Genomic DNA, 115,343 nt, shown 5'->3' on the forward strand with positions numbered 1-115,343 from the left:
GAGCGGGCTGCGGCCGCGAGCACAGCGACGTTCTCGCACACGAACACGGTCGACGAGCTGTTGGTGAGAGGGCCGCGCGCGAGCATGTCCACGGTGACGGGAAAGGGCACGCCCTCGTCGGCTGCTTCGTTGAGCCAGCGAGCCACCGTGTGGGTCTCTACGACGCGGTAGCCGAGAACCAGTACCCGGCTCGACACGGCGTCGACCGACACCCCGGCCGTTTCCCACAGCGCTCTGATCCCCACTGGATCGACGGGTCGAGGCACGTTCTCGCGCAACGACAATGCATCGAGGACGAGTTTCGCGGCACCGCCGCCCGTGAGGGCCTTGGTATCACCGGTGGCCAGTTCCGCCAGCTCGGTGAGCGACATCCCGTCCACCGGGAGCAGCGCCAGGACTTGCGTTGCGACCCCGAGCGCGTCGACGGCGACGCGGCCACCGAGGGTGCCGTCCTGATTGAGCAACGACGCGATCCAGTGCTCGATCCACTCGCGATCGGTACCACCGCCGAGCGCCTCACGCGCCCGATCGAGCGCATCGGCGCGCACCTGAGCCTTGTCGGCCGCAATGCGCTTCTTGTCCTGCAGTGGTGCCTGACCGGCAAGGGTGTCGATCAGACCGATACCGCCGTTGAGCGGATGGCTCAACCACGCGTCGAACCGCTCGAGATCGAGCCGGGTGCTCCGTGCCCGAGAGTGCAGGCTGGAGTTGGACTTCGAGATGGCACTGCACAGACGCCACAGTTCCGGCGCATCACTCAGGTCGACGGTGATGTTGCCGCCGACACGAAGCCAGTTGGACTCCAACTTCTTTCGCGCAGCGTCCAACAGCGCCGCCAATTCGACGCTGCCTCGCCACTCACTGTTACCGGCCAAACTCCAGCCCACCTTCGGTTCGGGTCGGCACCCGGCGGGTCAACGGTGATCCGAGGGCGGCTGCGAGGTCGGTGCCGTCGTGTTCGGCGAACAATTCACCGTTCTCCCACACCAGAAGTGCTGCGCTGACGGTGTTCTCGGCGGTCGAGTGCGCCAAATCGTAGTGTGCGCAACCGGGGACGTCCGCGTAGGTGATCCACAGGTCGTAACCGGTCATGAACAGATCCAGGTCGAATTGCACACTCAGTCCGAGCAATTCGCTACGACCGTTGTCGTCGACACCGGCGAACGCCTCGTCCAGCGCCAGCAGCCGCGGTGAATGCGGATCGGCGGACGAGAGCATCACGTGCGCCGCGGCGAACAGCGGCAAATGCAGCGACACCGATTGCTCACCGCCCGAGAGTGCACTGTGACGAGCGACGGTCAGACGATCCTCGTTGCCTTCGCCGCTGATGAGCGTGAACGCGAACACCCGCCAGCGGCGATAGTCCAGTGTCGCGGACAGGATCTCGGGATACGACCGTTCCGGATGTGCCGCACGAGCGATCCTGATCTCCGATGCGAAGTGTGCGCGCATCGCGGCCAGATCGTCCTGGCTCAGCGCCGAGGCATCGCGGTCGAGCAGCTTGGACACTGCCCGCGCCCCGTCGTCGAGGTTGTCCGCGAGCACCCAGTGCACGCCGATCGTGTTGCCCGAGGACATACGGCGTTGCTTCATCTCGGCGGACATCTGGGCGATCAGCTCGCGTGCGTCGACGGTGCGCTCGTGAATCTGCTGCGCCAACCCGGTCAGCAGCGCGTCTTCGAGAATTCGGCGTTCCTGCTCGGTCAAGAGCAGTTCCTGGTCGGCCCTGGCGGCACCGATGCGGTCGGCGAAGTCTCCGACCGAGGAATAGCCCTGCTCGTCCTGCACGCGTACCACCGTCAACCCGTCCGGTGCGTCCCACTGCAGGCGGTAGTCCTGACCGGAAGCGGCCAGTTGCGAGTCGAACTCCTGCAGTGCGCTCGTCAGCGCCGTTCGTGTCGACTTCCGGCTCGAGTCGCTCACTTTCACCGACGCCGTCGCCGTGTCGAGAGCCGAATACAGCGCGAGCACCACCGGTGGAAGTACCGGGACGTCGTCGTCGGGGCCGGCGGCCTGCTGAACCCGATACAGGATCTGTTCGACCGTCAGCCACGCCGAGTCGCTGGCCGGCCACGTGTACGTCTCGTGCACGCCGAGGATATGCAGCAGATCCTTGCGGGCGTACGGTGCCAGTCGGACGGCATCACCCAGGGTCTCGGTCACGGCAGCGCGCAGGCTCTCGAGCGCCGTGTTGCATGCACCCTCGGCCTTGCCGATCGCCTCGCCGGCTTCCTTGTCCGCCTTTCGGGCTGCTCGCTGCTCGGCTCGGCACTTCTCGATGCGATCGCGCGCGTTGTCGAGATCGGTGTTGATCTGTTCGGCCGTGGCACCGAGTTTCTCGCTCAGCAATTCCAGACGCTGCAGCTGTTGCCGATAGCTCTCGTCGGCTATCGCGGCTTCCTCGGCGAGTTCCTCGGCCAGTCCGGTGGCCTCCTCGAGGCGGTTGGTGGCCTCGCGCGCCCGCTCGGTCTCGCGTGCGTGGTCGCTGCGTTTACGGATGACCGCTGCGCCCTGATGCTCGAAATGGCGAATCGCTGCGGCGAGGGCATCGACATCGCGGCCCAGGTATGGGGTGCGATGGGCCACGGCGACGGAGCGCAGTTGTTTCTCTTTCGCGGACAGGTCGGCGATCGCCTGGTCGAATTCTCTGTCTGCCGCTGCAGACGCATCTTTCGAGGTGCGCAGCGCGCCTGCGGCTGCCGTGACGGCACGTTGCGCCTTCACGATGGCCGAGACTCGGGGGAGCTGCTTGGCGGCCGCGTTCAACGCCTGCACCAGCTCGCGTGCCGCCAGCTCGGCGGCGGTCGCGGTCGCGAGTTCGGCTGTCGCGGAATCGATCGCAGCACCGAGCTCGGCGATGCGCTGCTCTCGCCGACGCGCCCGCGCCGTGGCACCGATGTACTCGGCATCCGGTTTTGCGTGGCGACCCTGCTGCACTCCCTGCCAGTACCGACCGTCGACGCCTATCGAGACAGAACTGTCCGAGAGGTCGTTTCGATCCTGCTGCAATGCAATCGAATTCAGTACATCGAGGATTCGCGATTCCTGGACGGCAGTACCGGGCTCGGGTTCCAGCACGGACGCGAGCGTCGAACCGGTCGGCCTCGCGGCCACCGGTAGCGGCGACAGATATTGCTCCGACGTCGCGTCGACGGGGGAGTCTGCGGTCGGATGAATCCACCCGTCGAGCAGGTTCGCGGCCTGCAGTGCGGATTCGATCCCCGCCGCGTCGGCAGAGGAGACCGCATCGGCAAACCGAACCAGTTGCCACAGTGGTGCGCCCGAGAGATCGGCACGGCTGTCGGTGCGCGCTGCGAACGGTGGTGGGGCATCGTCGTGTTCGGCTCGCACCAGGGACAGTTCGCCCCGCAGCGCCTTCACCTCGGCCTCGCGCGCGGCCACGTCGACGCGTGCCTGTGCCTGCCGGGCGCGAATCGCGTCGATACCGTCCGAGGTCTGCTCGGCGAGCACGGATTCCAGGCTCGGGGCGTCGTCGTCGCCGATGCCTGCCAGGGCTGCGTCGAGGGCCTCGAACACAGCGGAGGTGATGCCTGCGGAGGAGTAGAGCGAAGAGTTGCTCGACCACCAGGCCCGCAGACCCGAAGCGAACTGCGCCTTCTCCAGGTCCACCGTCGCCTCGGCCTCGGTGACGGCAGCCGCGGCTGCTTCGAGCAACTCGCGCGCCTTCGTTGCGGCCTTCTCCGCGCGAGCGCGTTCCGTCGACGCCTTCTCGACGGTAGTCAGCGCCTCACGCACTGCACGTACGTCGCCGTCCCGTTCCTCGGCGTGCCCACGAAGCGCGGTACTGATCTGATCACTGCGCGCCGTCCCGGGCAGCGGTGTCCACACGATGCCCGCGTCCTCGGCCGCAGTCTGCAGCTCGTCCTCTGCGCGAGTCACTCCGGCAACGGAGTCCCGGAGTGCCGAATCCGCCCGGGCCGCCTCGGCCGTGCGCTGCTCCAGTTCTGCTTGCGCTTTGCGTGCGCGATCGGCCTGCTGCGCCGTCGAGACCTCCAGCTTCGCAGCGGATTCGGCGAGATCGTCCAGTTGCTGCTTGCCCTCGTACGCGCTCGAGCGCTGCAGGGTTTCTCGGTCTGCGACGGCCTGATCGAGCGCACGCTCGGCCTCGTCGAACCGCGTCTCTGCGGCCGCCCGTTCCAGCAGACGCCGGTCCTTCAGGGCGGCGGCGGCGAAGTGCGCGGTGGTCGCGTGCGTCACGGCTTCGAGCCGACGCGAGACTTGCTCGACATCCGAACGGGTCTGTACGCGAAGGTATTTGGAGTAGACCGACACGAAGTTCCTGGCCGCCTGATCGGCTTGGGCCAGTCCCTCCAGCGCGCGTCCGACTTCCTCCATGTCGCTGAAGGAACGTGCTGCCTCGAGCACCAGTTGCTCGTCGAGGGGACGCAGACCGTCGGTCAGCGCCTGGGACAACCCTTTCGGATCGAGATTCTTGGCCAACTGCGGACGGCGAAGTGTCAGAATCAAATTGATCAACTGGTCGTACCGTTGCGCGCCGAGCCCGAACATCCGGGCGTCGATCGCGGCGCGGTAGTCGACCGGACGATCGGTCAGGGCATCGCTGCCGAGTTGTTCGGCCAATTGTTTCTTCGTCAGCGGCCGGTCGTCGGAGCCCAACAACGAGAAGTCTACTCCCACTCGGCCGTCGGCCACGAAGTACCAGCGGGTCACCTTGTCGTTGTGGCGGCTCGCCCGCATACCGATTCCGACGGTCACCGATTCGGGGTCCTCGCGCGAGCCGCGGCCGAATTCCATCCACACGTACGAATGTGCGCTTTCCTGCCCTCGGTAGAGCAGGTTGGACTTCATCGTTCGCTCTTCACCGGCGAACGGGTTGAGTCGGCGCGGCTCGATCCGGCCGTCGAGGACGAAGGGAAACAGCACTTCGAGCGCTTTGGTCTTGCCGGATCCGTTGGGACCACGCAGCACCAACCGACCGTCGGCGAAGGAGAACTCCTGATCCCGGTAGTCCCACAGGTTGACGATTCCGGCGCGCGTGGGCCTAAAGCGATTCGAGTGTGCGGTCATCTACTCAGGCCTCTACTTCGGATGGATCGGTACTGGGGGCTTGTTCGGTGCCGAAGAGCGAGTCCTGCGGGGCTCGGTCACGCACGCTGACCATCACGTCTCGGTACCGAGCGATCACCGGTAGCACCAACACGCCGCCGGATACGCTGTGTATCAAGCGAAGTCGATGCAACAGCGCAATCGCACGGATGCGTAGACCGTACCGGTCGGTCTGCCACTGCGCCGCGAACGTGCGACCGAATCGGTCCACGAGATCGTCGACGACCGAGACCAGCCAACTGTCCTCGATCAGCGGGTACTGTGTGCGCTCCGCCGAGTTCTCGACCGTCGTCGGATCGGCGGGAAATCCGAAATCGGCCAGGTCGCCGAAGATTCCGCCGCCGGGGATCGCGTCGTCCAGCTGTTCGACGAGTAGGTCGCTCGCAGGTAGCGGATGCGTTGTGAGCGCCGGAGCGTCGGGATCCACGACCCGATCGGAAATTTCTCCCGCGATGAGCAACGCCACCTGAGCGATCGTTCCGGTGCTGGGAAAGCGGTGGTCGGACAACCGTCCCGAGGTGTCGATGAGGGCCACGCCCTCGGCGCGACGCTCGGCAACGAGACCGGTGAGCAACTCGACGTCGGCGACGGTGCGCGAGGCGGTCAGGGCGGTGCGTGCGTCTCCGTCGAGATCGTCGAGATAGACGACGGGGTGTTCGACCAACGCTCGGCGTACCGCACGCAGCGTTTCCTTCGGGTCTGCCTCACGCCCGGACTCGATGTGTCCGAGATCGGAATCCTCGGGATCGATCGGGGCATCCGAGCCGGCCAGCAGGCCACGAATCGAACGCAGGTGCTGCACGGCACGCGGCGGCCGAAACATCGCGACGACCACCGATCGGTCGATGTCGTACAGGGCCTCACCGGCCGTCGGATTGTTCGCCCAGCCCGTGGCGTCGCCGTCGGCCAGCGAGATCGCACCACGCGTGGCCAGCCATCCGATCGCGTCGACGAATGCGTCTCGGTCGCTCGCGCGGTCGGTCGTGAGTTCGACGCCGTCCACCTGACTCGACTCCGTCGCCACGTGATCGGCGAGTTCGGACAGAGTGATCTGGTTTCCGGCCCGACCGAGCGCGGCAAGCGCCAGCGCCAGATACGCGTACCTGCGGCGGTCGAACACCCGCTCGGAAGGCGTTCGCGCGGGTTGACTGTCGTCGAGACGATCGATCACGGGGAACAGACGCGCGGTCGTCTCGGTGACCTCGAAGCGGTAGCCGAACAGCTCCAGGAGATCCTCACGCAGTTCGGTTGCCCACCTGCGCAGCAGCGGTAACGCGATTCGATCGGGGTACGTCGCGGTGACCAGGTGATTGGACAATGCGACTCGGGCAGCCCGCTGGTAGGAATCCAGAGCGAGCGAGGAGATTTCACGTGCTCTCACCGGCGCGCCACCTCACTGACGTCGAGGGCGAGGCGGTCCAGATGCAATCGGCCACGGCTGGTGCGCACGATCGTCGAACGATCGCTGTCGCTCAGCGTCAGGCGCACGCCACTGTCCGATCCGGACGAGTCCGAGGTGCGTCCGCTCACGCGTACCCGGGCAGTCAACGCGGCGTTGAGCAGGCTCAGCAACACTTCGGTTTCCTGCTCGTTCAGAATGCGGTCGTGGATTCCGGCCGAGGCGAGCGACTGCGCGGCGGCACTGCGCGATCGCTGCGACTCGAGTTGCTGCTCGCGCAGTCGTCTGATGCCGCCGTCGTTGCGCTGTACCCGCCCTGGAACGCCGGGGGTCGGAGTACGTCCTGTCTCGGCCAGCGTGCGCGAGATCTCGACCGGCGGTGCCTCCCACCATGATCGGGACATGGGGATGATGTCGGCGTCGGGATGGACCATCGACAGGTGCCGGGTCCGGCCGAGGCCGAACACGGCGTGAAACAGAGCATGTGCGCTGTCCTCGGTGGGGGCAGCAGCGAACCAGCCGGCCAGGTGACGCAGTTGGCTTTCGCGACTCACACCACCCTTACGAGTTTCGGTGACGCGCCGCAGCAGTGACAGCACAGCAGCGATCGCGCTCATGGTGCCCTCGCGGAGGCGCTCGGATTCGCTGAGCTCGGATTCGGCCGCGACGAACCAGTGCGACAACCCGGCCCATCGGTCGGTCCAGTCCGCTCGCCGCTCGTCGACGGAGAGAAAGACTCGTTCGTCGCTGATCGCGGCACGGTCGACGAGTTCCTCGATGCCGGTGCTCTCGACGAGTGCGATCGCTTCCGCCAACTTGGGGGCATAGCGGGTGAGATCGGAGCTGAACTCACGCATGTGCGTGAGCAGTGCATCCTTGTGCGCCAAGAACGATTCGGGCGTGATCTCGGTGGTGCGCACCAGGTCGCCCAGCACCAGATAGAAGTGGGCGGCGCGGGTCGCCATCTCCGACAACGTCGAATCGAGTCTGCTGAGCTTGCGGTAGATGCGGTCGCCGTCGGCCTGACGGTTCGCCTCGGCCAGCTCGTGCATGTCGGCCAGCAGCTCGGGCAACACCAGCCGGGACAGCGAGGCGTCGTCCAGGCGCGCACCGAGCACGTCCTCGACCGCGCGGTAGGCCTTGTAGCCGGCCTGACCGAACTGGTAGACGAAGTGCCGGTTGCGGTATTCGGCGAGGGTCGCGGCGCGGGTGCCGTCGTAGCTGCGTTCGAGCAGACCCCAGGCGTGGAGTTGATCGAGCAGGGGTGCGATGTCCAGTGTGGTCAGCGCGTCGTGACGCCCGGGGCTACGAGCGATGAGGTCGGCGACGTCGCCCGAGTGCAGCAACACCACGTAGTTCGCGCGAGCGGTGTCGAACGCCCGCAGTACTGCCAGGTATTCGGATCTTTTCTCGGCGACGGCGAACGAGAAGAGACCGAGACGGTCTTCCTCCACGAACGCATTCGCGGCACCCAGCCGTGCGTCCTCGCCTGATTCGGTCACTGGAACAGGGTAGGGGGTAGGAGTGGAGCCTGCGGAATGACCCTGGTGGGAGGAGTGGAGCCTGCGGAATGACCCTGGTGGGAGGCGTGGAGCCTGCGGAATGACCCTGGTGGGAGGAGTGGAGCCTGCGGAATGACCCTGGGGGTAGGAGTGCCAATTGTTCGACCGTGCCGGTTACAGCTCCACGGTCACTTTTCCGTCCACCACGGCCGCGGGGTAGGTGCGCACCGGGTCGATGCCGCTCGGGCAGGTGCCGTCGTCGAGAGAGAAGGCGTATTGATGAAGTGGGCAGACGACTACGGACCCGTCGATCTGGCCGTCGGCCAGTGGTCCGCCCCGGTGCGGACAGACGGCGTCCATCGCCCGCACCGAGCCGTCACTTAGCAGGAACACCGCGACCTGTTTGCCATCCACGACGTAGGCCCGTCCCTCGCCGGGAGTCAGGTCTTCCAACGCTCCCACCGGGACGCTCATCGGACCGGCACCTGTGGCAGCGGGAGCAGTGGCAGCGAGGGTGCGAACTGCGCAGGCGATTTGGGTGCCGTGCGGTCCTGCCATGGGTCCACGTAGCCGTCGACCGATGTTTGCAGTCGCTCGTCGAGTCCGGCGACGATGCCGTCACGGTCGTCGATCAGAACGCTCTGCAGTTCCTCCAAGCCGACGCGCGGAACCCAGGCGTACGTCCGTTCGAGCCACTGCGCGTTCTCCCGATAGTGCTGGATGAATCTGCCTGCCACTGTCATCACCTCCTCGGCTCCCGTCACGGTGGCCAACAGATCTCCCTTGCGGATGTGAGCCCCGGCCGCGCCGCCGACGTAGATCTCCCACCTGTCCTCGCCGACCGAGACCACGCCGAAGTCCTTGCACAGCGCCTCCGAGCAGTTGCGCGGGCAGCCGGCGACCGCGAGTTTGAGTTTCGCGGGAGTCTCCAAGCCTTGGAACCGCTCTTCGAGCGCGATGCCGAGAGCCGTCGAGTCGCCGAGACCGAAGCGGCAGAAGTCGCTGCCCACACAGGTTTTCACCGTGCGCATGCTCTTGCCGTAGGCGAAGCCGGAGGGCATGTCCAGATCGCCCCACACCTTGGGTAGGTCTTCCTTCTTGATCCCGAGGAGGTCGATGCGCTGTCCGCCGGTGACCTTGACCAGCGGCACGTTGTACTTGTCGGCGACGTCGGCGATCTTGCGCAGTTGATCCGGGGTAGTGACGCCACCCTTCATCTGCGGTACCACCGAGAACGTGCCGTCCCGCTGAATGTTGGCGTGCACCCGGTCGTTGATGAACAGTGCGCCGCGCTCGTCCACCCAATCCGGACCCCAGACGGTGCGCAGCAGTGACGCCAGCGGCATCTTGGCGGCGGCGTCCTCGACGCCGTCGGTCGCAAGCGCCGTGAACACCTGCGAGACTGCCCGGAGGTCCCGCGATCTGATTGCTTCGATCAGTTCCGGCTTCGTCATCGGGATACACGGCACGTACCGGTCTGCGGTGGGGTCCGCTTCGACCGCGCCACCGGATGCGCACGCGATGATGTCTTTCACCAACCCCTTGCAGGACCCACATCCCTTGCCTGCTCGGGTCTTCGCGGTCACATCGCTCAGATTCTTGGCACCGGCGTGCACGCAGGCCACGATGGCGCCCTTGGTGACGCCGTTGCAGTTGCACACCTGAACGTCGTCTGCCAGTTCGGCGGCTCCTGTTGCCGCAGAGGGCGTTCCCATGTCGAAGAGCATGCTGATGCGCTCCTCGGGCAGCGGCACCCTCTCGTCGAACGCCTGGGTGAGAAAGTTGGCCTTGGAGATGTCGCCCAGCAGAGTGGCACCGACGAGCTTGTTGTTCCGCACGATGACCGATTTGTACGTGCCACTGCGTGGTTCGTAGAACTGAACGAATTCGTCGTCGTCGCGCTCGGGCGCGGTGATCCCCATCGACGCGACGTCGACGCCGGCCACCTTGAGCTTGGTCGTCAAACGCGAACCGTGATATGCGGCAGCGGGATCGGCACCGGTGAGTACATCGGCCAGGACAGCGGCCTGCTCCCAGAGGGGCGCGACGAGGCCGTACACCTCACCGCGGTGCTGACAGCATTCGCCGACGGCATAGATGGAACCTTCGTCCTCGCAGCGCAATTGGTCGTCGACGACGATTCCGCGTTCGATGACCAGGCCGCCGGCGCGGGCGAAATCGACACTGGGCCGAATTCCGGCGGTCACGACGACCATGTCGGCGTCCAGCGAGGTGCCGTCGTTGAAACCGACGCCGATGACGGTACCGTCGTCCGACCGCAACACCGAGGTGGTCCTCTTCGAGGTGTGGACACCGACGCCCAGCGACTCGATCTTGTTGCGCAACACTCGTCCACCGCGCTCGTCGAGCTGCTGGTTCATCAGGTGCCCGGGGGAGTGCACCACGTTCACGTCCAGCCCCTGCGTCCGCAGTCCGTACGCTGCTTCGAGACCGAGCAGTCCGCCGCCGATCACCACCGCCGACACGTCGTCGCCTGACTGCGCCATCTGCAACATGCCGTTGGTGTCGGCGATCGTGCGGAATCCGAACACCCCACGTGCCAGCCTGCCGTCGGACTCGCGCAGACCGTCCATGTTCGGGAAGAACGTGTTGCTACCGGTGGCAATGATCAGTACGTCGTAGTCGACGGACCGACCGCTTTCGCAGACAACCGTTTTGGAGAACCGGTCGAGCGACACCGCTCGATCGCCCACGTGCAACGTCACGCCGTTCTCGCTGTACCAACTCATGGGGTTGAGAACGAGATCCTCGTCGTCGACGGTGGCCTCACCGGACAGCACGTGGGAGAGCATGATGCGGTTGTAATTGCCGTACGGTTCGTCGCCGATCATCGTGATGTCGAACAGCGAGCTGCCGTCTCGCTCGAGGATCTGCTCGACCGTCCGGGCACCGGCCATTCCGTTGCCGATCACCAGCAATCGCTGTTTTCCCGCAGGCATCAGACCAGCACCAGACCGAAGTCGACGACGACCTCTCCGTTGGTTCCGGCGGGGGCCGCGATCACCAGCTCGAGCACGGTATCGGGATCGACGTCCTCGACGACCCGCAACGGAATGTTGACGCCGCTCTTGGCCCCCATCGGGAACATACGCATCGGGCTGCCGTCGCGCAGCAAGGTCACGACCACCAGTTCATCGCTCGAATTACCGCCCCGGAAGTACAGCGGCTGAGCCGTCACCCCCTCGGGGACGACGAAACTCAGGCTGGGATCGATCAACTCGGGCTTGTCCAGACCGTTGCCGGTGAAGGAGAAGACGCCTTGCAGAAATCGCGGTGTGCTGGCCATACCCACGAGGCTCCGGTGTCGGGGTGACGCCACCGCTGCGGTGACGTTACGTCGGCATCAGAAAGACCTCACCGGCTCCCGGCTCCTCGTGTGCGTTCGGGTCAGAGCCCGAAGTTGCCCGGGCCGCGTCGCCGGAGGTACTTCTCGAACTCGGCGGCGATGGCGTCACCGTCGATCTTGGCGATCGCATCGGACATGTCCACCTCGGCGTCACCACGCTCCTCGAGGCTGCGCACGTACTCGCTGATCTCCTCGTCCTCTTTGGTCATCTCGTTGACCGCCTCCTCCCACTCCTCGGCCTGCGTGGGCAGCTCGCCGAGCGGCACCTCGATGTCGAGTACGTCTTCGACCCGCTGCAGCAACGCCACGGTGGCCTTCGGGTTCGGTGGCTGCGACACGTAATGGGGGACGGCAGCCCAGAACGACACGGCCGGCACCCCGGCCTTGACGCATTCGTCCTGCAGAACGCCGGTGATGCCGGTGGGCCCCTCGTAGCGGGTCTGCTCGAGGTTGAACTGTTCGGCCGACTCGGTGCTGTACGCGGTCCCGGTCACCGGGACGGGGCGTGTATGCGGCGTGTCAGCCAGCAGCGCGCCGAGAATGACGACGGTCTCGACGCCCAGCTGCTCGACGAACTCGAGCAGGTCGTCGCAGAAGCTTCGCCACCGCATGTTGGGCTCGATACCACGCAACAAGACCACGTCACGGTCGCTACCGGGCGGTGAACACACCGACAATCGGGTCGACGGCCACTCGATCTCGCGGGTGACCCCGTCGACCTGGCGAACGGTCGGCCTATTGACCTGGTAGTCGTAGTAGTCCTCGGAGTCCAGCTCGGCCAGCGGGCTGGCATCCCAGATGAGCTCCAGATGTTCGACCGCGCCGCTCGCCGCGTCGCCTGCGTCGTTCCAGCCCTCGAAAGCGGCGACCAGTACCGGGGAACGCAGCTCGGGAATGTCGTCGTTCAGATCGTCCTCGTCGTAGTCGGCGTCGACGTCTGTGGCGTTCGCCACAGCATCCTGCACGGCCTCGATCAGCGCGGCGTCCAAGGGGATGTCCGCGTCGGCACCTGATTTGTCCATTTTGTCGGTACCGTCGTCGGGCGGGGACTGATCATCGAGGTTTCGGGGACTCACCACGACAGCCTACGACTCGAGGTATCCGTGGTGCCCACTACTCTGTAGTGATGCCCGATCAACACAAGCCCGGTCTGCTCGATGCGATTTCACGTCGCGTTGTCATCGGCGACGGAGCAATGGGCACGATGCTCCAGGACGCCGACCTCACTCTCGACGACTTCCTCGGCCTCGAGGGATGCAACGAGATTCTGAACCACACCAGGCCCGACGTGCTGCGCGAGATTCACCGCGAGTACTTCGCGGCCGGCGCAGACGCCGTGGAAACGAACACGTTCGGTTGCAACCTGCCCAACCTGGCCGATTACGACATCGAGGATCGAATCCGCGAGTTGGCCGAGAAAGGCACCCGGCTCGCCCGGGAGACTGCGGACGAAATGGGACCCGGCCGCGACGGGATGGATCGGTACGTCCTGGGTTCCATGGGACCCGGAACCAAGCTCCCCACACTCGGCCACGCCCCGTTCGCACGGCTGCGCGACGCGTACACCGAAGCCGCTCTGGGAATGATCGACGGCGGTGCCGACGCCATTCTGGTCGAGACGTGCCAGGACCTGCTGCAGGTCAAAGCCGCGATCATCGGTAGCCAGCACGCCATGGACAAGCTCGGTGTCCGAATCCCGATCATCACCCACGTGACGGTCGAGACGACGGGCGCAATGCTGGTCGGCAGCGAGATCGGTGCAGCCCTCACTGCGCTCGAACCGCTGGGTATCGACATGATCGGGCTCAACTGCGCCACCGGCCCCGCCGAGATGAGCGAACACTTGCGCCACCTGTCCAAGCATTCGCGACTGCCGGTGTCGGTGATGCCCAATGCCGGACTGCCCACGTTGGGCGCGAAGGGTGCCGAATACCCGCTGACCGCCCCCGAATTGGCCGACGCTCTGAGCGGTTTCGTCCGCGAGTACGGGCTGGCACTCGTCGGCGGATGCTGCGGCACCACCCCCGAACACATTCGTCAGGTTGCCGACATGGTGCACGGGGCGACGAAGCTGGAACGGAAGCCGGCACCGGAGCCAGGCGTCTCCTCGCTCTACACCGCCGTGCCGTTCGAGCAGGACGCCAGCATCCTGATGATCGGTGAGCGCACGAACTCCAACGGCTCCAAGGCATTTCGTGACGCGATGCTCGCCGAGGACTACGAGAAGTGCCTCGACATCGCCAAGGATCAGACGCGCGACGGCGCGCACATGTTGGACCTCAACGTGGACTACGTCGGCCGCGACGGTGCCGCCGACATGGCGGCACTGGCAAGCAGATTGGCGACTGCGTCGACGCTGCCGATCATGCTCGACTCCACCGAACCGGCCGTGCTCGAGGCCGGCCTCGAGCACCTCGGTGGACGCAGCGCCGTCAACTCCGTCAATTACGAGGACGGCGACGGACCCGACTCGCGGTTCCAGAAGATCATGCGTCTGGTGAAGGAACACGGTGCCGCCGTCGTCGCTCTCACCATCGACGAGGAGGGGCAGGCGCGTACTGCCGAGTGGAAGGTGCGTGTCGCAGATCGCCTGATCACCGACATCACCGAGAACTGGGGCCTGCGCCACGAGGACATCATCGTCGACACCCTCACCTTCCCGATCTCGACTGGCCAGGAAGAGGTGCGACGCGACGGCATCGAGACCATCGAGGCCATCCGCCAGCTCAAGGAGAAGTACCCCAAGGTGCACACCACCCTGGGGTTGTCGAACATCTCGTTCGGCCTCAATCCTGCTGCGAGGCAGGTGCTGAACTCGGTCTTCCTGCACGAATGCACCCAGGCCGGTCTCGACACCGCCATCGTGCATGCCTCGAAGATCTTGCCTATGAACAAGATTCCCGACGAGCAACGCGAGACCGCTCTGGATCTGGTCTACGACCGCCGCCGCGAAGGCTACGACCCGCTGCAGAAGCTGATGCAGCTCTTCGAAGGCGTGTCCGCGGCATCGGCCAGAGAGTCGCGTGCCGAGGAACTGGGTCGGCTGCCGTTGTTCGAGCGACTCGAACGGCGCATCGTGGACGGCGAGCGTAACGGTCTCGACGCGGACCTCGACTCCGCGATGGCCGAGAAGCCACCTCTCGAGATCATCAACGAGACGCTGTTGTCGGGCATGAAGACCGTCGGCGAGCTGTTCGGTTCCGGCCAGATGCAGTTGCCGTTCGTGCTCGCGTCCGCCGAGGTGATGAAAGCTGCCGTGGCCTATCTCGAGCCACACATGGAGGCCACCGACGACGACGGCAAGGGCCGCATCGTGCTCGGCACCGTCAAGGGCGACGTGCACGACATCGGCAAGAACCTCGTCGACATCATCCTGAGCAACAACGGTTACGAAGTTGTCAATCTCGGTATCAAGCAACCGATTTCGACCATTCTCGAAGCCGCGTTGGACAAACGAGCCGACGTCATCGGAATGTCCGGTCTGCTGGTGAAGTCGACGGTCGTCATGAAGGACAACCTGATCGAGCTCAACTCCCGCGGCGTGGCCGAGAAATTCCCGGTGCTCCTCGGCGGCGCTGCGTTGACGCGGTCGTACGTCGAGAACGATCTGCAGGATGTGTACGAAGGCGACGTTCACTACGCGCGGGACGCGTTCGAAGGCCTGCGTCTGATGGATACCATCATGACCACCAAACGCGGTGGCGGCCCGGCTCCCGACAGTCCCGAGGCACTCGCCGCGAAGGCGAAGGCAGCCGAACGCAAGGAACGCCACGAACGGTCCAAGCGCATCGCCGAGAAGCGCAAGGCCGCCGAGGCTCCGGTCGTGGTACCCGAGCGATCCGACGTCGCTGCGGACATCGACATTCCCGTACCACCGTTCTGGGGAACCCGCATCGTCCGAGGCGTGTCCCTGGCCGATTACTCGGGTCTGCTCGACGAACGTGCACTGTTCCTGGGTCAGTGGGGCCTACGAGGAGCCCGCAAGGGTGAGGGTGCCACCTACGAGGATCTGGTGGAATCGGAAGGCAAACCGCGCCTTCGGTATTGGCTGGACCGCCTGAGCACGGACGGCATTCTCGCGCACGCCGCCCTGGTGTACGGATATTTCCCGGCCGTTTCGGAGGGCGACGACGTCATCGTACTTACCGAGCCCGAACCCGATGCGCCCGAACGCTTTCGGTTCACGTTCCCGCGTCAGCACCGCGACCGCTTCCTCTGCATCGCCGACTTCGTCCGATCACGCACTGCGGCAAAGGAATCCGGGCAAGTCGACGTGCTGCCGATGAACCTGGTGACGATGGGGCAGCCCATCGCGGACTTCGCGAACGAATTGTTCGCAGCCGATGCCTACCGCGACTATCTCGAGGTACACGGAATCGGAGTGCAACTCACCGAGGCTCTCGCCGAGTACTGGCATCGCCGAGTACGCGAGGAACTGAAGCTGTCCGACGGCAACTCGGTCGCCGCGGACGATCCCACCGAGGCCGAGGGGTACTTCAAACTCGAATATCGCGGTGCGCGTTATTCGTTCGGCTACGGGGCATGCCCCGACCTCGAGGACCGCATCAAACTCGCCGCACTGCTCGAACCCGAACGAATCGGCGTCAAGCTCTCCGAGGAATTGCAGCTGCACCCCGAACAGTCGACCGATGCGTTCGTTCTTCACCACCCGGAGGCCAAGTACTTCAATGTCTAGAACCCGCCTGCACGGTGTCCTGTGGGACATGGACGGCACACTGCTCGACTCGGAGAAGATCTGGGACGTCGCCATCGGTGAGTACTCCCGCACGTTGGGAACCGAACTCGGTGCGGAGGTCCGCGAGAGCACCCTCGGCAACTCGATGCACGACGCGTTGCGCAAAGTGCTCGCCAACGCCTCGGTTGCTGTCACCGACGACAACCTGGCCGAAGGCCGTGAATGGCTGACCACGCGCGTCGGCGACATGTTCGCCGACGGTATTCCGTGGCGGCCCGGTGCCAAGGATGCTCTTGCCCTCGTACGCGACATGGGTCTGGCGACCGGGTTGGTCACCAACACCGAACGTGGACTGGTCGAGCGTGCACTGGAGACTCTCGGCCGCGAGTACTTCGACATCACCGTCAGCGGCGACGAGGTCGAGTTCGGGAAGCCGCACCCGGCGCCGTACCTGCGGGGTGCCGCGCTGCTCGGCGTGGACGTCGGTGCCTGCCTTGCAGTGGAGGATTCTCCGACAGGCTCACTGTCGGCACATACAGCCGGCTGCCCGGTGCTGGTCGTCCCGTCGGAGGTGGCGGTTCCGGCAGCGCCGGGTTACACCATCCGCGACGGTCTGGTCGGACTCACCGCCGACGACGTCCAGCGGGCCTGGGCAGCCTGACTCCTCGAATCTCGACCGAATTGATTCCGCTGGACACCGACGTGAAAGAATACGAATCCGTGAAGACTTTCGATTCCCTGTTCGCCGAGCTCACCGACCGCGCGAAGACCCGCCCCGAGGGCTCGGGCACTGTCGCTGCGTTGGACGCAGGAGTTCATTTCCAGGGTAAGAAGGTCCTCGAAGAGGCCGGCGAGGTGTGGATCGCTGCCGAACACGAGAGCGACGCTGCACTCGCCGAAGAAATTTCGCAGCTGCTGTACTGGGTTCAGGTCATGATGGTGGGTAGGGGAATCGAGCTCGAGGACGTCTACCGACATCTGTGAGGTAGGGCCCGAACGTCTCCTGTGAACTCACCGATGAAGGAAAACTCCATGCTGCGTGTAGCCGTACCCAACAAGGGCGCGTTGTCCGAATCCGCCGCCGAGATCCTCAGCGAGGCCGGCTACCGGCGTCGGAGCGACTCCAAGGATCTGACCGTCCTCGACCCGGCCAACGGGGTCGAATTCTTCTTTCTCCGTCCCAAGGACATTGCCATCTACGTCGGGTCGGGCCAGCTCGATCTGGGCATCACCGGACGAGACCTGGCTCTCGATTCCGGGGCAGCGGTCGAAGAGCGCCTGGCGCTCGGATTCGGCCGGTCGACGTTCCGCTACGCGGCACCCGCGGGCAAGGAATGGGCACCCGAGGACTTGGGCGGACTGCGCATCGCCACCTCGTACCCCAATCTCGTGCGTAAGGACCTGGCCGAGCGCGGCTTGGAGGCCACGGTGATCCGTCTCGACGGGGCCGTGGAGATTTCCATTCAACTCGGTGTCGCCGACGCCATCGCGGACGTGGTCGAGTCGGGTCGCTCACTGCGTCAGAACAATCTCGTCGCGTTCGGCGAATCTTTGTGCGATTCCGAGGGTGTTCTCATCGAGCGCGCAGGCACGCCGGGCACCGACTCCGCACGCAAGCAGTTGATCGCTCGCGTACAGGGCGTCGTCTTCGCCCAGCAGTACCTGATGCTCGATTACGACTGCCCCAAGTCGATCCTCGACGAAGCCGTCAAGATCACCCCCGGCATCGAATCACCTACGCTCGCACCGATGGTCGACGACAACTGGGTTGCCGTGCGCGCCATGGTCTCTCGCAAGGTCCACAACAACGTGATGGACGAGCTCGCGGAACTGGGCGCGAAAGCCATTCTCGCCTCCGACATCAGGTCCTGCCGAGCGTTCTGAGTGCGTGGCGGAACGCCCGTCGTTCCGCCACGATCACGCGCGTCGGCGAACCAGCACTGTTTGCGCGATGCGCCCGACCGGCCCCAGTTCGTCACTGAGGGTGCCTGCGCACATGGCGATGCCGTCCGGACCCGTCGACGTCTCGGCCGACACTCCGATCCAGTCACCCTGGGGTTCGCGGAAGACGTGCACCGTCAGATCGGTGTTCAGGAACGTCCACTGCTCGATCGGCAATTTCGCACCCACACCGTTGGCGATGTCGGCAATCGAGAACAGCCGTTCCAGTGGCGTCATCGACTCACCCTGCACCAGAACGGGAGTCGGCTTCGCCCACACTTCACCGGGCCCCGCTGCGCCGAGCTCGGTGAGAAACTTGAACTCGACCGCGTCGAGGTATCCGGAGGTCCAGAGTCCGCCGAAGGTGCTGTCGACGCCGGCGCTCACCGGTCGCATCACCGAATCTCCCACGTGCACGACGTCGTCGGTGGGCTCGGTACGCATACGCCATGCGCTGCCCCGCGCCACCGCTCGCGCCGGCCCCGCTGATCCTCGAGCCCACAGTTCGGCGACGACGAGTTCGACATTAGCGCCCGGCCGCGCCGTCCATGCGCGAATCGTGATGTCCGACACCGGAACAGGTCCGAGAATGTCGACGACCACCCGGCTGATTCGAGTATCGGGTCTGGCATCGACCCGCTCGAGTGCGCGGACCAACAACGCGGACGGCGGAGCGCCGTGCTGCATCGTCGGTGCCCACAGGCTGACGGTGTGCTCGGTCGCGGTGACGATCTCGTAACCGTCGTCGTCGACACCGGCAGGAACGAAGAAGGCGTCAGGACTCGTCACAGCTCCGTCTCCTCCTGCTCCGCAGCCGCCTGCGGCCAACCGGGGTACGGCGGGGGAGTGCCGCCGAACTCGGGGCACAGTGCCCGGTGATCGCACCACTTGCACAGTGCGCCTTTCTTGGCGCGGAAGTCGCCGGTCTCACCGGCCGCCAGAATCGCCTTCCAGATGGCCGAGAGCATGCGCTCGAAGCGCAGCAGCTCACCCTCGTCCGGTGCGTATGTCAGCTCCTGCTTGTCGGCGAGGTACATCAACTTCAGTTGCGCGGGAACGACTCCGCGCATGCGCATGATCATCAGCGCATAGAATTTCATCTGGAACAGAGCCTTGGATTCGGTGAACTCACGCGGCGCACGTCCGGTCTTGTAATCGACGACGCGAATCATTCCGTTGGGTGCGACGTCGATCCGGTCGATGAATCCGCGCAGCGGCGTTCCGTCGTCCAACGCGATCTCGACGCGCTGTTCGCAGGACTCGGGATCGAAGTGCGTGGGATCTTCGAGTTCGTAGTACCCGTCCACCAGGGCACGAGCCCGGTCGAGAAACGCCGGACGGTCGTCCGCCGGAACCAGCGACGCGATGTCGGGTGACTCGGCCACGACCCGATCCCAGGCCGGGTCCACCAGGTCGCGCGCAGTGGTGGGCACTCGATCGCGGGCAGGGAGTGCGTACAGGGCCTCGAGTGCGGCATGCACCACAGTTCCCTTCACCTGTGCCTCGGTGGAGACCTCGGGAAGCCGGTCCACGGCACGGAAGCGATACAACAGTGGGCACTGCTTGAAATCACCTGCGCGAGAAGGAGACAGAGCCGGGGTACTGCGGTTGCCGGACCTCGAACGCGGTACGTCGGCGCTGTCACCGACATCGAGAAGAGGTAAGTCGATGGGGCTCGACACGGAAATACTCACGACTGCGAGACTATGCCGCTGGTCCGACATCTTCGGTGAAGGCCGTAGTCTGGCACGTCGAGTCGTCCCCCGACGCCCGCCGATCGAGGCCGAGCGTCACATCGCAACGAAAGCAGGTCCGCTGTGTCCTCCGGTGATTCCACATCCGCGTCGACCGACGGATTCGAGGCCGACGCCGCGTTCGACGCCACGGTCGACGCATCGCTGCCCAGTGCGGACGACGTGGTCACTGCCACGACCGAAGAGATCGAACTCGACCCGAATGTCACGTCCGGCGCGGAGGCCACTCCAGCTGCCGACGCCACAGCTGCAGACGCACCGGCGGAGACCGGTCCCGCCCGCAGTGGGCCGTTTCGAGTGGGCGATCGAGTTCAGCTCACCGACGGCAAGGGTCGTCACTACACGGTGGTACTGGAAGCCGGTAAGGAATTCCATACTCACCGCGGCGGCATCACTCACGACAAACTGCTCGGTGCCGACGAGGGCAGCGTCGTCACCTCCGTCAACGGCACCCCCTACCTCGCGCTGCGGCCGCTGCTGACCGACTACGTGCTCTCGATGCCCCGCGGTGCCCAGGTGATCTACCCCAAGGACGCGGCGCAGATCGTGCACGAGGGTGACATGTTCCCCGGCGCACGGGTGCTCGAGGCCGGTGCAGGATCCGGCGCTCTGACGTGCTCACTGCTGCGTGCAGTCGGTACAGCAGGAACGGTCATCTCCTACGAGATCCGGCAGGACCACGCCGACTATGCCGTGAAGAACGTCGAGACGTTCTTCGGCGAGCGCCCGTCGAACTGGCACCTGACCGTGGCAGACGTCGACCAGTTCGGTGTCGATCGTCCGGGTGAGCAGGTCGATCGGGTGGTCCTGGACATGCTCGCGCCGTGGGACGCGTTGCCCGCGGTGTCCAAGGCCCTCGTCCCCGGTGGGGTGCTGCTGGTCTACGTGGCCACGGTGACGCAGCTGTCCAAGGTCGTCGAGGCGCTACGCGCACAGGAGTGCTGGACCGAACCTCGATCGTGGGAGTCGATGGTTCGCGGCTGGCACGTGGTGGGTCTCGCGGTTCGCCCCGAGCACCGCATGCAGGGACACACGGCATTCCTCGTCAGCGTTCGACGCCTCGCCGAGGGCACCGTGACCCCGAAACCGCAGCGTCGTTCCGGTAAGGGCTGACGCTGCAGGCTCGGCTGCCGACTCAGACGCAGGGTGCCTGGCCCATGGCCAGGATCTGGCACGTGCTGGCGTCCGACAGCTTCCAGGTGCCATCGATCAGCACCCAGGTCTGCGGTGCCGGAGCCGCGGTCCCGCGTGGAGTGGCGATGGCGACGTCCGCGGTGGACGTCTCACCGGCGACGGTCGGTTCCGACACCTCGAAGGTGATCGCTCCGTAGTTCGCCAGTGCGGCGGTCATCGTCTCCAGGTTCGTCAGGCGCGCCTGACCGTTCTCCACTGCCGCAGCCTTGGTCGCTGCGTCCACGTCCGGTGCGACCAGCTGCTGCAGCGAGGTCTGCAACTCGGCGACGGTAGGTGCTGTGACAGCCGGCCCGGCGGTGGTCGTCGGCATGGAGTCGCTGGTCGACGCGGAATTGTGATCGGCGTGATCGGATTCATCGCTCGAACTGCATCCTGCACCCACCAGAGCCACCGCGGCTACTGCGACGCTTGCCGAGAGAATACGCATTTTCACTGGTGAGGCCCCTGATTCCGTCGTCTGTCGATCGATTGGTCAGGTGAGGCTAACATGAACTGGGATGGCCTTTCGGGGCCGCCGAGCAGAGTGGATGCCGACCCCGTTCGAGGTGTCGGTCCGCATCTCCGCGCCGCTGCCGGTAGCGTTGATAGATCGTCACTGGGAGGAGTCGCTCATGAGCTCAACAGACAATCCGGATGTGGCCGCGGCCAGAGCCGAACTGGACGCCGTGCGAGCCGAAGTCGCGTCGCTACGGCGCCAACTGGGGGAGTCCCCCGAGCAGGTACGCGAGCTCGAGGGCCGGGTCGATTCCTTGTCGCTGCGCAACACGAAGTTGCTCGACACTCTCAAGGAGGCCCGACAACAGCTCATCGCGCTGCGCGAGGAGGTGGACCGTCTCGGTCAACCGCCGAGCGGATACGGCGTCCTGCTGAGCGTGTTCGAGGACGGCACAGTCGACGTGTTCACGTCCGGTCGGAAGATGCGACTGACGTGCTCACCCAACATCGAGGCCGACACGCTCGCTCCGGGACAGACCGTGCGGTTGAACGAGGCGTTGACCATCGTCGAGGCGTGCACCTTCGATCAGGTCGGCGAGATCAGCACTCTCCGAGAGCTTCTGGGGGATGGATCGCGCGCTCTCGTCGTCGGACATGCCGACGAGGAACGGGTGGTCTGGCTGGCCAAACCGTTGATCGACATGGTCAACGACGACGGACCGGTCGACCCGGACGAGCCGTCACGGAAGCTCCGTCCCGGGGATTCGCTGCTGGTCGACACCAAGGCCGGCTACGCGTTCGAGCGCGTTCCCAAGGCCGAGGTGGAGGATCTCGTTCTCGAGGAGGTTCCGGACGTCGGATACGAGGACATCGGCGGTCTCGGTCGACAGATCGAGCAGATTCGGGACGCCGTAGAGCTGCCGTTCCTGCACAAGGATCTGTTCCGAGAGTACTCACTGCGTCCGCCGAAGGGCGTGCTGCTGTACGGCCCTCCCGGGTGTGGAAAGACGTTGATCGCCAAGGCCGTTGCCAACTCGCTGGCCAAGAAGATCGCCGAGGCACGTGGCCAGGATGCGCGGGAGGCGAAGTCGTTCTTCCTCAACATCAAGGGCCCCGAGCTGCTCAACAAGTTCGTCGGTGAGACCGAGCGTCACATCCGCATGATCTTTCAGCGGGCACGAGAGAAGGCGTCCGAGGGCACCCCGGTCATCGTGTTCTTCGACGAGATGGACTCGATCTTCCGTACCCGCGGCTCCGGCGTCTCGTCCGACGTGGAGACGACGGTCGTTCCGCAGCTGCTCGCCGAGATCGACGGTGTCGAAGGCCTAGAGAACGTCATCGTGATCGGTGCGTCCAATCGCGAGGACATGATCGACCCGGCGATCCTGCGACCCGGCCGACTCGACGTGAAGATCAAGATCGAGCGTCCCGACGCCGAATCGGCACAGGACATCTTCTCGAAGTACCTGACCGATTCGCTTCCGGTCAACGCCGACGACGTCGCCGAGTTCGGCGGCGATCGCGCGGCGTGCATCCGGGGCATGATCGATCGCGTCGTCGAGCGCATGTACGCCGAGAGTGACGACAATCGGTTCCTCGAGGTCACCTACGCCAACGGGGACAAGGAAGTTCTGTATTTCAAGGACTTCAACTCCGGGGCCATGATCCAGAACATCGTCGACCGGGCAAAGAAGTACGCCATCAAGTCGGTTCTCGAAACCGGAAACGCCGGACTGCGGATTCAGCACCTTTTCGATTCCATCGTCGACGAGTTCGCGGAGAACGAAGATCTGCCGAACACCACGAATCCGGACGACTGGGCTCGGATCTCGGGCAAGAAGGGCGAGCGAATCGTCTACATTCGCACGTTGGTCACCGGCAAGAACGCCAGCGCGAGCCGGGCGATCGACACCGAGGCCAATACCGGTCAGTACCTGTAGATCCACCGCTGGGCAGTTTTCGGGGCGCGTCCGCACAGGGCGCGCCCCGAACTGCATCCGTCGGCCGTCTAGGCTCGACTTATGCAGCGCATCATCGGTATCGAGGTCGAGTACGGCATTTCTTCACCGACCGAACCCACCGCCAACCCGATCCTGACGTCCACCCAGGCGGTGTTGGCGTACGCGGCAGCCGCAGGAGTGCCCCGCGCCAAGCGCACCCGCTGGGACTACGAGGTGGAATCACCGCTGCGCGATGCACGAGGCTTCGATCTCGGACGGTTCAGCGGACCGGCTCCGGTCATCGATGCCGACGAAATCGGTGCGGCGAACATGATTCTCACCAACGGTGCCCGCCTGTACGTCGATCACGCGCACCCCGAGTACTCGGCCCCGGAGGTGCGGGACCCACTGGACGCGGTGATCTGGGACAAGGCAGGCGAACGCGTCATGGAAGCGGCCGCACGGCACGCGTCGAGCGTCCCAGGGGCTCCGCGCCTGCAGCTGTACAAGAACAACGTCGACGGCAAGGGCGCGTCGTACGGCACGCACGAGAACTATCTGATGTCGCGTGAGACACCGTTCTCGGCGGTGATCGCGGGGCTCTCGCCGTTCTTCGCCTCCAGGCAAGTCATCACCGGCTCCGGGCGAGTCGGTATCGGCCAGTCGGGCGACGAGGCCGGGTTCCAGCTCTCGCAGCGAGCGGACTACATCGAGGTGGAGGTCGGACTGGAGACCACCCTCAAGCGCGGCATCATCAACACCCGGGACGAACCGCACGCAGACGCAGACAAGTACCGACGTCTGCACTGCATCATCGGCGACGCCAACCTGGCGGAGATGTCGACCTACCTCAAGGTGGGAACCACGGCCCTCGTGCTCGACCTCATCGAGGCGGGCGTCGACCTGTCGGATCTGCAGCTGGCCAGGCCGGTCACGGCTGTCCATCAGATCAGCCACGATCCCACCCTGCGCAAGGCCGTGGCACTCGCCGACGGCCGCGAACTGACGGGCCTTGCGCTGCAGCGGATCTACCACCAGCGGGCGGCGAAGTTCGTGGCTGCCGAGGGCAGCGACGACGCACGAGCACTGGACGTGCTCGACAAGTGGGCGATGGTGCTGGACCTGCTCGAGCGCGATCCCATGGAGTGCGCGCATCTGCTGGACTGGCCGGCGAAATTGCGACTGCTCGAAGGGTTCCGACAGCGTGAGGGCCTCGGCTGGTCCGCTCCGCGGCTGCACCTGGTGGACCTGCAGTATTCCGATGTTCGCCTCGACAAGGGGCTCTACAACAGGTTGGTCGCCCGCGGTTCGATGGATCGTCTCGTCACCGAGCAGCAAGTTCTCGATGCGGTCGGCACACCGCCCGACGACACGAGGGCCTACTTCCGCGGCGAATGCCTGCGCAAATTCGGTGCTGACATCGCCGCGGCGAGCTGGGACTCGGTCATCTTCGATCTCGGTGGCGATTCGCTGGTACGGATTCCGACGCTCGAGCCGTTGCGGGGAACGAAATCCCACGTCGGTGCCCTGCTGGAGTCCGTGGACAGTGCAGCGGAACTGGTCGACCAGCTCACCACCTGATCGTCCAGGGCATTCGAATGGGTCGTTCGGCGGTGTCTTGCCAACCGGCGAGGTCGGACTGTCGGTAGGGTAAAGGTCCGTGCACTTTCGGCGGAACGTTCGGTAGCACTTGCACATCCACGCCGGTGCGCCTCGGATGACCCGGCGACCGTGCAGTAGATCTGTTTTCTCGATACACAGAGGAGGTCGGCGACTATGGCTCAGGAGCAGACACGGCGCTCGGGCGGCGGCGGCGGCGACGACGAGGTCCCAGGCGACACGGGGGCCGGTGGCCAGGAACGGCGCGAGAAGTTGGCCGAGGAGACCGACGATCTTCTCGACGAGATCGACGACGTTCTCGAGGAGAATGCCGAGGACTTCGTCCGCGCCTACGTTCAGAAGGGCGGCCAGTGACGGTGGATCGTTCGGACCCACGGTCGGCAGGCGACGGACCGGCGATTCCGCTGGGGTCCAGTAGCTCGTCCTTCTCCGACTACCTCCGTCAGCACGCCCCGCACCTGCTGCCGGAGAGCGGCCTCGCCGCGGACCTGGCGTCCCACGCCGCCAACGGCACCACCGACAAGTCCGGCATCGCTCCGCACGGTACGACGATCGTCGCCCTCACCTACGCGGGCGGGGTGCTGATCGCCGGTGATCGGCGCGCCACTCAGGGCAATCTGATCGCCAACCGTGACATGCAGAAGGTCTACGTCACCGACGAGTACTCCGCTGCGGGCATTGCCGGAACTGCGGGTATCGCAATCGAATTGGTTCGTCTGTTCGCTGTCGAACTCGAGCACTACGAGAAGATCGAGGGCGTGCCGCTCACCTTCAACGGCAAGGCCAACAAGTTGTCGTCGATGGTTCGGAGCAATCTGGGTGCGGCGATGCAGGGACTGGCTGCGGTGCCGTTGCTGGTCGGATTCGACATCGACATCTCCGATCCCGACAGAGCCGGACGCATCGTGTCGTACGACGTGGTCGGCGGGCGTTACGAGGAGCGGTCGGGCTATCACGCAGTGGGTTCGGGCTCGTTGTTCGCCAAATCCGCGCTCAAGAAGTTGTACCGCCCCGGAATGTCCGAGGACGAGGCGCTTCGGGCTGCAGTCGAGTCGCTGTACGACGCCGCCGACGACGACTCGGCCACCGGTGGTCCCGATGTCACCCGCGGCATCTACCCGACGGCAGTTGCCATCACGAGCGTCGGTGCGGACGACGTCGCGCACGATCGCATATCGGCTGCGGCCCGATCGGTTCTGGCAGAACGAACCGAGAGCGCAGCACACACCGGCGGCACGGACCACCACACCCGAGCAGGCCAGGAAGTCAGCGAAGGGGGTAGCGCGCTATGACGATGCCGTATTACGCATCTGCCGAACAGATCATGCGCGATCGTTCGGAATTGGCGCGCAAGGGAATCGGCCGCGGCCGCAGCGTCATCGTGCTGGCGTATGCCGACGGGGTCCTGTTCGTCGCCGAGAATCGCTCGACCGCGCTGCACAAGGTCAGTGAGCTCTACGACCGCATCGGTTTCGCTGCCGTCGGCAAGTACAACGAGTTCGAGAACCTACGCAAGGCCGGCATCCAGCACGCAGACATCAAGGGATACACCTACGATCGACGCGATGTCACCGGCCGGTCGTTGGCGAAGACCTACGCCCAGGCACTGGGCACCATCTTCACCGAGCAGCTCAAGCCGTACGAGGTCGAGATCTGCGTCGCCGAGGTGTCCCATCAGGACGAGCCGATGGCCACGCAGCTGTACCGCATCACGTACGACGGCTCCATCGTCGACGAACAGGATTTCGTCGTCATGGGCGGTACCACCGAGCCCATCGTGGCCGCGCTGAAGGATACGTACCGGTCCGGCCTCGGGTTGGCGGACGCAGTTCGTATCGCCGTCGACGCGCTCACCGCCGGTCCGACGTCGCCTGCGACTGCCGGTGCCGAGCCCGAGAAGAAGGTTCTCGAGGTGTCGGCCCTGGAGGTGGCCGTCCTGGATCAGGGGCGACCGCGTCGAGCGTTCCGGCGTATCGCCGGAGCTGCTCTGGCGGATATGTTGCCCGCATCGGCACCGTCCGCGACCGGCGACGGCTCCTCGGAGCCGGAGACTCCGCAGTAGTCCCCACGCTTCGGATCGAGGTCGACGGCCTCGTGCTCTATCGCTTCCGGTAGAGCACGAGGCCGTTCTTGTCGCTGCTGAACTGGAATGTCGTGCCGTCTCCGACGACCTCGCCGTCAGCCGCGAGGGCAACCGGGGCACCGTCCACCTCGACGGTCAAGCGTTGCGCCACACTGCGCACGTAGGCAGGCGACGAGCCGAGCGTTCCTGTGATCGTCGCCCACAGCAGTCGTGTTCTCGATGCCTTGGGTTCCGACGGGAGAAAGCGAACATCGAGGGTGCCGGTATGAATGCTGCTGCGCGACATGGGAACTTGATCGATCGGATCGTAGGTACCGTTGCCGACGAAGAGCATCCACACCGAGTGCGGCACCCCGTCGAGTCGAATGTTCAGTGGCTCTGCAGCCGCGAGCACTCGTGTCATCGCAACCGCAGCGGCCGGCCACTTACCGATTCGCTTCTGCAGCTTCTGCCGTAACCGCACCGAGTCGGGGTAACCCCCGAACGTCGCGGTGTTGACGAACGACACACTGCGGCCGTCGACGTCCACCTCGGCGATGTCGACCAGTTCGGCGGTGCCCGCCTCGACGGCGGCGGCGGTGTCCTCGACTGCGGTCAGACCGGTGTCGCGAGCGAAGTGGTTGAGAGTGCCACCCGGAAACGCGGCGAGTGGCAGGCCGTTACGGGCGGCCGAGGCGGCGACGCTGACGACCGTGCCGTCGCCTCCACACACTCCGAGAGCACGCGGCGTCGTGTTCCGAATTCTCTCTTCCAGTTGCTCGTTGAAGTCCCTCTCGGGATCGGGTACGAAGAGGTCGGCGTCGGGGAGCTCGCGACGGATGGCGTCCGGTACCGCCTCCGAACCGTCACCGGATCCGGGATTGACCAGCACCAACAGTCCCCGTCCGCCCGGCAGTGCCTCGACCTCGACCGGCGAGCCGAGATCGGCGGGCTTCGCCGAACGCACGGCCCACCAGCGGCGGGTCGACAGCGCGACCGCCGAACCGAGCGCCGCTCCGGCGACGACATCGGTGGGCCAGTGGACGCCGACGTGAACCCGGGAATAGCAGACTGCTGCGGCGACCGGAGCCAACAGCAATCCTGCCTTCGGTGATTCGATGGCGACCGCGGTGACGAAGGCGGCCGCGGACGCCGAGTGACCGGAGGGAAACGACGAGGACACCGGCGGGGCGAGCACCCGGCGCAGTACGGGAACCAGCTCGGTATCCGGCCTCGACCTCGGGAACACCGGCTTGAGCAGACCGTTCGCCACGGCGCTCGCACCCGCCACGGCGATCAGCCCCCGCACGCCGCCGCGTCGGGCCGAGCCACCGGCCGCGCCGAGAAGTGCGGCAGCTCCGAGCCACAGGCGACTGTGATCGGCGGCCGTGCTCAACGCGCGGAGCCCTGCATCCGCCCTGCTCGAGCGCAATGCCGCGCTTCGTGAAACCAGGGACAGGTCCCACGCGTGAACCGAGGCCGCAACAGACGTTGGCGTGGAAGTCATGGGGCCCAGCCTAGGCATGGACGCCATCGAGGCGCTCCGACACATCCATCGGTGGCTTGCGTTGTAGTGTCGAAGTGTGCAGCGACGAATTATGGGCATCGAGACCGAGTTCGGTGTCACATGTACCTTTCACGGACACCGACGCCTGAGTCCGGACGAGGTGGCCCGCTACCTCTTCCGTCGCGTGGTCTCGTGGGGCCGCAGCTCGAATGTGTTCCTCCGCAACGGCGCTCGCCTCTATCTCGACGTCGGTTCGCATCCCGAGTACGCCACTGCCGAATGCGACAGCCTGCTGCAATTGGTCACCCATGATCGCGCAGGCGAGCGAGTACTCGAGGATTTGCTGATCGACGCCGAGCAGCGTCTCGCCGAGGAGGGCATCGGCGGAGACATATACCTGTTCAAGAACAACACCGATTCGGCGGGCAACTCCTACGGTTGCCACGAGAATTTCCTCGTCCAGCGAGCGGGCGAATTCTCGCGCATCTCGGATGTACTCCTACCGTTCCTGGTCACCCGCCAATTGATCTGTGGCGCAGGCAAGGTGCTGCAGACACCCAAGGCCGCGACGTTCTGCCTCTCGCAGCGCGCCGAGCACATCTGGGAAGGCGTGTCGTCGGCCACCACTCGTTCGCGGCCGATCATCAACACCCGCGACGAACCGCACGCCGATGCCGAGAAGTATCGCCGGCTCCACGTCATCGTCGGCGATTCCAACATGGCCGAGACCTCGACCATGCTCAAGGTGGGGACGGCCGCACTCGTACTCGAGATGATCGAGGCAGGCGTCTCGTTCCGAGACTTCGCGCTGGACAATCCGATTCGAGCCATTCGCGAGGTCAGCCACGATCTGACCGGTCGCAGGCCGGTCCGCCTCGCCGGTGGCCGCCAGGCCAGTGCACTCGAAATCCAGCGTGAGTACTACTCCCGGGCCGTCGAGCATCTCCAGACGCGGGAGCCCAATGCTCAGGTGACCCAGGTGGTGGACCTGTGGGGACGCACACTCGATGCCATCGAGTCGCAGGACTTCGCCAAGGTCGACACCGAAATCGACTGGGTCATCAAACGCAAGCTGTTCGAGCGATATCAGGACCGCTACTCGATGGAACTTTCCGATCCCAAGATCGCTCAGCTCGATCTTGCGTACCACGACATCAAGCGTGGACGGGGAGTGTTCGACGTGCTGCAGCGCAAGGGTCTGGTCAAGCGAGTCACCGAGGACGAGCAGATCGACGAAGCGGTGAATTTGCCGCCGCAGACGACACGCGCGAAGCTGCGAGGTGAGTTCATCACCGCCGCCCAGGAAGCCGGACGCGACTTCACCGTCGACTGGGTACACCTGAAACTCAACGATCAGGCGCAGCGAACGGTGTTGTGCAAGGACCCGTTCCGTTCGGTCGACGAGCGCGTCGAGCGACTCATCGCATCGATGTAGTGCGAACGCGACTCGGCTGGAGGTCGGGTAGCGATCCAGGCAACTCGGGTCGCTACAGCTCCGGCGGGCGGTGAACAACTAGGCTCGACTGTCGTGGCCACCACCAAAGTCGAACGCCTGATGAACCTGGTCATCTGTCTGTTGTCGACGCGTCAGTTCCTGACCGCGGAGTGGATCCGCGAGAGCGTTGCCGGGTACGACGACTCGACGAGCCTCGAAGCGTTCAGCAGGATGTTCGAGCGTGACAAGAACGAACTGCGCGATCTCGGGGTGCCCCTCGAGACCGGCATCGCCACGCGGTTCGGTGGTGTCGAGGGCTATCGCATCAACCGAGATGCCTACGAGCTGCCGGACATCGATCTCACCAGCGAGGAATCGGCTGCGGTCGCGGTGGCCGTCAAACTGTGGGAATCACCGGAACTGACCTCCGCGGCCCAGAGTGCGCTGCTGAAACTGCGCGCCGCAGGTATTCAGGTCGACCAGAACGAGTCGGCGGCTGCCGTCACGGCCGTTCCGGCCCGAACCCGCGGGTCCGAGCCCGCACTGGGCGCCCTGCTCGCGGCGATCGACGAGGGGAAGTCGGTGCGGTTCGAGCATCGACCCTCGTTGACCGAGCCGTTCGTCACCCGAACCGTCCAGCCGTGGGGCGTTGTGACGTTCCGGGGACGGTGGTATCTCGTGGGACACGACGTGGACCGAGACGACACCCGAACCTTCCGACTGTCCCGGATCGGCGACGACGTCAAAGCCTTCGGATCACCTCAGAGTGTCCGCAAGCCAGACGGTATCGATCTTCAGGACATCGTCCGCCGCGTCGCAGGCACGTCCTCGGTGTCGGGTACCGCGCGAGTGTGGCTCCAGGACGGTCGGGCGACGGAGCTGCGGAGGATGGGCACCGTGGTGGGGGAGCAGACGGTGGGGTCGCGCACCGGAACGGTCGTCGAGGTTCCGGTACGGTCCTGGGATTGGATTTCGCGGCTCATCGCCGGTCACGGTCCCGACGCGATGGTGTTGGCCCCGGCAGAGCTGCGGGCCGATGTCATCTCCACATTGCAGACTGCAGCCGAACTGGAGAACGAACGATGAGCGCGCGTCTGTCGGTGCGGTTGGCCCGCCTGCTCAACATGGTGCCCTTCTTCATGGCCAATCCGGGGTTGAGCGCCGAGGAGGCCGCTCGGGAACTGGGCGTGACCACCGCGACGCTGATGGCCGATCTCAATCAGCTCTGGATGTGCGGTCTGCCCGGGTACGGACCGGGTGACCTCATCGATCTGTCGTTCTCCGAGGAGAGCATCGACGTCACCTTCTCCGCCGGGATCGACCGGCCGCTGCGGTTGACGTCCACCGAGGCCACCGCACTGTTGGTCGCACTTCGGTCGTTGACCTCGATGCCGGGGATGGTCGATCCGTCGGCCGCTCAGCGAGCGATCGCGAAGATCGAGACCGCGGCCGGGTCGGCGGCGGCGAATGTGCCGCTCTCGTCCGACCACGACACGGCCGACGCGGAGGAGGGTCCGGTGTCGAGCACCGTACGGTCTGCGCTCCGAGCCCGGCACGCACTCGAACTCACCTACTATTCGGCGTCGCGAGACGTGCTCACCGAGCGCATCGTCGATCCGATCAGGACCGTGGTGGTCGACGACAACAGCTATCTGCAGGCATGGTGTCGCGGCGCCGAGGGCGTTCGGCTGTTCAGATTCGATCGCATCGATTCGGCCACCGAACTCGACGAACCGTCGTCTCCGCCGGAGTCGGTGCAGGACGAGGACGCGTTCGAAATATTCAACGACGACCCCTCTCTGTCCCAAGCGCGGTTACGCGTCTCACCTGCGTTCACCTGGATCCTGGACTACTACCCGATGACGCAGGTAGCCGCCGATTCGGACGGGTCCATCGAGGTGACCATGCGTTTCGCGACGCTGCAGTGGATGACCCGGCTGACCCTCGGGTTCGGCGGTGGCGTCACCGTACTGGGACCTGAATCCTTGGTGAATTCCGTCCGCGATCGTGCGCGGTCCGCCCTGAATGCCTACGCGGAGCTCGACGCCACCGACACCGATGGCGGCCTCGCAACATGAACGTGAGGTGAAGCGGTGCGCTCCGTTGCCGAGCGCACCGCCCGCCGTCGGGTACGCTCGATTCATCTGATCTCAGGAGGTTCACATGGGATTCACCAGTCCCTGGCACTGGGCCATCGTTGCGGTGGTCGTCATCATTCTGTTCGGTTCCAAGAAGCTGCCCGAGGCTGCGCGTGGACTCGGACGCTCGTTGCGCATCTTCAAGAGCGAGGTCAAGGAGATGCAGAACGACGGCAAATCCGACACCGATACCGCGACTGCACAGCAGCCGGCCGCACCCGCTCAGCTGCCATCGCCGGCACCCGTGGCGCAGACCGAGACCACACCCCAGCACGACGCGAAGTCTGCCTGAGCGACGCCGCTCAGCACACCTTCGGTGCCGCGTCGGCACCGAAGGTTCACTGCTGTCGGTGACGGCCTCGTGCCGCCTGCCGACCGAAGAAGGCTGACCGTAGAACACCATGCGCATTCCGTTCGATCCACGGCGCAGTAAGCGTCGAGTCAATCCCGACGGCACGATGTCGTTGGTCGATCACCTGTACGAGCTGCGAACCCGGCTGCTCTGGTCGCTGCTGGCCATCGCGGTGACCACTGCATTCGGATTCTTCTGGTACTCACACACGATCTTCGGCGTTGAAAGCCTCGGCGATCTGCTCCGAGGCCCGTACTGCACCCTGGACCCGAGCCTGCGTGCGGATCTGAGCAACGACGATCAGTGCCGCCTGCTCGCCACCGGCCCGTTCGACCAGTTCCTGCTGCGGTTCAAGGTGGCGTTCACCGCAGGCGTCGTGCTCGCCTGCCCCATCTGGCTGTACCAGATCTGGGCGTTCATCACTCCCGGCCTGTACGCCAACGAACGCCGTTACGCAGTCTCCTTCGTCACCGGTGCCGCTGCGCTGTTCGTGACCGGAGCGATTCTGGCGTACTTCGTCGTCGCCAAGGGCTTGCACTTTCTGCTGTCGATCGGTGACAACGTCCAGATCACGGCACTGAGCGGCGATCAGTACTTCGGTTTTCTGATCAATCTTCTGATCATCTTCGGTGTCAGCTTCGAAATACCGCTGCTGGTCGTCGGGTTGAACTTCGTCGGTGTTCTCACCTACGAACGCCTGAAGGCGTGGCGTCGCGGGTTGATCTTCGGACTGTTCGTGTTCGCGGCGATCGCAACGCCCGGACAGGATCCCTTCTCGATGCTGGCCTTGGCGTTGGCTCTGACGGTGCTCTTCGAGATGGCAGTGCAGATTGCGCGGATTCACGACAAGCGTAAGTTGCGCAAGAGAAGAGACGAATGGGGTGATGTGTCAGATGACGAAGCAACACGCATCGAAGGCGCAAGTTCTATCCAGGCCCCACACGCTGTCGCACCGACACCGCCGGTGGGCGGTATCGGCACTGCGACCCGAACACAGGCACAGTACGACGACACGATCTGATGTGAGTCCCAGCGACGGGGAGCGACCATGAGCGAGGCTGTTGTCGACACCCGGTCCAGGCCAGAACCCACGGAACTGCAACGGTTTTCCGCGGAGTTGAGTTTTCCGTTGGACCGCTTCCAAGTGGATGCGTGCACTGCATTGGAGAACGGTCACGGGGTGTTGGTCTGCGCCCCGACCGGCGCGGGCAAGACGGTGATCGGCGAGTTCGCGGTGCACCTGGCCCTCGCTGCCGGTCGCAAATGCTTCTACACCACCCCCATCAAGGCGCTCAGCAACCAGAAGTTCGCCGAGTTGACTGCGCGATACGGACGCGAGACGGTCGGTCTGTTGACCGGTGATTCGTCCATCAATCCGGATGCACCCATCGTCATCATGACGACCGAGGTGCTCCGCAACATGCTCTACGCATCCTCCGACGCACTGCGCGGGCTCTCGCACGTGGTGATGGACGAGGTGCACTACCTGGCGGATCGGTTCCGAGGTGCGGTGTGGGAAGAAGTAATCCTGCACCTGTCCGACGACGTGCGTCTGGTGAGCCTGTCCGCAACGGTCAGCAACGCCGAGGAGTTCGGCGCGTGGATGAGTACCGTTCGCGGCGACACCTCGGTCGTCGTGGACGAGAACCGTCCCGTTCCGCTCTCGCAGCACATCATGGTGGGCCGTCGGTTGTTCGATCTCTTCGACACCCGAGCACAGTCACCGGACGGCCACCAGAAGGTCGTCGTGGACCGAGACCTGGTGCGGCACGTCAAGCAGCGTCAGTCGCTGGACTCCATGGATCGGTGGCACGCACCGCACAGTCGAGGACGCGGAGGTCGAAGCGGGGGCGGCGGACGCGGCGGCCACCAGGGAGGCGGAGGTGCCAACCGTCCGCTGGCTCGTCCCGACGTGATCGCCAAGCTGGACGAGGAAGGTCTGCTCCCGGCCATCACGTTCATCTTCAGTCGTGCAGGCTGTGACGGGGCCCTGACTCAGTGCATGCGTTCGCGGCTGGTTCTGACGACGCCTGAGCAGGCCGAGGAGATCAGGTACATCGTCGAGAAGCACACCTCCGAACTCCCGCGCGAGGATCTGGAAGTGCTCGGCTTCTGGGAATGGCGAGATGCGCTCGAACGCGGGTTCGCCGCGCACCACGCCGGAATGCTGCCGGTCTTCCGCCACACCGTCGAGGAGCTGTTCGTCAAGGGATTGGTCAGAGCGGTGTTCGCCACCGAAACTCTGGCTCTCGGAATCAATATGCCTGCCCGAACCGTGGTGCTCGAAAAGCTGGTCAAGTTCAACGGTGAGACGCACGCGGAGCTGACACCGGGGGAGTACACCCAGCTGACCGGCCGGGCCGGGCGACGCGGCATCGACGTCGAGGGTCACGCGGTTGTGCTGTGGCAGCCCGGTACCGAACCGACCGAGGTGGCCGGACTCGCGTCGACGCGAACGTTTCCCCTCCGGAGCTCTTTCGCGCCCGCCTACAACATGTCGATCAATCTGATCGAACAGTTCGGGGCAGCGGATTCACGGCAGTTGCTCGAGCGGTCCTTCGCTCAGTTCCAGGCCGACCGGTCCGTCGTCGGCATGGTCCGCGGTATCGAGAAGAACATGAAGACGTTGGAGGCGCTCGGCGCAACGCTCGGTGGCCCCGACGGGGAGTACTTCGAGTACGCGCGACTGCGCGAGCGTCTGAAGGATCGAGAGAAGACCCTCGAGCGTCAGAACAGGTCCGATCGGCGGGACAAAGCCGTCGACTCGTTGCGTGCGTTGCGCCGCGGCGACGTGATCTCGGTGCCGTCCGGACGGCGCAGCGGACTGGCAGTGGTACTCGAACCGGACGACGATCGCGGCGATCCGCGGCCGCTCGTGCTGACCGAGGACAAATGGGCCGGCCGTCTGTCCGCTGCCGATTTCCCAACGCCGGCAACGCCTCTCGGCTCCATGCGATTGCCACGGTTCGTCGATCACCGCACCGCCAAGACCCGTCGGGATCTGGCGGCGGCATTGGTCACCCGCGGCATATCCCAGCCCTCCGATCGAGTGGGACGAAAGTCGACCGCCGCCGACGACAAGGAGTTGGCAACCCTGCGGCGGGCCATCCGCTCGCATCCGGTGCACAGCCGGCCGGATCGCGAGGAACTCTCTCGAACCGGCGAACGCTACAACCGGCTGGCCCGGGAGACCGAGTCGATGCGGCAGAAGGTGTCGGCCACGACGAACTCGTTGGCCCGAACGTTCGACCGCATTCTGGCTTTGCTGGCGGACCGCGGTTACGTGACCCCGGGCAAGGATCCCAAGGTGACCGACGACGGTGCGCGATTGAGCCGGATCTATTCCGAATCCGATCTTCTGGTCGCGGAATGCCTCCGCGGCGGACTGTGGCAGGGCTTGTCGGCCGCAGAGTTGGCCGCAGTGGTCTCGGCCGTGGTCTACGAGTCCCGCTCCGAGGGAGACATCACCCCACACGGCCCGACCGGACCCATCAGGCACGCGTTGACGGAGACCGTGCGGGTGTGGCACGAGCTGCGGGCCGACGAGGTTCGGCACAAACTGCCACCGACCAGAGAGCCGGACATGGGCTTCGTCAAAGCGATCTACAAGTGGGCTTCCGACCATTCGCTCGTCGACGCACTGGTCGCGGCAGGCGACAACGGCAAGGCGCTGTCCGGTGGCGACTTCGTCCGTTGGTGTCGGCAGGTCATCGACCTGCTCGACCAGGTCCGGCTCGCCGCTCCCGAACCCGAGCTGTCGCGAACCGCCGCCCGTGCCGTCGCCGCGCTGCGACAAGGAGTGGTGGCCGTCGATGCCGCGTGACAGATGCTGCGTGACGGGCGCTGCGTGACGGGCCGAAACCGGACTGCCGGGTCGGTACAGCGGACGCAGCGACAAGCGGGATACTGTACCCCCGACGGATTCGAGATTTCAGTGGAGGCGAGATGAGCGGCCCATACGGTCCGACCGACCCCGACAACAGTTGGTCACGAACGCCGGACCAGGACGGTGCCGCAAAGGACGGGCAGGAAGCTTCCACCGGCGAAGCTGCGGCGACATCCGAATCGCAGACTCCGACTCCGTCGGCGTGGGGACAGTACGCGCCGCCCACCGGCACCCCGACCACGCAGTACGGCGAACCTTCCGGAGGCGCATACGGCCAGTCTCCGCAGGGGCAAACTCCGCAGGGGCACTACCCACAGGGCGGGTATCCCCAGGGGCAATACCCCCAGGGCGCGTATCCGGCCGGGCCCTACCCGCAGCAGGGTCAGAATCCCCAGGTTCAGGGTCCGCAGGGGCAGTACCCGCAGGGCTACAACCCGCAGAATCCCACCGCACAGAACCCCACCGCACAGAACCCGACCGCGCAATACCCGGCGGGACAGCCGTACGGGGCACCGTATCCGGGGACCGGACAGCAGCCTGCCGGTGACGCCGCCTACCAAAACCCCTACGCACCACAACAATTCGGTGGCAGTGGGCAGTACGGTGCCGGCCAGTACGGTCAGCAGCCTCCCTTCGCGGGCGGGCAGAATCCGAATCAGCAGTATCCCGGTCAGCACTATCCCGGACAGCAGTATCCGGGCCAGTACCCCGGTCAGTTCCCGGGCCAGCAGCCAGGTCCCGGTCGCAGTGGCGCGCAGTCCAAGAAGCCGCTGATCATCGCGGGCTCCGTCATCGCCGTCGTGGCCGTGGTCGCGGCAGTGCTGTACTTCGCGTTCGGGCGCACGACCACCCTCGATACGACGGCTGCTCAGGACGGTATTCGCACGGTGTTGACCGAGTCCTACGGTGCCACGAACGTGTCGGGGGTGTCGTGCCCGCAGAACATCGAAGTCAAGGCCGGCACCAGCGTCGATTGCACGCTGACGGTCGACGGGGCGTTCAAGAAGGTGACGTTGACGTTCCTCAACGACGACGCCGACTACGAGGTCTCACTCCCGAAATAGCCCCGGTCAATTCTGCGACGCCGTGGCCGCCATCGCCGAGACCAGGCGGTCCACGGCGTTTCTGATTCCCAGGGTCTCCGCGAGCTTGTCGAGTGCCTCGAGATCTGCCGGTTCGGCCGGAATCTCGTCCGACCTCGACAGAACGACGTCGGCATCGGTGACGACCCGCACCACCGGCAGTGCCGCATCGAGGTAGTCGCTGGCGTTGGCCAGCTTCGCCCGAATTCCCTTGGCCATGTCCGACTCCGGATCGAGTGCCGCTGCACGCAGGGCCGCGACGGACTCGTACTGCAGCATGAGTGTGGAGGCCGTCTTCTCACCGACACCCTTGACACCCGGTAGCCCGTCCGACGCGTCACCGCGCAGAAGCGCCAATTCCGCGTAGGCCGCTCCCGCGCGGTGCAACGGGACGCCGTACCGCTCGGCCACCTCGACCGGGCCGAAAAGTTCTGCCTTGGCCAAGCCACGACCCACGTACAGCACCCGTACCTCGTTCGGTTCGTCCGCCGCCACCTGCAACAGATCTCGGTCGCCGCTGACCACGACGACGGGATCGCGTCGTTCCTGTGCAGCCAAGGTTCCGAGCACGTCGTCGGCCTCGAGGCCGACGGCCCCCGCGGTGGCAATTCCCAACGCCGCCAGGACGTCCATGATCATGTCCACCTGTGGTGTCAGGGTCTCGGGAACCTCTTCGCTCTCGGCCACATCCGGCGCTGCGTCGGCAACCCGGTGAGCCTTGTACGAGGGAACGAGGTCCACTCGGAACTGTGGACGCCAGTCGAGGTCGAGGCATACAGCCAATCGGCTCGGTTCGGTTCGCGTGATCAGGGCCGAGATCATGTCGAGGAAACCTCGCACGGCATTGACGGGACGGCCGTCGGGCGCCGTAATCGACTCGGGCAGAGCGTAGTAGGCCCTGAACCACAGGCTCGCGCCGTCGAGGAGCAGCAACGGCGACTTTCCGGGGGTGGTCATGGGGCTCATCTTGCCGTACGGCACTAGCCTGAAGGTATGAGTGTCGATTCTTCTCGTTTTCCCAGCGATGTCTACGCCTCCAGGCTCGCGCGCGCGGCCCGCCTGACGTCGGACGCAGGCTTGGACGCCCTGCTGATCACTCCGGGCCCGGATCTGCAGTATCTGATCGGGTCCACGGCCAGCTCGTTCGAGCGTCTCATCGCGTTGGTGGTGCCGGCCGACGGCAGCACTCCCAGCATCGTCGTGCCGCGGCTCGAACTCGCCGCGCTGGGTGACTCCGCCGCCGGGGACCTGTCACTGACGCTCGTCGATTGGGTGGACGGCGTCGATCCGTACGCGCTCGTGGCTGCGGCCGTACCGGCCGGCAGCAAGACCGCTGTCGCCGACGCAATGCCCGCCCTGCACTTCGTGCCGCTGGCAACGATTTTCGGGACCGTGCCGGTGCTGGCGACAGACGTTCTGCGCCAGCTGCGGATGATCAAGGACGACGCCGAGATCGATGCTCTGCGTCGAGCCGGTCATGCCATCGACCGGGTTCACGCCCGGATGGGCGAGTGGCTCCGAGTGGGCCGAACCGAAGCCCAGATCGCGGCAGACATCGCGACGGCGATCGTCGAGGAAGGCCACACCGCACCGGAATTCATCATCGTCGGCTCCGGTCCGCACGGTGCCGATCCGCACCACGAGGTCTCCGATCGTGTCGTCGAGGCCGGCGACGTGGTCGTCGTCGACATCGGTGGACCCGTTGCGCCGGGATACAACTCGGACTCCACTCGCACCTACAGTCTCGGAGAGCCTTCGGCCGAGGTCGCTACCCGGTACGCGGTACTGGAGCGAGCTCAGCAGGCCGCAGTCGACGCTGTGTCGCCGGGAGTCAGCGCGGAGTCCATCGACGCAGCCGCACGCGAGGTGTTGGTCGAAGCCGGTCTGGGAGAGGCGTTCCTGCACCGCACCGGACACGGTATCGGCCTGTCGGTGCACGAGGAGCCGTACATCGTGGCGGGCAACGACATCACTCTCACCGAGGGAATGGCGTTCAGCATCGAACCGGGCATCTATTTCCGGGGGCAGTGGGGTGCCAGGATCGAGGACATCGTCGTCGTGACGGCGGACGGGTGCGAATCGGTCAACCTCCGCCCCCACGGTCTCGCCGTGCTGCCGGTGTGACCGACGGCCGCCGAGCCGAGTTCGTCTCCGTCGTCAGGACGAATCCGATTGTGGCCGAGGTACTTCGGCGTGCGCCGCAGCTCGGGCTTTCGAATTGGTACCTGACGGCGGGCGGTCTGTTCCAAACCGTGTGGAATCACCTCGCCGACCGAGATCTCGGGGCCGGAATTCGCGACTACGACTTCTTCTATTTCGACGACACGGATCTGTCGTACGCCGCCGAGAACGACGTGATCGAGACCGCGGCCGACGTGTTCGCCGACCTCGGGGTCGACGTCGAAGTGCGTAATCAAGCGCGTGTACACCTGTGGTACGAGCAGCATTTCGGAGCGACGTTGGCTCCGTACCGAAGCTCCGAGGATGCCATCGACCACTTCGTGTCGACCACGTGCTGTTTCGGGATCACCGTGGACTTCCACGGTACGGACCGCGTCTATGCCCCACACGGCTTCGACGACCTGTTCGCCGGGATCGTCCGGCCGAATCCGCGATTGCCGATGCGGCACGTCTACGAGGCGAAGGCCGCGCGGTGGACCACCGAATGGCCGAACCTGACCGTTCTACCCTGGCCGACGGACGACTAGCGTCGCAGCAGCGAGCGGCTGCCCAGTACCCGCCGCACCGCTATCTCGACGACGACGCGGGTCGGATTCTCCCGCGGCACTCGATAGCGTCGGGCATAGCGGTTCTCCGCATCGGCGACCGACTCGTGGTCGTCACGAACGGTGGCCGGACCCTCCAACGTCAGCCAGCGGGCACCGTCGATCTGGGTGACGGCGGCGTAGGCACCGCGGCCGGCGTTGATCGCCTTCTGCGACACGTTGTTGGTGATGACACGGGCGACGTGCGCGTCCGCGTCGTAGGTGAACCCGACGGCGACGACATGGGGCGTGCCGTCCGGACGCAACGTCGTCAGCGTGGCGAGGTGCCGTTCGGTGAGGAATTCGATCGCCTCGTCGGTGAGGGCAGTCGCGTCAGCGGGGGTAGCGGCCATGACTCGACTGTAGTGACGTGCCCCGACTGCCACGAGCGGGGCTCGATCGGAGAGACTGTTCGGCGTGAGCAGACGATCTGAACCCGCCTCGGGAACGTTGTTGTTGCTCGGCGGCCGAAGCGAGATCGGTCTCGAGGTCGCCACTCGGCTGGCACCGGGACGAACGGTCGTACTGGCCGCTCGACGCAGTTCCGACCTGGCGACGCAAAGGTCACGTGTGCTGCAGGCAGGCGCGACGACCGTCTATGCGGTCGAGTTCGACGCGAACGCCATGGACACCCACGAGGAAATCCTGCGCTCCGTCGTGGAACGGCACGGGCCCATCGGGATCGTGGTGTTGGCGTTCGGGATTCTGGGGGATCAGACGCGCGCCGAGGACGACGCCGGGCATGCGCTGGAGGTGATCACGACCGACTTCCTGGCCCAGGCTTCCGTCCTCACCCACGCCGCGAAGGTACTGCGGGCGCAGAAGAGCGGCGATCTGGTGGTCTTCTCGTCCGTCGCGGGTGTCCGGGTCAGGCGGGCCAACTACGTCTACGGCTCGGCCAAAGCGGGTCTGGACGGTTTCGCCAGCGGACTGAGCGATTCCCTGCACGGCAGCGGCGTTCATCTGTTGCTCGCGCGCCCAGGGTTCGTCATCGGTTCGATGACCGAGGGCATGGACCCGGCACCGATGTCCAGCACACCCCATCAGGTGGCTGCCGCGGTGGTGGCTGCGCTGCGCAGCCGGAAGTCGACGGTGTGGATCCCCGGCACTCTTCGCCCGGTGTTCTTCGCGATGCGACTGCTTCCGCAATGGCTGTGGCGCAGGATGCCGCGCTGATGGCGGAGCCCAACCATCATCCCATCGCAGTGGTGGGAATCGGCGCGGACGGTTGGGACGGACTGTCTGCTGTCGCACGTGTCGTGGTCGAGCAGGCAGATGTCGTCTTCGGGTCGGCGAGGCAGCTCGCCGGCGTGGGGGACAGGTGCGCCGACGCTCGGGCGTGGCCCAGTCCGTTGCTGCCGAGCCTGCGGCCGATGATCGACTCCTGTGACGGCCGGACCGTGTGTGTGCTGGCCAGTGGCGACCCGATGTTTCACGGTATCGGTGTGAGCCTGGCTCGCGAATTCGGCGCCGAACGTCTGAGGGTGTATCCCGCACCGTCGTCGGTTTCGCTTGCCTGTGCGCGTCTGGGCTGGTCGCTCGCGCACACCACGACGGTGTCGCTGGTGAACAGCCCGGTCGAGACCGTCCTCCCGGAACTCGGCCACGGTCGTCGACTTCTCGTACTGAGCCGAGGCAGCTCGACACCGAGTGACGTGTGTGCGCTCTTGCGTGACAACGGTTTCGGTGCCAGTACGGTGAGCGTGCTCGAACAACTCGGCGGCCCGGCCGAACGCGTCACCCGGGGGACGGCGACGGACTCGACGTTCGCCGACGCCGACCCGCTCAACGTTGTCGCGCTCGAATGCGTTCGAGATCGCGGCGCCACCAGACTCACTCGCGTTCCGGGCCTGCCCGATTCGCAGTACACCGGCGACGGTCAGATGACCAAGCAGGAAGTGCGCGCACTGACGCTGTGCGCGTTGGCGCCCGGAGCCGGCGAGGTCCTGTGGGACGTCGGCGGAGGCTCGGGGACGATCGCCATCGAATGGATGCGCACCGATCCATCGTGTCGCGCAGTGACATTCGAGTCGTCCGGGGATCGTCGACACCAGATCACGACCAACGCACAACGGCTCGGGGTGCCCGGGCTGGCCGTGCTCGGCACTGCGCCCGGGGCTTTCGAAGAGGTCCCCGGCAGTGCAGGCGTTCCGGACGCGGTGTTCGTCGGCGGCGGGGCGACCGAGCCGGGCATGATCGAGCGGTGCTGGGCGGCCGTGCGTCCCGGTGGCCGATTGGTCGCCAATTCGGTGACCGCAGAATCGGATTCACTGCTGCTCTCGGCAGCTGCACGATACGGCGGTAGGCTGCGCCGGTTCCAGATCTACCGGGGTGAGCCGTTGGGGTCCTTCACCACCTGGCGACCACAACTGCCGGTCACCCAGTGGTGCGTGACGAAACCCTGGGGTGCGCCCGACGGGGCGGATGCGGACGAGCAGTGAAGGTCCTACTCCTGGGCGGCACGTCCGAATCCAGGCAACTCGCCGCCGCCGTGGCGGGCGTGCCCGGGATCGAGTTGATCACCTCGCTGGCCGGGCGCGTCGCCGAGCCGGCGCCGGTGTCGGGCCATACCAGGATCGGCGGTTTCGGCGGTGCCGACGCATTGGCACGGTGGATTCGAGACAACGCCGTCGATGCACTGGTCGACGCGACGCACCCGTTTGCCGCCACCATCACCGCGCATGCCGACTACGCTGCTCGGACAACCGGTGTCGCTCATCTCGTGCTGACCCGGCCACCGTGGATCGCGTCGGCGGACGACCAGTGGACCACCGTGGCATCCCTACCCGAGGCGGCCGCATCGATAGAACCGGGTAGTCGGGTGTTCCTCACCATCGGCAGGCAAGGCGTTCACCATTTCGCCGGAGTCGCCGATGCGTGGTTCCTGATTCGTTCGATAGATCCACCGACCGGTGCCGTTCCCCCTCGCGCCACCCTCGAGCTCGGCCGCGGGCCGTTCGACCTCGCGCACGAGTCGGCAATGCTCGCCGACAACCGAATAGACCTGCTGATCACCAAGAACAGCGGCGGCACGATGACCCGCGCCAAGCTCGACGCGGCGCGATCGGCCTCGATTCCCGTTCTGATGATCTCGCGACCCACCGTCGACATCTCGGCATTGACGGTCGACGAGGTCGATGCCGCCGCTCGGTGGTTGATCGAACGCCTACGCGTCACTCCCTGACGGGTAGCGCCGCGACGTGAACACTTTCGGACCGCTTCCGGTCTCCACCACCATCGTCATCGAGGAGCCGATGATGAGCAGGCACCGCATGTCGATCGACTCGGGATCGAGTTCGCCGAGGGTCACGGTGCGCACCGATTCCTGCGCACTGCCTACCGCCCGCCCGATCACCACCGGCGTCTCCGATGAACGATGTTCGAGCAGAACATCTTTCATGGCCGCGACCTGCCAGGTGCGGGTCTTCGACGCCGGGTTGTAGATCGCGATCGCCATGTCGGCTTCGGCCACTGCCGAGAGTCGTCGGGCCACCACGTCCCAGGGCTTGAGTCGATCGGAGAGGGAGATGACGGCGTAGTCGTGTCCGAGCGGCGCGCCGACGCGGCTGGCAACAGCATTGGCTGCCGTCATTCCCGGGACCACGCGTACCGGTACCGAACTCCACTGCTGTTCTGCTGCAACCTCGATGACCGCTGTCGCCATCGCGAACACGCCCGGATCACCCGAGGACACCACAGCGACGCGGCGACCCTGTTTGGCGAGGTCGAGGGCGAATGCCGCGCGCTCGGATTCGACCTTGTTGTCGCTTGCATGCCGAATCTGGCCGGGTCGCTGAGGAACTCGATCGATGTAAGTGATGTATCCGACCAGATCGGTCGCCGCCGCGAGTTCGGCTCGCACTTCGTCCGTCGTCCACACGTCGTCGCCCGGACCGAGACCGACGACGACCACTTCGCCGGTGCTGGTGGGCATGTCGGTTCGATTCGACGGACTCGGCACGACGATCATCGAGAAGTACGGCACGTTGTCCGCGTCGGCTGCATCGAGGACGCGTTGCTCGGCTGTACTGGCCCGCTCGACGTACCGCGCTTCGTCGAGCCTGCCGGATCGTTCCAATGCATCGAGCACGGTCGGATAGGTTCGACCGAGTTTCATGATGACCGCGGCGTCGGTGCCGCGGAGTCGGCGAGTGAGTTCGTTCACCGGCAAGGTGCCGGGGAGGACGGTGAAAACCTCGTCGCGCTCCACCAATGGAGTCGCCAGGGCGGCCGATGCAGCACTCACCGAGGTCACGCCGGGAACCACCTCGACCTCGAACCGGTGTGCCAGGCGTTTGTGCATGTGCATGTACGAGCTGTAGAACAGTGGATCGCCCTCGGCCAGAAGCACAACCGATCGGCCGGCGTCGAGATGAGCGGCGAGCCGTGCGGCAGCGGACTCGTAGAACTCGTCGATGGCCCCCTGATACCCACCGGGATGAGCCGTCGCCTCGGTGGTCACCGGATACACCAGGTGTTCCTCGATCTGCCCGTCGCGCATGTAACCGGCCGCGAGGGCGCGCGAGATGCTGCGACCGTGCCGAGCACTGTGGAACGCGACGACATCGGCCTCGCCGATCACGCGAGCGGCCTTGACGGTCAACAACTCCGGGTCGCCCGGGCCGACGCCCACTCCCCACAACTTTCCGCTGGAGCTCATTCTTGTTCGCTCGCAATGGCATTGACCGCGGCGACGGTGATGGGGCTGCCACCGCGTCTGCCCCGGACGACCAGATATTCCACGCCGAGGTCGGCGGCTATCAGGTCTTCCTTCGACTCCGCAGCGCCGATGAATCCGACCGGGCCGCCGACGATGGCTGCGGGCTTCGGAGCTCCGGCCGCGAGCATTTCCATGAGGTGGAACAGGGCGGTCGGCGCGTTTCCGATCGCGACGACGGCACCGCCCAGCTTGTCACCCCACAACTCCAGCGCGGCAGCGGTTCTCGTGGTGCCCATACTCCGAGCCAAATCCGGCACCCGAGGATCGGACAGGGTGCACAGCACCTCGTTGTCGGCCGGCAGACGGCGACGAGTGATACCGGCGGCAACCATATTGGCGTCGCACAACACGGGTGCCCCTGCGCGCAGGGCAGTTCGGGCGGACTCCACCACGTCGGGCGTGAAGCCGATCGTCTCGGTCAGGTCGATCTCACCGACAGCGTGAATCATGCGCACGACGACCTGGGCGACGTCCGGGGTGAACCGAGACAGATCCGCTTCGGCGCGGATGGTTGCGAAAGACTGGCGGTAGATCTCCGCGCCGTCACGGATGTAGTCGTGCATGCGTGTCACGATAGGGGAGAGGGACCCCTCAGCCGGAAGCCGGTCTCCAGGTGCTCAGGACACCTGGTAGCCGATTCCCGTCGCAATGACGTCGGTCACCTCGCCTTTGGGTCGGCCGCATCGACGCTCGCAACCGGACCAATGCTGCCGCTCGTCCCGTGGCGTCATCCGCGCATCGACCGCGGCCGCTAGGTCGGCTCGGACGTCGGCGAGGGACTTCTCGCAACCGGGCGATCCGGTGCAGGCACTGACTCGGATCCACGGTGACGCGGCGTCGAAGATCAGGCCCATGGGTGCGAGAACTCGAACGACCTGTTCGGCCGGTTCCTCGTCCAGATCACCCACGATCAGCGATCGCCACGGCGTCACGATCAGCGGACGATCGACGGCAGCGAGGAATTCGGCCAACCGCGCGCCGAGGACGCCGTTGGCCAGACCTGCGCCGAGCGCAACGTGGCCATCGTCCTGATCGAGCCAGCCGATCGGTGGCACCTCGACCGGCGCAGGCATGGCCAGTACCGGTCCGGCCTGCAACCCGAGCACGTCGACGATGCGCGCGGCACCGCCGTCCAGTTCCGCCAGTCGCCATTCCTTGTGGCGCAACCGGACGAAGGCATCCGCGCAGTCGAGCAGAGTCGAGACCACGTGCTCGCGGTCGACGCGTACACCGCTGTCGCGTCCTGCCAACAGCACTGCGAACGACCCGTCGGCCTGGGCGTACACCCCGAAGTCGGGTTCGAGTCCGCACAGATCCCCACGGCCGTCGTCCAGGGCGAACAATGTCCGGCCTGGCAGTCCGGCGAGCTCGGGGCGAGCGCACACGGCAGCGTCGAGCTCGCCGACGAGACTGCGGACGTCGTTGAGTCCGCCGACCCGGCCCGACAGCGGCGAGGCGAGAATGTTGCGCACGCGCTCGTGCGTCGGAGACGGCAGCAACCCGGCGGCGGCCAACCTGTTCGCGAGCTCGTCCGGGTCCGAGACCGCACGAACCTGAATGTTGCCCCTCGACGTGAGTTCGAGCGAGCCGTCGCCGAGCTCGGCCGCGGCCTCGGCCAGGACCTGCATCTGCTCCGGCAGCACGAGGCCGCCCGGGAGCCGGATTCTGGCCAACGGACCGTCCGCCGCGCGGTGCGTCGACAGAGCTCCGGGGCAGCCGTCGGGCACGGACCTACTGGGCGAACTCATGTTCACCAGGCTACAAGTGCGACGGGTGGCCCGATCTCGTCCCGGCACCGGTAGCATTCGATGTTCACGGCTCCGGCCGAGAGGAAACCGGTGAAATCCCGGTACGGTCGCGCCACCGTGACCGCCCTGTAGTTCGTCGAGAACAGCTCGTCGGGAATGGTTCTCGGGACCTGTTCTCGAGGATCGTGCCTTCGGGACGGGGCGGAAGTCGGACCCTCTCACCGACGAGCTAGGACGATTCACCGATCCAGGGGCGCGAAACCCCGAGGAGGGCGTTACCCGTGTTTCTGTTGCTGTCCACATCGGACACCGATCTGCTCAGTGCCCGCGCCAGTGGGGCCGATTTCACGTGGGGCAACCCGTCCCGCCTGCTGGCGGAAGACATCCCGTCGATGGCCGAATCGGCCGAGCTGATCATCGTCCGCATTCTCGGATCGCGTCGCTCGTGGGAGTCGGGAATCGAGGCCGTCCTGGCCACCGGTTTGCCCGTGGTCGTGCTGGGCGGCGAACAGGCCCCGGATGCGGATCTGATGGAGATCTCCACGGTGCCCGCCAACGTCGCCGCCCAAGCGCACAACTATCTGGCCGAGGGCGGCTCGGGCAATCTGCGGCAGTTGTACAACTTCCTGTCCGACACAGTGCTGCTCACCGGTCACGGTTTCGACGCACCTCGACACCTGCCGACGTGGGGCCACCTCGAGCGGAACTCCGCCCAGCACTCGGACGGCCCGACCGTGGCGATTCTGTACTACCGCGCTCAGCATCTCGCCGGAAATACCACCTACATCGATGCCCTCGCCGCCGCAGTCGAGAACGCCGGGGCGAACGCACTGCCGATCTACTGTGCGTCACTGCGTACGGCGGAAGCCGACCTGCTGGAGACGCTGAAGTCGGCGGATGCCTTGATCGTGACCGTGCTGGCTGCGGGCGGCACCAAACCCGCCGGTGCTTCGGCCGGCGGCGACGACGAAGCCTGGGATGTCGCCGAGCTCGCCGCCCTCGACGTTCCGATCCTGCAGGGTCTGTGCCTGACGAGTTCCCGCGCGACGTGGTCCGAGAACGACGACGGACTCTCGCCCCTCGACGTGGCCACGCAGGTCGCGGTCCCGGAATTCGACGGCCGACTCATCACGGTTCCGTTCTCGTTCAAGGAGATCGACGACGACGGCCTGACCACGTACATTCCGGACCACGAGCGAGCAGCACGCGTCGCCGGCATCGCCGTCCGCCATGCGCGGCTCCGACACATCCCGGCCGCCGACCGCCGAATCGCCCTGATGTTCTCGGCGTATCCCACCAAACATGCCCGCATCGGCAATGCCGTCGGCCTCGACACTCCCGCCAGCGCGATCGCGTTGATGTCGGACATGCGTGAGGCCGGTTACGACCTCGGACCGCTCGAGGGCCCGGATTCGGTGCCCGGTCTGGCGGCCCGAGACGGCGACGCACTGATCCACGCCTTGATCGCCCGTGGCGGTCAGGACCCCAACTGGCTCACCGACGCCCAGCTCGAGGGCAATCCCATTCGCATTTCGGCGGCCCGGTACCGCACCTGGTTCGAGCAGCTTCCCGACGACCTTCGCGAGGGTGTGATCGAACATTGGGGACCGGCACCGGGTGATCTCTACGTCGATCGTTCCGCTGATCCCGACGGTGAGATCGTCATCGCAGCAATGCAATTCGGCAATGTGGTCATCATGGTTCAGCCGCCGCGCGGATTCGGTGAGAAGCCCGTTGCGATCTATCACGACCCGGATCTGCCGCCGAGCCATCACTATTTGGCCGCCTACCGGTGGATCTCTGCAGCCCGCGAGGACGGCGGCTTCGGGGCCGACGCGATGGTTCATCTCGGTAAGCACGGAAACCTGGAATGGCTCCCCGGCAAGACCCTCGGCATGTCCGCCTCCTGCGGCACCGACGCAGCGCTGGGCGACTTGCCGCTGATCTATCCCTTCCTGGTCAACGATCCGGGGGAGGGCACACAGGCCAAGCGGCGAGCCCACGCCACTCTCGTCGATCACCTCATCCCGCCGATGGCGAGAGCGGAGAGCTACGGAGACATCTCTCGGCTCGAACAGCTGCTGGACGAACACGCGAACATCTCGGCTCTCGATCCGGCCAAGCTGCCGGCCATTCGCCAGCAGATCTGGACGCTGATGACCGCGGCACAGATGCACAAGGACCTCGGACTCGACGAGCGTCCCGACGAGGAAGTGTTCGACGACATGCTGCTGCACGTCGACGGATGGCTGTGCGAGATCAAGGACGTGCAGATCCGCGACGGGCTGCACATCCTGGGCCAGGAGCCCGTAGGCGATGCCGAGGTCGAGTTGGTGCTGGCGATGCTGCGCGCTCGGCAGATGTGGGGCGGCGAGCAGACGGTGCCCGGTCTACGCGAAGCTCTCGGGCTCAGCGAGGACGGCGACGAGGAACGCACGCGCGTCGACAGCATCGAGGCCGTCGCGCACGGATTGGTCGCGGCAATGCAAGCGACGCAGTGGAATCCGGCCGAGGCCGAGCGGGTTGCGGGCGAACACGGTGACGTGGTCGCAGAGATTATGAGGTTCGCCGCCGCCGAGGTGGTACCGCGTCTACGCGGAACTTCCCGCGAGATCGAGCAGGTGTTGCACGCTCTCGACGGCGGGTTCATCGCGGCGGGTCCGAGCGGTTCACCGCTGCGCGGCCTGATCAACGTGCTTCCTACCGGCCGCAATTTCTACTCGGTCGACCCGAAGGCCGTGCCGTCGAAACTGGCGTGGGAGACCGGTCAGGCGATGGCAGAATCCCTGCTCGCTCGCTACCGCCAGGATCACGGCGAGTGGCCGAAGTCGGTCGGTCTCTCGGTGTGGGGCACCTCGGCCATGCGGACTTCGGGCGACGACATCGCCGAGGTGTTCGCTCTGCTCGGAGTCTCCCCGGTGTGGGACGAGGCCTCGCGCCGGGTGACGCGCCTCGAGGTGATCGACCTCGACGAGCTCGACCGCCCTCGCATCGATGTGACGGTACGGATCAGTGGATTCTTCCGTGACGCGTTCCCGCACGTGCTCGCCCTTCTCGACGACGCGGTTCGGATGGTGGCTGCGTTGGACGAGCCTGCGGATCGGAACTACGTCCGTGCACACGCGCAGGCCGATCTGGCCGAACACGGTGACGAACGACGTTCTACGACACGCATTTTCGGTTCGAAGCCAGGAACGTACGGTGCCGGGTTGCTTCAGCTGATCGACAGCAAGACGTGGCGCAGCGACGACGACCTCGCTCAGGTGTACACCACCTGGGGCGGCTTCGCCTACGGCCGCGGACTCGACGGAGTACCCGCGTCGGACGACATGCGCACTGCGTACAAGCGTATTGCCGTGGCCGCCAAGAACACCGATACACGTGAGCACGACATCGCCGATTCCGACGACTACTTCCAGTACCACGGCGGCATGGTCGCGACCGTGCGCGCGCTGACCGGAAAGTCGCCCGAGGCATACATCGGTGACAGCACGCGGCCGGAATCGGTTCGCACGCGCACACTCTCGGAAGAAACCGCCCGCGTCTTCCGCGCTCGGGTCGTCAACCCTCGGTGGCTCGAAGCCATGCGCAGGCACGGCTACAAGGGTGCGTTCGAGATGGCGGCGACCGTGGACTACCTGTTCGGTTACGACGCCACCACCGATGTGGTGCAGGACTGGATGTACGAGAAGTTGGCCGAGACCTATGTGCTCGACGAGCAGAACCAGAAGTTCATGCAACAGTCCAATCCCTGGGCACTGCACGGTATTGCCGAACGACTGCTCGAGGCCGCGGAGCGCAAGATGTGGGCCGAGCCGGACAAGCAGGTTCTCGACGGCTTGCGCCAGGTGTACCTGGAAACCGAAGGTGAGCTCGAGGGGGAGTAGCGACGTACCCTTCTCGGTATGACTGCCACCTTCGAGGACATTGCCAAGGGCAAGTACGTACTGCTGACGACGTTCAAGAAGGACGGCACCGCCGTACCGACCCCGCTCTGGGGTGCGCTCGACGGTGATCGTCTGCTCGTGTGGACGGTGTCGGATTCGTGGAAGGTCAAGCGCATTCGCCGTAACTCGAAGGTTCTGCTCGCACCGTGCGACATGCGCGGCAAACCCCAGGGCGACGCGGTCGACGCGACAGCCGAGATCCTCGATGCAGCCGGCACCGAGAAAGCGCGCGCGGCGATAGTGTCGAAGTACGGCATCCTGGGCTGGCTCACCGTGAAGGGCAGCGTTCTTCGAAGGGGCAAGAGCGGCTCGGTCGGGCTCGCGATCACTCCCGCGTAACCGGTCTGCACGACGACACCATCGTTGGTATGCGCAGTTCCGAATGCTTCATGAGGCGGCTTCCCCTGCTGCCGGAACGGAGCACCACGTGCCTATTGCAGTGACCGATTACAACCATGTCCGACTCACCGTCAGTGACATCGACCGATCCCGATCGTTCTACGACTCGGTGTTCGGCTTCGAGGTCGCCTACGCCTGGGATCCCGACGCGGACGAGGAGACCAAGAAAGCCCTGTGGTTCCTCTTCGGCGGCGTGATCTACCAGTTCGGCGGGGGTTTGCTCGGTCTGCGCCCGGTTGCACCGAGCGACGACACCTTCGCCGAGGACCGGTGCGGGCTGGACCACCTCAGCTTCACCGTCGATACCCGTGCCGCGCTCGAGGATGCAGTCAAGACGCTCGATGAGCTCGGCATCGCGCACGAGGGCATCAAGGACGCAGGGCCCGGACTGTCCATCGTGGAGTTCCGGGACCCCGACAACATCGCTCTCGAGCTGTCCGGACCCGACAAGTAGCGGTCGGACGCAGGGCCTGCGGGAACGACCCGGCAGACCCTATTGCGCGGCGCTGACCGAGGACATGTGAAAGTCCGGAATGCGCAGCGGCGGCATTGCCGTGCGAGTGAACCAATCCTTCCACTCGCGCGGCAGTGTTGCCTCCGTCCGTCCGACCTCGGTGACACGTCGCAACAGATCCAGAGGACTCTCGTTGAACCGGAAGTTGTTGACGGCTCCGATGATCCGGCCGTCCTCGATGGCGTAGACGCCGTCGCGGGTGAGACCCGTGAGCAGCAACGACGTCGGATCGACCTCTCGGATGTACCACAGTGTCGTCAGTAACAGCCCGCGCTCGGTCGACGCGACCATCGCGTCGATCCCGGTGTCGCTGCCGCCGGTGAGGATCAGATTCTCCCCGGGGACGGCAACGGGTACCTCGAACTTCCGGGCTCCGGCGCGGGTATAGGCCAGTGCTGCGATCGCGCCGTCCCGGATCCAATCGACCCGGTCGATGCCGAGACCGTTGTCGAACACCGACACCGCATCACTGGAGGAGCCCGCCGCGACGAACGGCGCGTACCCGAGACCGGGCTCGCGCGGGTCGGAGTGCAGCGTCAGCGGCAGCTCGGTGAGCTTCTCGCCGACTCGGGTGCCACCGGCCCGCGAGAGTGCGGTGCGACCCTCCTGGGCCCCGCGCCCCTCCATGGTCCACATCAGGTAGATCATCAGATCGGCCACGGCGGAGGGCGGCAACACCGTGTCGTACCGACCGGCGGGACGCTCCACGGTGTTCTGCGCCCAGCCCAGCCTGGTGGACAATTCGTCGAGCATCGATGCCACCGACACGTCGCGGAAATCGGCTGTACCTTTCCCCACCCAGGCACTCGCCCCGGACCGCTTTCCGTTGATCTCGATCGACCCGGTCGGCTGTGTGAACGTGCGTCGCACTCCGGTCGAGGTTCCGAGCCACACGTTGTCGACGCGATTCTCGGCGAATCCGTACAACGTGTCTCGGCCGTCGAATCCGACGTTCAGTTCCGTTGCCAGCGAACCGAACACGTCGATCGACGTGTCCTGCGCGTGTCGATCCCAGCCGTCCGGCTCGGAATCGGGGGTCAGCAGCGGCATCGCGTCGTCCGCAGGCTCGGCGGCGCGGGCCGCTGCTTCACTGGCACGCACGACGTCCGCGATCTCGCTCGGATCGACACTGGTGGACGACACCGAACCCACCCGCGCCACGTCCCCGTTCCGGACGATGGACACCACCACCCACTGCCTCGAAGTGGAGACGCCGTTCGTGGTCATCGAATTGCCCGCCCACCGAAGCGTCGCGTCGCTGGAGTCGGTGACGAGGACGACGGTGTCGTCGACGCTCGCACACGCCAACGCACGTTCGATCACCTGCTGCGGCTCGATCATCGACCTGCCTCCGATCGGGTGTTGAGGACGTTGACCCCGCGGAACAGTGCGACCGGGCAACCGTGACTGACCGCGGCGACCTGACCGGGTTGGGCCTTGCCGCAGTTGAATGCCCCACCGAGTTTCCAGGTGGAGCGACCTCCGAGCAGTTCCATCGAACCCCAGAAATCCGTCGTCGTCGCCTGATAGGCGACGTCGCGCACCTGGCCGTCGAGCACACCGTTTCGAATCCGGTAGAAGCGTTGTCCGGTGAACTGGAAGTTGTACCGCTGCATATCGATCGACCACGATTTGTCGCCGACCACGTAGATACCGTCCTCGACCGCGGCGATGACCTCCTCGGTCGACCGGTCGGTGTCGGGATCGGGCTGCAACGACACGTTCGCCATGCGTTGGATCGGAACGTGATGTGCGGAGTCGGCGTAGGAGCATCCGTTGGACCGTTCCAGTCCGAGCCTCGGGGCGAAGACCCGATCGAGTTGGTAGCCGACGAGTGTTCCGTCGCGAACCAGATCCCACTTCTGCGCGGCCACGCCGTCGTCGTCGTAGCCGATACTGGCGAGACCGTTCACCTCGGTCCGGTCTGCGGTGACGTGCATGATGGGTGAGCCGTAACGCAAGGTTCCGAGCTGATCGGGTGTGGCGAAGGACGTCCCGGCGTAGGCGGCCTCGTACCCGATCGCTCGGTCGTATTCCGTTGCGTGTCCGATGGATTCGTGGATGGTGAGCCACAGGTTGGTGGGATCGATGACGAGATCCGTCGGACCTGCCACCACCGACGGGGCCTTGACCTTCTCGGCCAGCCACTCCGGGATGCGCGCGAGTTCGTCCGCCCAGTCCCAAGTGCTGTGTTCACCGAGGTATTCCCAGCCACGTCCGACGGGCGGTGCCAATGTCCGCATCGAATCGAACGCACCGGCCGCTCGGTCCACGGCAGTGGCCTCGAACTGCGGGTGTAGTCGTACCCGTTGCTGAGTGATCGAGCTGCCCGCCGAATCGGCATAGAACGACTGTTCCTTGACCTGCAGCACCGACGCCGTGACGTGGTCGACGCCGTCGGAGGCGGACAACCTGGCCGAGTACTCGGCCAGCAGCGCCACTTTGTCGGTGGTGGGAACGTCGAACGGGTCGATCTCGTACTGCGAGACCCAGACCGCGTCCGAGTACACCGGTTCGGGCGCGAGTTCGACCCGTTCGCGGTTGAGCACGCGTAACGCCGTCGCCACCTCGGCCGCACGCCGCGCCGTGGTGGCAGCCGCGTCGGTACTCAGCTCGGCGTGAGAGGCGAAACCCCAGGTGCCGTCGACGACCACCCGCACCGCCAACCCGATTTCCCCGGCGTCGACGGCGGATTGCACCGAGCCGTCGCGCAGTGAAATCGACTGGGTCGTCAGCCGCTGCACCCGGAAGTCCGCATGCGAGGCTCCGGCCGTGCGCGCCGCGCTCAGGGCCGCGTCGGCAAGTTCTCGCAGGGGGAGGGCAAGGAAGTCGGCGTCGACCGACCGGTCCGATGGTGTCGTCACGACTGTGACGCTAGCCGAATTGTTGCCAGCCGAGGCGTAGGACCATGCCGATCACGACGACGAGCAACACGATCCTGACGAAGCCTGCGCCCCTGGCGACCGCCGTCCTCGAACCGAGTACCGCACCGACGACATTGCAGGCGGCCATCGCAGCACCGAGTTGCCAGTACACACTGCCGGTGAATGCGAAGTAGGTCAGCGCACCGACATTGGAGCCGACGTTGATCACCTTTGCCATCGCGGCGCTGCGGACGAATTCGGTGCCCAGCATCGTCGCGAAGACGATGATGAGGAAGGTGCCGGTGCCGGGTCCGAGAATGCCGTCGTAGAACCCGATGCCGGCTGCGGCGAGGCCGATGACGATCAGAACTTTGCGATGCGTCGGGGGCGACGGTGCCGCGGTACGACCGATGGTCGGTCGGCAGGTCACCAGTACCGCAACGCCGACCAGCACGACCATGATGATCGGCACGAAGAGGTCGCGGTCGATCAACGACACCGCGGCAGCGCCCGCCGCCGAGGTCGTCGCCGCGATCGCGCCGGCAGGAACGAGCACCTTCCAGTCGAGCGAGACCTTGCGGGCGAACGTGACGACGGCGGCGACTGTTCCGAAGACTGCGGTCGCCTTGTTGGTCGCGAGGGCTGCCTGCTGTGTCAGTTGCGGTGCCACGAGCAAGATCGCCGGCAACAGAATGAGACCGCCTCCGCCGACCACGGCGTCGACCCATCCTGCTGCTGTCGCGGCGGCCATCAACAATCCCCAGTCCGCGACAGTCATACGGCAAACTCAATCACATGCGTCGATTCAGCCTGTGGCTCCGTGGCCAACCGTTCGTGGCCGACGCACTGCTCGCCGGTGGGCTTTTCGTCATCGAGATTCTCGTTTTCGTGAGTTCGGCCGACGGCCTGAACGGGCCGTTGTTTCTGGCCTTCTCGGTGGTCCTGACCGTTCCCGTCGCGTGGCGGCGTCGGTTCCCCAGGTCCGTGGCGGCCGTGGCACTCGTGTCGACGTTCGTCGCCGACGTGTGGGGAGCCATGGTCGGGGATACCTCCAACGGCCATCCGGCCGCACTGGCGTTGCCGATCATGCTCTACACCCTGGTGGCCTACGTCGGCCGCGCACAGGGGGCCGTCTACGCCGCCGGTGTGGCCGCCTACTCGGTGTCGTCGTTGTTGCTCTTCCACCAGCCGTTGTTCACGACGCTGCTGTTCAGTGCTCTGCTGTACGCACTGTCGTGGGTCGCTGCCGAATTCCTCGGTGCCCGACGCGCATACGACGAGGCGATGGAGGCCCGACTGATCGTGGCCGAGTACGACCGGGATCGCCGCGCCGAGGAGGCCGTGCTCATGGAAAGAACACGTATCGCGCGCGAGCTGCACGATGTCGTCGCCCACGGGGTGAGCGTGATGGTGGTCCAGGCCGACGGGGCGTCGTATGCCATCAGGCGCAACCCCGAACGTGCCGAGCAGGCGGTGGCCAACATCTCGGCGACGGGCCGGCAGGCGCTGGCCGAACTGCGTAGGACGGTCGCGCTGCTGCGGACGACCCCCGACGCGGACGACATGCCCGAGTACGGCACGGCCGGTCTGGCCCGCGTCGTGGAAATGATGAGTCGAGCCGGCTTGAACGTCGAGTTGGAACAGACGGGCAATCTCGACGACATCAGTCCGGCGATCAGTCTCGGCGTACACCGACTCGTCCAGGAATCGCTGACGAACGTTCTTCGGCACGCCGGCCATGCCCCGCGAGCCGTCGTGCGGGTCGCACGCGAAGCAGACACCGTCACCGTCGAGATCTCCGACAACGGCACCGGCAGTGCGGCGCCACCGACCGGTGGCGGAGGACACGGACTGGTGGGGATGCGGGAGCGAGTCGCGGTGTTGCAGGGCACGTTGCAGGTCGGTCGTACACCCCAGGGCTTCTGGCTCGTGCGGGCGAGACTGCCGACCGAGTAGGCGTTAGGTTGTGTCGGTGCCGATCACCGTTGTCGTCGTGGACGACCAGGAACTGATGCGAATGGGCCTGAACATGGTGCTCGAAGCCCAGGACGACATCGAGGTGATCGGTGAAGCGTCCGACGGCTCCGGTGCCATCGAAGCCGTGGCACGGCTGGCGCCCGCCGTGGTCTTGATGGACGTCCGCATGCCCGGGATCGACGGGGTCTCCGCCACTCGAGCGATCACCGAATCAGGATCGGACACCAGGGTTCTGGTCATGACGACGTTCGATCTCGACGAGCACGTACTCGGTGCGCTCAGGGCAGGAGCCAGTGGATTTCTGCTCAAGGACACACCGCCCGAGGATCTGGTATCCGCGATTCGGAGCGTGGCTGCGGGTGACGCCGTCGTATCACCGAAAGTCACGAAGAGGCTGTTGTCGCGGTTCGTCGAGCGCACCGAGCCGGCCGTCGACCCATCGGTACTGGACGGCCTGACCGGGCGTGAGCGAGAGGTCATGGCGCACCTGGCAACCGGGCTGTCCAATGCCGAGATCGCGACGGTATTGCACCTGTCCGAGGCGACCATCAAGACCCACATCGGCCGAATACTGACCAAGCTGGGAGTACGTGACCGAGTGCAAGCCGTCGTACTCGCCTACGAATCCGGCCTCGTCAGACCTGGATCCTGAGAATCTCCCGGCAAACAGGACGCATCGGGAGAAAAACGACTGTGCCGGACGTTGTACGGACCAAGCGAAGAAAGGACCGTCATGCTCGCTCTGTTCGTGCTCTACGTCGTGGTCGAGGTCACAGCCCTGGTCGCGGTGGGCAGTGCACTCGGTGTGCTGTGGACCGTGGTGCTGCTCATCGCTGGATCGTTGGTCGGTTCGTTGCTGGTCCGTTCACAAGGCCGGCGGGTACTGGACGGCCTGCGACGCGCATCGCAGGGTGAACGCTCGGCCGAGGGAGCCGTGGCCGACGGCGCACTCTTCGCTGCAGGGTCGGTGGCCATGTTCGTGCCCGGCCTGGTGACCACGGTGGTAGGCCTGTTGCTGTTGATCCCACCGACTCGCTGGCTGCTCCGGCCTGCCGTGCTGTGGGCGGCCGCGCGGTGGCTGCCCCGAGTCGCGGCGTCCACTCGGCGCATGCGCCCCACGGTCATCGACGGTGAGGTACTCGACGACCGTACGGCCAGCGAGAATCGCGGACCACGAACCACCGGACCGTCGCTCGTTCTCGAGGGTGAGGTGATCGACCCGGGCCGCGTCGATCCCGCTGCCGGGGATTTCCCCAAGTCCCACCGGTAGGGGCAGACTGGTCGCTCGTGACCACCGAATTGTTCTGCGGCGGACGGATCTACAGTCCTTCGGCTCCCGATGCCACCGCCATGGCCGTGACCGACGGAATCATCAGCTGGATCGGTGAGGATCGCACCGGACGAGCCTTGCATCCCGGCGTTCCCGTCATCGATCTGGCCGGTTCTTTCGTCGCTCCGGCCTTCGTGGACACGCACGTTCACGTGACCGACCTCGGACTGTCGTTGATCGGCCTGGACCTGAGCCGGTCCACGTCGGTCGAGGACTGCGTACGCATGGTGCGAGAACATGCGGCATCCTCGGAAGACGACCTGATCTGGGGTCACGGTTGGGACGAGTCCACCTGGTCCGAACAACGTCCTCCCACCACCGCCGAACTCGATGCGGCTGCTCCCGGACGAGCGGTGTACCTCACCCGAGTCGACTCGCACTCGGCCGCCGTATCCACCCGATTGCGGTTCGCCGCGTCCGCTGCCGACGCCACCTCCGGCTACTCCGAACAGTCTCCACTGACCGCAGACGCGCACCATCGTGCTCGGCAGACCGCTCGCTCGCTGCGCACCGCCGACACCCGACGCCGAGCAAGGGCTGCTGCGCTGGACGACGCCGCGGCGCACGGAATCGTCGCGGTCCACGAATGTGCAGGACCGGTGGTGTCGGGCATCGTCGATTTCCGCGAACTCATGAACACCGAGCACGGCGTCGAAGTACGCGGCTACTGGGGCGAGCTGGCAGATACCGCCGAACGCGCCCGCGAATTGCTCGAAGAGACCGGTGCCCACGGATTGGCAGGCGATATCTTCGTCGACGGATCCCTCGGGTCGCACACCGCATGGTTGAGCTCGCCGTACGCCGATGGTCCCGGAACCGGGGTGTCGTACGCAGATGTCGACGCGATAGCTGCACACATCGCCGCCTGCACGACGGCCGGAACTCAGGCCGGCTTCCACGTCATCGGCGACGCCGCGGTGTCGGCCGCCGTCACTGCATTCGGCCGGGTGGTCGCCGATCTGGGCACACCCGCCGTCGCCTCGTGCGGACACCGGCTCGAGCACGTGGCGATGGTGTCCGCGCAGCAAGCCGACCTGTTGGCGTCGTGGGGCGTCATCGCCAGCATGCAGCCGGCGTTCGACGCGGCGTGGGGCGGAGCCGACGGCCTCTACGCCGCGCGTCTGGGTGCCGAGCGCGCTGCCGAACTCCACCCGTTCGCGCGCCTGGCGTCTGCGGGAGTCTCGCTGGCGTTCGGCTCCGATGCGCCGGTGACGTCCCTCGATCCGTGGGCGACGGTCCGGGCTGCGGCGAACCACCGCACTCCGGGGAGCTCGGTGTCGCCGCGTGCGGCGTTCTCGGCTGCGACGCGCGGTGCATGGCGGGCGGGGGGAGTGCGCGACGGTTTGGCCGGAACACTGGTGCCGGGCGCCCCCGCGTCCTTTGCGGTGTGGGACGTGGACGAGCTCGTCGTGCGAGCACCGAAGGACAGCGTTCAACGGTGGTCGACCGACCCCCGTGCGGGCGTGGCACCGCTGCCCAGCCTCGAGGCGTCGTCCGTCGGTCCCCGCTGCTCGATGACGGTGCACCGTGGACGGGTCGTTCATGAGCAGTGAGAACCCCTCGACCGCGCGACTGACGCGGCTGTACGGACCCGCGCTGTCGACCGTCCTGGCTGCCGTTGCCGGCGCGCTCGTCTTCGCCAGTTTTCCGCCGCGAACGCTCTGGTTTCTGGCACCCATCGGCATCGCAGTACTGGCACTGGTTCTGACGGGGTTCGGCGGTCGCCGATCGGTGTCGCTGAAAGGCGGATTCGGATACGGCTACGTGGCCGGCCTCGCCTTCTTCGTTCCTCTGCTCCCGTGGATCGGCGTCTACGTCGGCCCGGTGCCGTGGCTCGCGCTGGCCGCAGCCGAATCGGTATTCCTCGGTCTGTTCGGTTTGACGGCCGTGCTGGTTGCGCGGAGCGCGTGGTGGCCGCTGTCGATGGCCCTGATGTGGAGCGCCGCCGAGTGGCTTCGGTCGAGCGTTCCTTTCGGAGGGTTTCCATGGGGCCGGCTGGCGTTCGGACAACCCGAGGGCTGGTTGCTTCCGTTGGCGAGCATCGGAGGCGCACCGCTACTCAGTTTCGGGGTCGCGCTCACCGGTACCGGACTGGCCGCGCTGGTGCTGACACTCACGCGTCGCGTCACCGCCCGATCGCTCGTCGGACCGGTCGTGACCACGGCGATCGCGTCGATCACTGCGGTGTCGCTGATCCCGACTCTGCACACGAACGACACCGGGGACGGCGATCGCACGGCGACGATCGCTGCCATTCAGGGCAGTGTTCCTCGCCTGGGGCTGGACTTCAACGCGCAGCGACGCGCGGTACTGGACAACCACGTGCGCGAGACGATGGCGCTGGCCGCCGATGTCGACGCGGGCAGGCAACCCGCGCCGGATCTCGTCGTGTGGCCGGAGAACGCATCGGATATCGACCCGCTGCGCAACTCCGACGCTGCGACGCTCATCACGCAGGCGTCGGTTGCCGTCAGTGCCCCGATTCTTGTGGGCACCGTCCTGGTCAACGCGAACAACACGAACACCAATTCCGTCATCGCGTGGAACGGTGCCGACGGACCAGGGGAGCGGCACGACAAGAAGATCATTCAGCCCTTCGGTGAATACTTGCCGTACCGAAGTTTTTTTCGGCTGTTTTCGGAATACGCCGATCGAGCGGGCTATTTCGTTCCTGGAAACGGAAACGGTGTCGTACACGCTGCAGGAATAGCGGCCGGAATAGCCACGTGTTACGAAGTCGCATTCGATCGGGCCCTCGACGAGTCCGTTCGTTCGGGTGCGCAATTCATCGCGATCCCCACCAACAACGCCACGTTCGGCGATACGGAAATGACGTATCAACAGCTGGCGATGTCGCGGGTGCGAGCCGTCGAACACGGACGCACCGTCGTGGTTGCCGCGACGAGCGGCGTCAGTGCCGTAGTCGGACCCGAGGGGAACGTCCTGCAGCAAACCCCGCTGTTCGAGCCGGATGTACTGGTATCGACGGTCGAACTGCGGAGCTCGCTCACACCGGCGACACGCATCGGTTTCGGCGCGGAGCTGGCGCTGATTCTGGCCGCGGCAGTGGGGTTGATCGCGACGCTCGTCGGCGTCCGACGTCGACAGCTTCGGGAATGAAACAGTCGTCAAGTTCGTTCGGGTCGGTATTCGGCGCATCGACGGTCCGAATCACTATCATTCGTTCGATGTAAAAACGGCCATCGGGTGGCGCACACAAGCGAACTTGTAACAAGCTTCCCCGAACAATCGATGCCCACTAGGACTACCGCACAAAAGAACTTCGCCGATGTTGTATCTTTGTAAGCCGCTGGAGGTGTTGGAGGTCCAAGATGCGGCCGCCGTCGTACCCCCGAACGCCGCCTCGGTCACGATGTCAGGGGAGCGAACAATCGGCATCGATGCCGCGTCCGGATCGAGCGCCTGACAGGGAGGGGGAACCGTGTTCCTGAGTTCACGGACACCGTCGATCGGCTCTACTTCGCGTGAGGTTCCCGCGATGCAGCCCGCCCGGTGAAAACGGGGTTCTTCCCTGTTTCAATCCGACAAGCTCCAGGCGACGAATCCAAACAGCCCCACAACCGCCATCGAGTGTGTGTGGACCGATACGAACGCAGACCAGAACGGACGCCAGAATTGCTCAATCGCGCGCAGACGCCGCCGCGGCCGGAGATCTCTCACCAGGCCGAAGGCTCCGATTCCACGGGTTCGACGTCGGCTTTTGCCGGTGCCTCCGTCCCGCCGAAAGGCAAGTGAATGCGCGCAGTGACCACCGGTGGCTCTCAGGTCCCGCCGACCGGAACAGGGTTCGACAATTCCTTCCCGCTGTCCTCGGCGCAGCGCGGAATGTGGTTTGCGCAACAACTCGCGCCTGACGTCGCTGTCTGTATCGCTCAATACGTCGATCTGCGCGGACCACTCGACATAGCGGTTCTCCAGGAGGCGTCGGCCCGCGCCGGGCACGAGTTCCAGTCGGCCTACCTACGCCTGGCCCAGATCGACGGGGAGCCGGTTCAGACGGTCGACCACGGCATAGATCAGTCGGTGCACTACCTGGATCTTCGCGGCGAAGACGATCCGATGGCGTCGGCGCTGGCGTGGATAGACGAGAACTACGTCAAGCCGGTCGACATGGAGAACGATCCGCTCGTCGACAGCTGGATTCTTCAGGTCGAGGACGAACGCAACCTCTGGTACAGCAAGATCCACCACGTCGCCCTCGACGGCTACGGTGCCATGACACTGGTCCAGCGCACCGCCGCGCTCTACACCGCAGCGGTCGAGAATGTCGAACCCGAGCCGAACAAGGCAGCCGAACTTCGGCGACTGTACGACCTCGATCAGGAGTACCGGACGTCCACTCGTTTCGAGACGGACAAGCAGTACTGGACATCGAGGGCCGCGGGCATCCACGACGGTGCCACGCTGTCCAACACACCCGGTCGTACCATCGCGGCCAGCAAGCTGCGCAGTGTCGCACTGCCCGATGCCGTCGTCACCGAACTCGAAGCGTCGGACTCGACGAAGGGCGGGACGGCCGCCGCGGTGTTCATCGCTGCATTCGGCTGTTACCTCTCTCGCATGACCGGGCGCGAAGACGTCCTGGTCAACATCCCCGTGTCCGCGCGCACCACGGCCCTCCTCCGTCGATCCGGCGGAATGTTGGTCAACGTCGCACCCATTCCGATGCGCGTCTCCGAGAAGGCCACCGTCGGTGAACTCGTACAGCAGGTACAACTCGAGCTGATGGGTGCGTTGCGCCACCAGAGGTTCAGCATCGAAGACATCCGGCGCGAGTTGGCAGCCACGGGAAGCGACAAACAACTCGCCGGCCCGATGGTCAACATGATGCTGTTCCATCAGCAGATTCAGCTCGGCTCGATCGTCGGCGAATTCAACATCGTCACGTCCGGCCCGGTCGAGGACCTCCTCGTCAACGTCTACCAAAGTGGCACTCCTGCAAGAACATTCGTCGATTTCCGGGCAAACCCCAACCGCTACGACGACAACGACCTGACGACGCATCACTCCAGTTTCGTCGACATGGTCACCGAATTCATCGCGTCCGGCCCGGACGTGCCCGTCCTGCAAGTTCATCCGGACAGCGCCCTCGAAGGTCGCCGCCGCCGTCGCGCTGCGGCGCACGTAGCCCACTGGGTCGATCGACTGGCCGATGCACCGGACCTGCTCGCGCTGCCGACCGACCGCCCCCGGCCTTCGCGCATCGGGCATGTTCGCGCGTCGCACGAGGTCGCCCTGGGGTCCGCAGCGTGGGATGCCGTGAGCCGACTCGCCGACGACAGCTCGACCACCCCGTTCGTCGTGCTCGAATCCGCTGTGGCCGTTCTTCTTTCGCGTCTCGCATCCACGGACGACGTCTCGATCGCAGTGCCCTCCGGCCGCGGCGAGACGGTTGTTCTGCGCACCCGCCCCGACGGCCGTCAGTCGTTCTCGGACTTCGTCGGCACCACCGCGGCAGAGTTCGTCGATGCGTCGGCCCACGCCGATGCCACCTTCGCCGAGATAGCCCGAGCACTCGGCTCGGCCGAAACCGGCTCGCACAACCCCCTCGCCCAGGTCGCGCTCCGCTTCGGAGAGTCTCCGCTTCCGCGCGACGGAATAGATTTCGATCTCGTCGTCACGGTTCACGAGTCCGAATCTCCGCATGTCGTCATCGATTACGCCACAGAACTGTTCGATGCCGGCAGTGTTGCTCAGATCGGTCGTCGTCTGGTGCGCATCGTCGACGCACTGACGAGTGACCCACAGCGTGCCGTCGGTGACGTGGAGTTGCTCTCCACCGCCGAACGTGCGCGCCTGGCTCCGGTTCGTGGTCCGCGTTCTGTTGCGGGTGTGGTGTTGCCGGAGTTGTTGGCTGGTGCGGTCGGTGTCGGTGGTGTTGCGGTGGTGTCGGGTTCGCGGGTGCTCTCGTATGGGGAGTTGGATGCGGCATCGTCGCGTGTGGCGCGGGTGTTGATGTCGTGTGGTGTGGGTCCGGGGTCGTTCGTGGCGTTGGCGTTGTCGCGGTCGGTGGAGTCTGTGGTGGCGGTGTGGGCGGTGGCGAAGGCCGGTGGTGCGTTCTTGCCGGTGGATCCGAATTATCCGGTGGATCGGATCGAGCACATGTTGGTCGATTCCGGTGCTGTGGTGGGTGTGACGTTGGATGCGCATCTGGATGCGGTTGCGGGTGTGGGTGGGGTGTCGTGGGTGGTGCTCGACGATGCCGATGTGGTGGCGGATCTGGCGTTCGCTTCGCCTGCTCCGGTGTTGGATGCCGAACGTTCGGGTGTGTTGCGTCTCGATGATGCGGCGTATCTGATCTATACCTCGGGGTCCACTGGTGTGCCCAAGGGTGTGGTGGTCACTCATCGTGGTGTGGGGAACTTGGCTGCCGAGGAGCGGGTTCGGTTCGGTGTGGGGCCGTCGTCTCGGGTGTTGGCGTTCGCGTCGCCGAGTTTCGATGCGTCGATTCTCGAGTTCGTGTTGGCGTTCTCGGGTGGGGCGACGATGGTGATTGCGCCGGCGATGGTGTTCGGTGGGGTGGAGTTGGCGTCGTTGCTCGCCGAGGAGCGGGTCACGCATGCGTTCGTGACTCCGGCGGCGTTGGCGTCGGTGGATCCGGTGGGGTTGGATTCGGTGGAGGTCGTGGTCACCGGTGGTGATGTGTGTGCTCCGGAGTTGGTGGCGCGGTGGGCGCCGGGTCGGCGGATGTTCAATGCGTACGGTCCGACGGAGGCGACGATTTTCTCGTCGATTTCGTCGGCGTTGGTGGTGGGGGAGTCGGTCGATATCGGTTCGCCGACGATCGGTTTCGCGGAGGTGGTGTTGGATGCGCGGTTGAATCCGGTGCCCGTGGGTGTGGTGGGTGAGTTGTATCTGGCGGGTCCGGCGTTGGCTCGTGGGTATCACGCGCGGTCGGGGTTGTCGGCGGAGCGGTTCGTGGCCAATCCGTTCGGTGGTGCGGGTTCGCGGATGTATCGCACCGGTGATGTGGTGCGGTGGAATGCCTCGGGTGCGTTGGAGTATGTGGGGCGCAGCGATTTTCAGGTGAAGGTGCGTGGTTTCCGCATCGAGTTGGGTGAGATCGATTCGGTGTTGGCGGCTGTGTCGGGTGTCGATTTCGTGGTCACTGTCGGGCGTGAGTCCGCGGCGGGGTCGACGGTGTTGGTGTCGTATGTGTTGCCGGTGGCCGGTGCGTCGTTCGATGCCGGTGTGCTGCGGGATCATGCGGCGTCGGTGCTGCCTGCGCACATGGTGCCCTCGGCGTTCGTGATGTTGGAGTCGATCCCGTTGACTCCGGCCGGCAAACTCGACCGCAAAGCCCTCCCCGAACCCGACTGGTCCGCTCAGGTCACCTCGGGACGCGACGCCGACAATGCCGTCGAGAAGACGCTCGCCGGTTTGTTCGCCGAGGTGCTCCGCCTCGATCGCGTCGGAGTCGACGACTCCTTCTTCGCGCTCGGCGGAGACAGCATCATGTCGATTCAGCTCGTCTCCCGCGCGAAAGCGGCAGGGCTGGCTCTGTCGCCGCGAGATGTGTTCGAGCACAAGACCGTTGCCGCACTGGCCGAGGTCGTCGCCGCCGGCGACGGGACCGTTCCGCTCGTGCTCGACGAGCTGCCCGGCGGTGGCGTCGGAGACGTCCCGCTCACCCCGATCGTGCACTGGATGCTCGACCGCACGTCGGTACTCGACAAGCACACACAGACTGCCGTGCTGACACTGCCGTCCGATATCGAGCTCGACGTTCTCGAAGCAACCGTTCAGACCGTCCTCGATCACCACGACATGCTCCGTGCAGTTCTGCACCGTGCCGGAGAACCGTCGATGGAGGTGCTCCCGATCGGTTCAGTGACGGCGCAGTCCGTCGTCCGCCGGGTGGAGTCGAACAGTGTTCGGGGACCGGAGTTCTCGGATCAGGCCAGGTCGGAAGCCGCTGCAGCAGTGGATCGTCTGGCACCCGATGCCGGTGTCATGATCCAGATGGTCTGGTTCGACGCCGGCTCCGAAGGCAGCCGACTGCTCGTCGTCGCGCACCACCTCGTGATCGACGGCGTCTCGTGGCGAATTCTCGTGCCCGACCTCGCGTCGGCGTGGGCTCAGATCATCGGCGGCAGCACACCGGAACTGGCCCCGGTCGGTACCTCGATGCGTCGATGGGCGCACGGCCTGCGTGAGGTCACCGCAACGCGTTCGGACGAGCTCGCTGTATGGCGCGACGCGCTCGCCGATCCCGATCCGCTCATCGGTTCACGCGCACTCGACCGCGAGATCGACGTCTATCGAACGGTGGACAAGGTCGAGGTCACTCTGTCGACCGATGTCACCGAGGGCCTGTTGACGGCTCTGCCCGAGGCGTTCCACGGCAGCGTCAACGACGGTCTGCTGGCCGCTCTGGCTCTGGCGACCGCCGTGTGGCGACGAAACCGCGGTGTCGTCGTGTCCGACGCACTGATCTCTCTCGAGGGCCACGGCCGTGAGGACCATGTGGTTCCGGGAGCCGATCTCAGCCGCACCATCGGTTGGTTCACCACCATCTACCCACTTCGACTGACCCTCGACGGGATCGACCTCGACGACGCTCTCGCCGGAGGGGACGCGGCAGCAGCGCTGGTCAAGTCCGTCAAGGAGCAGCTGCTCGCCGTTGCCGATCACGGCATCGGGTACGGCATGCTCCGCTACCTGGACGAGGAGGCCGGTGCGACACTGCGTGACTTCCCGGCACCCCAGGTCAGTTTCAACTACCTCGGTCGATACAGCACCGACGTTCCGGACGAGCTCCGCGGACACGGGTGGCTGCCGGTCGACGACTCCGGCGTCGGTGATTCCCAGGACGAGGACCTGCCGGTCGCCGCTGCACTCGACATCAACGCGGTCACCACGGCCACACCGACCGGACCGCGGTTGGAGGCGACCTTCGCATTCCCGACGGGCGTGCTCGACGCCGACGAGGTCACCGAACTCGCCCAGTTGTGGAAGCAGGCTCTCACCGCGCTGACGCAGCTCGCTCAGCGACCGGGCACCGGCGGGTTCACCCCGTCCGATCTCGATCTGGTGAGCCTCGACCAGAAGTCCATCGACGATCTCGAGCGGGTGTACCCGACTCTCGACGACATCTGGTCGATGACGCCTCTGCAGGCCGGTTTGCTCTTCCATGCCGAACTGTCGGATCAGGCCGTCGACGCCTACATCGTGCAGCTGGTGCTCGACCTCCGCGGGGACGTCGACGAGGCTCGCTTCCGCCGCGCTGCCCAGGCTCTACTGCGGCGCCACGCGAACCTGCGCACGGCGTTCGTGCACAACAACGACGGCGAATCCATCCAGATCGTGCATCACGACGTCGTTGTGCCGTGGACCTCGGTCGATCTGTCGTCGCTGAGCGTCGACGATCGCGCAGCCGAGCTCGAGCGAATCGAACACGACGACCGCGCAACGCGATTCAACATGGCACAGGCGCCGTTGTTGCGCTTCATGCTCGTGACGATGGCCCCGGGCGAGTGGCGTCTGGTGATGACCAACCACCACATCCTGCTCGACGGATGGTCGACGCCGCTGCTCCTGAAGGACCTGCTCACGCTCTACGTCGTGGACGGCGACGACGCCGTTCTTCCGCGCGTACCTGCGTACCGCGACTACCTGTCGTGGTTGTCGCGGCGTGATCACTCGGCAGCTCGTGCGGCATGGACGGAAGCCCTCGCGGGTCTCGCCGAACCCACCCTGCTGACGCCGGTCGAGAGCCGTCGCCAGGAGTCGACATTGGCCGGCCGCGCGTTGGTTTCCCTGGACACCGAGCAGACCGAACGCCTGCGCAGTCTCGCCCGGGCACGCGGCATCACGATGAACTCGATGGTGCAGGCTTCGTGGGCGATGGTGCTGGGCACGTTGACCGGTCGCACGGACGTCGTGTTCGGTGCCACCGTCTCGGGACGTCCGCCGGAGGTCTCGGATATCGAGTCCATGGTCGGTCTGTTCATCAACACGCTGCCGGTGCGCATCGTGCTGGATCCAGCCGAGACACTCGGCCAGTACCTCGATCGGGTGCAGGCCGAACAGGCTTCGCTGCTCGATCACCACTACCTGGGCCTGACCGATATCCAGCGTGCCGTCGGTCCCGCGGTCGCGTTCGACACGCTCACCGTGTTCGAGTCGTATCCGATGGACCGTGCGGGTCTGTCGGCCGAGACCGATCTCGCCGGCATGCGGGTGCACGACGTACACGACGGCAGCGACACCGCACAGTATCCGCTGACCCTGGTCGCGATGGTCGACGACCGATTGCACATCGAAGCCAAGTACCTGCCCGAGCTGTTCGAGCACAGTGTCGTCGTCGCCACCGTCGATCGAATCGTGCGTGTTCTCGAGGCGATCGCGACCGACACCGACCAACGGGTCGCATCGCTGTCGCTGCTGTCCTCGGAGGAATCGAACAGGCTGGCCCCGGTACGTGGTCCCGCTTCCACGACCGAACGACTCCTGCCGGACATCCTCACCGATGCTGCTGCCCGCAACCCCGGTGGTACGGCAGTGTGGAGCGCAGGTCGGACACTGACCTACACCGAATTGGACACTCGGTCGTCCGCGCTCGCGCGTGCGTTGATCGCCCGCGGAGCAGGTCCGGAAACCGTTGTGGCACTTGCTTTGCCGCGCTCCATCGAATCGGTTCTCGCAATCTGGGCCGTGGCCAAGACCGGTGCGGCCTTCCTGCCGATCGATCCGAGTTACCCCCGTGATCGAGTCGAGCACATGCTGGTCGACTCCGGCGCGTCCATCGGCGTCACGTCGACCGAGCACGTCGGTGCCGTCGAGGGTCTGGGCTCGGCTGCGTGGTCCGTCCTCGACCACGACGACACTCGCCGCGATCTCGCGAACCGTTCGACCGCACCGGTTCTCGACTCCGACCGCACTCGACCGGTACACATCGATCAGGTCGCGTACCTGATCTACACCTCCGGCTCCACCGGAGTTCCCAAGGGCGTCACCGTCACTCATCGCGGCCTGGCCAACCTGGCCGAGGAAGAACGGTCTCGTTTCGAGTTGACTCCGAACGCTCGGGTTCTCGCATTCGCGTCACCGAGCTTCGATGCATCCATTCTCGAGCTGGCCATGGTGATCTCGGGTGCCGCCACGATGGTGATCGCACCCACCTCCGTCTACGGCGGCGTGGAGCTCGGCGAGCTCCTGGCGCAGCAGCACGTCACGCATGCGTTCGTGACTCCCGCGGCCCTCGCATCGGTGGACCCCGATGGTCTGACCGAACTGAGCGTCGTTGCAACCGGCGGCGACGTGTGTCCGCCCGAGCTCGTCGCACGGTGGGCACCGGGCCGGCGCATGTTCAATGCGTACGGCCCCACGGAGGCCACCATCTTCTCCTCCGTCAGTGACCAGCTGCACGTGGGCTCGCCCATCGATATCGGCTCGCCGACAATCGGTTTCGGCGAAGTAGTGCTGGATTCGCGTCTGCATCCGGTACCGGTCGGTGTCGCAGGAGAGCTCTACCTCGCCGGCCCCGCCCTGGCGCGTGGCTACCATTCGCGATTCGGTCTGACGGCAGAGCGGTTCGTCGCGAACCCGTTCGGCGAGCCCGGCGAGCGTATGTACCGAACCGGCGACGTCGTGCGGTGGACCGAGTCGGGCACCCTCGAGTACGTCGGACGCAGCGACTTCCAGGTCAAGGTGCGCGGTTTCCGTATCGAGCTCGGCGAGATCGACGCGGTGCTGACCGATGATCCGACAGTCGAATTCGCTACGACGATCGGTGTCGACGGACCTGCCGGAAACACGATCCTGGTCGCCTACGTTCTTCCGCGGCCCGGCCACGAAATCGATGTGACGACGCTGCGCACTCGGGCGTCGAGTTCGCTTCCGACACACATGATTCCGACGGCGTTCGTTGCCCTGGAGTCGATCCCGCTCACGCCCGCGGGCAAGCTCGATCGACAGGCGCTGCCCGCCCCGGATCTGCACCTCGGCAGCGACTCGCGCGCTCCTCGCAACGAGACCGAGCGGATCATCGCCGACATCTTCGGCGAGGTTCTCGGCGTGGGCAGCGTCGGCATCGACTCGAGCTTCTTCGATCTCGGTGGAGACTCGCTGAGCGCCACCCGCCTCACCGCTCGGGTGAATGCAGCCCTCGACACCGCTGTCAGCGTTCGTGCGTTGTTCGAGGCACCCACGGTCGAGTCGTTGGCGGTGCGAGTGCACAGCAACCCGGCCGGTGCCGCGCGCCGTCCGGCGCTCACTGCGAAGCCTCGCCCGAGCTCGATTCCGTTGTCGATGGCTCAGCAGAGAATGTGGTTCATCAACCAGTTCGACGTCGACTCGGCCGCCTACAACATCCCGCTCGCGGTTCGATTGACAGGCCGTCTCGACATCGAGGCAATGAACGCTGCGATCGGTGACGTGCTGGCGCGGCACGAGTCGCTGCGCACCGTGTTCCCCTCGCACGGCGATCGGCCCGAGCAGCACATTCTCGGCACCGACGCGGCGACGACCGATCTGCACGTCGTCGACGTCGATGCCACCGAGATCGTCACCGCGATCTCGTCCGCTGCCGCCCGCGGATTCGACGTGTCGAAGGACCTGCCCTTCCGGGCCGTTCTGTACCGGACGGCACCCGAGGATTTCGTGCTGTCGATCATCGTGCATCACATTGCCGCCGACGGCGCGTCCATGGCACCGTTGGCTCGAGACGTCATGGTGGCGTACGGATCTCGCGTGTCGGGAGTAGCCCCGATGTGGGCACCGCTCGACGTTCAGTACGCCGATTTCGCGATGTGGCAACGCTCGGTTCTCGGCGACGAGTCCGACCCGAGCTCGGTGGCAGCACAGCAGCTCGAGTTCTGGAAGTCCACTCTCGCGGATCTACCCGAGCTGCTGCCGCTTCCGCTCGACCATCCTCGCCCGGCACGGCAGTCGATGCGCGGCAACAGTGTTCGGTTCGAGATCGAGCCAGACGTCCACGCCGGCCTGGTGGACCTCGCCCGCGCGAACGACGCGACCGTGTTCATGGCCATGCATGCAGCATGGTCGATCCTCATGGCTCGCCTCAGCGGGACCGAGGACATCGCAGTCGGCACGCCCATCGCCGGGCGTGGCGACGCGGCGCTCGACGATTTGGTCGGCATGTTCGTCGGGACTCTGGTTCTGCGCACCGAGGTAGCGCCCGATCTCTCGTTCACCGAGCTGCTCCGCCGGACCCGTACCGCGGACCTGGCGGCGTTCGACAACACCGACGTGCCGTTCGAGCGTCTCGTCGACGTCCTCGATCCGGCGCGTTCCACCGATCACTCGCCGTTGTTCCAGGTACTGCTCGAATTCCAGAACAACACCTCGGCGGCACTGGAGCTACCCGAACTCACCGTCGAGGCCGTCGACATCGACGCCCACGTCGCGAAGTTCGACCTCCAGCTGACCGTCGCGGAACGGTTCGACGACTCCGGTGCTCCGGCAGGTATGACCGCTGCGATCACCTATGCGGTCGACCTGTTCGACGAGATCTCCGTGGACGAGTTCTCGACTCGATTCGGTGCCGTCCTCGCCGGCGTGACCACCGATCCCGATCGTGCTGTCGGCGACATCGACATCCTGTTGCCGGGTGAACTCGACGCCATGGCCCGGCAGTGGAACCACGACGGACACACGGCGACCGATGCGACACTGGCCGACCGCTTCGCCGCGGCCGCTGCGCAGTTCCCCGAAGCACAGGCAGTCGTGTTCGGCGATCGCTCGCTGACCTACGCCGAGCTGGACGACCGCTCGAACCGACTCGCACGAGTCCTCGTGGCTCGGGGTGTGACGTCGGAGTCCCTGGTGGCGGTTGCGATGCCGCGCACCGAGGAGCTGATCGTTGCTCTGTTGGCGGTCGTCAAGTCCGGCGGCGGCTACCTCCCGATCGATGTCGGCTATCCGGCCGACCGGCTCGCCTTCATGCTCGACGACGCGTCACCGGTCTGTGTGATCTCCACCGTCGCCGACAGTGCATCGGTGCCTGCTTCCGATGTCGAGATGCTGCTGCTCGATGCACCCGAAGCGGTCGCCGAGCTGGCAAGCGTGTCCGGAGCCCCGCTGACCGACGCCGACCGCATCGGCACCACCGATGCCGATTCGATCGCCTACGTCATCTACACCTCGGGTAGTACCGGACGTCCCAAGGGTGTGCAGATCGCGCACCGTAACGTCGCGACGCTGTTCGCGAACACCACGGATCTGTTCCACTTCGACGACCGCGACGTGTGGACCATGTTCCACTCCTACGCGTTCGACTTCTCGGTGTGGGAACTGTGGGGACCACTGCTGCACGGCGGCACTCTCGTGGTCGTCGACTACTACACCGCACGCTCGCCGGAACTGTTCCGCGAGTTGCTGATTCGCGAGAAGGTCACGGTCCTCAACCAGACGCCGACGGCGTTCTACCAGTTCGCCGAAGCCGATCGTGTGGCAACCGCGGCAGGTGGATCCGCCGACGGATCGGACGCACTGTCGCTGCGGTACGTCATCTTCGGTGGAGAAGCACTCGATCTCGGGCAGCTCGGTCGCTGGTACGCACGGCACGAGGAGACCTCGCCGACCCTGGTCAACATGTACGGCATCACCGAGACGACGGTCCACGTGAGCCACCTGGCTCTGACCGAGCAGTTCGCGGCGTCCGCTTCGGCCAGCGTCATCGGCCAGGCGATCCCGGCGCTGCGTGTCGCCGTTCTCGACACCCGCCTCAATCCTGTTCCGCCCGGGGTCGTCGGGGAGATGTACGTGTCCGGGGCACAGCTCTCTCGCGGATACCTCGGCCGAGCAGGGCTGTCCGCAACACGTTTCGTTGCCGACCCGTCCGGCGATGTGGGTGCGCGTATGTACCGCACCGGTGACACCGCCAGGTGGAATCGCGATGGGGCTCTCGAATACCTGGGTCGAAGCGACATGCAGGTCCAGTTGCACGGCTTCCGTATCGAACTGGGCGAAATCGAAAGCGCGCTCCTGGCATTCGATGGGGTAGCGGCTTCCGTGGTCTCCGTCCGCGACGACGGTTTCGGTGATCGCCTGATCGGCTACGTCGTGGCCGAGGCCGGTCGCGCGCTCGACCATGCGGCCGTTCTCGACTTCGTGGGCAACTCGTTGACCTCGTACATGGTGCCCGCAGCGTTGATCGTCCTGGACGAGCTGCCGCTGACCGCCAACGGCAAACTCGATCGCCGTGCACTCCCGGCACCGGACTTCTCGGCAAACGTCACCGAAAGTCGTTTGCCCGCAACCGAAGTCGAGTCGATCCTGGCCGGTCTGTTCGCGGACGTTCTCGGGCTCGATACCGTCGGCGTCGACGATTCGTTCTTCGCACTCGGCGGCGACAGCATCATGTCGATCCAGTTGGTCTCGCGCGCCAAGGCCGCCGGGCTGGTGCTGGCTCCCCGCGACATCTTCGAGCGCAAGACCGTGGCCGCTCTCGCCGAGGTCGCTGTTCTCGGCGGCGACGCCGTGGTGCTCGAAGAACTCGACGGTGGGGGAGTCGGCCCGATGCCGCTCACCCCGGTCGTGCGGTGGATGTTGGACCGCAGCACCGAATTCGGCCGTTACACACAAACAGCGCTGCTTCAGCTTCCGGTCGGCATCGAGCGCGAGACGCTCGAACGCACCGTGGCAGCGGTGCTCGATCGTCACGACATGCTGCGTGCGCGCCTCTACCAGGACGCGGACGGGGAGTGGCACGAGGAAGTGTCTCCGGTCGGAACAGTCTCGGCTGCGAGCGTCCTTCACGCGGTCTCGGTCGAATCCGTCGACGGCCCCGAATTCTCCGTCGCCGCCGCGGCCGAGCTCGACGCCGCTGCCGATCGTCTGGTTCCGGCCGACGGCGTCATGGTGCAGATGGTGTGGTTCCAGAGCCCCAATGGCTCGGGTCGACTGCTCGTCGTCGCCCACCACCTCGTGATCGACGGCGTGTCCTGGCGCATTCTGGTCCCCGACCTCGCCACGGCATGGAGTCGGATCGTCTCCGGCCAGGAGCCTGAACTGGCTCCGATCGGTACGTCGATGCGTCGGTGGTCCACCGGACTCACCGAGGTCACGGCCGCCCGAACCGACGAGCTCGGACTGTGGCGTCGGATCCTCGACGGAGCCGACCCGACGATCGGTTCTCGCCCGCTCGACAAGAGATTCGACGTCGACGCCACCGTGCAGCGTGTCCGCACGTCCCTGCCGGTCGAGGTCACCGAGCGCCTGTTGACCACTGTCCCGGACGTGTTCCGCGGCAGCGTCAACGACGGCCTGCTGGCCGGTTTGGCTCTGGCCCTGACGGCGTGGCGTCGCGAACGCGGCGATGCGGTGCGGGACGCTCTCGTGACTCTCGAGGGCCACGGCCGCGAGGACGCTGTGGTGCCCGGTGCCGATCTCGGTCGGACCGTCGGCTGGTTCACCACCATCTTCCCCGTACGTCTCGATCTCGGGTCGCTCGACGTCGCCGACGCTCTGGCAGGCGGCGCGTCGGCCGGTGCTCTGGTCAAGACCATCAAGGAACAGCTGCTCGAGATCCCCGATCACGGCATCGGCTACGGCATGCTGCGGTACCTCGATTCCGCTGCAGGCGAGGCTCTGTCCGGCTTCGCCGCACCACAGGTCAGCTTCAACTACCTCGGCCGGTTCTCCACCGGATCCACCGAAGGCATGGACGACGTGGGTTGGATCCCGGTGGCCGACGCAGAGCTCGGCGACGCGCAGAATCCGGACATGCCGGTGCCTGCGGCGCTGGACATCAACGCTGTCACCACCTCGACCCCCGACGGCCCGCAGCTCGACGCGACGTTCGCCTTCCCCGCGGGCGTTCTCGACGCCGACGAGGTCGGCAGGTTGATCGAACTGTGGACGCAGGCCCTCACCTCGATCACCGAGCACGCCTCGGCCGACGGTGCGGGCGGCTTCACGCCGTCGGATCTCGAGCTGGTCGACATCGATCAGACATCCATCGATGCTCTGGAAGAGCAGTTCCCGAATCTCGACGACGTGTGGTCGTTGTCGCCTCTGCAGGCCGGCTTGCTGTTCCACGCTCGCCTGGCCGGCGAGATCGGCAGTGCCGGTTCGGGTGTCGACGCGTACATGGTTCAGCTGGGGCTCGAGCTCCGGGGAACTGTCGATGCGACGCGGATGCATGCTGCCGTCGACAAACTGGTCTCTCGCCATCCCAACCTGCGAGCAGCGTTCGTACACAACAGCAACGGCGAGTCACTGCAGATCGTGCAGAGTTCGGTCACTGTTCCGTGGTCCGAGATCGACCTTCGGGGGGAGCCCGATGTCGAGGTGGCCCTCGAGGCAGTTCTCGAGGCCGACCGTGCGGTGCGCTTCGAGATGGACCGGGCACCGCTGCTGCGGTTCACGCTCATCACCCTGGCCGACGATCACTGGCGTCTGCTGCTGACCAACCACCACATCCTGTTGGACGGATGGTCGACGCCGCTGGTCGTCAAGGAACTCATCACGCTCTACGTCACCGAGTCCGACGACTCGATGCTGCCGCGCATTCCTGCCTACCGGGACTACCTGGCCTGGATGCGCCAACGAGACGTGGCGATCTCCACCGCGCAATGGGTCAGTGCCATGGCCGGCGTGGAAGAACCCACGCTGTTGGTCACCGACGATCGTGGCCGGCAACTGTCCACCGTGTCGCAGGAGACCGAGCGGTCGTTGTCGGTCGAGACCACCGCGGCACTGCGTGACTTCGCTGCTCGCCGTGGATCGACCCTCAACACCCTCGTCCAGACCGCATGGGGCGTCGTGCTGGCCACCCTCACCGGACGCGAGGACGTCGTGTTCGGTGCGACGGTGTCGGGTCGTCCGCCGGAGGTTCCGGGTATCGAGGGCATGATCGGGCTGTTCATCAACACCCTGCCCGTCCGGGTCACGCTCGACCGGAGCGAAACGCTGGGTGCACTGGTCGATCGGGTTCAGGCCGAGCAGGCATCGCTGTTGGATCACCACTACCTCGGCCTGACCGATATCCAACGCGCAGCGGGTGCAGGCGTGGCTTTCGACACCTTGACGGTGTTCGAGTCGTACCCCGTCGACCGGGCCGGCGCTTCTGCGGCAACCGATTTCGCCGGTATGCAGGTCACCGACATTCTCGGAACCGACGCAGCGCACTACCCGCTGACTCTGGTTTCGTCGGTCGACGAGCGCCTCAACCTGAAGGCGAAGTACCTGCCGGAACTGTTCGACGTCGATTCCGTGCACGCCATCGTCGATCGCGTCGAGCGTGTCCTCGACGCCGTGCTCGAGGACGAACAGCAGCCACTGGGACGGCTGCGACTCCTCGGTGACGCCGAGTTCGCCTCGCTGGCACCGGTGTTCGGACCCGATGGACGCTCGGCCCGGCTGCTGCCGGAAATCTTCTCCGACGCTGCCGCGGTGAACCCGGACGCTATCGCACTGCGCAGCACCGACGGCGAAATGACGTACCGGGAGTTGGACCGTCGGTCCAACCGACTCGCTCGAATTCTGCTGGGCCACGGCGTGCGCACCGAGACCTTCGTGGCACTCGGCATCGCACGATCGATCGAATCGGTGCTGACGGTCTGGGCCGTCGCAAAATCCGGCGCGGCATTCGTACCGGTGGATCCCAACTACCCGGCCGATCGCATCGAGCACATGTTGGCCGACTCCGGAGCAACGTTCGGCGTCACCACCCGCACCCATCTCGACGACCTGCCGTCGACCGTGCCCTGGATCGTCCTCGACGATCTGGCGACGGACGGCCCGAACGCAGTGAGCGACGAGCCGATCGGCGCCACCGAGCGGAACGGACGCATCGCCTTCGACAGCGCGGCGTACACCATCTACACCTCGGGTTCGACGGGTGTGCCCAAGGGTGTCGTCGTCACGCACTCCGGTCTCGACAACTTCGCAACCGAGCAGCGCGAGCGATACCGAATCACCAAAGACTCACGCACACTGCACGTCTCGTCCCCGAGCTTCGATGCATCCGTGCTCGAGTACCTACTCGCCTTCGGCGTCGGCGCGACGATGATCATCGTGCCGCCCACCGTGTACGGCGGCAACGAACTCGCGGCACTGTTGGCAGCGGAGTCGGTCACCCACGGCTTCATCACCCCGTCGGCTCTGGCGTCGGTCGACCCGAGCGGGCTCGACACGTTCGCCGACGTCGTCGTCGGTGGCGAGGCCGTACCGGCCGAGTTGGTCGCGAAGTGGGCACCGGGCCGGAATCTCTACAACGGTTACGGTCCGACCGAGGCCACGATCATGTCCAACATCAGCACGCCGATGACTGCAGGTGACACCGTCTCGATCGGTGGTCCTGTTCGCGGCGTGTACGAGGTGGTGCTCGATTCACGGCTGCAGCCCGTTCCTGTCGGCGTGGCAGGTGAGCTCTATCTCGCGGGTGTCGGACTCGCCCGCGGTTACCACGACCGATTGGGCCTGACGGCGGAGCGATTCGTCGCCGACCCGTTCGGCGCACCCGGCGCGCGGATGTACCGCACCGGAGACGTGGTGCGGTGGTCGCCGGATCTGACGATCGAATACGTCGGTCGAAGTGATTCGCAGGTCAAGGTTCGCGGCTTCCGCATCGAACTCGGCGAGATCGACGCGGCGCTCGCATCGCATCCGTCCGTGGACTTCGCCGCGACCTTCGGCACTCCGGGCCCGTCGGGAGCGACCGTCCTGGTGTCGTACGTACGAACCACCGAGGGCGCGGCGGACGCGTTCGATACCGGTGTCCTGCGTGACCACCTGGCCGGCATGTTGCCGTCGCACATGGTTCCCGCAGCCATCGTCGTGCTCGACGCCATTCCGCTCACACCGGTCGGAAAACTCGATCGGTCCGCGTTGCCGGTGCCCGAGTTCGGGTCGGCGACGTCGTACCGCGAGCCGAGCACGCCGGCCGAGCTCACCGTGGCCGCCGTGTTCGCCGAGATTCTCGACGTCGATCGGGTCGGTGCCGACGACAGCTTCTTCGAGCTCGGTGGCGACTCGCTCAGTGCCACCCGTGTCATCGCTCGCGTCAATGCCGAACTCGGCACCACGATCGGCGTGCGCACGATCTTCGAGATGCCGACTGTCGCCGGATTGGCGAGCGCGGTCGGCGCAACGTCCACACGGACGCAGCGTCCGAATCTCGTTGCGACACAACGTCCTGATCACATCCCGCTGTCGCTCGCACAGCAACGCATGTGGTTCATCAACCAGTTCGACACCACCTCGGCGGCGTACAACGTGCCACTGGTCGTCAAGTTGACCGGGCAGCTCGATACTGCGGCCCTCGCCGCGGCAGTCGTCGACGTCCTCGAGCGGCACGAATCGCTGCGGACGACGTTCCCGGACGGACCGGACTTCCCGGTCCAGCTCGTACATCCGGCCGTCGAGGTGGCTCCGGTGGTCGAGCCGGAATCGATCGATGCCGGTGTGCTGACCGACCGGGTGGCGCACCTGGCAGGTCGTGGATTCGACGTGACCACCGAGATTCCGGTGCACGTCGAGCTGTTCCACGTCGTCGGTACCGATACCGATGCCGAGCCCGTCTTCGTACTGGCGATGGTGGTGCATCACATCGCGGCCGACGGAGCCTCGATGGCACCGCTGGCACGAGACGTGGTGCTCGCGTACTCGGCGCGCACCACGGGAGCAGCGCCGGGCTGGGAGCCCCTGCCGGTGCAGTACGCCGACTACACGCTGTGGCAGCGTTCGTTGCTCGGTGACGAGAAGGACGAGTCGAGCGTGGCCGCGGCCCAGCTCGAGTACTGGTCGACGGCGCTCGCAGGTCTACCCGATCTGCTGCCGTTGCCCACCGATCGCCCGCGGCCCACCACGCAGGATTTCCGGGGTGGCCGGGTTCGCTTCACCGTCGACGCCGAGATCCATCGGGCACTCGTCGAGATCACCCGCGAGCAGAACGTCAGTATGTTCATGGTGTTGCACGCCGCGTTCGCGGTGGTGCTGGCGCGCCTGAGCGGTACCGACGACATCGCGATCACCACTCCGGTGGCAGGGCGCGGCGACGCGGCACTGGACGATCTCGTCGGCATGTTCGTCAACACCTTGGTGTTGCGCAGCCGGATCGACGACTCCGCCTCGTTCGTGGATCTGCTCACGCAGGTGAAAGCACACGACCTCGACGCCTTCGATCACACCGAGATGCCGTTCGAGCGCATCGTCGAGGTGCTCAATCCCACGCGATCGACGGCGTATGCACCGCTGTCGCAGGTGGCGTTGTCGTTCCAGAACAACGAGAAGGCGTCACTCGAGCTACCGGATCTGCGCGTGGAGGGCTTCGACTTCGACGTTCCCGTGGCCAAGCAGGATCTGCAACTCCTGGTGTCCGAGACCTTCGACGACGACGGGCGACCGACCGGATTCGAGGCAGCGTTCGATTACGCCACCTCGCTGTTCGACGCGTCCACCGTCGATGCGATCGCGGCGCGACTGGTTCGCGTACTCGACGCCGTCGGCAGCGATCGACTCACCGCGGTGGGGGATATCGACATTCTCGGTGCCGACGAGAAGCAGGCTCTGGCACCGGCTCGCGGGTCCGCCGACGTCGCGTTGCGAACGTGGCCGGAAATGCTCGCCGCCTCGGTGGCGCTCGACCCGTACGCGGTCGCCGTCACGTATCGGGGCGTGAGCCTGTCCTACGCCGACCTCGACAGTTGGTCGAACCGAATCGCGCGAATGCTCATCGACTACGGCGTCGGACCGGAAACGTTCGTCGCCTTGGCCCTGCCTCGATCCATCGAGTCGGTTCTGTCGGTGTGGGCGGTCGCCAAGACCGGTGCGGCATTCCTGCCGGTCGACCCGAACTACCCGGCCGACCGCATTGCGCACATGCTCGAAGATTCGCGTGCGGCAATGGGATTGACCGACGTCGACAGTCGGCAGTCGCTGCCCGACACCGTGCCGTGGCTCGTCCTGGACGATCCCGAGACATCATCGGAGCTCTCTCGCTATCCCGTGGCCGCAGTCACCGATGCCGAGCGCACCGCGACGCTGCACCTCGACCACCCGGCATACCTGATCTACACCTCGGGTTCGACCGGTCGCCCGAAGGGCGTCGCAGTGCGGCACCGGGGCCTGGCCAACCTGCAGGCCGAGGTGATCGATCGATTCCGTCCCACCCGAGATTCGCGGGTGTCGCACATCGCCTCGCCGAGTTTCGACGCCTCGGTGTACGAGCTCACGATGGCGTTCGGCGTCGGCGCCACCGTGGTGATCGTGCCGCCGGGAACGTTCGGTGGCAGCGAACTGGCCGACCTGCTCGAATCGGAACATGTCACACACGCGTTCCTGACTCCGGCGGCGTTGTCCTCGATCGACGAGACACGTTTGGGCACGGTCCGCGTCCTCGCCGTCGGCGGCGAGGCCTGCACTCCGGAGCTGGTGGCGAAGTGGGCACCGGGCCGCAAGATGTTCAACGGCTACGGTCCGACCGAGACGACCATTCAGGCGAGTGTCGGCGGTCCGTTGATGCCAGGCGGCACGGTGGACGTCGGCCGGCCGGGTACCGGATTCCGGTTCCTCGTGCTCGACGCACGTCTGCGGCCGGTCCCGGCCGGGGTGTCGGGCGAGCTGTACATCGCAGGCCCCGGTACGGCACGCGGTTACCTGCGACGGTTCGGGCTCACATCCGAACGCTTCGTCGCAGACCCGTTCGGTACCGCCGGTGAGCGGATGTACCGAACCGGTGACGTCGTGCGCTGGGGGAGTACCGGTGTGCTCGAGTTCGTCGGACGCAGCGACTTCCAGGTCAAGGTCCGCGGATTCCGTATCGAGCTCGGCGAGATCGACTCCGCGCTCACCGATCACGACGAGGTCGGCTTCGCGGCGACCATCGGTCACAATGCGGCGTCGGGAGATACGGTTCTCGTGTCCTACGTGCTGCCGGCCGAGGGTGCATCGGTGGACGTCGAGGCGTTGCGCGACAGTGTCGCGACCGTTCTTCCGCGCCATATGGTCCCGTCGACGATCATCGAACTCGCCGACATCCCACTCACTCCGGTGGGCAAGCTGGATCGACGCGCGCTCCCGGTGCCGGAACTGACGGTGTCGACGACGCCGTATCGGGCACCGAGTACCGATCTCGAAGCAGCCATCGCCGACGCGTTCGCCGAGGTATTGGGTGTCGAACGAGTCGGCATGGACGACAACTTCTTCGAGCTCGGTGGCACGTCGCTGGTGGCAACCAAGATCGGCCCGGCCATCGAGAACGCGGTCGGAGTTCGCGTCCCGCTGCAGGCATTGTTCGTCGATCCGACCCCGGCAGGGCTCGCGGCTCGGGTCGCGTCGGACGTCGATTCGTCCGGTGCACAACTGGATTCGGTGTTCGGAGTGGTCATCCCACTGCGCAGCACAGGTTCCAAGGAACCGCTGTTCTGCGTCCATCCCGGAATCGGGTTGTCGTGGGGATATGCGGGCCTGGTGTCCCAGATCGGTGACGACCGTCCCGTGTACGGCCTGCAGTTGCCCAGCATCGTGGAAGGCACGCCGTTCGGCTCGATTCGAGACCTCGCGCACCGGTACGCCGACGAGATTCGGGCTGTCCAGCCGGTCGGTCCGTACAACCTGCTCGGGTGGTCGCTCGGTGGTTCGCTCGCCCATGCGATCGCCGTGGAACTACGCAGCACCGGCAGCGAAGTGCAGACTCTCGCGTTGCTGGACAGCTACGTCGACGGCCATGACGAGACGGCCGACGGTGAGCTGAGCGTCGAGAACCTGCTCGCGGGTCTGGGGCTGGATCTGACTGCTCAGGCGTCGTCCGAGCCGTTGACCTACGAACGTGGTGTCGAACTGCTCGACGAATCCCTGGGGCAGACCACCGGTGTCACGGCGGATCATTTGCGCAGAATCAATGCAGGATTCGAGAACTCGACGCGAATCATGGCCGAGTTCATCCCGGACGTGTTCGACGGAAATGTTTTGTTCTTTTCTGCAACGAAAGGCGCGAGTGACGGAATTGTTCGGTCACCACAGGAATGGCGACCGTACGTGTCAGGAGATATCGTCATCCACGGTGTGGACGTTTTCCACAACGAAATGACCAATCCCGATGCTGTCTCGGTGATCGGTCCGGTTGTCGACGCACATCTGGGCAATACATATCCATAACGTTTGCGAGTGTTCTTCCGTGAAAGAGCACTCGCTCGAATACCATCGGCTTTCGATACTCGAGTGGTCGAATGCGAATCACTACTACCAGGGGACACAGTGAAACTGATCAGAACAGCAACGGTCGCGGTGGCGTTGACCGCAGCCGTAGCCACCGGCGCAGGCCAGGCCGTAGCGGATCCGACGTCGGAGTCGATGAACTACCAGACGTCGGTCAACCCGGATGGAACCGTCAAGACCATCCTCGACGCCGGTCTCTTCCGCGTCGATGCGACGAGCGAGACGGTGTCGATCGTCGACCAGGCCGGCTCCACGGTGGCGTCGATCCCGCTGGAGTACTCCATCAATGGAACCGTCTACTCCATTGCGCCCCTGATCGGTGCCGAAGGTCGGGAACTCACTCTCACCCCGCAGACCGTTCCTGTCGCTGAGGTCGCAGGCGCGAAGACCAAGCAGCAGGCCTTCGACAACATGGTCAACCAGCTCGCCATCGGTTGGAACAACGGCGGCGGCGTCGGCACGGCCATCGGTGCAGGCCTCGGCTTCGCCATCGGCTGCGTCTCGATCTTCCCGAACTTCATCTCGGGCTGCATCATCGGAACCGTGATCGGTACGGTCGCCGGCACGGTCATCGGAATCAACAACGCCAACCCCGAAGCTCAGCCTGCGGTGTTCGAGTACTTCACCACTGCGTAGAGCACGACGGCCACTGGCCGAGGGATGTGGAACAGCGGGTAGAGCGCGTGCGCTCTACCCGCTGTTCGCTGTCCGGCCAGTGAGGGCTCGACGCATCGACACCGCTTTGACCATCGTCTCCTCGAACTCCTCGTCGGGGTCCGAGAGCGCGACGATCGCGCCTCCGACGCCGTACGTGACCTCGTGCTCGGTCGCCACGATCGTGCGAATGACGATCGAGAAATCTGCCGTACCCGTGATCGAGAAGTAGCCGATGGCACCGGAATACACTCCGCGCGGCCCATCTTCGAGCTTGTCGATGATTGCCATCGTGCGAATCTTCGGAGCGCCGGTCATCGAGCCGCCGGGGAACGCCGCCCTGATGCAGTCGGCAGCCGACGCGTCGTCACGCAGCCGGCCACGAACCGTGGAGACCAATTGGTGCACGGGAGCATAGGTTTCGACGTCGAACAGCTTCGGCACGTGTACCGAACCAGGAACGCACACCTGAGCCAGGTCGTTACGCACCAAATCGACGATCATCAGATTCTCGGCCTTGTCCTTCTCGTTCGCGACGAGGTCGGCCTTGAGTGCGTTGTCCTCTTCGGGGGTGGCCCCGCGCGGCCGAGTTCCCTTGATGGGCTTGGACTCCACGATGCGGTCGGCGTCGATACGCAGGAATCGCTCGGGGGAGGCGCTCAGGACCGAGACGTCGGGAAAATTCAAGAAGGCACTGTACGGGGTGGGATTGATTTCCCGCATGTAGGAGTACGTCGCCGCGGGGTCGATGGAACCGGCCACGGTGGCAGTGTTCGTCAGGCAGACCTCGTAGGTTTCACCGGAACGGATTTCGGCGAGGCACTGAGAGATGAGGTCGAGGTAATGCGTGCGATCGTGCCTGAGCCGTGGCTCCAGGGACAGCTCTGCGCCGAGCAACGGAGCACCGGACGCAGGTATCCCACTGGGCGCGCTCACGGTCTGCGCCTTCTCGGACAGTCCACTCAGCGTTGCGGTGACCGAGTCGAACCACTGCGCGAGGACCGGATCCCCGGGGGTATCGGCCAACCCCATCAAGTACAGGGTGCCGGCCTCGTGGTCGAACACCAACGCCCGATCGGAGAACACCATCGAGGCGTCGGGGGTCGCCGAGGTGTGCACCAGCTGCCCGCCCGTATCGGCCTTGAGTTCGTACCCGAGGTAGCCGACGTAGCCCAGTCCGAATGCAAAGGGAAGATCGTGCCGCGGGGGAGTAGCTCGGCGACGTAGTTGGGCGTCGATGTAGTCGAAGAACGTCGAGTGGATGTGTTCTTTCGTGCCGTCGGAGCCCTCGACGGTCACCATCGTCTCGGCTACCGAGTACGTCACGTATTCGGCGTGCGGCCCGGAGCAATCGCCCATGACGGTGAATCGGCACTCGGGCTCGAGTGCGGCGCTTCCGTCCAGCCAGAAACTCTTGGTGTCGTGCGCGAACAGCGTCTGGAACACGCGCTCGGAGTCGAAATCGCTGTCGATAGTGCGGGTTTCGATGGTGAACATCGAATCGTGGGTCCCCGCTGCGTTCGCTGCGTTCGACCGCGCTAGCGTCAGATCGCGGAAATTCGCCAGCAGCTCACGCCCGTATTCGGTGCTGATCGACTCGGGGTGGAACTGCACTCCCCACAACGGCTTGCTGTGATGACGAACCGCCATCACCAGACCGTCCGGGGTCCAGGCGACTTCCTCGAAGTCGGCGGGAGTCCGGGTGACGACCAGAGAGTGGTAGCGCACCACGGAATACGGCGAGGGAATCCCCTCGAACAGATCCACCCCGGTGTGCGTGATGTCGGTGATGCGGCCGTGCATCGGTGCGGGGGCCAGATCGACCTCGCCCCCGAAGAGGTGGCACATCCCCTGATGGCCGAGGCAGACACCCAGAATCGGGAGACCGGATTCGCTTATCACTCGACCACTGATACCGAAGTCCTGCTCGACGTCCGGGCGGCCGGGACCGGGCGAGATCACGACGTTGTCGAACGCGGCGAAGTCGAGGGAAGACCACGCGACGTCGTTCTTGACCACGGTCGGTGGTCGGCCGTTGACCTCGGCGAGGAGGCTGTACAGGTTGTAGGTGAACGAGTCGTAATTGTCCACCAGGAGGGTTCTGATCGTCATCGACGTACCTCTATCGTTCGCCCTCGAGGCCAGATTCTGGCCCCGGAGAATCGATGATGAGATCCTCGACGCGACACGCCTCGGCAATCATCGACTTGTACAACTCTTCGAGAAAGTCGGGCGACAATCCGTTCGCGGACGCGAACTCACGAGCCCGTTCGGTCACCACGCCCACCCGGCCCGGCTGCATCATGGGAATACCGAATTCGCGTTTGACGTGGGCCACCCGTACACACACATCGATTCGGTCGCGTACGGCTGCGCGCAAGACCTCGTCGACACCGTCCAATTCGCGGCGCAATTCCGCCAACTTCTGTTCGCCGACCGCAACGCGTCCGTCCGATTCCGAGTCGGACGCCGCCGTCCGCGGATCGTCGTGCAGACACTGATCGGAACCCTGGCTCACGAGTTGATGCCCCCTGTTTTCGACGACTACGGTGCTGATGATTATCGGTCGCAGCCGACATTTGTTACCGCGATCATCACAGACTCGGTAATCGACTACATGCGATGTTCGATGGTGTCATCCCGAGCCGTTTTCGCGCCACTCAAACTCGAAGAAAACGGACGCTGAACGACAATAATCACACAAGTCACCCGAAAAAAATCTCCGAGTTTCCAACCCATCGAAAAAATGCACCGCCGGATTGTTTCCAATCGGGCGGTGCATCGGTCAGGGGATCAGGCTCCGCGTCGCTTGACCTTCAGCAGATCGAGGCGCTCCTTCAACAACTCTTCCAGTTCATCCACCGAACGGCGCTCGAGGAGCATGTCCCAGTGGGTACGGGGAGGCTTGACCTTCTTCGCCTCGGGCGCGGTGCCCTCGATCAGAGAACCCTCGAGTCCGTTACGGCACGCCCACGTACCGGGAATCTCGGCGTCGTCGGCGAACGGGACGTCGAATTCCTCACCGTTGTCGCAGCGATAGCGAGCCACGCGGCGGGGTGCCAGGTCGTGATCACGATCGGTCTCGTAGCTGACGGCTCCCAGTCGACTACCTCGAAGTACACGATCTGCCATAGTGAAGTCCTCTCCATCGATAGTAGGTATGTGCGCCGATTCCACCGGCCGGTTTCGGCGCGGCCGAGCTTCGTCGTCCACCCACTGATCTACAACGTCGTCGTGCGTCCGTTCGTTCCCGGCTCGCCCGCGCAGATCAAGGCATCTTACCTCGCCGGCAAAGTAGGCTGAGCGACCATGTCCGTGAAAACCCGTCGCAACCAGACGTGCGAGTGGTGCGGACGTCCCATCGACGATGTCGGCACCGGCCGCAAACGACGGTACTGCCGACAATCGTGCAGACAACGTGCGTACGAGCAGCGCAATGCCGTCAAGGGGACGTCCATTCCCGTCGACGCCGTCGTGCTGACCGCCGAAGAAGCATCGGCCGTTGCGGATCGCGCTTTCGAACTGCGCTGCGCGGCCGAGGATGTCAGCACCGCAGTGGCAGAAGGCGCCGCCGCCGACGAACTGCAGCGCCTGTGCATCGAGCTCGTGGCGAAAGCACACGATGCCGAGCGGCTGCGCTGAGTATTTCCGGGGCTCCTCGCTGGTCGTCCTTCGTGCAACGCGACGGTCGACGACATCGCTCCCGTCGTTGTTCACCGACTCCGTGGACAATGGGCGACGCACGCGCGTCTTGCGCGGACGCAAAGACACACAGAGGAGCTCCATGGCGTTCTGGGATCAACTCAAGTCCAAAGCACAGGAATTGAACGGGCAGCTGCAAACCAAGACCAGCCAGTTCAAGAACAAGGAGTTCGCCAACGGCAGCATGGCGATGTGCGCTCTCATCGCCGCCGCGGACGGCACGATCGATCCGGCCGAGCGGCAGAAGACGGCAGCGCTGATCGCCGGAAACGAAGCTCTCCGCGTCTTCGAGTCCGATGAGCTCCGCCAGAAGTTCGACTGGTACTGCGACAAGCTGCAGGGTGACTTCGACTTCGGAAAGGTCGAGGCCACCGCGACGATCGGCAAGTTGAAGTCCAAACCGGACCAGGCCCGTGCCGTCATCCAGATCGGCATCATCATCGGCGGTGCCGACGGGCATTTCGACGACCACGAAAAGGCCGCCGTTCGCAACGCATGCTTCGCAGTGGGAATCGACCCGGCCGAGTTCGAGCTCTGACCCGCTCCGACGTGGGCATCGAGACCGGATGAGGTCCGCGGCGGCCGACGACGCTTCGACGTCGTCGGTCGCCGTTGTCGTCCCTGGATTCCATCTGTCCTGCAATTTCCTACTCCGCGGGTTACTTTGCTCGTTCCGGCTGGGTGCACAGACGTCGTCGACGCGTCAGCGGACCGATCGATCCGTGACCGAGGAGACCGAGCATGACTGTTGCCGCGATTTATCTCGTCATCGCATTCGGCCTCGGCGGACTCGCGATGGCGGTGCGACTTCCTCCGTTGGTCGGCTTTCTGGCGGCTGGGTTCGTCATCAACGCTCTCGATGTCGGTGAGGTGCCGCAGCTGGACCTGCTCGCCGACTTGGGGGTCACGCTGCTGTTGTTCGCCATCGGCCTCAAGCTCGATCTCCGCATTCTGTTGCGCCGAGAGGTCTGGCTCACCACGTCGGTCCATCTCGCGATCAGCGTCGCGCTCGGAACCACGGTGTTGTGGTTGGCCGCAGTGGCCGGCCTGGCCATGCTGTCCGGGCAAAGCCTGACGACCATCGCACTCCTGGCCTTCGCCATGTCGTTCTCGAGCACCGTGTTCGTCGTCAAGGTACTCGAGGAGCGGGGGGAGTCGCATGCGCTCTACGGCCGCGTCGCCATCGGCGTCCTTGTCATGCAGGACATCGTTGCCGTCGTCTTCCTGACGGTCACCAGCGGCACTCTGCCCAGCCCATGGGCCTTCACCCTCGTCCTGCTGTGGCCGCTCACGCGAATTCTTCGGAGAATCTGGAGCGGGCTGGGGCACGGCGAGATGCAGTCGTTGTTCGGCATCGTGATGGCTCTGGTTCCGGGATACGCATTGTTCTCCACGCTGGGCCTCAAAGGTGACCTCGGTGCCTTGATCATCGGTGTCCTGTTGGCTTCGCATTCCGCGTCGTCCGAACTCGCACGGTCTCTGTTCCACCTCAAGGAACTTCTGTTGGTGGGCTTCTTCGTCTCGATAGGCCTGTCCGGACTACCCGATGTGCCCAGTCTCGTTGTCGCCCTGCTGATGATGCTCGTTCTGCCGCTCAAATCCGTGCTCTACGTAGCGCTGTTCGCCGCGATGAAACTTCGGTATCGAACGGCCCTGCTCGCAGGACTGAGTCTGATGAACTACTCGGAGTTCGGTCTGATCGTCGTCTCGGTCGGAGTGACGACCGGGCTGCTGGAACCCACGTGGCTGGTCGAGATGTCGATCGCGGTGGCTCTGAGTTTCGTGGTGTCCGCCCTTGTCAACGGCCGCGGCCACCTGATGGTCGAGAAGATGGCGAGCCGGCTGCCCGTCCAGGACGAGCAGAGCCTCCACCCCGAGGAACGCCCCGGTGATGCCGGCGACGCCGAAGTCGTCGTCATCGGCATGGGGCGTGTGGGGTTCGCGGCCTACCAGCGACTGAACGAGCACTACCGATTGGACGTGGTCGGAGTCGACTACGACGGCCCGCGCATCCGTCGACTGGCCGAGCAGGGACTGCGCGTCATCGAGGGCGATGCCACCGACCTCGACTTCTGGCACCGACTACGCAGATCGGATTCCGTCCGGATCGCGGTGCTCGCCATGCCGCGGCACGGTGCGAACGTCACGGCACTGGCGTGCCTGCGCGAGTCCGGCTTCGGCGGAACAGTGGCTGCGGTCGCACGGTACGACGACGAGGTGCAGTGGGCAAAAGACCAGGGCGTCGATATCGCCTTCAACGTCTACGCCGGCGCGGGATTGGAACTGGCCGACCAAGTGGGGCATTCGACCCCGGAATACATCGATGATCGCACCGACTCCGAGACCGACGAGCCGCGTACACCGGACAACACCGGATAGGCCAGCGACGAGTGATGGAGGCGCTCGCCGGAAACGAATGGGGGAGTCGTCAGGTACTGCCTGCCGCTCCGCCTCCTCCACCTGCACCTGCACCGGACGCAACGGATCCGCTACTGCTGGAGACGAACACACCGGAGAACACAGACCAGGGGAGGACCACCGGGACACCCGCCGCATAGTCGGCATCCGCGGGTGATGTGAAGGCTCGTAGCGGCGTGTCACTCCCGGGGTCGGTTGCGGCCTCGAGTCGTTTCCGAAAGAACGGGGCCAAACCGAACGCAACGACGTCCGGCAGGGCTACGTTCAGATCGACCGACTCGTCGTTGTCCTTGGCGGCCTGCTTCAGTCCGTCGCGGTACGCCTCCCAGGGGCGAGAGGCGTCCAGGCCCGCGACCGAGAAGCGTGAGTAGGCGATCGCCGTCCACAGTCCTGCAACGAAGAGAAGGCCCGACAACACCACCGCGAGCCACATCGTCGGTGCACCCGACGTCGCCACGGCAATTCCTCCGATCGCGAGAGCGCCGCCGACAACGCCCAGACCGGCCAACGCTGTCCGGCGTCGACCTGAGCCGTCGGCAACGAATCCGCTGTCCCGCAGTGTTTTCTCCACGAGTTCTTTGGTTGCACCGGGGCCTCGAGCGATCTTCTTCAACTCGTCGCCGGATACGACATCGTCCTCGGCTCGTTCGGCGAGCATCGACCAGACCGCCTGTTGAACCTCGCCGCGGGCACGGGTTCGGTCGACAAGCCTGATCTTGACTGTCCCTTTGTCGAACTTTCCCGGCTTCTTGTCCTGCTCGAAGGTGAGCGCATCGGCGGTGGCAAGCGCCAGTACGGTCCCCGGTACGCCGCTGGGCTGCGCGCTGCGGTGCACCAGGGCGGTCGCGTACGCTGCATCGGTGGCCTGGTCCGGTCGAACCGTCGTCGGATATTCTTGGGCGACAGTCGGTTTCGCTCGGCCCCGAAACACCGTTCCCACCAGAAGCAGCCCGAGAAGCGCGATCACCGAACCGGCCCACGGCAGCCAGTTCGAGCCTGGACCGTCGGCGAATCTGTCCAAGGCAGTCACCGGCGGACCGGTGCGAATGTCGGACGCCAGGCGATCTATGCCCGCGGTCAGGCTTCCTGCGACGTCACCATCTCGCAGCGGCGGAATCAGTGCGTCCTCGATGATGGCCTCTTGTTCGTCCCGCGGAACGTTACCGTCGTCGTACGTGGAGCCGACGAAGATGCCCGCGCGAGCCTCGTCGATCTTTCCAGGCTCCCGGTTGATCAGTATTGCGCCTGCAGTGTCCTGGTCGACGCCCGTCAGGGACACCCATCTCTGCTGCAGGTCTTCGACCTGATCCAACGTGTCGTCGGGGTCCGCGTCGAGCTCACGCACGTACGCGATCACGTCCGCACCGGTGTCGGACTTCAAGTTCTCCAACTGACGTTGAATGTCCGCGGTCTGCGCCGGATTCAGGGAAAAACCCGTTCGGTCGTAGACACGCTGACCCGAGGTCAAACCCTCGAAGCCGGCGTCTCCGCCGGACGGATCGTCGGAGCAGCCAACGAGGCCGAACGCTGCGATGAGGGCCATCAGTACGGCGGCAGCAACTCGGCGGTTCAAGTTCCGACGACGGGATGTCTCGAGAAAGGCGTCCATCGAACGAACTCTAACCAGAGTTCGTATACGGTAGCCAGCACATTCGGCCGACGCGGCAGTGGATATCCAGACTGGTCTTCCTCACCGTTGTTTCGTCACTGTGACGAAACAACGGTGAGGAAAGAGCAGAGAGGGAGAGGGTGCCGTCCGGTCCGCAGTGCGCCGATCTCATGACAGCGGGCAGTCAGCGGGCCGGCTGCGATAGCTGTCGACCGGAAGCCCGTCACGATTCCCGCAGGCATTTCGATACCACCGGGACGCGTCGACGCAGACTTCAAACAACGAAGAGCTTCAGCCGAATCGACTGCGTCGGAGAAAGTTGTTGGAATGCAGCGAACTACGAGTTGATCTCAGCGAACTGCAGGTCAACAGTTTGCCGATAATCAACATTATGTCAGGTACTGTCCTGAACGTTCGATCGACCTGGGTAATCGGTTGTCACTGCGGCGGCTCCATGAATTCGATCGTCTCTCCGTGTGGACCCACCGCGTACATCACGCGGGTGCCCACCTTTGCCCCGCCGGCAATAGGTTGAGGAGTTCCCTGCGCCGTCCACCCGAAGTTCGCGATTCGCGTCAGGACCGCGTCGATGTTGTCGACCTCGAAGGCAAGATGCGCGAAACCAGGATCGTGTGGTCGAGAGGATCCCTGCTCTCCCTGGACGTTGCGATATTCCAGCAGTTCGATCGTCTGACCCGCAACGGATACCACCGCCATCCGGACTGTAGCCCCGTGCGCTCCGGTGACCTCTCCCAGAAACTCTCCACCCATCTCACCGGTACGTTCGAGGACCGCGCCGAGACCATCGATCCAGAACCGAAGGGCGTCATCGAGGGAACCGACGGCGAAGCCGACGTGGTCGGAGCGAAGGATTCTGAACGACATGCCAGGAGCCTACGCCTGGCATGTTTCACGAATTGCGCTTCTGTTCGGCTCTCATCAGTCCGCCTCCGACGATCAACCGCTGGATCTCACCGGTCCCCTCGTGCAGCCGCGGCAGAATCAGCGAGCTCCACCAACTTGGTTACTCCGGAAAATCCGCGCTCCGAGACAGCCTTTCGTTCGACCGGATGTCGCCCAAGTTTTGTTCCAGCGCACCGATCACGGCGTCGTACCCGCTGTTGCCCAGGATCAGTCGGCGTGGCGGCGGGTCCTGAGCCATCGCTTGAATCACCGCACGGGCACCACGATACGGATCGCCCGGCTGCACCCCGTTCATGTCGACGAAATCGGCACGAACCTGTTCCAGCATGTCGTGGTAATCCGGAATCGCTTCCGCGACAGGCTCGTCGGCGAATCCAGCGTAGGCGTTGGTGCGAAAAGCCCCTGGTTCGACCGCCAACACGGAGATGCCGTGCTCGGCAACCTCCTGGCGCAGAGCGTCTGTGACGGCTTCGATCGCGTATTTCGTAGCGCTGTAGTAGCCGAATCCGACCGCCGCCAGAAGTCCGGCCACTGAGGATACGTTGACGATCCACCCACTTCTGCGGGTGCGCATTCCTGGTAGCACGGCTCGCGTAACGGACAGTACTGCAAAGAAATTCAGCTCGAACATTGCCCGGATCGAGGCTTCGTCCATTCCCTCGATCGATCCGTACCAGCCGCGACCGGCGTTGTTGACCAGCACGTCGATACCGCCGAAATGCTCTTCGGCCATTCGTACCGCCTGCAGTACCTGTGCCGCGTCCGTGACATCCATGGGCACGACGAGAACGCGGTCACCATACTGATCGGCCCACGACGCCAGTTCCCCTGGACGCCGCGCCGTGAGTACCACGCGGTCCCCCGCGCCCAAAGCCACCTCGGCGTACGCCATGCCGAAGCCGCCTGGGGTGCCACCGGTGATGAACCATCGCTTGCTCATGGCTCGATCACCAACCGGTTGATCAGCGCGCCGTCCAGAGTGAAACGGTAGTGCAGGTCGACGACTCCCCCGGGAAAATTGCCTTCCAGGTGCTGCGTGACGTCGACGGTCGTGCCGGTCGCGGTCGCTCCCGTGAACTCCGTTGTGTAGGTGTACTCACTCTCATTGACCGAGGCGGTCAACCATGCCTCGATCTCGTCGCGGCCAGAGTGATCACGACCCTCATCGGTCACGACGGCATCTGCGGTGAACACGGTGATCACTCGAGCGCCTTGTCGGGCGTCGAGTGCGGTCATGAACTTCTTCACGTTGTCCGGGAGTGCATCCCATTCTGTGGTCATGACACCACGGTGATGCCTCCCCCAGGGGGAAGGTCAATACCGGATCGGCAAACCGGTGTTCATGACCGACACTCGCCCCGGCGCCCCGTCGACTCACGCTGGTACCCAGGACGTCAAGCGGCGGACCGTGGCTTGCTCAGCAGCAAGCGTGCAGTCAGCCCGGCCAGGAGCGCCCAGAAGGCAGCGCTGACACCGACGATGACTGTGCCGGACGCGGCGGTCACAAAAGTGATGACGACGGGGATTCGCTCTACCGGATCAGCGAACGCGGCGGTCAACGACGCGGCGAGTGTCCCGAGTAGGGCGAGTCCGGCGACCGCGGCAATGACACCGACGGGGGCAAGTGCAACGAGTGTGCCGAACGACGCCGACGCCACGCCGAGCAACATCAGGACGATTCCCGCAGTCAGACTTGCAATCCATCGGCGAGTGCGATCCACACCCGCGTCCGGCCCGGCAGCCAGGGCGGCGCTGATTGCCGCCAGGTTGATCGCATGCCCGCCGGCGGTCGCACCGAGCAGGGTGCCTGCGCCGGTCACAACCATCGATCGCCGCCACGGAACCTGGTAGCCGAGACCGGCCATGACCGCTACACCCGGGACGTTCTGAGAAGCCATGGTCACGAGGTACAGCGGAAGTGCGATCCCGACGACACCCGCGACGGTGAACGTCGGCGAAGTCAAATGGACCCGAGGTACGAGGTCCGCCGGGCCGACCGTGGTTTCGCCGGCCGCCACCGCGATCCCGATGACGACTGCGGCGGCAAGAAAGGCGAGGGGCGCGGCCCAACGGGGCGAGAACCGAAGTGCAACAAGCCAAGTCAGGACAACGGGGGCGACAGCGATCGGGTTCACAGCCAACCCGGTGACCGGGCCGAGACAGAGCTGCAGGAGGACCCCGGCGAGCATGGCTTGGGCAAGCGAGGTGTGTATGCGGGTGACCAGCGCCGCGAGCTGGGGTACCAAACCGGTGAGGACGATCAGCACCCCCGTGACAAGGAACGCCCCCACCGCGGCGGGCCAACCGCCATCGACGGTGCCGGTGGTCGCGAGCAGGGCCGCGCCGGGGGTGGACCAGGCGGCGGTGATCGGCAGCCGAGTCTGCCAGGAAAGGACGATGCAGGCCAGACCCATGACGACGCTGACAGCGAGCAGGCCGCTGGCGGCCTGCTCGTAGTTTGCTCCTACCGCTGTCAGGCCGCTCAGGACTACAACGAACGAACTGGTGAACCCGACCAAGGCCGAGACCACGCCTGCCGTGATCGGTGGCGCCAGTCCACCCGTCTTACGTGCATCAGAATCGGCGATATCACGCGGTGGGGTGTGGCTCATGGTTCTCCTCGGCTCGGTGGGAGCCCAGGCGCGCGGCAGACGTCAACAGACGAGGCCGCTTCCCGATGGTGATCCATCCCCAGCGCCAGTCACGGCCCGACCACAGGGTAGACCGAAACTACGGACCATCGGTACCGGAGCAACCGTGACCGCTTCATCCCATGGAGCAACCCGACGCGCACCACCCGAACCATCTTGGGTGCCATTGATGCTTTCGCCCGGTATCGAAAAGACTGTGCGCGTTGCGAACCCGGGCAGTCCTCGGTGGGCGGCCGACGAAATCCGTGCCGCCGCCGAAGAGGGCCACGATTCTATCGGTCGCAGTGTCATTCCGGGTCGTTCGAGCGTGCCTGCGTCTCTTCGATCCGTTGCCTCTGCCGCACACCGTATGCGGCTTCGGTGACTGCGCGATCGTCTTCGAGGCCCGAACCGAGCGCCCCACCGATGGTCGCAATGGACGCGAGTAGCCAAGCGAGACTGAGGTAATCGGAAAAGCCGACCGCGTGTCCGAGGGTGCTGGACAGCAGTCCCGGAGGAAGTGTGAGACACGCGGTCCCCAGCAGCATGCAGAACAGGGCTATGTGGAGGACGACAACGCCGATCACCAACGTCACGGCTGTCGCTGCGTTGTACAGCACAGATCTGTCTCGCTCTTCGGGTGATTTCGGCCGCTCCCACAATTCGTGATCGAGAATCAGCCACAGAACCATCGCCGCAATGGAGAGAATCGTCGCCGCGCACATTCGCCATGGGCCCATTGTGTCGGCGAACAACCAAATCGTGCTGGTAGCCAGCGCGAACGCTCCGGTGGCAAACGCTCCGACCAGCACTTTCGACAGCCCTGTCACGAGCCGCCACGGCCGGTTCGCCCGCACCATCCCCGACAACAGCCGCAACCGTCGAAGTCCCGACGGTGCGAAGAAGCGTGTTCCGCCCTCGATGTTCTCGCTGGGAAACCGCGATTGTGCGCCGGGTGGGGCTAGTTCCGGTTCACCCACGGCACAGGCGATTGCCAGTTCGGTCACCGTGCGGACGCGGTCCTCGATACGCACACCACCCACCGCTGCAACGGAGATGAGTGCGAACAATCGTTCGGCGCTGACGTCGGCCACCACCGGCATGGTGTCTTCTCGCCGTGGCAGATCGGTGAGGTACACGACGATTTCTGCGTCTTCCGAAGACGGATCGACAGCGTCGATAACGTCCGCCAAGTCCGCTTGCTATCCAGAGAGGTACGGCTTACTGCGTACTCGCGACGTCCATCTGCGCTCGCGGTGGTCTCTGCTTCGTAAGTGTTGCGGTAGGTGCGCAGCCACCCGGTGTGCGAGCGCAGTGGGTTTGCCGGGATCAGCGATCAATAACACCGAAGCCGGTTCGCCTGCGGAACCCGCTCGATCCACCTGGTTGTGGTCGATCCCCGACACCGCTCTATTCTAACCAGTCAGGTCCGATCCGGGAACCCTCTGGCTCGAGAATTCCTGAGGCTCGGCGAATTCGGCATCGGTTCACCGAACCGATGTCCGCACAAAGGTTTTCGCTGCTCGCTCGGTCGCCGGCTCACACGCGGATTGTCACGATGTCTCCACTCCGGACCATCTCATGATTCGCAGGGCGCGCAGGGTATTCCACCTATTCGGACGCCCATCGCCATTCTCGATCGGAAAGTGGGCCGCACCGGCGTGAGTTCTGTCCAGCAGCCAAGTGCCGTCGTCACACTGTCTCGACCGGATGTGTTCGATTGCCGCCGTCAATCTCGGGTCGACGAAAGATCCAGCGGTTCGGAAGTAGTCGACTCCACGAAGCAGGTCGTAATGCCACCAGGTCGGAAAGGAGAAAAGCAACCAGTTCGGTTCGACGAGCTCCCCCGTGCTCACCCTCCTGGCCAGCCGGCGTTCCAGAAGGTACTCCTCGCCTCGGTGGCGTGCAGCACTCGACGCGGGAGTGCCGCCCGTGGCTCGTTCGTGCTCGAGCAACCCTTCGAGCACACAGATAGTCGAGTGAAAAGACCCGCGAGTCGATCCGTACTCCGCCTCGCAGTTCCAGCCGCCGTCGGCGAGCTGATCTTTCACCAGTCCGGTGACGATAGCGTCGACGTCGACTCCGAAATATGCACCCACGGCGACGGTCCTCCCGTTGATGCAGGGCTCGACTTCACCGTCGAAGAACCGTTGGCCTGCGTGTTCCCACCGGCAATTCCGGCGCACCGCCTCGATGGCGGTCCGTACTTCACCTGCGTACGGGTCGACACCCATCTCGCGCAGCAACGTCAACGAATGAAGCGTCGAAGTCCACGGCTGCCCTCCTGAGAAATCGCCGTCGAAACCCGATGGGAAGCAAGCACCTCCGGCCCACAGGCCGTTGGGGTCGCGTGCAGCAAGCAAACGAGCGCCCCAGCCTTCGTACACAATTCGGTTGCGCTCACTCGCCACATCAGCAGGCGGCGCGTCGTGCAGATCGCGCAGGACCTGCCATCGAATCGCTGGATCGGAATCGAGCAGCCACTCGTCGCTGACCATGAAGGCGAGGCTAGCAATGAAATCGATTTTTTCGGCGCTGTGTGCGGACGGGTCATCGGGTATTCTCTACGTTCCGAATTTCTGCGGAATTGCCGAGACAATTGGTGAAGACATCCGACTCGCTGCACGTGATTCTCGGGGAGGGTCCGAGTCGGAAAATGTATTGCTGGCCCAGTTGTTTTTCGGCCCCATCGAAGCTCGCGTTCTCCGTGGCGGAGATGTCTCTGACCGCAACCATTGTCGACTGTCCGAAGGCGGCGTGCTTCTGACAATTGGGTTACTGCCCGCTCGTGTTCGAACCCATCGAACTCGGTGGCCGAATAACATTGGCCCGAGCCGCTCGAACACCGAGCGACGCAGATCGGAGGGCCGATGTTCGATGCTGCCGACGATGTGATGTCGCTTCGGCAATTTCTGGAGCGATCGCCGGACTTCGTCGCACTCGCCGACCTGACGGGCACAGTTCTCCACATCAACCCAGCAGGCTTGGAACTCATCGGCGTGTCCGACTGGGCCGAGGCATCGACACTGCCGGCTTTGGATTTCCTCACTGCGGACGGCCGTGAGCGCGCCGAGGAGATCGGTACGGCGCTGCGTTCCGAGGGAAGGTGGGACGGCTACTGCGAACTACGCCATCACGGGACCGGTGCAGGTATTCCGGTCGTGGTCTCGGCATACGTCGTTCACACCCCGGACGGCCGACCTGACGTCGTCGCCTCGATCATCCGGCATCGGCACACCGTCGAACAACGTAATGCCCGGATGGCGGCCGATGCCGTTACCGCCAGCCGACATGCACAGGAGCAAAAAGCCCTGGCCGACCTCAGTCGGTTCGCAGTCGTCGCCGAGCTGTCGGAGCTGTTGACTGCAGCCACCGCCACTGCCGCCACGTTGATGGGTGTGGGAAATTCCGCCATCGCGCACCTCGAGAATTCCACCGATCCTTACTTGACCATGGATGCCGCGAGCGGTTCGCTCGGTATTCGTCGGGACGTTCCTTCCGGCGACGGCTCCATGACCGGGTACGCACTCGCTCACGAACAGCCAGTGATTTGCAGCAACCGCGGCGACGAAAGCCGGTTTCGTACAGACACGATGGCGGAGCTCGGACTGCGCAGCGGTGTGGCAGTACCGATCATGACTGCGGTTGGAGACGCCTGGGGAGTCCTCTCGATCCACAGTGTGGAAGCACGGCTGTATCGCGAACAGGAAGTCTCGTTCCTCAGCTCCGTCGCGGGTATCGTCTCCGCGGCACTTCGACGAATGGAACTGGAAAGCCAACTCCGACGGCGCAGCACCCACGACGCACTCACCGGGTTGCCCAATCGCACTTTCGCCTACGACGTCCTCGACACCGCTCTGGCTCGGGCACGCTTTCAGTCCGATACTTTGGCCCTCCTTCTGCTGGATATCGACGACTTCAAAATCATCAACGACAGCCTTGGCCACGACGCCGGAGACAGGGCGCTGGTGAAATTCGTGGAGCGACTGGTGTCCGCAACGAGCGCGACCGACACCATTGCTCGTCTCGGCGGGGACGAATTCCTGATCATCTGCGAAGGGGTGCGCACTGTGGAACGAGCGGAGGAGATCGCGCGACACATCGCCCGCACCATCGCGAAACCATTCGCTGCCGAGGACGTCCCCATCCCCCTCAGTGCCAGCATCGGTGTCGCTGTCTCCGACTCGAATTCGACAAGGCATGAGCTGATTCACCGGGCAGATCTGGCAATGTACCGCGCCAAGGACAGCGGAACCGGTGGCCATGCAGTTTTCGACCCGGGAGACCTGTACGACGCCGACCGGATCAGATCGCTGTCGGTCGACCTGCGCGCGGCATTGAGCTCGAACGAACTCACCATGGCATACCAACCTCTGGTGGACATCTCGACGCGTGAGGTCGTTGCAGTCGAGGCGCTCGCCCGCTGGAATCATCACGATCTAGGGCCTGTCGAGCCGACCGAATTCGTCGCAGTCGCCGAGAGAACAGGTCTCGCAACACCATTGGGCGCGTGGGCGCTCCGCGTCGCGTGCAGCGACGCAGTGCGGTGGCGCGCATTCTCCGACGTCGTGGTGCGCGTCAACGTCAGTGCGCTTCAACTGCGCGACCACGAGTTTCCGACGCAGGTCGCCACTGTTCTGGCTGACACCGGCCTACCACCGAACGCATTGGGTCTGGAAGTGACCGAAACAGTATGGGTCGCAGACACCGAACGAGTGGCGAATACCGTTGCTGCGCTGCACGCAATGGGTGTGTCCTTGCTCCTCGACGATATGGGTAAAGGGCACAGTTCCATGTCGTATCTGGACCGGTACCCGATGTTCGAGAGCTTCAAGATCGACAAGTCATACGTGGCCCGGTTGCCCGCCGTCCGCGCCAGGGCAATAATCTCGGCGATCGTTGCACTCGCCCGCGCGTTCGACGTCACAGTCGTCGGCGAAGGCGTCGAAACCGAAGAACAACTCGAAGCACTCGCCGCAACAGGATGCGACGTAGCTCAGGGATTCCTGCTCGGACGTCCGATGAGCGCCGCAGCAATCACCGATCTGCTGCTGTCTTCTCAGTGAACGACTACCGACTCCACCGCGGTGGTGGGCTGACCGTCTGATCGTTTGTTACGCGTCGTGCACGCCGCTCCGTGAGTACGAGAAGTAGGCCGGGAATTCCGGCGACGGTCCATGGCGCTACCGCCCCGACAGTCGGAACCACCTGAAGCACTCCCAGTCCGCAGAAGTCCGATGAGTGTCCGCACACGATCGCGTCGTAGGGCGTTGCCACGAAGGAAATGGTCAGCGCCGTGGTGAGGAACGCCAGGACCCCGGTCGAGATGGCCGCCGCGAGCGCCTTCGGGGACGCACACAATCCGGTCCAACCCCACGCGAGAAGCGCTACGCAACATGTCACGCCGATCAGAGCGACAGCAGCGCCGACCTCACCGCCGTGACCGTCGACCCGTACGCCGGTCACAAAACCGAGCTGAACGGCTCCGCCGGCCAATACGCCCGTGCCGATCAAGGGAAGTAATCCACGCAGAACACGCAACGGGCGTCTGCGGCGTGATGCGGAGAAGAAGATTCGCTCTCTTTCCACTTTCAATGTATAGCTCACCCGGGGTCTTGCGGCAAGACCCCGTCGAGGGTTCAGAATGGCTCGCTGCACACCCGCACCATCGGATCGGAGTCCCGTGAAATCAGTGCCGCCCCATGTCTTCGACCTCCCCGACAGGCTCGCACCGAAGCGCCAACCCACGCTCATCGGTCATGACCGACAGCACTTTTCGGCGATCACCGCCAGCATCGAGAAGTCACGTTCCGACACGATCGCTCGATTGAACGCCATCCAGAAGTCATCCGGGCGGATGGGACAGGAGGTGATGGAACGTGATTTCGAGATTCACCGATTGAACGGGCGACTGCGCCAACTGCGTCGTTACGGTGCCGATCTGTGTCTGGGGAGGTTCGTCCCCATCGACTCGGACCAACCGGTGTACGTGGGGCGTACCGGCTTGCTCGGCGATGCGGGCGAGCAACTGCTCGTCGACTGGCGCTCCCCCGCTGCCGAGCCGTTCTTCGGTGCAACCCATGCCAACCCGATGGGGCTGAAAAGCCGTCGCCGCTATCGGTGGACGAACGGCAGCATCACCGACTACTGGGACGAAGTGTTCGATCCCACGTCTCTGGATGACAACGCCGCGCTGGACGATCAGTCCGCGTTCATCGCCAGTCTGGGTGCCGAGCGCTCACCTCGGATGCGTGACGTACTGGGCACGATCCAGGCGGATCAAGATGCGATCATTCGAGCCGATGCGCACGGGGCACTGGTGGTCGACGGCGGACCGGGAACCGGGAAAACTGTTGTTGCCCTTCACCGCACCGCGTACCTGCTGTACGCAGACTCACGGATAGGACACAACCGCGGCGGAGTACTGTTCATCGGTCCGCATCAGCCCTACCTCGCGTACGTCTCGGGCGTACTCCCCAGTCTCGGCGAGGAGGGAGTACAAACATGCACCCTGCGCGACCTCGTCGCAGAGGGAACACATGCGCTCGACGACACCGATCCTGTTGCGGCGCGGCTCAAGGAAGACCTCGACGTCGACGCCGTCATCGAGGCGGCTGTTGCCTTCTACGAACAACCACCGACCCACGACGTCACAGTCGAAACAGACTGGGGAACATTTGTATTGACGCCGAACGACTGGGTGGAGGCATTCGGTGCGCCAGATCCCGGTACGCCGCACAACGAGGCTCGCGAGCTGATCTGGGACCTACTGACCACCATCGTGACCGATCGCTGTGCCGCACAGGGATCCCGCGAAGAATTTCGGCAGTCGCTGCAGTTGAACGAGGATCTGCGTGACGTCCTGGAACGCTCGTGGACGATCGTCGATGCCGCAGACCTCGTCGCGGACTTGTGGACCGTTCCGGCATACCTGCGCACATGCGCACCCTGGCTCGACGCGGACGACATTCGAGCACTTCGATGCGCTGATGCGACACGCTGGACTGTGGCCGACCTACCGCTGCTCGACGCGGCACGGGCGCGACTCGGCGATCCGAAACATGCTCTACGACAACGACGCCGATCACTGGCTGCTGCGATCGAACGCTCGCGAATGGACAGTGTCGTCGACGAGTTGATGGCGGTCGACGACGACGAGATGATGGCCGCGCAATTCCGTCAGGAGATAATTCGGGATGCACTCGTCGATTCGTCCGGCTTCGAGGACCATCCGACGGATCCGCTGGCGGGTCCCTTCGCGCACATCGTGATCGACGAGGCTCAGGAGTTGACCGATGCGCAGTGGCAGATGGTGATTCGGCGATGCCCTGCTGGGAGTTTCACCATCGTCGGAGACCGAGCGCAGTCTCGTCGGGGCTTTACCGAGACGTGGCCGGATCGGCTCGAACGAGTAGGTATCGACGAGGTGACCGTCGCCGCTCTCGGCGTGAATTACCGGACGCCGCAAGAAATTATGGACGTGGCCGAGCCGGTGATCCGGGCGGCGCTGCCCGACGCCAACGTTCCCACGTCGATACGCAGTACCGGCGTGCCGGTCGAATACGGTGACGTCGCATCGCTTTCGACGGTTCTCGCCGATTGGCTCGGTTCGACGACCGGCGGAACCGCATGCGTGATCGGTGATCCTACTTTTCCGCAGTCCGATCGAATCAGCTCGCTGACACCGCAGCTCGCCAAAGGTCTGGAATTCGATCTGGTCGTTCTGATCGACCCGGATTTGTTCGGCTCCGGCGTCGCAGGTGCTGTCGACACGTATGTGGCGATGACACGAGCCACAGGTCTACTCGTCGTCTTGACCACGTCGCAGCGCGAGCGAATCGAGTAGATCCAGCACGGCGTGGATCGCCGGACTCGCATCGGCGCTGCGCCTCCACGCGGCATGCACTTCTCGCTTGGGGGCGCGCGCCAGCGGGACCGCCACGAGCGTCGGGCCCAGAGGCGGTCGCGCGAGACGGGGAATCAGTGCCAGCACATTGTCTGCCTCCACCAGGGAAAGCTGAGTGGAGAAGTCGTCGACGAGGTGCCGAACGTCGATCTCGCTCGACGTGTCCGCGAACAATCGACGAAACCACTGGTGGCACACGGTGCCCGCCGGACTCGTCACCCACGGGTACTTCGCGAGGCCTACCGGTGTCAGTGGAGACTCCCCTGCGGCGAGGGGGTGGGTTCGATTCATGACGACATCGCCGTGGTCGGTGTGAATGGATCGCCGAACGATCGAGCGAGGAGCCACTGCGGGAACTCCGTCGGCGTCGTGCACCAGCGCCAGGTCTGCTGCTCCCGAATGCACACTGTGCAGCGCCTTATCCGGGTCCTCCTCCCCGATCTGCACGGTGAGGTCGGAATAGCGAGCGCTCGAGGTCGCGAGTGCAGGTGCGAGCAGACCGCGGATCGCAGTGGAGAATCCAACCACTCGTACCACCCCGCGCGCGGCACCCTCGTCTGCCGATCTCGCCGACTCCAGACACCGCTCGAGGGCGTGGAACACCTCGTCCGCGGATTCGACCACTGCCCGTCCGGCCGGCGTGAGCACAACACCTCTGCCCGCCTGCGCAAGTACCGGCGTTCCGACCTGGCGTTCGAGCCGTTTGATCTGCTGAGAGACGGCCGACGCGGTGTAGCCGAGCTCGTCGGCCGCTTTCGTCAGCGTGCCCAGGGCGGCAACTGCACGCAGCGCGTGGAGTGCATTGATATCGATCATGAAGCAAAGGTACGCAATACTGCCGAAATTACATCGCTGGACCGAGACGATCATGTGGGCTCACACTCGGACGATGAACATGTCCACTCCTTCGGCCACGTCGACGTTCGGCACCAACCTGGTTGCCATGTGCACCGATGAACGCCGATGGGCAGGTGAGCCGCACCGGCACGGACGCCTTGCTGACCCACTTGCTCGCGACCGGTTGCGACGGCGTCGTCGTCGCCGGCACCACCGGGGAGGCACCGACTCTCACGCCGCGTGAGCAGGCCGATCTGATCACGGCGACGCGCGAATTCTCGGGCCACGCCCTGCGTGTGATCGCGGGTGTCGGCACCAACGACACCTCCGCCGGGATCGAGTCGGCGCGACGTGCCGCCGATGCGGGGGCCGACGCATTGCTCGTCACCGCCCCCTACTATTCGCGCCCCACGCAGGCCGGCGTCGCCGATCACATCGTCGCCATCGCCGATGCCGGAGCCCTTCCGGTCATGGTGTACGACGTGCCGGCTCGGACCGGTGTGCCGATCGACGCGTCGACCCTGGTCGACCTCTCGCGGCATACCTCGATCACGGCGGTCAAGGACGCGAAAGGCGACCTGTACGAGGCGATGAACGTCATGGCTGAAACCGACCTGGCCTATTACTGCGGTATCGACGAATTGACCCTGCCCTATCTGTGCTGCGGTGCAACGGGTTCGGTGAGTGTGGTCGGCAATGTCGTCGCCGACCGCTACGCCGACCTCTTCGACGCGGTCCGTGCCGGAGATCTGACTCGCGCGAACGCGGTACAGCGATCGCTGCTACCTCTCGTCGAGGCCGTCATGCGCACCACCCAGGGAGCGATCATGGCCAAGGCGGCCTTGGTCGCCATCGGTGTGCTGGTCGACGCCACGGTGCGGCGACCGTTGCTCGAATCGTCCGCCGCAGATCTGCAGCGTCTGACCCACGCGTTGGCGGTGACAGGAATCGATCAGGAATCGAGAAGCATGCGCGTTCCGATACGACTACCGTGATCGCACACATACCTCGGTGCAATCGACCTTCTCGGTTTCGGTTGCCGTGACGATCAGGAGACACCGCGAGCATGGCGACGACCAAGGTCACGCAGAAATCGGCAGCGCACGCCGCCGACAGTCACGATCTGATTCGAGTACAGGGCGCGCGGCAGAACAATCTCGCCGACATCAGCGTCGAACTTCCCAAGCGACGCCTCACGGTGTTCACCGGTGTCTCCGGGTCCGGAAAGAGCTCCCTCGTCTTCAGCACCATCGCGGCCGAATCCCAGCGCATGATCAACGAGACCTACAGCGCCTTCGTTCAGGGCTTCATGCCGACTCTCGCGCGGCCCGACGTCGATGTGATGGACGGGCTCACGACGGCCATCATCGTCGATCAACAGCGAATGGGTGCCAATCCCCACTCCACCGTCGGAACCGCCACCGACGCCTATGCCATGCTTCGCATTCTATTCAGCAGAGTGGGGAAGCCGTATATCGGCTCTGCACAGGCTTTTTCGTTCAACGTGGCATCGGTCTCCGGTGCAGGTGCTTACAAGGTGGACAAGGGAGGTCGTCAGACCACCGAAAAGAAGTCCTTCTCCGTCACCGGTGGAATGTGCCCGCGCTGCGAGGGACGCGGCTCGATCAACGACTTCGACTTGAATGCCCTGTACGACGCGAGCAAGTCCCTCAACGAGAGCGCCATCACGATTCCCGGCTACAGCATGGAAGGCTGGTACGGCAGAATCTTTCGCGGCTGCGGTTACTTCGACCCCGACAAACCCATCGCGAAATACACGAAGAAAGAGCTCGACGATCTGCTGTATCGAGAGCCCACGAAGATCAAGGTCGAGGGCATCAATCTGACCTATTCGGGCCTGATCCCTCAGATCCAGAAGTCGTTCCTCTCTAAGGACGTCGACGCGATGCAGCCGCATATCCGGGCGTTCGTGGAGCGTGCGATCACGTTCACCACGTGTCCCGAATGCGACGGAACGCGGCTCAACGAGGGTGCACGATCGTCGAAGATCAAGGGCATCAACATCGCCGACGCCTGCTCGATGCAGATCAGCGATCTGGCCACGTGGGTCGCAGGCCTGAAGGAACCGTCGGTCGCACCGCTGCTGACGACGCTGAGCGAGACCCTGGACTCGTTCGTGGAGATCGGCCTCGGCTACCTGAGCCTGAATCGGCCGTCGGGCACACTGTCGGGCGGAGAAGCGCAGCGCACGAAGATGATTCGACATCTCGGCTCGTCGTTGACCGACGTCACCTACGTGTTCGACGAGCCGACGACGGGTCTTCACCCCCACGACATCGAACGGATGAACAACCTTCTTCTGCAGTTGCGGGACAAGGGAAACACCGTTCTCGTCGTGGAGCACAAGCCGGAAACGATCGCCATCGCCGACCATGTCGTCGACCTGGGGCCCGGTGCCGGCAGTGCGGGTGGGCACGTCTGCTTCGAGGGCACCGTCGACCAACTGAGGCAGAGCGATACGGTCACCGGCCGCCATTTCGACGACCGCGCGAGTCTCAAGGATTCGGTTCGCGAGTTCTCGGAGGTGCTCGAGATTCGAGGGGCGGATTCGCACAATCTGCGAGACGTGGACGTCGACGTTCCACTCGGCGTGCTGGTCGTTGTCACCGGAGTGGCGGGCTCCGGTAAGAGCTCGCTGATTCACGGGTCGCTTTCGGGCACCGACGATGTGGTCTCGGTCGATCAAGGTGCCATCCGCGGATCGAGGCGAAGCAACCCCGCGACCTACACGGGTCTGCTCGAACCCATCCGCAAAGCCTTCGCGAAGGAGAATGCGGTCAAACCCGCTCTGTTCAGCTCCAATTCGGAGGGTGCCTGCCCGACGTGCAATGGGGCGGGAGTCATCTACAGCGACCTCGCCATGATGGCCGGCGTTGCTACGACGTGTGAGGTGTGCGAGGGCAAACGGTTTCAAGCTTCGGTACTCGAGTACCATTTCGGCGGCCGAAACATCGACGAGGTGCTGTCCATGTCGGTGGCCGAGGCCGAGGATTTCTTCTCCGACGGACCGGCGAAACTGCTTGCAGCACAAAAGATTCTGCAACGGCTGAATGACGTCGGACTCGGCTACCTGAAGATCGGCCAGCCGCTGACGACTCTCTCGGGCGGCGAACGGCAACGACTCAAGCTCGCGACACACATGGCCGAGAAGGGTGGGGTGTACGTACTCGACGAGCCGACCACCGGGCTACACCTCGCCGATGTGGACAAACTGCTCGGGTTGCTCGACCGCCTGGTCGATTCGGGTAAGTCGGTGATCGTCATCGAGCACCATCAGGCCGTCATGGCCCACGCCGACTGGATCATCGACCTCGGCCCAGGAGCCGGGCACGACGGCGGCCTCGTGGTGTTCGAGGGCACCCCCGCAGATCTGGTGGCGGACGGATCCACCCTGACCGCGAAGCACCTGGCCGCGTACGTCGGATAGCTGACCAGAACCGAACACTCGATGGAGACGACGTGACCACCCTGCCCGACCGCCCTGCAACTGCACTGTTGATCGTCGACGTCCAGAACGACGTCATGGCCGCCGCCCACGATCGCACTCGCGTCGTCGACAACATGGTGCGACTGGTCTCACGAGCGCGAAAGACCGACACACCGGTGATCTGGGTGCAGCATTCCTCGGACCACGAGCTCGTGTCCGGCAGCCCGGGCTGGCAACTCGTGGAGGAACTTCCGATCGACGCCGGAGACGCATTGGTGCACAAGAAGCATGGAGACGCCTTCGAGGACACGTCCTTGGAGGAGGTGCTCGCCGGTGCCAGCGTCGGTCGTGTGGTGGTTGCCGGCGCGCAAACGGACTTCTGTGTGCGATCGACTCTGCACGGAGCTCTGATTCGTGGGTACGACGTGACCTTGGTCAGCGACGCCCACACGACGGAGAACCTGCCGGACCCCGCCCTGCCTACAGCGCAGCAGGTCATCGCGCACACGAACATGTACTGGGACAACCAGACCGCACCCGGTCGAACCGCATCGGCCGTCGCCACCGAGGACGTCGCGTTCGTCGGCCGCTAGCCTGACGCTCCTATTGTTGCTCTGTTCGACTCGTGCTGACGGCAACCCGGTCACGCACGCACACCATCTCGTTCCGGGACGAACGTAGACTGCCGCCCATGGCACTCGATCACGGCGATCCCGGCGACGCCCCGTCCGTTCCCCCTCCCCTGTCTCCGGTGGTCGCGGACCGTCGTCCGTCGGCGGCCGAGGAGGCGCGCACGATCGCTGCGTCCACCAATATTGCGACGCTGGCCAGCCTGACCGCCGACGGCGATCCATGGGCGTCGTTCGTGACATACGGCTTGCTCGACGGAGCACCCGTGCTGTGCGTGTCGCGGATGGCGGAGCATGGTCGAAATCTCGACGGTGATCCACGAGCGAGTCTGTCGATCGTTGCACCCCAGTCACAGACGGACCCGCTGGCCTCGGGCCGCATCACGCTGGCCGGGGTGGTCGAGCGACCGGCAGGAGCCGAGCTCACTGCCGCACGACAAGCGCATCTCGACGCGGTGCCGGCCGCCAAGTACTACGTGGATTACAGCGACTTCACGCTTTGGGTCATGCGAGTGCATCGGGTGCGATGGGTCGGCGGGTACGGCCGAATGGATTCGGCGACGGCCGACGCGTACTCCGAGGCGTCCCCGGATCCCGTGTCTCCGTCCTCGGCCTATGCCGTCGAGCACCTCAACGCGGACCATTCGACGTCTCTGTTGGCGATGGCCCGAAAGCTGGGGGGCTACCCGGACGCGACCTCGGCGACGTGTACGGCCGCAGATCGATACGGCCTCGATCTGAACGTCCACACACCGCGCGGTGTGGCCTACACCAGAGTCGGTTACGCCGAGCCCATCGATTCCGCGGACGAGCTGCGCGCTGCAACGGTGGAACTGGCCAAGAGGTCGGCTACTGCCCCGTAGTTCCCCGCGACAGCGATAGCTGCCCGACGACCGGTAGCTGGGCCCTTGGCGAGACGCTCCGCCCCGGGGCGACTACCGTTGTGGCTACATCGCAACGTCTAGGGAGCAGGTAATGAGCATCCAACCGGTCGAATCGAAGCGTCACCGTGTCGTCGTCATCGGTTCCGGGTTCGGAGGTCTGTTCGGCGTCAAGGCGCTCAAGAAGGCCGACGTCGACATCACCCTCGTCGCAAAGACGACCCACCACCTATTCCAGCCGCTGCTCTACCAGGTGGCCACAGGCATTCTGTCCGTCGGTGAGATCGCTCCCACTACCCGCGTCATCCTGCGCAAGCAGAAGAACGCCGAGGTGTTGCTGGGCGACGTGCTGAACATCGACCTCGAGGCCAAGACGGTCACGTCCAAGTTGCTCGAGCGCGTCACCGTCACCCCGTTCGACAGCCTGATCGTGGCCGCCGGTGCCCAGCAGTCGTACTTCGGTAACGACCATTTCGCCGAGTTCGCGCCCGGCATGAAGACAATCGACGATGCACTCGAACTGCGCGGACGCATCCTTGGAGCCTTCGAGCAGGCGGAACTCTCCGACGACCAGGAGGAGAAGGACCGCCTGATGACGTTCGTCGTCGTCGGAGCAGGTCCGACGGGTGTCGAACTCGCAGGGCAGATCGCAGAACTCGCCGACCGCACCCTCGACGGAGCGTTCCGCAACATCGATCCCCGCGACGCGCGCGTCATCCTGCTGGACGCCGCACCGGCCGTCCTTCCCCCGATGGGCGAGAAACTCGGCCGCAAGGCAGCCGAACGGCTCGAGAAGCTCGGTGTCGAGATCCAGCTCAACGCGATGGTCACCGACGTCGACAACGACGGCCTGACCGTCAAGGAAAAAGACGGAACGACGCGTCGCATCGAGGCTCAGTGCAAGGTCTGGTCCGCGGGCGTGCAGGGCAGCCCGCTCGGCAAGCTGCTGGCCGACCAGTCGGGTTCGGAGACGGACCGCGCCGGCCGAGTTCTGGTGGAACCGGATCTGACTGTCAAGGGTCATCCGAACGTCTTCGTCATCGGCGACTTGATGTCGGTCAAGGACGTTCCCGGCATGGCACAGGGTGCGATCCAGGGTGCCACCTACGCAGCCAAGCTGATCAAGGCATCGGTCAAGGGGCAGGACGACCCCACCCAGCGAGCACCCTTCAAGTACTTCGACAAGGGCTCCATGGCCACGGTGTCACGGTTCAATGCGGTGGCGAAGGTCGGCAAGCTGGAGTTCGGTGGCTTCATCGCATGGCTCATGTGGCTCGCCCTCCACCTGTACTACCTGGTGGGGTACCGTAGCCGTATCACCACGGTCATTTCCTGGTTCGTCACGTTCCTCGGTAGAGGCCGTGCTCAGATGGCATCGACGGAGCAGCAGGTGTTCGCGCGGCTTGCCATCGAACAACTGAACTCTCTCGAGAAAGCGGGCGACGTGAACAAGCGGACGGCCGAGGTCGAAGAGGAACGCGAAAAAGCAGCGGGTTGATCCACGCAGCACCCGCAAGGTAAGCGAAGCAGAAAGGGCTCCGTCCGACGCACATCGTCGGACGGAGCCCTTTCTTTCTGCCCTGCCCGATCTATCGGGTCGGCTGAAGGCGATGACCGACGGAGGTACTCAGCGAGCCACCCCCGGCCAAGGACAACCGTACGGTGCCGCCCGCCAGATCGACCTCGGAATCCCGACTGTCCGGATAGCGAAGCGTGCTGGACATCGACATCGGTGCCGACAAGCCGTCGTGCGCCACCGTCCCCTCCCCCAGTTCCACCCGGTGGCGCAACAGCGGCCGGCCTCCCACATCGCAGTGCATCGAACTCGCCCACTGTCCCGCCACCTCGTCGAGCCTGCCGATCTGTACGCGCTCACGCAGCCAGAGATCCGAGTCTTGTTCCAGTTCGATGACATTGAGCACCGTATGAGAGGCATCGGAGACGACGACCATCGGCTCGGGGTCGAAGACGAGTGACGCTCCCGCCCCCAGCTCGACGTGCCAGTGCGCCGACGAATGACGTTGTGCTGCACCGGGCATCGCCAAGGACGCCGCCACACTACGCACATCCAGACGAGCGCCGGCAGCCACCGAGATCCTGACGCTGATGGTGTCTCCGCCGAGAGGCGTGGCCGCGGTGCCGATCAAGTGGACGGTGTCGGGCCCCGTCTGCCTACCTGCGAGTCCGCCGACCGATGTGATGCGGGGACTGCGTCGACGACTCGCGTCGATGCGGAGCTCGGTGTGCATCGTTCAGTGCGCGTGGTCGTGTGCGTCGGCGTCGGCGATGACCTTCAATTGCTCACGCACCCAGCCGAGCACCGTCGTTGCTGCGGGATCGTCCGTGAGAGAGATCAGGGCCGTGGGACGACCCTCGCGCACCTGCGCGGCGTCGCGCTCCATCACACCCAGATCCGCACCGACGTACGGCGCGAGATCGGTCTTGTTGACGACGAGCAGGTCGGAGAACGTCACGCCGGGACCACCCTTACGAGGCACCTTGTCTCCTCCCGCGACGTCGACGACAAAAATCTGGACGTCGATCAAACCGGACGAAAACGTGGCGGTGAGATTGTCGCCGCCGGACTCCACCAGAATCAGGTCGAGAGGGGGGTTGTTCTCGATCAGGTCGTCGATCGCGTCGAGATTGGCGGTGATGTCGTCGCGTATCGCGGTATGCGGACAGCCGCCGGTCTGCACGGCCGTGATGCGCTCGTCCGGCAACACTGCGTGCCGCCGCAAGAAGTCGGCATCCTCGGTGGTGTAGATGTCGTTGGTGAGCACGGCCAGAGACAGCTCGTCGCGGAGCTGGCGGCACAAGGCGGCCACCAAGGCGGTCTTGCCCGACCCGACGGGTCCGCCGATTCCCACACGCAAAGCATCGCCTGCGACCCGTGTGCGCTTGGGTCGGTCCAACCCGTGGTCGTGGGGCTCACCGTCGATCAGGTGCGGGGGCATGACATCTCCTTCGGTCGAGAAAACGGTACTGCGGTCGAGAACCGTGTCGGCGGTCGTGAGTTCAGGATACGAACAATGGGCGATCGCGGACGGCGTGGGCTTCCGCGAACATGTCCAGCAGCGGATCGGACAGCTCCATCAGAACCGGGAGCGATGCGCACGCGGCGTCGGCCACTTCATCGCAGAAGTCCCCCAACCGAATGGTGCACGAGGCAACCTCGGCGGGGTCGAGCGCAAGCAGACGTTGCGCCGCGATCGCCGAGCCGGTCATGGTGATGTACACCTGCACGGCCGCGGTGTCGGCGACGGACAGATCTGCTGCGAGTCCCACGTGCCCGGCCGCGACGGCCAGATGCGGCCGTCGGCCGATGGACTGCCAATCGTGATGCGGCCACGCTGATTTGGCCAATCTGAGCAACCCCCGACCCTGAGCTCGCGACGCAGCTCGCACTGCCGGCGACGGCGTCCGGGCATCGCACTCGGCATCGGCCGCATCCGTGTCCAACGAGCCGAGAACAACCGCACCCGCGATGGACGCCGCCGTGGCTCCCGACGTCCGAATTCGCCGACGCAGAAATGCCTCGAGGGTATCGATGTCGCGCACGAAACCTGATGCGATCGCTTCTTCGACTCCCCCGGAATGGACGTGCCCACCGGTGGGAAGCCGCGAATCTGCAAGCGAGAGAAGGGTTGTGACCTGTCGACGTGCAGCGTACGACGACGCAGTCGACGAGAGGGATCCAAGCGCCATCAGAAGAGGAAATACCGTTGCGCCATCGGCAATTCGGACGCCGGTTGTTCCTTCCACACCTCGCCGTCGATACGCACGGTGAAGGTGTCCGGATCGACTTCGATCTCCGGAAGCGAATCGTTGAGCGGCATATCGGCTTTCCTGATCCCGCGCACGTTCGCAACCGGAACGAGACGGCGATCGCACGCAAGGCGATCGGCCAGACCGTCCTCGATCGCTTGTGGCGCAACGAAATGCAGCGACGTCGCAGCGGCTGCCTTGGGTGACGCTCCGAACATCGGCCGCGGCAGCTCGGGTTGCGGCGTAGGAATGGATGCATTGGCGTCGCCCATCGCGGCCCACGCGATCATGCCGCCCTTGATGACCATGTGCGGACGCACACCGAAGAAGGCAGGATCCCACAACACCAGATCGGCGAGCTTGCCCGTTTCGATCGACCCGATCTCCGCATCGAGACCGTGGGCCACGGCCGGACAGATCGTGTACTTCGCGACGTATCGCCTGACCCGATTGTTGTCGGCACCGTTGTCCCCGGGCAGGTATCCGCGCCGCGCCTTCATGACATGAGCCGTCTGCCAGGTTCGCAGTACCACCTCACCGATACGTCCCATGGCCTGAGCGTCGCTGCCGATCATCGAGATCGCTCCCATGTCGTGCAGCAAGTCCTCGGCCGCGATGGTCGACGGCCGAATGCGGCTCTCGGCGAACGCCAGATCCTCCGGAATGCTCGGACTGAGGTGATGGCACACCATCAACATGTCGAGATGCTCGTCCAACGTGTTCACGGTGTGCGGACGCGTCGGATTGGTCGAGCTGGGCAGCACGTGTGCTTGCGCGGCAACGGTGATGATGTCGGGAGCGTGCCCGCCGCCGGCACCTTCGGTGTGATAAGCGTGTATTCCACGGCCGTTGATCGCAGCGAGGGTGGTCTCGACGAATCCGGCCTCGTTGAGGGTGTCGGAGTGAAGAGCCGCTTGAACCCCCGCCTCGTCGCACACTCGCAGGCACGCGTCGATCGCGGCGGGAGTCGACCCCCAATCCTCGTGCAACTTGAATCCCGAAGCGCCGCCGCGCAACTGCTCCCACATCGAATCGGGATTGACCGTGTTGCCTTTGCCGAGCAGCACGATGTTCATCGGCCAGTCGTCGAGCGATTCGAGCATCCTGGACAGATGCCACGCACCCGGGGTGACGGTGGTTGCCTTGCTCCCTTCCGCGGGCCCGGTACCACCCGCGATCACCGTGGTGATGCCGCCGCCGAGGGCTTCTTCCTTGATCTGCGGGCAGATGAGGTGCACATGGCAATCGATGCCGCCGGCCGTGACGATCTTTCCGTTGCCCGCGATGATCTCGGTCGATGGCCCGATCACGAGATCCGGATGAACGCCGGTCATGGTGTCGGGATTGCCGGCCTTTCCGAGCGCAACGATCCGACCGTCGCGAATACCGAGGTCTGCCTTGATGATTCCCCAGTAATCGACGACGACGACGCCGGTGATGACGGTATCCGGGGCACCGTCTGCCCGGGTGGCACGAGACTGGCCCATCGACTCACGGATCACTTTGCCGCCGCCGAACACCGCTTCCTCGCCGGCCTTGCCCGGACCGCCACTTCGGTCCTCGGTGATCTCGATCAGAAGGTCGGTGTCGGCCAACCGAATCCGATCACCCGTCGTAGGGCCGAACAACTGGGCGTATCGACTGCGACTCATACGCGCCATCAGCTGTCCAACTTTCCTGGAGGTGTCATGCTCAAGCCGTATACCTCGCGGGTCCCACCGAGGGGCACGAGTTGCACCGTCTGCTCGATGCCCGGCTCGAAGCGCACGGCAGTGCCGGCCGGAATGTCGAGCCGACACCCGTAGGCGCGATCGCGATCGAACTGCAGGGCGGCGTTCGCTTGAGGAAGATGCACGTGACTTCCCACCTGCACCGGTCGATCGCCGCCGTTCACCACCGTCAACGTGATCGATTCGGCGCCGTCGTTGATCTCGATATCTCCTGCGACGGTGAAGATCTCACCCGGAACCAGATGGCCGTCTCTGCGCTCGGGCGAGATCGGCTCGTGCACCGTGATCAGTTTCGTTCCGTCGGGGAACGTCGCTTCCACCATCACCTCGGGAAGCAGTTCGGGCACACCACTCAGTACGTCGTCGGCCGTGAGCACTTCCCGGCCCGACGCCATCAGCTCGGCCACGGACTTTCCGTCACGAGCACCCTCGAGGAGGTGATCGGTGATGACCGCGATCGCCTCGGGGTGATTGAGTTTCAGGCCGCGAGCACGGCGCCGCCGCGCGAGTTCGGCGGCGTAGCTGACGAGCAGTCGATCCTGCTCGTGCGGAGACAACCGCATGTAGGTTCTCCGTCCGATCGGTGATGATGCTCGGCAATTCTGACACGCAGTCAGCCCAAGGGCACGGTGACCGACCGATCGAGCAGACCCCGCAGGACATTTCGGTCGACAGAAGGGGCCACGTCCTGCAGTTCGGTGACCCCGAACGCGCCCGCGTCCAGGCCGCGTACCAAGACGCCCGCGAGAGCCTGCGCCGTCGCCGGCTCGTCCATCACATCTCCGCCGCGACGATCGAGGTAGTTGCCCAGCCGAGCTGCGGCGACGGGCATCGCGTGACGAAAGAACTCGAACGTGGCCAACCACCGCGTCACCAGATGACCGGGGTGCATGTCCCACCCCTGGTAGAAGCCCCGCTCGAGGGATCTGGTCACCAGATCGAAGTGGCGCCGCGCCGACGCTGCCACTTGTTCGGAGCTACCGGTCGGAACCACCTGGGTGGACCCGTCGCACACCCACACGCCTGTCTGCGCTGCCGCAACCAACATGATGTTCTTGGCATGGTCTGCCACCGGATGAGCCAGAGATTGCTGCGCCGATGTGATTCCACACGCCGCGCTGTAGTCGTAGGTGCCGTAGTGGAGCGACGTGCAGCGACCATCCGCGCGGGCTATCGCACGCGCCAACGTCGTCGTACCGTCGGCACCGATCACGGCCTGCGGGCTTTCGATCTGCAACTCGAAACGGAGTGCCCGATCGGGAAGACCGTGAGCCCGCTCGAGTTCATCGCACAACGCGACCACGGCCGAAACCTGCTCGACCGCGCGGAGTTTGGGCACTGTGAACACGAACCCGTCGGGCACTCCCCCGGCCCCGTCCAGGACGAGTTCCAGGGTTCGAATGCCACGCCGACGCTCATGAGCGGCAAGGCCTTTCGCACGGATGCCCAGCCACGACGGGCCCGCCGTGTCGTGTGCCAGCGCAGCCAACGCTGCACCTGCTGCCGCGGCGTGACGATCCTCGACGGCGTCGGAGCGCCACCCGTAGCCGTCCTCGAAATCGAACCTGAGGTCCTGGATCGGTGCTGCGTTCAGCCGGTCCCGTACCACCGGTAGAGCATCGGTGGTGCCGAGGCCGGCGAAGGCCTCGGGATGCGCATCGAGCAGGCCGAGGGCTGCGGTTCCCCATGCGGCCGGGATGTTCTCGGACGCCTCGGAGGCCGGGACGTAGACAGTGTGGGAGGGCTGCCCGCCTATTCGGTCTCCCGGATAGTGCTGCGCCAGATCGGCATCGATGGCCTCGAAGAGTGCTTCGATGCGGGCGAACGCGTCGTCGGCCAGCGCTCCGCCGGCGGAAGGGGGAACGACATCGTCGTGTCCGGTCATGGGCTTCACTGTCCCAGACGTGCTGTGTTTTCGATATTCGCCAGCCGCACTTTGCCCTGTGCCACCAGGCGACCGCCCTCGTCGGAGATGTCGACCTGCCAGAGTTGCTGGGTGCGGCCTCGATGGATCGGATGTCCGTGCGCGGCAAGAGAGCCCGAGCGCGTTGCTCGCAGGAAGTCCGTGCTGTTGTTCACCCCGACGACATGACCGCGCGAACCGAACCAGGCCGATCCACCGATGCTGGCAACCGATTCCACCACGGCGCACAGAACACCACCGTGCATGATCCCGGCCGGCTGGTGCAGTTGCGGGGTGACATCCCACTCTGCGCGAACGACGTCGCCGGTCACTTCTCGGTAGGTCAGTCCGACCACGCCGTCGAATCCGCGTCCGCAGAGTTCGGTCAACTGTTCCGGGGTGAGGGTCTCGAAGGGGCTCGCTTCGGTGGTGCCGTTCGAATCGGTCATTGCTCCGCTTCCGGTCGCGTACTGAGAATGTTCGCCGACTGCAGTC

At 65.0% G+C, this 115,343-nt stretch carries 81 protein-coding genes, 1 pseudogene and 1 riboswitch (1 of these 83 only partly in view); of the genes and pseudogenes, 43 read left to right on the forward strand and 39 right to left on the reverse strand.

Annotation, left to right across the window (positions count from 1 at the left end):
* The 8 genes from RFA01S_RS12355 to RFA01S_RS12390 form a co-directional block, all read right to left on the reverse strand.
* On the reverse strand, nucleotides 1-875 hold the 5' portion of the coding sequence (locus RFA01S_RS12355) for a DUF2399 domain-containing protein (protein WP_230593496.1). Its footprint begins 364 nt before the window's first position; only the first 875 of its 1,239 coding nucleotides appear in the window; the start codon lies at nucleotides 873-875; the stop codon falls past the left edge of the window.
* On the reverse strand, nucleotides 865-5,049 hold the full coding sequence (locus RFA01S_RS12360; protein ID WP_032408265.1) for a TIGR02680 family protein: 4,185 nt from the start codon (nucleotides 5,047-5,049) through the stop codon (nucleotides 865-867). Before RFA01S_RS12360 ends, RFA01S_RS12355 begins: the two co-directional genes overlap by 11 nt.
* 4 nt (nucleotides 5,050-5,053) lie before the next feature.
* Nucleotides 5,054-6,469 carry a DUF2398 family protein gene (locus tag RFA01S_RS12365; RefSeq protein WP_032408264.1) on the reverse strand — a complete coding sequence of 472 codons (1,416 nt, stop codon included), beginning with the start codon at nucleotides 6,467-6,469 and terminating at the stop codon, nucleotides 5,054-5,056.
* Nucleotides 6,466-7,941, reverse strand: coding sequence for a TIGR02677 family protein (locus tag RFA01S_RS12370; RefSeq protein ID WP_306906022.1), 1,476 nt, complete (start codon nucleotides 7,939-7,941; stop codon nucleotides 6,466-6,468). Before RFA01S_RS12370 ends, RFA01S_RS12365 begins: the two co-directional genes overlap by 4 nt.
* Nucleotides 7,942-8,163: 222 nt before the next feature.
* Entirely contained in the window at nucleotides 8,164-8,463 is a 300-nt protein-coding gene (locus RFA01S_RS12375) for a Rieske (2Fe-2S) protein (protein WP_032365798.1), read from the reverse strand.
* The gene (nirB, locus tag RFA01S_RS12380) at nucleotides 8,460-10,949 is read right to left on the reverse strand and encodes a nitrite reductase large subunit NirB (RefSeq protein WP_032408262.1); all 2,490 of its coding nucleotides are present in this window, start codon (nucleotides 10,947-10,949) and stop codon (nucleotides 8,460-8,462) included. Before nirB ends, RFA01S_RS12375 begins: the two co-directional genes overlap by 4 nt.
* On the reverse strand, nucleotides 10,949-11,296 hold the full coding sequence (locus tag RFA01S_RS12385; RefSeq protein WP_032365800.1) for a hypothetical protein: 348 nt from the start codon (nucleotides 11,294-11,296) through the stop codon (nucleotides 10,949-10,951). Before RFA01S_RS12385 ends, nirB begins: the two co-directional genes overlap by 1 nt.
* A 101-nt stretch (nucleotides 11,297-11,397) precedes the next feature.
* Complete coding sequence (locus RFA01S_RS12390) at nucleotides 11,398-12,378, reverse strand: PAC2 family protein (protein ID WP_238325198.1); 981 nt, start codon at nucleotides 12,376-12,378, stop codon at nucleotides 11,398-11,400.
* 104 nt (nucleotides 12,379-12,482) lie between these two features.
* Between RFA01S_RS12390 and metH the strand changes: the two genes are divergently transcribed.
* From metH to hisG, 4 genes are read left to right on the forward strand one after another with little or no spacing between them, the layout of a single operon-like run.
* Nucleotides 12,483-16,052, forward strand: a complete 3,570-nt coding sequence (metH, locus tag RFA01S_RS12395; protein ID WP_032408260.1) for a methionine synthase — start codon at nucleotides 12,483-12,485, stop codon at nucleotides 16,050-16,052.
* A complete protein-coding gene (locus RFA01S_RS12400) occupies nucleotides 16,045-16,713 on the forward strand; it encodes an HAD family hydrolase (protein ID WP_032408259.1) in 669 nt (222 codons plus the stop codon). The genes metH and RFA01S_RS12400 overlap by 8 nt, the downstream gene beginning before the upstream one ends.
* A 59-nt stretch (nucleotides 16,714-16,772) precedes the next feature.
* Entirely contained in the window at nucleotides 16,773-17,036 is a 264-nt protein-coding gene (locus tag RFA01S_RS12405) for a phosphoribosyl-ATP diphosphatase (RefSeq protein WP_027497080.1), read from the forward strand.
* 48 nt (nucleotides 17,037-17,084) lie between these two features.
* Nucleotides 17,085-17,936, forward strand: a complete 852-nt coding sequence (gene hisG, locus RFA01S_RS12410) for an ATP phosphoribosyltransferase (RefSeq protein WP_032372777.1) — start codon at nucleotides 17,085-17,087, stop codon at nucleotides 17,934-17,936.
* A gap of 33 nt (nucleotides 17,937-17,969) precedes the next feature.
* On the opposite strand, the gene RFA01S_RS12415 is transcribed toward hisG, so the two are convergent.
* Both RFA01S_RS12415 and RFA01S_RS12420 read right to left on the reverse strand, forming a co-directional pair.
* Nucleotides 17,970-18,782 carry a thioesterase family protein gene (locus RFA01S_RS12415; protein WP_032365804.1) on the reverse strand — a complete coding sequence of 271 codons (813 nt, stop codon included), beginning with the start codon at nucleotides 18,780-18,782 and terminating at the stop codon, nucleotides 17,970-17,972.
* Nucleotides 18,779-19,675 (reverse strand): RecB family exonuclease, encoded by an 897-nt coding sequence (locus RFA01S_RS12420; RefSeq protein WP_371828014.1) that lies wholly within the window; start codon nucleotides 19,673-19,675, stop codon nucleotides 18,779-18,781. Before RFA01S_RS12420 ends, RFA01S_RS12415 begins: the two co-directional genes overlap by 4 nt.
* Nucleotides 19,676-20,044: 369 nt before the next feature.
* Here RFA01S_RS12420 and RFA01S_RS12425 point away from each other — a divergent pair, with 369 nt between their 5' ends.
* Complete coding sequence (locus tag RFA01S_RS12425) at nucleotides 20,045-20,860, forward strand: tRNA (adenine-N1)-methyltransferase (protein ID WP_045841903.1); 816 nt, start codon at nucleotides 20,045-20,047, stop codon at nucleotides 20,858-20,860.
* Between the two features lie 22 nt (nucleotides 20,861-20,882).
* On the opposite strand, the gene RFA01S_RS12430 is transcribed toward RFA01S_RS12425, so the two are convergent.
* Entirely contained in the window at nucleotides 20,883-21,368 is a 486-nt protein-coding gene (locus tag RFA01S_RS12430; protein ID WP_032365805.1) for a WKL family lipoprotein, read from the reverse strand.
* 184 nt (nucleotides 21,369-21,552) lie between these two features.
* Between RFA01S_RS12430 and arc the strand changes: the two genes are divergently transcribed.
* The 5 genes from arc (at nucleotide 21,553) to prcA (ending at nucleotide 26,998) form a co-directional block, all read left to right on the forward strand.
* Nucleotides 21,553-23,316: a proteasome ATPase gene (gene arc / locus RFA01S_RS12435; protein WP_032365854.1), complete on the forward strand. Its 1,764-nt coding sequence runs from the start codon at nucleotides 21,553-21,555 to the stop codon at nucleotides 23,314-23,316.
* 81 nt (nucleotides 23,317-23,397) lie between these two features.
* Complete coding sequence (gene dop, locus RFA01S_RS12440) at nucleotides 23,398-24,897, forward strand: depupylase/deamidase Dop (RefSeq protein WP_027497085.1); 1,500 nt, start codon at nucleotides 23,398-23,400, stop codon at nucleotides 24,895-24,897.
* Between the two features lie 195 nt (nucleotides 24,898-25,092).
* Nucleotides 25,093-25,290 (forward strand): ubiquitin-like protein Pup, encoded by a 198-nt coding sequence (locus tag RFA01S_RS12445; RefSeq protein ID WP_032365806.1) that lies wholly within the window; start codon nucleotides 25,093-25,095, stop codon nucleotides 25,288-25,290.
* Nucleotides 25,287-26,228, forward strand: coding sequence for a proteasome subunit beta (gene prcB, locus RFA01S_RS12450; protein WP_027497087.1), 942 nt, complete (start codon nucleotides 25,287-25,289; stop codon nucleotides 26,226-26,228). Before RFA01S_RS12445 ends, prcB begins: the two co-directional genes overlap by 4 nt.
* Nucleotides 26,225-26,998, forward strand: a complete 774-nt coding sequence (prcA, locus tag RFA01S_RS12455) for a proteasome subunit alpha (protein WP_027497088.1) — start codon at nucleotides 26,225-26,227, stop codon at nucleotides 26,996-26,998. The genes prcB and prcA overlap by 4 nt, the downstream gene beginning before the upstream one ends.
* 37 nt (nucleotides 26,999-27,035) lie before the next feature.
* Here the strand turns inward: prcA and RFA01S_RS12460 are convergent, their stop codons facing one another.
* A complete protein-coding gene (locus RFA01S_RS12460) occupies nucleotides 27,036-28,505 on the reverse strand; it encodes a bifunctional phosphatase PAP2/diacylglycerol kinase family protein (protein WP_032391417.1) in 1,470 nt (489 codons plus the stop codon).
* A gap of 76 nt (nucleotides 28,506-28,581) precedes the next feature.
* Here RFA01S_RS12460 and pafA point away from each other — a divergent pair, with 76 nt between their 5' ends.
* The 7 genes from pafA to RFA01S_RS12495 all read left to right on the forward strand — a co-directional run bounded on the left by pafA (nucleotide 28,582) and on the right by RFA01S_RS12495 (nucleotide 37,380).
* Nucleotides 28,582-29,940 (forward strand): Pup--protein ligase, encoded by a 1,359-nt coding sequence (gene pafA, locus RFA01S_RS12465; protein WP_174557245.1) that lies wholly within the window; start codon nucleotides 28,582-28,584, stop codon nucleotides 29,938-29,940.
* Between the two features lie 93 nt (nucleotides 29,941-30,033).
* A complete protein-coding gene (locus tag RFA01S_RS12470) occupies nucleotides 30,034-31,026 on the forward strand; it encodes a helix-turn-helix transcriptional regulator (protein WP_027497091.1) in 993 nt (330 codons plus the stop codon).
* Nucleotides 31,023-32,018, forward strand: coding sequence for a helix-turn-helix transcriptional regulator (locus RFA01S_RS12475; protein ID WP_027497092.1), 996 nt, complete (start codon nucleotides 31,023-31,025; stop codon nucleotides 32,016-32,018). Before RFA01S_RS12470 ends, RFA01S_RS12475 begins: the two co-directional genes overlap by 4 nt.
* Nucleotides 32,019-32,103: 85 nt before the next feature.
* Nucleotides 32,104-32,370: a Sec-independent protein translocase subunit TatA gene (tatA, locus tag RFA01S_RS12480; RefSeq protein ID WP_027497093.1), complete on the forward strand. Its 267-nt coding sequence runs from the start codon at nucleotides 32,104-32,106 to the stop codon at nucleotides 32,368-32,370.
* A 109-nt stretch (nucleotides 32,371-32,479) separates the two neighbouring features.
* Complete coding sequence (gene tatC, locus RFA01S_RS12485; protein ID WP_027497094.1) at nucleotides 32,480-33,451, forward strand: twin-arginine translocase subunit TatC; 972 nt, start codon at nucleotides 32,480-32,482, stop codon at nucleotides 33,449-33,451.
* 27 nt (nucleotides 33,452-33,478) lie between these two features.
* Nucleotides 33,479-36,253, forward strand: coding sequence for a DEAD/DEAH box helicase (locus RFA01S_RS12490; protein WP_051365148.1), 2,775 nt, complete (start codon nucleotides 33,479-33,481; stop codon nucleotides 36,251-36,253).
* A 122-nt stretch (nucleotides 36,254-36,375) separates the two neighbouring features.
* Nucleotides 36,376-37,380 (forward strand): DUF4333 domain-containing protein, encoded by a 1,005-nt coding sequence (locus RFA01S_RS12495; protein ID WP_052060892.1) that lies wholly within the window; start codon nucleotides 36,376-36,378, stop codon nucleotides 37,378-37,380.
* Nucleotides 37,381-37,386: 6 nt separating this feature from the next.
* Here the strand turns inward: RFA01S_RS12495 and RFA01S_RS12500 are convergent, their stop codons facing one another.
* Nucleotides 37,387-38,364 carry a 5'-3' exonuclease gene (locus RFA01S_RS12500; protein ID WP_032408487.1) on the reverse strand — a complete coding sequence of 326 codons (978 nt, stop codon included), beginning with the start codon at nucleotides 38,362-38,364 and terminating at the stop codon, nucleotides 37,387-37,389.
* A gap of 27 nt (nucleotides 38,365-38,391) precedes the next feature.
* On the opposite strand from RFA01S_RS12500, the gene RFA01S_RS12505 reads away from it, so the two are divergent.
* Together RFA01S_RS12505 and RFA01S_RS12510 are read left to right on the forward strand one after the other, a co-directional pair.
* Nucleotides 38,392-39,522: a M24 family metallopeptidase gene (locus tag RFA01S_RS12505; RefSeq protein WP_032370541.1), complete on the forward strand. Its 1,131-nt coding sequence runs from the start codon at nucleotides 38,392-38,394 to the stop codon at nucleotides 39,520-39,522.
* The gene (locus tag RFA01S_RS12510; protein ID WP_032408258.1) at nucleotides 39,519-40,106 is read left to right on the forward strand and encodes a nucleotidyltransferase family protein; all 588 of its coding nucleotides are present in this window, start codon (nucleotides 39,519-39,521) and stop codon (nucleotides 40,104-40,106) included. Before RFA01S_RS12505 ends, RFA01S_RS12510 begins: the two co-directional genes overlap by 4 nt.
* Here the strand turns inward: RFA01S_RS12510 and RFA01S_RS12515 are convergent.
* The gene (locus RFA01S_RS12515) at nucleotides 40,103-40,516 is read right to left on the reverse strand and encodes a TIGR03618 family F420-dependent PPOX class oxidoreductase (RefSeq protein ID WP_032365855.1); all 414 of its coding nucleotides are present in this window, start codon (nucleotides 40,514-40,516) and stop codon (nucleotides 40,103-40,105) included. The genes RFA01S_RS12510 and RFA01S_RS12515 overlap by 4 nt on opposite strands.
* A 64-nt stretch (nucleotides 40,517-40,580) precedes the next feature.
* On the opposite strand from RFA01S_RS12515, the gene dprE2 reads away from it, so the two are divergent.
* From dprE2 to RFA01S_RS12530, 3 genes are read left to right on the forward strand one after another with little or no spacing between them, the layout of a single operon-like run.
* Nucleotides 40,581-41,339 (forward strand): decaprenylphospho-beta-D-erythro-pentofuranosid-2-ulose 2-reductase, encoded by a 759-nt coding sequence (gene dprE2, locus RFA01S_RS12520; RefSeq protein WP_027497101.1) that lies wholly within the window; start codon nucleotides 40,581-40,583, stop codon nucleotides 41,337-41,339.
* Entirely contained in the window at nucleotides 41,312-42,604 is a 1,293-nt protein-coding gene (gene cbiE, locus RFA01S_RS12525) for a precorrin-6y C5,15-methyltransferase (decarboxylating) subunit CbiE (protein ID WP_237606212.1), read from the forward strand. The genes dprE2 and cbiE overlap by 28 nt, the downstream gene beginning before the upstream one ends.
* The gene (locus RFA01S_RS12530) at nucleotides 42,601-43,347 is read left to right on the forward strand and encodes a cobalt-precorrin-6A reductase (protein ID WP_027497102.1); all 747 of its coding nucleotides are present in this window, start codon (nucleotides 42,601-42,603) and stop codon (nucleotides 43,345-43,347) included. The genes cbiE and RFA01S_RS12530 overlap by 4 nt, the downstream gene beginning before the upstream one ends.
* Here the strand turns inward: RFA01S_RS12530 and RFA01S_RS12535 are convergent.
* The 3 genes from RFA01S_RS12535 to cobG are packed head-to-tail and all read right to left on the reverse strand — an operon-like array spanning nucleotide 43,330 to nucleotide 46,631.
* Nucleotides 43,330-44,823, reverse strand: coding sequence for a precorrin-2 C(20)-methyltransferase (locus tag RFA01S_RS12535; RefSeq protein ID WP_027497103.1), 1,494 nt, complete (start codon nucleotides 44,821-44,823; stop codon nucleotides 43,330-43,332). The genes RFA01S_RS12530 and RFA01S_RS12535 overlap by 18 nt on opposite strands.
* On the reverse strand, nucleotides 44,820-45,446 hold the full coding sequence (locus tag RFA01S_RS12540) for a precorrin-8X methylmutase (protein WP_027497104.1): 627 nt from the start codon (nucleotides 45,444-45,446) through the stop codon (nucleotides 44,820-44,822). Before RFA01S_RS12540 ends, RFA01S_RS12535 begins: the two co-directional genes overlap by 4 nt.
* Nucleotides 45,447-45,500: 54 nt before the next feature.
* Complete coding sequence (gene cobG, locus RFA01S_RS12545; RefSeq protein WP_032365814.1) at nucleotides 45,501-46,631, reverse strand: precorrin-3B synthase; 1,131 nt, start codon at nucleotides 46,629-46,631, stop codon at nucleotides 45,501-45,503.
* 281 nt (nucleotides 46,632-46,912) lie between these two features.
* Between cobG and cobN the strand changes: the two genes are divergently transcribed.
* The 3 genes from cobN to RFA01S_RS12560 all read left to right on the forward strand — a co-directional run bounded on the left by cobN (nucleotide 46,913) and on the right by RFA01S_RS12560 (nucleotide 51,431).
* Nucleotides 46,913-50,518, forward strand: coding sequence for a cobaltochelatase subunit CobN (gene cobN / locus RFA01S_RS12550; RefSeq protein ID WP_032408257.1), 3,606 nt, complete (start codon nucleotides 46,913-46,915; stop codon nucleotides 50,516-50,518).
* An 18-nt stretch (nucleotides 50,519-50,536) separates the two neighbouring features.
* Nucleotides 50,537-50,917 (forward strand): PPOX class F420-dependent oxidoreductase, encoded by a 381-nt coding sequence (locus tag RFA01S_RS12555; protein WP_027497107.1) that lies wholly within the window; start codon nucleotides 50,537-50,539, stop codon nucleotides 50,915-50,917.
* An 88-nt stretch (nucleotides 50,918-51,005) separates the two neighbouring features.
* Nucleotides 51,006-51,431 carry a VOC family protein gene (locus RFA01S_RS12560; protein WP_032408485.1) on the forward strand — a complete coding sequence of 142 codons (426 nt, stop codon included), beginning with the start codon at nucleotides 51,006-51,008 and terminating at the stop codon, nucleotides 51,429-51,431.
* A gap of 39 nt (nucleotides 51,432-51,470) precedes the next feature.
* Here the strand turns inward: RFA01S_RS12560 and RFA01S_RS12565 are convergent, their stop codons facing one another.
* The 3 genes from RFA01S_RS12565 to RFA01S_RS12575 are packed head-to-tail and all read right to left on the reverse strand — an operon-like array spanning nucleotide 51,471 to nucleotide 55,133.
* Nucleotides 51,471-52,832, reverse strand: coding sequence for a metallopeptidase TldD-related protein (locus RFA01S_RS12565; protein ID WP_032408256.1), 1,362 nt, complete (start codon nucleotides 52,830-52,832; stop codon nucleotides 51,471-51,473).
* Nucleotides 52,829-54,355 (reverse strand): TldD/PmbA family protein, encoded by a 1,527-nt coding sequence (locus RFA01S_RS12570; protein ID WP_032382028.1) that lies wholly within the window; start codon nucleotides 54,353-54,355, stop codon nucleotides 52,829-52,831. Before RFA01S_RS12570 ends, RFA01S_RS12565 begins: the two co-directional genes overlap by 4 nt.
* Nucleotides 54,356-54,365: 10 nt before the next feature.
* A complete protein-coding gene (locus RFA01S_RS12575; RefSeq protein ID WP_032370548.1) occupies nucleotides 54,366-55,133 on the reverse strand; it encodes a TSUP family transporter in 768 nt (255 codons plus the stop codon).
* Between the two features lie 17 nt (nucleotides 55,134-55,150).
* Here RFA01S_RS12575 and RFA01S_RS12580 point away from each other — a divergent pair, with 17 nt between their 5' ends.
* The 7 genes from RFA01S_RS12580 to RFA01S_RS12610 all read left to right on the forward strand — a co-directional run bounded on the left by RFA01S_RS12580 (nucleotide 55,151) and on the right by RFA01S_RS12610 (nucleotide 82,445).
* Nucleotides 55,151-56,311: a sensor histidine kinase gene (locus RFA01S_RS12580; RefSeq protein ID WP_032408255.1), complete on the forward strand. Its 1,161-nt coding sequence runs from the start codon at nucleotides 55,151-55,153 to the stop codon at nucleotides 56,309-56,311.
* Nucleotides 56,312-56,327: 16 nt separating this feature from the next.
* Nucleotides 56,328-56,984 (forward strand): response regulator, encoded by a 657-nt coding sequence (locus tag RFA01S_RS12585; protein ID WP_027497113.1) that lies wholly within the window; start codon nucleotides 56,328-56,330, stop codon nucleotides 56,982-56,984.
* An 81-nt stretch (nucleotides 56,985-57,065) separates the two neighbouring features.
* Complete coding sequence (locus RFA01S_RS12590; protein ID WP_032408254.1) at nucleotides 57,066-57,602, forward strand: FxsA family protein; 537 nt, start codon at nucleotides 57,066-57,068, stop codon at nucleotides 57,600-57,602.
* A gap of 17 nt (nucleotides 57,603-57,619) precedes the next feature.
* Nucleotides 57,620-59,215 (forward strand): amidohydrolase, encoded by a 1,596-nt coding sequence (locus RFA01S_RS12595; RefSeq protein WP_032408253.1) that lies wholly within the window; start codon nucleotides 57,620-57,622, stop codon nucleotides 59,213-59,215.
* Nucleotides 59,205-60,782: an apolipoprotein N-acyltransferase gene (gene lnt, locus RFA01S_RS12600; protein ID WP_032408484.1), complete on the forward strand. Its 1,578-nt coding sequence runs from the start codon at nucleotides 59,205-59,207 to the stop codon at nucleotides 60,780-60,782. Before RFA01S_RS12595 ends, lnt begins: the two co-directional genes overlap by 11 nt.
* A gap of 636 nt (nucleotides 60,783-61,418) precedes the next feature.
* Nucleotides 61,419-81,749 (forward strand): non-ribosomal peptide synthetase, encoded by a 20,331-nt coding sequence (locus RFA01S_RS12605; protein ID WP_081371326.1) that lies wholly within the window; start codon nucleotides 61,419-61,421, stop codon nucleotides 81,747-81,749.
* A gap of 99 nt (nucleotides 81,750-81,848) precedes the next feature.
* Nucleotides 81,849-82,445: a DUF8020 domain-containing protein gene (locus RFA01S_RS12610; protein WP_032365824.1), complete on the forward strand. Its 597-nt coding sequence runs from the start codon at nucleotides 81,849-81,851 to the stop codon at nucleotides 82,443-82,445.
* 54 nt (nucleotides 82,446-82,499) lie between these two features.
* Here RFA01S_RS12610 and pabB read toward each other — a convergent pair whose 3' ends face one another.
* The 3 genes from pabB to RFA01S_RS12625 form a co-directional block, all read right to left on the reverse strand.
* On the reverse strand, nucleotides 82,500-84,575 hold the full coding sequence (pabB, locus tag RFA01S_RS12615) for an aminodeoxychorismate synthase component I (RefSeq protein ID WP_032391408.1): 2,076 nt from the start codon (nucleotides 84,573-84,575) through the stop codon (nucleotides 82,500-82,502).
* A 10-nt stretch (nucleotides 84,576-84,585) separates the two neighbouring features.
* Nucleotides 84,586-84,981: a chorismate mutase family protein gene (locus tag RFA01S_RS12620; protein ID WP_080731018.1), complete on the reverse strand. Its 396-nt coding sequence runs from the start codon at nucleotides 84,979-84,981 to the stop codon at nucleotides 84,586-84,588.
* Nucleotides 84,982-85,256: 275 nt separating this feature from the next.
* The gene (locus RFA01S_RS12625; RefSeq protein ID WP_027497120.1) at nucleotides 85,257-85,595 is read right to left on the reverse strand and encodes an RNA polymerase-binding protein RbpA; all 339 of its coding nucleotides are present in this window, start codon (nucleotides 85,593-85,595) and stop codon (nucleotides 85,257-85,259) included.
* Between the two features lie 30 nt (nucleotides 85,596-85,625).
* Here RFA01S_RS12625 and RFA01S_RS27745 point away from each other — a divergent pair, with 30 nt between their 5' ends.
* From RFA01S_RS27745 to RFA01S_RS12640, 4 genes are all read left to right on the forward strand, one after another.
* Complete coding sequence (locus RFA01S_RS27745) at nucleotides 85,626-85,766, forward strand: hypothetical protein (RefSeq protein WP_155290166.1); 141 nt, start codon at nucleotides 85,626-85,628, stop codon at nucleotides 85,764-85,766.
* A gap of 6 nt (nucleotides 85,767-85,772) precedes the next feature.
* Nucleotides 85,773-86,105, forward strand: coding sequence for a hypothetical protein (locus RFA01S_RS12630; RefSeq protein WP_032388376.1), 333 nt, complete (start codon nucleotides 85,773-85,775; stop codon nucleotides 86,103-86,105).
* 142 nt (nucleotides 86,106-86,247) lie between these two features.
* Nucleotides 86,248-86,703, forward strand: coding sequence for a tellurite resistance TerB family protein (locus tag RFA01S_RS12635; RefSeq protein ID WP_027497122.1), 456 nt, complete (start codon nucleotides 86,248-86,250; stop codon nucleotides 86,701-86,703).
* Nucleotides 86,704-86,906: 203 nt separating this feature from the next.
* Nucleotides 86,907-88,544 carry a cation:proton antiporter domain-containing protein gene (locus RFA01S_RS12640; protein ID WP_032408252.1) on the forward strand — a complete coding sequence of 546 codons (1,638 nt, stop codon included), beginning with the start codon at nucleotides 86,907-86,909 and terminating at the stop codon, nucleotides 88,542-88,544.
* 49 nt (nucleotides 88,545-88,593) lie between these two features.
* Here the strand turns inward: RFA01S_RS12640 and RFA01S_RS12645 are convergent, their stop codons facing one another.
* The 7 genes and pseudogenes from RFA01S_RS12645 to RFA01S_RS12675 all read right to left on the reverse strand — a co-directional run bounded on the left by RFA01S_RS12645 (nucleotide 88,594) and on the right by RFA01S_RS12675 (nucleotide 96,244).
* A complete protein-coding gene (locus RFA01S_RS12645; RefSeq protein ID WP_032408251.1) occupies nucleotides 88,594-90,192 on the reverse strand; it encodes a DUF2207 family protein in 1,599 nt (532 codons plus the stop codon).
* 438 nt (nucleotides 90,193-90,630) lie between these two features.
* Nucleotides 90,631-91,077, reverse strand: coding sequence for a VOC family protein (locus tag RFA01S_RS12650; RefSeq protein WP_032370557.1), 447 nt, complete (start codon nucleotides 91,075-91,077; stop codon nucleotides 90,631-90,633).
* A 139-nt stretch (nucleotides 91,078-91,216) separates the two neighbouring features.
* Nucleotides 91,217-92,056: an SDR family NAD(P)-dependent oxidoreductase gene (locus RFA01S_RS12655; RefSeq protein WP_032408250.1), complete on the reverse strand. Its 840-nt coding sequence runs from the start codon at nucleotides 92,054-92,056 to the stop codon at nucleotides 91,217-91,219.
* Complete coding sequence (locus tag RFA01S_RS12660; RefSeq protein ID WP_052060891.1) at nucleotides 92,053-92,397, reverse strand: nuclear transport factor 2 family protein; 345 nt, start codon at nucleotides 92,395-92,397, stop codon at nucleotides 92,053-92,055. Before RFA01S_RS12660 ends, RFA01S_RS12655 begins: the two co-directional genes overlap by 4 nt.
* Nucleotides 92,398-92,510: 113 nt before the next feature.
* Nucleotides 92,511-93,728 (reverse strand): benzoate/H(+) symporter BenE family transporter, encoded by a 1,218-nt coding sequence (locus RFA01S_RS12665; protein ID WP_052060890.1) that lies wholly within the window; start codon nucleotides 93,726-93,728, stop codon nucleotides 92,511-92,513.
* A gap of 15 nt (nucleotides 93,729-93,743) precedes the next feature.
* Nucleotides 93,744-93,831: riboswitch (ZMP/ZTP riboswitch) on the reverse strand.
* A gap of 223 nt (nucleotides 93,832-94,054) precedes the next feature.
* Nucleotides 94,055-95,152: pseudogene (locus RFA01S_RS12670) on the reverse strand (hypothetical protein).
* Nucleotides 95,153-95,299: 147 nt separating this feature from the next.
* Nucleotides 95,300-96,244 (reverse strand): hypothetical protein, encoded by a 945-nt coding sequence (locus RFA01S_RS12675; RefSeq protein WP_032408249.1) that lies wholly within the window; start codon nucleotides 96,242-96,244, stop codon nucleotides 95,300-95,302.
* 372 nt (nucleotides 96,245-96,616) lie between these two features.
* Here RFA01S_RS12675 and RFA01S_RS12685 point away from each other — a divergent pair, with 372 nt between their 5' ends.
* A complete protein-coding gene (locus RFA01S_RS12685) occupies nucleotides 96,617-98,812 on the forward strand; it encodes a sensor domain-containing protein (RefSeq protein WP_032408248.1) in 2,196 nt (731 codons plus the stop codon).
* A 4-nt stretch (nucleotides 98,813-98,816) separates the two neighbouring features.
* Here the strand turns inward: RFA01S_RS12685 and RFA01S_RS12690 are convergent, their stop codons facing one another.
* Complete coding sequence (locus RFA01S_RS12690) at nucleotides 98,817-99,335, reverse strand: hypothetical protein (RefSeq protein ID WP_139278436.1); 519 nt, start codon at nucleotides 99,333-99,335, stop codon at nucleotides 98,817-98,819.
* A 94-nt stretch (nucleotides 99,336-99,429) separates the two neighbouring features.
* Between RFA01S_RS12690 and helR the strand changes: the two genes are divergently transcribed.
* Nucleotides 99,430-101,592 carry an RNA polymerase recycling motor ATPase HelR gene (helR, locus tag RFA01S_RS12695; RefSeq protein WP_032370561.1) on the forward strand — a complete coding sequence of 721 codons (2,163 nt, stop codon included), beginning with the start codon at nucleotides 99,430-99,432 and terminating at the stop codon, nucleotides 101,590-101,592.
* Here helR and RFA01S_RS12700 read toward each other — a convergent pair.
* Nucleotides 101,548-102,468 (reverse strand): LysR family transcriptional regulator, encoded by a 921-nt coding sequence (locus RFA01S_RS12700; protein ID WP_032370562.1) that lies wholly within the window; start codon nucleotides 102,466-102,468, stop codon nucleotides 101,548-101,550. The genes helR and RFA01S_RS12700 overlap by 45 nt on opposite strands.
* 137 nt (nucleotides 102,469-102,605) lie before the next feature.
* Between RFA01S_RS12700 and dapA the strand changes: the two genes are divergently transcribed.
* The 5 genes from dapA to RFA01S_RS12725 all read left to right on the forward strand — a co-directional run bounded on the left by dapA (nucleotide 102,606) and on the right by RFA01S_RS12725 (nucleotide 108,945).
* Nucleotides 102,606-103,484, forward strand: coding sequence for a 4-hydroxy-tetrahydrodipicolinate synthase (gene dapA / locus RFA01S_RS12705; RefSeq protein WP_238325180.1), 879 nt, complete (start codon nucleotides 102,606-102,608; stop codon nucleotides 103,482-103,484).
* A 71-nt stretch (nucleotides 103,485-103,555) separates the two neighbouring features.
* The gene (locus tag RFA01S_RS12710; protein WP_032408246.1) at nucleotides 103,556-105,937 is read left to right on the forward strand and encodes an ATP-binding cassette domain-containing protein; all 2,382 of its coding nucleotides are present in this window, start codon (nucleotides 103,556-103,558) and stop codon (nucleotides 105,935-105,937) included.
* Nucleotides 105,938-105,969: 32 nt separating this feature from the next.
* Nucleotides 105,970-106,530, forward strand: a complete 561-nt coding sequence (locus RFA01S_RS12715) for an isochorismatase family protein (RefSeq protein WP_027497135.1) — start codon at nucleotides 105,970-105,972, stop codon at nucleotides 106,528-106,530.
* A gap of 98 nt (nucleotides 106,531-106,628) precedes the next feature.
* Nucleotides 106,629-107,429 (forward strand): HugZ family pyridoxamine 5'-phosphate oxidase, encoded by an 801-nt coding sequence (locus tag RFA01S_RS12720; RefSeq protein ID WP_027497136.1) that lies wholly within the window; start codon nucleotides 106,629-106,631, stop codon nucleotides 107,427-107,429.
* A gap of 112 nt (nucleotides 107,430-107,541) precedes the next feature.
* Nucleotides 107,542-108,945, forward strand: coding sequence for an NAD(P)/FAD-dependent oxidoreductase (locus RFA01S_RS12725; protein ID WP_032370564.1), 1,404 nt, complete (start codon nucleotides 107,542-107,544; stop codon nucleotides 108,943-108,945).
* Nucleotides 108,946-109,036: 91 nt separating this feature from the next.
* Here RFA01S_RS12725 and RFA01S_RS12730 read toward each other — a convergent pair whose 3' ends face one another.
* The 7 genes from RFA01S_RS12730 to RFA01S_RS12760 form a co-directional block, all read right to left on the reverse strand.
* Entirely contained in the window at nucleotides 109,037-109,696 is a 660-nt protein-coding gene (locus RFA01S_RS12730; protein ID WP_032370565.1) for an urease accessory protein UreD, read from the reverse strand.
* Between the two features lie 3 nt (nucleotides 109,697-109,699).
* The gene (gene ureG / locus RFA01S_RS12735) at nucleotides 109,700-110,404 is read right to left on the reverse strand and encodes an urease accessory protein UreG (RefSeq protein ID WP_032370566.1); all 705 of its coding nucleotides are present in this window, start codon (nucleotides 110,402-110,404) and stop codon (nucleotides 109,700-109,702) included.
* 61 nt (nucleotides 110,405-110,465) lie between these two features.
* Nucleotides 110,466-111,155 carry an urease accessory protein UreF gene (locus RFA01S_RS12740; RefSeq protein WP_052060889.1) on the reverse strand — a complete coding sequence of 230 codons (690 nt, stop codon included), beginning with the start codon at nucleotides 111,153-111,155 and terminating at the stop codon, nucleotides 110,466-110,468.
* A complete protein-coding gene (locus RFA01S_RS12745) occupies nucleotides 111,155-112,876 on the reverse strand; it encodes an urease subunit alpha (RefSeq protein WP_027497140.1) in 1,722 nt (573 codons plus the stop codon). The genes RFA01S_RS12740 and RFA01S_RS12745 overlap by 1 nt, the downstream gene beginning before the upstream one ends.
* Nucleotides 112,876-113,508 carry an urease subunit gamma gene (locus RFA01S_RS12750; protein WP_052060888.1) on the reverse strand — a complete coding sequence of 211 codons (633 nt, stop codon included), beginning with the start codon at nucleotides 113,506-113,508 and terminating at the stop codon, nucleotides 112,876-112,878. Before RFA01S_RS12750 ends, RFA01S_RS12745 begins: the two co-directional genes overlap by 1 nt.
* Before the next feature lie 50 nt (nucleotides 113,509-113,558).
* On the reverse strand, nucleotides 113,559-114,830 hold the full coding sequence (locus tag RFA01S_RS12755) for a DUF6986 family protein (protein ID WP_052060887.1): 1,272 nt from the start codon (nucleotides 114,828-114,830) through the stop codon (nucleotides 113,559-113,561).
* 5 nt (nucleotides 114,831-114,835) lie between these two features.
* Nucleotides 114,836-115,297, reverse strand: a complete 462-nt coding sequence (locus RFA01S_RS12760) for a PaaI family thioesterase (RefSeq protein WP_027497142.1) — start codon at nucleotides 115,295-115,297, stop codon at nucleotides 114,836-114,838.
* Between the last annotated feature and the right edge of the window lie 46 nt (nucleotides 115,298-115,343).

Origin of the sequence: Rhodococcoides fascians NBRC 12155 = LMG 3623, assembly GCF_001894785.1 — a bacterium.
Lineage (GTDB): Bacteria > Actinomycetota > Actinomycetes > Mycobacteriales > Mycobacteriaceae > Rhodococcoides > Rhodococcoides fascians.

What these genes read in the sequence shown, in the direction of transcription:
- RFA01S_RS12360 (WP_032408265.1), bottom strand. Translation starts at nt 5,049, where the DNA reads ATGACCGCACACTCGAATCGCTTTAGGCCCACGCGCGCCGGAATCGTC.
- RFA01S_RS12375 (WP_032365798.1), bottom strand. Translation starts at nt 8,463, where the DNA reads ATGAGCGTCCCGGTGGGAGCGTTGGAAGACCTGACTCCCGGCGAGGGA.
- nirB (WP_032408262.1), bottom strand. Translation starts at nt 10,949, where the DNA reads ATGCCTGCGGGAAAACAGCGATTGCTGGTGATCGGCAACGGAATGGCC.
- RFA01S_RS12385 (WP_032365800.1), bottom strand. Translation starts at nt 11,296, where the DNA reads ATGGCCAGCACACCGCGATTTCTGCAAGGCGTCTTCTCCTTCACCGGC.
- RFA01S_RS12390 (WP_238325198.1), bottom strand. Translation starts at nt 12,378, where the DNA reads ATGGACAAATCAGGTGCCGACGCGGACATCCCCTTGGACGCCGCGCTG.
- metH (WP_032408260.1), top strand. Translation starts at nt 12,483, where the DNA reads ATGCCCGATCAACACAAGCCCGGTCTGCTCGATGCGATTTCACGTCGC.
- RFA01S_RS12400 (WP_032408259.1), top strand. Translation starts at nt 16,045, where the DNA reads ATGTCTAGAACCCGCCTGCACGGTGTCCTGTGGGACATGGACGGCACA.
- hisG (WP_032372777.1), top strand. Translation starts at nt 17,085, where the DNA reads ATGCTGCGTGTAGCCGTACCCAACAAGGGCGCGTTGTCCGAATCCGCC.
- RFA01S_RS12430 (WP_032365805.1), bottom strand. Translation starts at nt 21,368, where the DNA reads ATGCGTATTCTCTCGGCAAGCGTCGCAGTAGCCGCGGTGGCTCTGGTG.
- arc (WP_032365854.1), top strand. Translation starts at nt 21,553, where the DNA reads ATGAGCTCAACAGACAATCCGGATGTGGCCGCGGCCAGAGCCGAACTG.
- dop (WP_027497085.1), top strand. Translation starts at nt 23,398, where the DNA reads ATGCAGCGCATCATCGGTATCGAGGTCGAGTACGGCATTTCTTCACCG.
- RFA01S_RS12445 (WP_032365806.1), top strand. Translation starts at nt 25,093, where the DNA reads ATGGCTCAGGAGCAGACACGGCGCTCGGGCGGCGGCGGCGGCGACGAC.
- prcA (WP_027497088.1), top strand. Translation starts at nt 26,225, where the DNA reads ATGACGATGCCGTATTACGCATCTGCCGAACAGATCATGCGCGATCGT.
- RFA01S_RS12460 (WP_032391417.1), bottom strand. Translation starts at nt 28,505, where the DNA reads ATGACTTCCACGCCAACGTCTGTTGCGGCCTCGGTTCACGCGTGGGAC.
- RFA01S_RS12475 (WP_027497092.1), top strand. Translation starts at nt 31,023, where the DNA reads ATGAGCGCGCGTCTGTCGGTGCGGTTGGCCCGCCTGCTCAACATGGTG.
- tatA (WP_027497093.1), top strand. Translation starts at nt 32,104, where the DNA reads ATGGGATTCACCAGTCCCTGGCACTGGGCCATCGTTGCGGTGGTCGTC.
- tatC (WP_027497094.1), top strand. Translation starts at nt 32,480, where the DNA reads ATGCGCATTCCGTTCGATCCACGGCGCAGTAAGCGTCGAGTCAATCCC.
- RFA01S_RS12490 (WP_051365148.1), top strand. Translation starts at nt 33,479, where the DNA reads ATGAGCGAGGCTGTTGTCGACACCCGGTCCAGGCCAGAACCCACGGAA.
- RFA01S_RS12495 (WP_052060892.1), top strand. Translation starts at nt 36,376, where the DNA reads ATGAGCGGCCCATACGGTCCGACCGACCCCGACAACAGTTGGTCACGA.
- RFA01S_RS12500 (WP_032408487.1), bottom strand. Translation starts at nt 38,364, where the DNA reads ATGAGCCCCATGACCACCCCCGGAAAGTCGCCGTTGCTGCTCCTCGAC.
- RFA01S_RS12505 (WP_032370541.1), top strand. Translation starts at nt 38,392, where the DNA reads ATGAGTGTCGATTCTTCTCGTTTTCCCAGCGATGTCTACGCCTCCAGG.
- RFA01S_RS12515 (WP_032365855.1), bottom strand. Translation starts at nt 40,516, where the DNA reads ATGGCCGCTACCCCCGCTGACGCGACTGCCCTCACCGACGAGGCGATC.
- cbiE (WP_237606212.1), top strand. Translation starts at nt 41,312, where the DNA reads ATGGCTGTGGCGCAGGATGCCGCGCTGATGGCGGAGCCCAACCATCAT.
- RFA01S_RS12535 (WP_027497103.1), bottom strand. Translation starts at nt 44,823, where the DNA reads ATGAGCTCCAGCGGAAAGTTGTGGGGAGTGGGCGTCGGCCCGGGCGAC.
- RFA01S_RS12540 (WP_027497104.1), bottom strand. Translation starts at nt 45,446, where the DNA reads ATGCACGACTACATCCGTGACGGCGCGGAGATCTACCGCCAGTCTTTC.
- cobG (WP_032365814.1), bottom strand. Translation starts at nt 46,631, where the DNA reads ATGAGTTCGCCCAGTAGGTCCGTGCCCGACGGCTGCCCCGGAGCTCTG.
- RFA01S_RS12555 (WP_027497107.1), top strand. Translation starts at nt 50,537, where the DNA reads ATGACTGCCACCTTCGAGGACATTGCCAAGGGCAAGTACGTACTGCTG.
- RFA01S_RS12565 (WP_032408256.1), bottom strand. Translation starts at nt 52,832, where the DNA reads ATGATCGAGCCGCAGCAGGTGATCGAACGTGCGTTGGCGTGTGCGAGC.
- RFA01S_RS12575 (WP_032370548.1), bottom strand. Translation starts at nt 55,133, where the DNA reads ATGACTGTCGCGGACTGGGGATTGTTGATGGCCGCCGCGACAGCAGCA.
- RFA01S_RS12580 (WP_032408255.1), top strand. Translation starts at nt 55,151, where the DNA reads ATGCGTCGATTCAGCCTGTGGCTCCGTGGCCAACCGTTCGTGGCCGAC.
- RFA01S_RS12590 (WP_032408254.1), top strand. Translation starts at nt 57,066, where the DNA reads ATGCTCGCTCTGTTCGTGCTCTACGTCGTGGTCGAGGTCACAGCCCTG.
- lnt (WP_032408484.1), top strand. Translation starts at nt 59,205, where the DNA reads ATGAGCAGTGAGAACCCCTCGACCGCGCGACTGACGCGGCTGTACGGA.
- RFA01S_RS12605 (WP_081371326.1), top strand. Translation starts at nt 61,419, where the DNA reads ATGCGCGCAGTGACCACCGGTGGCTCTCAGGTCCCGCCGACCGGAACA.
- pabB (WP_032391408.1), bottom strand. Translation starts at nt 84,575, where the DNA reads ATGACGATCAGAACCCTCCTGGTGGACAATTACGACTCGTTCACCTAC.
- RFA01S_RS12625 (WP_027497120.1), bottom strand. Translation starts at nt 85,595, where the DNA reads ATGGCAGATCGTGTACTTCGAGGTAGTCGACTGGGAGCCGTCAGCTAC.
- RFA01S_RS12630 (WP_032388376.1), top strand. Translation starts at nt 85,773, where the DNA reads ATGTCCGTGAAAACCCGTCGCAACCAGACGTGCGAGTGGTGCGGACGT.
- RFA01S_RS12635 (WP_027497122.1), top strand. Translation starts at nt 86,248, where the DNA reads ATGGCGTTCTGGGATCAACTCAAGTCCAAAGCACAGGAATTGAACGGG.
- RFA01S_RS12640 (WP_032408252.1), top strand. Translation starts at nt 86,907, where the DNA reads ATGACTGTTGCCGCGATTTATCTCGTCATCGCATTCGGCCTCGGCGGA.
- RFA01S_RS12645 (WP_032408251.1), bottom strand. Translation starts at nt 90,192, where the DNA reads ATGGACGCCTTTCTCGAGACATCCCGTCGTCGGAACTTGAACCGCCGA.
- RFA01S_RS12650 (WP_032370557.1), bottom strand. Translation starts at nt 91,077, where the DNA reads ATGTCGTTCAGAATCCTTCGCTCCGACCACGTCGGCTTCGCCGTCGGT.
- RFA01S_RS12655 (WP_032408250.1), bottom strand. Translation starts at nt 92,056, where the DNA reads ATGAGCAAGCGATGGTTCATCACCGGTGGCACCCCAGGCGGCTTCGGC.
- RFA01S_RS12660 (WP_052060891.1), bottom strand. Translation starts at nt 92,397, where the DNA reads ATGACCACAGAATGGGATGCACTCCCGGACAACGTGAAGAAGTTCATG.
- RFA01S_RS12665 (WP_052060890.1), bottom strand. Translation starts at nt 93,728, where the DNA reads ATGAGCCACACCCCACCGCGTGATATCGCCGATTCTGATGCACGTAAG.
- RFA01S_RS12675 (WP_032408249.1), bottom strand. Translation starts at nt 96,244, where the DNA reads ATGGTCAGCGACGAGTGGCTGCTCGATTCCGATCCAGCGATTCGATGG.
- RFA01S_RS12685 (WP_032408248.1), top strand. Translation starts at nt 96,617, where the DNA reads ATGTTCGATGCTGCCGACGATGTGATGTCGCTTCGGCAATTTCTGGAG.
- RFA01S_RS12700 (WP_032370562.1), bottom strand. Translation starts at nt 102,468, where the DNA reads ATGATCGATATCAATGCACTCCACGCGCTGCGTGCAGTTGCCGCCCTG.
- dapA (WP_238325180.1), top strand. Translation starts at nt 102,606, where the DNA reads ATGAACGCCGATGGGCAGGTGAGCCGCACCGGCACGGACGCCTTGCTG.
- RFA01S_RS12710 (WP_032408246.1), top strand. Translation starts at nt 103,556, where the DNA reads ATGGCGACGACCAAGGTCACGCAGAAATCGGCAGCGCACGCCGCCGAC.
- RFA01S_RS12720 (WP_027497136.1), top strand. Translation starts at nt 106,629, where the DNA reads ATGGCACTCGATCACGGCGATCCCGGCGACGCCCCGTCCGTTCCCCCT.
- RFA01S_RS12725 (WP_032370564.1), top strand. Translation starts at nt 107,542, where the DNA reads ATGAGCATCCAACCGGTCGAATCGAAGCGTCACCGTGTCGTCGTCATC.
- RFA01S_RS12730 (WP_032370565.1), bottom strand. Translation starts at nt 109,696, where the DNA reads ATGCACACCGAGCTCCGCATCGACGCGAGTCGTCGACGCAGTCCCCGC.
- ureG (WP_032370566.1), bottom strand. Translation starts at nt 110,404, where the DNA reads ATGCCCCCGCACCTGATCGACGGTGAGCCCCACGACCACGGGTTGGAC.
- RFA01S_RS12740 (WP_052060889.1), bottom strand. Translation starts at nt 111,155, where the DNA reads ATGGCGCTTGGATCCCTCTCGTCGACTGCGTCGTCGTACGCTGCACGT.
- RFA01S_RS12745 (WP_027497140.1), bottom strand. Translation starts at nt 112,876, where the DNA reads ATGGCGCGTATGAGTCGCAGTCGATACGCCCAGTTGTTCGGCCCTACG.
- RFA01S_RS12750 (WP_052060888.1), bottom strand. Translation starts at nt 113,508, where the DNA reads ATGCGGTTGTCTCCGCACGAGCAGGATCGACTGCTCGTCAGCTACGCC.
- RFA01S_RS12755 (WP_052060887.1), bottom strand. Translation starts at nt 114,830, where the DNA reads ATGACCGGACACGACGATGTCGTTCCCCCTTCCGCCGGCGGAGCGCTG.
- RFA01S_RS12760 (WP_027497142.1), bottom strand. Translation starts at nt 115,297, where the DNA reads ATGACCGATTCGAACGGCACCACCGAAGCGAGCCCCTTCGAGACCCTC.